This is a genomic window from Dellaglioa sp. BT-FLS60, assembly GCF_054941065.1.
Genome location: NZ_JBSOLI010000036.1, coordinates 115,344 through 230,686, shown reverse-complemented (window position 1 = coordinate 230,686; position 115,343 = coordinate 115,344). Strand labels below are relative to the sequence as shown.

Here is a 115,343-nt window from a genome sequence, read left to right as displayed (position 1 = left end):
ATCTTCTAATGAAGTGCCCCAATAAAGTTAGATTTTTAAGTCCAACTTTATTGGGGCACTTCAGACTAAGCCAGGAATGGCCGAAGAGTCTATTATTGAAGCTTGTTTAAAAAATTGTCTCTGAATTCCGAAATAAACAAGCTCGGTCAGCGAAAATAACCTTTATTATAATTGATGCACAAAGAGTCAAGAATACCGATACGGCAGAACATAAGCGCAATGAATTGCAAAAGTTTGAAGACTTGCCACAACGTTGGATTATAGAGCAATCATTAAGCTGGCTGGATAAGTGTCGACGACTATGGGGAAATTGTGAACGACAACTTAATACCAGTCTACAGATGATTATATTAGCGTTTCTTACTTTATTGATCCAAAGATAATAGACAGCTATAACAAGACTGTGTTTTGCCACAAGGGACTTCCATGGATTGACAACAAGTGGTCTATTTTTATTGTAGTCAATCTAGGGATTTAAATAGACAGAATGCTAAATCTGGTATGAGCATCTAGTCGATTATATGAAAATCAGAAGGAGTTTTTAATCATGACTAGTCAAAAGAAATGTATAGTAGACAATCAAATTTTTTCACCCGAAGATGGTATGGAGATTTGCGAACTGAATCCTACTATCCAAAATTTAATTTTAAAAGATTATCCTAAATTAAGTGAACACGACCTTATTTGTAACGTGCATCTAGTCGATTATCGGCTAAAATATGCAAACGTCATCATTTCTAAGGGAGTTAAACGAAACCGAAAATCTAACGAACGACTAACAGAAATAATGAAATCCGACGCTTACAAGGTAATTGATATTAGCCAAAAGCTAGAATCAAAACAAACTTTTGGTCAAAAACTTGCAGATAATGTAGCCAAATTTGGGGGCAGTTGGCCATTTATTATTATTTTTGTCTTCTTTTTGATTTTTTGGATTATTATCAATACTACTCATTTATTTGGTAAAGATTTTGATCCCTATCCGTTTATTCTACTTAACTTATTTTTAAGTATGCTAGCAGCTATGCAAGCCCCTTTAATTATGATGAGCCAGAATCGGTCCGCTGAATATGATCGTTTACAGGCCAATAACGACTACCATATTAATCAGAAATCAGAAAATGAAATTCGAGAAGTTCATTCAAAACTCGATCACCTCCTTCAAGAAGAAAATACCAGCTTTCTGGAGATTCAAAAAATGCAGTTAGAAATGCTAGGAGATATTCAGAAACACATTACCGAACAATCAAAAATAATTACTGAACTCAGTCAAGAAAGTCATAAAGCATAACTTAAATGGCAAATCATGGGCTCTTTTATCATTCTTTTGTTTCGTCAACACTATTTGACATAGAGCCAAAAATAATCGTCTCATTATCTTTGGCGAGATAAACGATCATTATTAATTAAAATATTAATTAAAATTTGGTCACCGTCTTAAACGGGTTTTATGTAAGGAGTCCTGTTAGCGCAGGGCTTCTTTTTCATATGTTTAGCATTTTTCTTTACAGTGATATGTTGGGTTCGGAAATACTAATTGCTCCTGTGTCAAATATCTGGACAAAAATATTGTTGAAATTTAACTAACTTTTGAAAATATTTGTTGATAAATTAATTGGTTCAATTGACTTAAATTTTTGTTGGTAAACCCATTCTCTTTTTAAAAGTGAATGAAATCCTTCAATATATGGATGACCTTTTAATGATTATGAAGGTTCAATCCCGTTTGATTTCAGACAGGATTCAAACAACTGACTTGTATATTGGCTTCCCATATCACTATGAATCATTGCAACATTTGGACAAGCCCTCAGGGTTTTGACAACAGGTTTAGTCGCTAATTAAGACGTTATGTAATTTTTAGATTACTGCCAAGCATTTAAATGACTCACTTCTTTGTTGCACTTCAAAATGATTAGGCTTTACGGTAATTAGTTGGAATAAAGCAGTTCTTAGCTGTGAGTGTTGTTTGTGCTAAAAAATAGCCATTACATGACTTACAGTTGAAATATTGTTTACGTAATTTAAGAATAATTGTTTGTTCGGATGAACTAGGGAAGTGAACTGAAATGGTCCGCCAACCATAATTAATAATTTGATTGGTATTGATAGCACCGCATTTTTCGCAAACTTCAGGCCGATGATTCAAAGTCCCATGAATAAGGCGCGTGTTATTAGCATCAGAGTCAACGATTATTGGGGAATCAGAACCCAACAACAGATGTTATAAATTTTTTTGTTTGGGTATTAGGACTACTTGTAATAGTAACAAAATGAGTTTGTTCAAATTTTTTTATTTAATGTTTGAAATGTCGGCTTATACGTGTCATAGTACCAATCTTAGTTCATGTTAGAAAAGCCATTGTAGCTGATTTTAAAAGTAATTTTAACAAATCATGTCATAAGTGGTATTCTTATAACATGATAAAAAATGAGAGAGAAAAAATGTCAGATGGTGAACCGTATGAGCAGTTGGACCCGGAACTAGTTGAACGACGAAAACTAATTCGGCGAGAACTGCTGACAATCAACCAACTTGACGATAATGAACAACAGAATAAAAAGATTAAAGCGTTATTAGCTGATTCCGGTGAAGACTTTTGGGCCGAAACGGGAATCGAATTTGATTATGGATTTAATATTCATATCGGAAATCACTTTTATGCGAACTACCATTTAACGATGTTGGACACGTGTCCAATCACGATTGGTGATCATTGTTACATTGGTCCAGACGTTGGCTTTTACACACCAGTGCACCCATTATCTGCAAAATTACGTGACGCAGATGTTGAAATGGGTAAACCAATTACGATTGGGGATAGTGTCTGGATGGGTGGACACGTCACGATTTTACCAGGGGTTACGCTTGGTAGTCGGGTCGTGGTTGGCGCCGGTTCAGTGGTCACAAAGTCGTTTGGTGATGATCTCGTAATTGCGGGTAATCCGGCACGAATCATTCGTTACCTAGATGATAATGGAGATGTCAGTCCAGGTTAGTGATTTGATAGAATATTAATTGACGTTATGAGTATTTGTATAAGATGGCAAAGCTAACAAGCACGCTGTGCAGATATCCCTAGTGGAGAAACTGTATCAGTGTGCTTTTTTTTGTGCAATAAATTGGGATTTGTTGAATGAGTACGCTAGTTAACTAGATCGTACTTTAAAATTTAGGAGGAAATTTTTATTTTAGAAAAACAAAATATCGACAAGAAAATGTTTGTGCCAACCGTGGCACTATTTATTTTGGTATCAGCTGGGTTATTACTCGGTGGGTCAGGTCTGAAGTCGACGTTAAGTGCAACAATGGATGTGATTACTGCACATCTGAGTTGGGCTTATCTTGGCATATATATTATTAATTTTATTTTCTTTATGTATATTGCATTGAGTCACTACGGAAAAATTAGACTGGGTAAAAAAGGTGAGAGTCCCGCGTACAGTGATTTTAAATGGGGAAGTATGGTATTTGCAACTGCCATTGATGCCAGTATTTTAATGCTTAGCATGGTCGATCCACTTCGTTATGTGCAACAACCTTTGTTTGGTGCCAAGGCGATGTCTCCTGCTAATTATCAAAATGCTCACATGTTGGGACAGTTTGATTGGGGGCCAATGGCGTGGATGATGTTTGCGTCTTCGGCCGTGATTATTTCATACGTCATGTATGTTAAAAATGTAAAAGTCATGTGTGTTAGTGATGTGATTCCTATGTTAAAGGGTGATCAACCTTATAAAAAAGTATTACGAAAAGTGGTTGATTTTCTTGTCGTAATTGGTATTATGGGCGGCGTTGGCTCGTCAGTCGGAATGGAAATACCCGTATTATCGAGAATTATTTCAACGATAACAGGTGTTCAAGATACCATACTTTTGAAATTAGCTTTATTTGTTGTTTTATTTTCTATCTTTACATTAACAATGTTTAAAGGAATTAAAGGTGGGATTGATCGGTTGAGTTCGGCCCATATTTGGACCGCAATTGGTTTCTTGTTGATTGTCTTGTTAGTCGGACCAACCATGTACATTTTGAAATCAGAAGGTAACAGTCTTATGTTGATGGTGACACGATTTGTTTCAATGAGTACAGGGACTGCTTCAGGATTAGGGCATGCAGTTGATCCTGTTAAATCAGAAACGATTTTCTATTGGGGCTGGTGGTTAACCTTTATGCCATTTATGGGCTTGTTCATTGCTAGAATTTCACGTGGCCGAACGATTCGTCAAGTGATTCTAGGAATGTTGGCCTATGGTGCTTTAGGTTGTATGAGCTTCTACGCTATCTTAGGCGGCTATTCACTTTATCTTCAACAAAGTGGCGCTGTTGACTTAATTCACACATTGAATACGTATGGTCAAGCTGCAGCGATTGCACAAGTGATTACAACCTTGCCATTTAAATATGTGATGTTGGTAATTTATGCGATTTCATGTTTTATTTTCTTAGCAACGACAATATCATCGTCTGCATATATTGTGTCATCGTTTACCAGCACAAAGCTCAGTTCATCACAACAACCAAGTCTAGTTAACCGTTTAGTGTGGATGGCAATCTTTATGTTATTCTCATTTGGTATTGTCTTCGTTGGTGGATTCAAAACGATTCAGTCCATTTGTTTGATGGCCGGGTTCCCAATAATCTTTGTGTCATTATTACTGATTATTTCAACATGGCAATATTTATCTAAAGATCATTCAACTGAAAGTGCTCGGACTTCGTTAAAAATTTTAAAAAAAGCAAAGAAAAATTTAAGTATGCGACAACATATCATTCACGATAGTATGCATTAATAATAGAGTTCAGAATTAGGCTACGCCAAATAATGGCGTGGCCTTTTTTGTTCATTATAAAGCAACTGTTATTTCATTGGAAACATTGGTATAATTCACTTATAATTACTTACGTTCTGTGACAACGTAAGTTCGGAGGAGAGGCGATATTATGGCCGAAAGTGAAGCACAACTTGAAGAACGTTTTATTGGGTATTTAGAAAAATTAAATTATAAACGGGTTGAACTACGCTCACTCGATGAAATGATTGTGCATTTTAGAAATTTACTAAATGAGCGCAATGCTGATAAATTAAATGGGAAATCATTAACAGATGGTGAATTTACTCGTATTATGTCTAAATTAACTAGTGGTAATGCATATGCAACAGCACACATTTTAAGAGATCAGACGTTAACGATTCAAAGGGATGATACAAATGAGCCAACACTGTATCTGAATTATTTTGATGCAAAAAATGCAGATAATAATCAATATGAAGTAACAAACCAAGTGACAGTGATGGGTGTTAATGAACATGAAAATCGATATGATGTCACTATTTTAGTGAATGGATTACCTCTTGTACAAGTAGAACTAAAAAAACGTGGGGTTGAAAATCACCAAGCTTTCAATCAAATTGGGCGCTATCGCCAAGTTTCATATCAAAATCTTTTCCGTTTTGTCCAAATATTTGTGATTTCCAATGGTGTTAATTCACAATATATGTCTAATACGGATGGCAAGATTAGTGAAGATTTTTTATTTAATTGGACAGATGAAAAGAATCATCGTTTAAGTGATATTAAAGAATTTACAGATTCATTTTTAACAATCAAGCGACTACATTCAATGATCTCAAAATATTTTATTTTTGATGAGCGAAAAAAAGTCTTAATGGTGATGCGACCTTACCAAGTCTATGCGACAGAAGCGTTAGTGAACCATGCACTAACGACTAATGAGAATGGCTATATTTGGCATACAACAGGTTCTGGTAAGACAGTTACGTCATTTAAGGCAGCAACACTATTAGCTCAGGAAGAAAGTATTGAAAAAGTTATTTTTATGTTAGATCGAGCTGATTTAAATAAGCAAACAACTGATAACTTCACAGCATTTTCTGAAGAATTAGATTTATTGAGTGGGACAGAATCAACATATGACTTAGTGAAACAACTTAAAGGACAAGAAACTCAAGTTGTCATTACTACTATCCAAAAAATGAATTACGCGGTTACTAGGCATGAAGCAGGATTAGCAGCATTAAAAGATAAAAAAGTTGTCTTTATTGTGGATGAAGCACATCGAACCACTTTTGGTGAACAGCAAAAGGCAATTAATGGATTCTTTCAAAAAGCACAATGGTTTGGATTTACGGGAACACCTAGATTCAAACAAAATCCTGCAGGCGATGGACGAACAACTGATGATATTTTTACAACAATGCTACATTCATATTTAATAACAGATGCCATTCGAGATAAAAATGTTTTAGGTTTTCAAATTGATTATATGAGTACACTCAAATTGGCAAATGTTGATGATGATGGTGAAGAAGTCGCTGGGATCGATACCCAAGAAGTTTATGAATCTGAAAATCGTATTGCTGCGGTAACAAAAAATATCTTAGATCAACATATGCGACGGACACGTAATGGTAAATTTAACGCCTTTTTAACAGTTAAAGATACGAAATTAGCAGTTGCGTATTATGATGAATTTAACAAACAATTGGCTAATTCTAAAAAAGATATTAAAGTGGCAACTATCTTTACCTGGGCAGCGAACGAAGACGGTAATGAAGACGAATCAACTCAATCTCATTCACAATTACAAATGGACAGAATTATAGATAATTATAATAAAACCTATCATACTCAACATTCGACGAATGAGTTCAGAAAATATGCCGAAGATGTTCAAAATCGTGTTGAGAAAAATGATCCATTAAATCGGATTGATATTTTAATTGTGGTTAATATGATGCTAACAGGATTTGATTCTAAAACTTTAAATACGCTTTATGTTGATAAAAATTTGGAATATCATAATTTAATCCAAGCTTATTCGAGAACAAACCGTGTTTATGATATGAATTTAAAACCTTTTGGACAGATTGTTGCTTATCGCAAGCTAAAAGAACAAACGGACGAAGCACTTGAATTATTCGGGGCAACTGATAGCGTAGGCGCATTTTTACAACCACCTTTTGGTGAAATGAAAGCTAATTATCAAAAAGCGATTGATGAATTACTCGAATATGTTCCAACACCTCAAACAGTTGACGACTTACCAGATGAAGAGGCACAAAGTAAATTTATTAAACTTTTTAGGACTCTCGCTCAGGTTGAACGAAAAATGGAAGGCTATGCTGAATTTGACTTAGCTAAAGCAGGTTCAGAGTTCGGCTTTACTGAACAAAATATGAATGATTATCGTTCGAAATATTTAGATATTTATGTTGTCTCAGAGAGGCATAATAATGCCTCAATTCTTGATGAAATAGATTTTGAAATTGATCTTATTGAAGAAAATACAATTAATACAAGATACATCAAAGATTTAATTGGACAAATTGATTTAGCTGTACCTGAGGATGAACGTAGGAAAGCGGTTAAAGAATTAATAGATGCGATTGATAGTTCTAATGATGTTAACCTTTTTTTAAAACGAGACTTATTAATCCAATTTCTTGAAGATGAGGTGCCTAGTTTAAGTTCAGACATTAAAATTGAAGATGCACTGTTAGATTTCTTTGAAACACAAGAAAAAATTGCAGTTCAAACTTATTCAAAAGAAAATGACGTACCAGAGTCAGCAATTAACGAAACGATTAGTGAATATAAGTTTACAGGTCGAGAAAAAAATGAATCGTTGAAAAAAGGTATCGGTGCACCACTTAAAAATAAACGGAAAATTGAATCTGCATTGAAATTTGTAATTCAAACCGTCAAAAAATTTACTATAGGAGTTTAATTAATGACTGAAAATACGGATACTGTACAGCAACAACAAGCTAACTTGCAAAAAGCGCTATGGGCTGCCGCAAATGACTTGCGAAGTAACATGGATGCAAATGAGTTCAGAAATTATTTGTTAGGAATGATCTTTTATCGTTATTTATCACAAAAAACAGAAAAATATGTGGCAACTTTACTAGAGGATTATCCTGAACTAACAACTTATCAACAATTGATTACAGAGGCTGGGGAAGAAGACGTTCGTGCAGAGTTGTTAGATACACTTGGTTACGTTGTAGCTCCTGAAGATTTATTTTCAAATATGATTAAAGAAATTTCTGCTAATAATTTTTCTGTTGAACATTTAGAAATCGCGGTTAACCGTGTTCAAAGTTCAACAATTGGAACGGATTCAGAGCAAGATTTTGATCATTTGTTTGATGATATGGATTTGAGTTCTACACGTTTAGGTAGTTCAGTGACGGCTAGATCCGGTTTGATTGCGAAAGTCATGCTTTCAATTAATTCAATTGAAACAGATTATGATAATACACAGATTGATGTTCTTGGGGATGCCTATGAATATTTAATTGGCCAATTTGCAGCTAGTGCTGGTAAAAAAGCTGGTGAATTCTATACACCACAAAAGGTTTCAAGTATTTTAGCTAAGTTAGTGACAATGGATAAAAAGAAATTACGTAACGTCTATGATCCAACAGCTGGATCTGGTTCATTGCTACTTCGTGTTGGGGATGAAGCAGAAGTTAGTTATTATGCGGGACAAGAATTAAATGGAACAACGTATAATTTAGCACGTATGAATTTATTGCTTCATGATGTTTCTTTTGATGACTTCAATATTGAACAAGGTGATACCTTAGAAAATGATAAATATGGGGATCAAAAATTTGATGCGGTTGTCGCAAATCCACCTTATTCAGCTAACTGGAATGCTGACGCTTCAAAAAATGATGATCCACGGTTTGGGTCATTTGGTAAATTGGCACCTAAATCAAAAGCTGATTTTGCCTTTGTTGAAACGATGCTTTACCATCTATCTGAAGAAGGAACAATGGCCGTTGTTTTACCTCATGGAGTTTTGTTCCGTGGTGCAGGTGAAGGGTTAATTCGTCAACAAATGATTGAATCAATGAACGTTCTTGATGGTGTAATTGGCTTACCAGCTAATTTATTTTATGGGACGAGTATTCCAACAACTATTTTAGTTTTCAAAAAGAATCGGACTAACGATGATATTTTCTTTATTGATGCTTCAAATGATTTTGAAAAGGCTAAGAATCAAAATAACTTAACTAATGAGCATGTGGATAAAATTATTGAAACGTATCAAAAACGTGAAGATGTGGATAAGTATGCGCATAAAGCTGAATTAGCTGAGGTTAAAGAAAATGAGTTCAATTTAAATATTCCTAGATATGTGGACACCTTTGAAGAAGAAGAACCGATTGATTTAGTTCAAGTTAGTAAAGAACTCGTTGATTTGAATGCAGAAATCAAGAAATCAGAGGCAGAATTCTTATCAATGCTGGATGAATTAGCCGTAACTGATGATACGAAAGATTTGATTAAAGCAACAAAAGAGGTATTCAAATGAGCGATAAAATGATGCCTGAGATACGTTTTAAAGGGTTTTCTGACGATTGGGAACAGCGTAGGTTAGGTGAAGTTGCTGATTCTTTCGAATATGGATTGAATGCCCGTGCAACAAAATTTGATGGTGAAAATAAGTATATAAGAATTACTGATATAGATGATGCCAGTAGAAAATTTAATCAAGATAAACTTACATCTCCTGAGATAAATTATATAGGAAATGATAATTACTTATTAAAAAAGGGTGATATTTTGTTAGCAAGAACAGGTGCTAGTGTTGGTAAGAGTTATAGATACCAAAATATTGATGGCAGAGTTTATTACGCAGGTTTTTTAATACGAATTCGTATTAATTTAAACTATAATCCAATCTTTATTTTTCAAAATACACTAACAGAAAAATACAAAAATTTTATAAATATAACTTCTCAACGTTCAGGTCAGCCGGGTGTTAACGCTAAAGAATATTCAAGATTTTTAATTTATATACCTAAATTGGATGAGCAAAAATATGTCGGTAATTTATTTCAGAAACTTGATAATACTATCGCTCTTCATCAAAAAAAATTACTTACGTTGAAGAAAGCGAAAGACGGATTCTTACAATCAATTTTCCCCAATCGTGGTGAATATACACCACGATTAAGATTTACTATTTTTACTGAATATTGGGAACAACGTAAGTTAGGTGAAGTATTTATAGAACGTTCGGACCGTAACAATGTGGGTGAATTAATTTCAGTTACTATTAAATATGGAGTAATAAAAGCTTCTGAATTGATAAGAAAAGATAATTCTAGTTCAAATAAATCAAACTATAAAATTGTAAAAAAAGATGATATTGCATATAATTCAATGCGTATGTGGCAAGGAGCAAGTGGGTATTCAGTATATAACGGAATATTGAGCCCTGCATATACAGTAATCACGCCTAAGGAAAACGTTAGTTCTGAATTTTTTGCCTTTATGTTTAAAAAGAATAGCATGATACAAATTTTTCAAAAAAATTCACAAGGGCTAACATCAGATACATGGAATTTAAAATTTCCAGCTTTATCAAATATTAAAGTTGAGATTCCTAGCTATCAGGAACAAAATATAATAAAAGACTTCTTCAAGCAATTAGATAGCATTACTAACCTTCAACAACAAAAAATCGATAAACTACAACAAATCAAAAAAGCATACCTTCAAAAAATGTTTATATAGCAACAACGAAAAGGACGAAATCAGAATATAATTTCTGGTCTCGTCCTTTCGCATATGTATTCTTACATCAAAGAAGCAAGATGTTGCATAATCTTATCGTTATCCTTATTTTCTAATTCTTGAATAATATGCAAGTAGGTTTCTTGTGTCGTTGTCATACTAGAATGACCTAATCTTGTTGCTACACTTGCAATTGATACTCCAGCAAATAATAACAATGAGGCATGAGTATGGCGTAGTCCGTGAATTGTTATTACAGGACTATCTGCTTTTTCACAAAGGACCTTTAATCGATTATTCACAGTTGAATTAAAAACCCGACTTTTTACGAAAATTGGTTTTTCAGGATCCATTCCTTTAATTAATTGTGAAAAGTGCATAGCCGTTTGCCAATCAATTTGAATTTTCCGTTTAGAAGATTCATTTTTTGTTTCTTGAAAGCTACCATGAGCTCGTTTGTAATTCCATGTTTTATTGACTTCTAATTTTTGCTTAGAAAAATCGAAATCATTTGGTGTTAATCCTAGGGCTTCTGAGAAACGTAATCCTGTTTTTGCAATTAGGAGAATAAACCAATCCCAATTAATTTCGTCTGTTAAATTCATTTCTCTGAATACTGCTTGCATTTCAAATTGATTAAGAAATTTTATTTTCTTCTCACTGGGTTCTCGACCTTTAATGATAACTTTTCGGGTGGGATTTTTATCAATAATCCCTTCATCTACGGCATCCATAATTGATCCTTTAATTTGATGATGGAAATCCATGGTTGTTTGTCGTTCATGGGTTATCGCATATTCATTTAATAACTCTTGATAGCGTTGACGGTTTAATTCACCCATCTTTAATTTTGGTGCTAATTCAACGAGTCGTTGCGTTGTCATGCGGTATTTTTGCAAGGTAACTTGGCGAACTGCACCAACTTTATATAATTCCACCCATTCTTCAAAATAATCGTAAAACAGTTGTTCTTTCTTCTTTTTGCTTATCATACAAAAAACCTCCTAAATGTAGTTGATGATTTAATCATCTTCTTCATTATTTAGGAGGCTTACGCTTACTTCAAGATAACGCTAGATAAACATTTTTTGAAGGTAAGCTTTTTTGATTTGCTTGAGTTTATCGATTTTTTGTTGATGAAGAGTGATTATATTTTCTAGACGTTCAAAAAATATGATTACTTCTAACTGCTCATTTTTAATTGGAACATTTACTTTGATTTTCAAAAAGTCTTTTTCGTGTATTCGCCATTGACCATATATAACACCTTGTCTAAATCTAATCATTGAATAAATAAACCTTTTTTTTGTAGATATCAACGCTATAAATCGACTATCTGCATTATCTGTAGATTGAAAGATACTATACACTGGTGAAATTAGTGCATTTCCAGTTTGATTAAACCCAATTGATCCAGTTTCAAGATTATTAGAACTATAGATAAAATCTCCATACAGAGTCCGTTTATATTTTTTGTTCTTATTTAAAACAAGTGAACTTCGATCGTAACGCTCTCCTTTAGGAACAACACCCTTATATGCAACAAATGACATAAGTGGATAATCAGACGAAGGTTGAGTTTTATCATTCCGTTCCTGTAATAAATTTTCCAGCTTACGCTGTTCCCAATCTTCCGAAAAATCAGTAAATCTTAATCTCGGATACATAGCCTTATTATCTTCAGGAAACATAAATTGTAGTAAACCTTTTTTTAGTCTATTTAATTTATTTAGCTTCTCTTGATGAAGAGCGATAGTGTTATCTAATAAGTTAAAAAGCTCTCCTATTTTTACTTGCTCATCAATTTTAGGAATAAACATCTTTCTTTTTTTCCAATCGGCAACATTAAATACAAGCTTTTCGATATCTATACCGTATGAACTAAGAAAAAACATTTTGTACATCTCTGGTAGTTTTGCTAAAATAGTTAAGAAATTTGTTGTGATATTATTATTGCCAATTGAAACAAAATATTCATTAGATACAATAGCTTTATCCAAATAAATAGGAACCATTCCAGTTGCACCATGAACAACCTGTCGTTTGGATATTAAAAAATCTCCTGAATTTAATTGATAATAATTTTTCACTAAAATATCTTTTCCTTTAAAAAAGCCTCTAGAAATAATTCCTTTATTACGTCGCTTTACGGTTACTAATTGGTAAATTGAATTATCATCCATTTTTATAGGCCGTTTAGCCTCTGTGATAATTTCACCTAACCTACGCTGTTCCCAATCGTCTATTAGCTCTAAAAAAATTCAAAAGGTTTTAATATTTTTTGAATTTAGTAGTTGCTTAAGAATTTAGTGGAAATATTTAATATAGAAAAGAGGGTACAATTTAGAATCTTAAATCGAACTTAATGCGTCTTATTTTACTTTTGGACGATATAACGAGTAAACTAAAATCCAATCTAAGTTAGAAACAGATGTTTCTTGTAAATTGTGCTGAAATTCAATACAATAAAGCCTATAAAATGACAAACAGGGGGATTTAAAATGAACTTTGAAGATGATATTCCAACAATCACAACGACAGAACTCGAAGCATTGTTACTAGATAAGCCACAAATCATTGATGTGCGTGAAGATTTTGAATTTGCGGAAGGGCATATTCCTGGCGCAATAAATGTGCCTTTAGATGAAATTGATCAATATGAGTTAGAGGGTCAAGTTTATATCATTTGTCGCTCGGGACGTCGAAGTGCGCAGGCTGCAGATATTTTATTTGAAAAAGGTAAAGATGTTGTTGATGTCTATGGCGGAATGCTTAGTTGGCAAGGGTCAACGGTCACAGGGAGTTAAACGTTTTCACTAATTTTATATTTTTAAGAAAAGAGGGGAACATATTACTTGTATATGTCCCCCCTTTTAATCTATAATAAGTGAAATGAGCATTTAGGTATTAGAAATTGATAATTGTTTTTAGTTTTGTTTTGGGTGAGAACTAAGTGCATATAACTAGGAGGATAAAAATGATTGAGTTAAGCGGAACTTTCAACAAATTAAATCAGTTATTGAGCTTGTATGGGAAGCAAGATGGGCTTATGAATATTAAGCAATTAGGGACAATTGATACTTATTATTTAAACGCAATCGAGCAGTTGAAGAGCCCAACAATTGGGCGTGTGTCAACGTTATTGAATCAGTCGACACCAAATACGAATTACCATTTGAAGAAATTAATTACGTTAGGGTTAGTGACGAAAAAAGCGGACATTTCAGACAAACGGGTCATTCATTTGTTTGTGACAGATAAATATAAAGAGTTAACGACCGTCAATAGTGATTTTTGGAATCAATTGGAAAGTAAATTAGAGACACAAGTGACTGGGAAAGATTTAGCGACTTTTAGACGAGTTTTGAAAGAAACAATTAGTCAGATTGAAGCAATGGAATAAATTTAGGAAATTAAATTTTTTTTGAATAAAATGACGTACTTAATTAATAAGCGTGCGTTATAGTTGAATGGATTGACACTTAGTAAGGACGATAAATGCATCGTTCTTTTTATTTTTGACAAAAATAATTTAACGCTTGCGATATAAAATTTAATAAGGTATGATAAGTAAATAGAAACGAACAGATGTTCTACTATTGAGAGGATGGGGTACTAACTATGGCTAACAGAAGTATTGCAACCGGAGACGGCAAAAGAAAAGATGGTAAAGAACGCGAAGCAGCATTAGAAAAAGCGTTATCAGCAATTACAAAAGAATTCGGACAAGGCGCTATCATGAAGATGGGGGACAAAGCCGATACAAAGATTGATGTCACTTCAACAGGTATTTTATCGTTGGATTACGCATTAGGTGTGGGTGGTTTTCCTAAAGGCCGTATTGTCGAAATATACGGACCAGAAAGTTCTGGTAAAACAACGATTGCGCTTCATGCAACTGCAGAAGTACAAAAAAATGGTGGTACGGTCGCTTATATTGATGCTGAAAATGCGATGGATCCAGCCTATGCGACAGCACTAGGTGTTGATATTGATGGTCTATTATTATCACAACCAGATACTGGTGAACAAGGATTAGAAATTGCGGATGCCTTGGTATCCAGTGGTGCCGTTGACCTTGTTGTTATTGATTCAGTTGCAGCCTTAGTTCCTCGTGCTGAAATTGAAGGCGAAATGGGTGATGCGCATGTTGGGTTACAAGCCCGTATGATGTCACAAGCTCTTCGTAAATTAGCTGGTTCAATTAATAAAACAAGAACAACCGTTATTTTTATTAATCAATTACGTGAAAAAGTTGGGGTTATGTTCGGTAGCCCTGAAACAACACCGGGTGGCCGTGCTTTGAAATTCTACGCAACAATCCGTTTGGATGTTCGTCGTCGTGGACAAATTAAAGATGGTACTGACGTTATTGGGAATGAAACAACAATTAAAGTGGTTAAGAATAAAGTAGCACCACCATTCAAGATTGCTGAATTGAATATGATGTATGGGTCAGGTATCTCAGCTACTGCTGATATCTTAGATCTAGCTGTTGAAAATGGCATTGCTGAAAAAGCTGGTTCATGGTTCTCATATCATGGTGAACGTTTAGGTCAAGGTAAACCAAACGTTGTTAATATTTTGGAACAAAAACCAGAAATGTTACATGAAATGGATCAAGAAGTTCGTGCAAAAATCTTTGCACCTGATGAAGCAGAAGTTCCTGCTAAAGAAGTTAAGGCAGAGACAGAAGAACCAAAGAAAACAACTAAAAAAGCAAAAAAAGCTGACGATAAACCAGCGCTAGATTCAAAAATCGAAACATTAGATATACCGGAAGCTTAGTAAAAAAGAAAATGCAAGTTCACATGATAAAATGTGAACTTGCATTTTTTCTATTCCTATATAGAAGGATCAATCAAAACGTCAATTAATTTTGCTTGAGTGGGCGTTAAAATATGGCTGACGCGATAAACGAGTGACATTAAGAATTTGGGTTGGTCTGGTTCTGATAAAGGTAATGCAACAAGGTTATCTGAAGCGTCCAAAGCAAGTTCCGTTAAAAAGCCAACACCAACATTTTCAGCAACCATCTTTTTAATGATTTGACTGTCGCTCGTGGTATAGATGATTTGTGGCTTGAAATGATTCTTGGCCGTTAATTCTTTAAAAGCGATTGGGTGAACAAAGCCTTCATTCTGCATAATGAATTTTTCATTTCTAAGTTCAGCAAATTTAATAGATTTCCTTGATGCAAGTGGATGTCGTTTACTCACGATGATTTTGAAATTTTTAGAGGCAAAATTTCTAACAATTAAGCGATCATCTTCTATGGGTTTAACCGAACCGAGCAAAGCCATATCTAATGAGCCATTTATTAATTGGATGAGAAGGTCCTGAGACCCATTACCAACAGTATCAAGATGATCAATTAAGCCTAATTGGAATAAGTTACCAACAATTTGTGGAAAGTAGTAGGTTCCTATAATAGGAGGTAGGCCAAATCGGATACGTTCATTTTTAAGTTGTTCAATTTCCTGATTTGCGATTTTTAATTCTCGCAGAATAATCGCAACGTGTTCCGCAAACTGTTCACCACTTGGTGTGAATAAAATTTGGTGATGGGATTGGTCACGGATAATTAATTGTGTATCGAGTTCTGTTTCCAATCGCTTCATAGAAGTTGTGATGGTGGGTTGACTAACTGAAAAAAAATCAGCAACTTTTGAAAAATTTCTTAAATTAATTATTTGTTGGTAATATTCTAAATCTCGAATGTTCATTATAATCCCCTTAGAATCAACGTTTTTAGTCCTCATATAAATAATATTTATAGTATAACATATGTTTGACTATAATTTTCCAAGGGGTATATTCTAGTTTTTGTAAGATACAGAGAAAACAAAAATATAAAAAAATAATGGAGGAATCAATTATGACAAAAGCACAAGATATTTTAAATAACCCATTTGTAAATAAAGGAACAGCATTTACAATGGACGAACGTCGTGAATTAGGACTTATTGGTATGTTACCAGCTAAGGTGCAAACAATCGAAGAACAAGCAACACAAAATTACGCACAATACTTAAGTAAAGAATCAGGCCTTGAAAAACGCCATTTCTTAATGGAATTATTCAACGAAAACCGTACCTTATTCTTTTACTTAATGGGCCAACATGTTGCTGAATTCATGCCAGTTGTTTATGATCCAGTTGTTGCTGACTCAATCGAAGAATACAATGAAATTTATGTTAACCCACAAAATGCTGCATTCTTATCAATCGATCATCCAGAAGATATCGAAGCAACATTAAAAAATGCTGCTGCAGGTCGTGACATTCGTTTGGTCGTTGTGACAGATGCTGAAGGTATTTTAGGTATGGGCGACTGGGGTGTCAACGGTGTTGATATCGCAATTGGTAAGTTAATGGTTTATACAGCAGCTGCTGGAATCAATCCTTCACAAGTTTTACCCGTTTCAATTGATGCTGGTACAAACAATGAAACATTGATGAATGACCCATTATACCTTGGTAACAAACATGCTCGCGTAACTGGCGCCAAATACTACGACTTCGTTGATGGTTTTGTTCAAAGTACAAAAGGCTTGTTCCCAGAATTATTATTACATTGGGAAGATTTTGGCCGCTCAAATGCTGCTAATATTCTTGAAAAATACCAAAATGATATCACAACATTTAATGATGATATTCAAGGTACAGGGATTGTTGTTTTAGCTGGTATCTTAGGTGCGCTAAGTATCACTAAAGGTTCAATTGCTGACCAAAAAGTTATCACTTACGGTGCTGGTACTGCTGGTGTCGGAATTGCTAACCAAATCATGGACGAAATGAAACGCGCTGGTGTTTCAGAAGAAGATGCTCGCAAACGTTTCTTCTTAGTTGACAAACAAGGGTTGTTGTTTGATGATACAGAAGACTTAACACCTGGTCAAAAAGAATTTACGCACAAACGTTCAGAATTTACTAACGCTGATGAATTAACTTCTTTAGAAGCTGTTGTTAAAGCTGTTCAACCAACTGTTATGATTGGAACATCTACACAACCTGGTACCTTTACGAAAGAAATTGTTCAAGAAATGGCTTCACATGTTGAACGTCCAATCATCTTCCCATTATCAAACCCTACAAAATTAGCAGAAGCTAAAGCTGAAGATTTGATTGCATGGACTGATGGACAAGCATTAGTTGCTACTGGTATCCCAGCAGATAACGTTGACTACAATGGTGTTACTTACCAAATTGGCCAAGCTAACAATGCACTTATGTACCCAGGTCTTGGATTTGGTATTATTGCATCAACAGCTTCAAGAGTGAATGGCGAAATCTTGTCACAAGCTAGCCATGCTTTAGGTGGAATCGTTGATACGACAGCCGTTGGTGCTGCTGTATTACCACCTGTTACACATTTAGCAGAATTTTCACAAACAATCGCAGAAGTTGTTGCCCAAAGTGTCGTAGACCAAAAATTAAACAAAGAAGCAATTACGGATGTTAAGAAGACTGTTGCAGATATGAAATGGACACCTAAGTACTAAAAAAAGCGTAGAGAGAAGGACAATTAATTATGGTATTTTTCCAATCAATTCAAAGTGTTCTAGTTGTTGTTTTGATGATGTTACTTGGTTATATTTTACAAGTTAAAGGATGGTTCGCTGATTCATTCGGTGGCAACATCTCATCATTAATTACTAAAATTGCTTTGCCAGCATCAATTTTCGTTTCTGTTTTGAAATATTTAAAACGTGATCAATTAGTTGCATTATCAGGTAGTTTACTCTACCCTGCAATTGCGGTTATTATCGGTTACTTGATTGCTTGGGCACTTGTTCATCTTTTGAACATCAGACCTGGTCGTCGTGGTATCTTTATGAATGCCGTTGTTAACGCAAATACAATTTTCATTGGGTTACCTTTAAATATTGCATTATTTGGCGACAAGAGTATCTCATATTTCCTTGTTTACTATATTATTAATACAGTTTCAACATGGGCATTTGGTGTTTTCTTAATTTCAAATGATGATCCTACAAAAGATAAATCAGATAAAACGAAAAAGAAAATCAACTGGGCTAAAGTAATCCCAATGCCACTTGTTGGGTTTATCGTTGCATTAATCTTCTTGGTTCTTGCAATTCCAGTTCCTGATTTCATTAACCAAACATTAAGCTATGTCGGTGGATTAGTGACACCATTATCATTAATTTATATTGGTATTGTGTTAGCCAAAGCTGGTTTGAAGAGTATCAGATTTGACCGTGATACAATCGTTGCCTTACTTGGACGTTTTGTCTTATCACCAATCATTTTGATTGCTGTTATCCTTTTGGGCACACATTTAACTGGCGCAGATTTAGCACCATTATTACAAAAAACATTGATTGTTCAATCAGCAACACCTATGTTAGCTGTATTGCCAATCTTAGCTAATGAAGCACATGGAGACGTTAAATACGCAACAAACATTGTTACTTCAAGTACAATCTTGTTTATCATTGTTGTTCCTATCTTAACAACGCTTATCTCTTTCATGTAAGATAAAATGATTTAAATAGTTCTTCAATGATTACCCCCATAATCATTGAAGAACTATTTTTTTGCATATTAATGGCAACGTACGTTAAATCAGTTATAATAAAGAAACATTGAAAAGACGATTAAATTTGTAGGAGTAAAAACATGAAAACTAATAATAAAACATATCATATGAGTATTTTAGCGTTATTTATTGCGATTATTATCGTTCAAAATTTCGTTCCCTTATTTGGTTATATTCCGGTTGGACCGTTAAGTATTACAACGATTCACATTACCGTTATTGTTGCGGCTTTGGTATTAGGTTGGAAGGATGGGGCATTTGTTGGTGGTGTCTGGGGACTAATCACATTTATCAGAGCTTTTGTGTCACCCACAAGTCCAATTGCGCCGATTGTGTTCACCAATCCACTGATATCAATTGTGCCAAGACTCCTAATTGGAATTGTTACGGCAGCTGTTTTTTATTTTTTATATAAATGGTGGAAAAATCAAACATTGGCGATGGTCATGGCATCCATTATTGGTTCATTAGTTAATACGGTCTTAGTTTTAGGGCTTATTTATCTGTTGTATCATGGACAGGCTGCTAATTTTTATAAAGTTGATATGGAACAATTATTGCCTTATATTATGGGATTAGTTGTCACAAATGGGGTGCCAGAAATGATTTTGGCAGGGATCGTTGCCCCATTAATTGCGAGACCGTTACAAAAAATGGTTCGTAAAAGTTAAATCTATGTATTAAAAAAGTTGTTAACAACGAGATTTTTCTCTGTTAACAACTTTTTAATTGAATTTAGAAATAATTTTCGAGTTTAATTCGCCAGATTCTAGGGCAATTAAAGCATCAATGAGGGGCATCTGATGGATTTCAGTCTCCTCAGCAAGTAAACTTTTAGGAATAAAGAAAGTCGTTGAATAAGCATCCCCAGCAAGGTAATCGCCATCAATTGTCTGACCTAAAATGCAGACATCATCCCAGTTTAAAGAGATTGTATCAGGTGTTTGTAAAAAATTCATGGTCTCAAGAAACTGTGTTTGAAGTGAGCGACCTGGAAATTGCAAGTAGCCATCGCTTGTTTGATGGATGTTTGAATCAAGTAGCAGTTTTTGCAACGTTTGTGGTGCTAAATCCGATAGTTGGCCTTTTAATTCTGTGAACATGACTAATACACTCCTTTGAATTAACGTTTATTCAAAATAGTAACATTAAAATTGATATTTCCCCAAGAGGTTGTACTTTTACCTTGCATCTGAATCGCTTTAGGAAAGAGCGATTTGCCAGAGAAAATAGGGGTAATTTGATAACGAACATGATCACCTTTATCGATGGCTGCCCGAACCGCATTTTCGTATTTAGTCATGTAAGGTGTGTTTACGGGATTCTGGTACAAAGTTGCTAGATTTTCTTTCTTATCACCGTTACCACCAAGTTGTCGCCCAATTAAATGGCCACGGGAATGGTAGTAAGGTGACAGTCCAGAAACAAAGCCAGTGGGGCGGATAGAAGCGTTAGCTGATGTCCCTCTAGCTTCCAAAGCCTTAACTAAAAGGGCGTTTGCCTGTGTGGCACGTCCAAGTGAATCGAGAGCACCGTATTTAATCCAGCCGCTTGAAGAATCTGCTAGGTCACTTTTTGAAAATGTTGGATTTTTATTATCAATAATCCCGTTAACCGCTTTATTACTATTAATAGCACTTGTGTTTGCTTTTCCTGTTCCGCTTTTAACACGGATGGAAGTGGTATGATTATTTGATTGTAGTAAGTTTTTCACTGAATCAGGTAATTTACCACTGAAAAGTGACACGATTAAAAGGACTGCGAGTCCAACTAAGTAATTTCGTGTTCGATTTTTGTAGTAGCGTTTCTTTCGTTTCATAAAATTAAGCCCTGCCTCTTTTTCTTTTAGTGTAGCATGAAATTAAAAAAAGTTATCAACAATTAACGTTGATAACTTTTTGAATGCCCTTTATTTTTCGAATGGGTATTGATAGTGCCATTGTTCACGAGCTTGTGTCATGATTGACATCACATCTGTTGTTTTTTCTAAGAAAGGTTTGGGATCTAATTCGCCTGAAACCATGTCTTGAACATCTTTGATTTCATAATTCATGGCTTGTTTTGTATGGCCAAAAATAATTTCTTTGGTAGCACCATCGGCAAAGACTAACGTGGCTTTGTTAGCACGAGGATAATCATAAACGGTAAAGTAACCACCTTCGTAAGCAATGATTCCCATTTTAGGCATTTTAGCTCTAAAGGTTAAAGACACATTTGCAAGTTCGTCGTTGTTATTTCTTAAACTGATAGTTTCAGATTCGTCGACGCCTGATTTGAATAAATTCATTGATGATCCTGTAATTTCAGGTGTTGCTGTCATGAATTGTCGAACGAATGCCAACGCATAAACGCCAATGTCCAATAATGCGCCCCCAGCTAAATCAGGATTGAAAAAGCGATTTGTTGGATCTGGCTCTTTAGAACTACCAAATGAAGCTTGAATCATTTTCAACTTACCTAAGTTGTTTTCTTCAGCAACTTCAATGATTTTTTTGTAGAGTGGCATATGGTAAACCGTCATTGCTTCTTGTAAAATCAAGCCTTTTTTTTCAGCCAAATCAGTTGCCTGTTTTAATTCAGCGCTTGTCATTGTAATGGCTTTTTCGCTTAAAACATGTTTACCAGCTTCAAGAGCGGCCATGATTGTTTCAATGTGATAATTGTGAGGTGTCGCAATGTAAACGATATCAATTTCCTTGTCAGCTAATAAGTCTTCGTAACTACCATAGGCATGTGGAATGTTAAATTCGTTCGCAAACGTTTGTGCTTTTTCTAAATCGCGTGAGCCCGCTGCATAAATTTCACCAAATGGTTGGTCAAAGTAAGTTGCGAAGCTGTGAGCGATGTTACCAAGTCCGATAATTCCCCAATTCAAATTTTTTGCCATAATTGTTCTCCTATCCCGATTAAGATACATCAAGTTTAACAGAAATTTAATTAAAAGAGAAAAAATACGATGGAAATAGGTACAAAATTAGGGTAAAATAGGTAAATCAATTAAAAAGTATAGGGACGGGTGTACGAATGAAAAAGAAAAATGGACGAGGGATTTTTATTAAAAATGGGAAAGTTCAAGTTGCGAATATTGTTGTTTTAATTTTGATTCTAGGCATTATCACAGTCGTTATTTCGATGCACGTTCATAAAAATAACGTTGTTCGAGATGAATCAATTGCAACGTCATTATCAACCTCAAAAATTGAAGCAAGTGAATCAGCTAAAAAGGCCGCAGAAGCTGCTAAGAAGCAAGCTTTCATAAAAAAAGTTTCACCTGAAGCACAAAAAATGCAAAAAAAATATCACGTTTTTTCTAGTATTACGATTGCACAAGCAATCTTAGAATCTGATTGGGGAACAAGTTCCTTAGCTAAAGATTACAACAATTTGTTTGGTATTAAAGGAACGGGTAAGCGAGCTAAAGATTTTAGAACAAAAGAACAAGGGAAAGATGGCAAGTGGGAAGAAGTAACCGCTAAGTTTATCGTTTTCAAAGATTGGGATGAAGCCATCATGTCTCATTCAAAATTATTGGCTCATGGGAACACTTGGGATAAAAACCAATTTTCTGATGTTATCTCAGCAACAACGTATGAAGATGCAGCAGCAGCTCTAATTGTTGATGGATACGCAACTGATAATGATTATAGTACAAAATTAACAGATATTATTAAGCAATATAAGTTAGATCAATACGATAAGTAAAACGGATTTATGGCAATTACAATAGCAATAAATGAGTGGATTCAAATTGAATTTAACCCTATTTTATGTTATTCTTGAGTCATTCAAAACCGGAATGTAGCTTTTTTACTGATACCGAAGTGAAAAAGCTATTTTTATACCCAAAAAATATAGATAGCAAGAGGAGCGTACCCTAACGTGAAACTTTTAGAAGACAGAATTATGCAAGATGGTATTGTATTACCAGGAGATGTATTGAAGGTTGACCAATTTTTAAACCACCAAGTTGACCCTGATTTAATGTTTACAATGGGTAAAGAATTTGCCAAACTATTCAAAGATGAAAAAATTACTAAAATCTTAACAGTCGAATCATCAGGTATTGCACCAGCTGTTTTTGTTGGGTTACAATTCCATGTTCCTGTTGTTTTCGCGCGTAAAAGTAAAAGTGTAACAATGCAAGATAACTTGTATTCAGCTTCTGTTTATTCATACACGAAAAAAATTGAAAGTACGATTGCTGTTGCCAATAAATTTTTAGGCGAGAATGATCGTGTCTTAATTATTGATGATTTTTTGGCTAATGGTCAAGCAGCTGAAGGCTTATTCAAAATTTGTGATGAAGCTAAAGCTGAAATTGCAGGTATTGGGATTGTGATTGAAAAATCATTCCAAAAGGGTGCTGAATTAATTCATGAACGTGGGGTTCGTTTAGAATCACTTGCTAAGATTTCATCATTTGATGGTGGTCAAGTTCATTTTGAAGATTAAACTTATTGAAAAGAACGCATTTTGCGTTCTTTTTTTATTTTCTAATGAATTTGTTAAATTATTGATGCTAAAGCTTGCTTGAATTGCGTGATAACAGTATGATTAAGAGTAAAGTTAAAGTAGAAAGTAGTGAATAATAGTGGAAAAAAAAGTAATCTTTCCTGGAAGTACATTGGGAATAATTGGAGATAGTCCAACGGGTGCAATGTTGGCCATGGCTGCAAGAAATTTAGGCTTCAAAATAGCAGCATACAGTCAAAATGAAGTCAGTGAAGCACTTCAATTAGCAGATTATTCTGTTGTGGGTAAGATGAATGATAAGGATAAATTGAAAGAATTCGCTGAACGAACAGATATTGTGACATACGAATCTGAGCATGTCAGTTCAGAAGTCATTGAATATATTTCAAAATTCACTTATGTCCCACAGCAATATAACGCCCTAGAAATTGTACAGGATCGTTTGTTGGAGAGAGCTTTTTTTGAGCAATTAAATATTAACATTCCACCATTTGAAACCATCGTATCACTTGAAGATGTTTATAATTCTGTACTTTCAATAGGTTATCCCAGTGTTCTAAAACCTATTCAAAAAGGGTTTGGTAAAAATTATCAGAGTGTGATTCGGACGCAAGCTGATATTTCGGATGCCGCACACTTGGTTGAACGTGGGACATATATTTTAGAATCATGGATTCCTTATGAACAAGAAATTTCAATGATTCTCATCAAAAATGGTAAGGAAATTAATTTTTTCCCAGCTATTGAAAGTAGATATAGTGATCATAGATTGCATGAAGCCATTGTTCCTGCTAATTTAGATACGGAAACGTCTGCTGAAATTCACAAAATTGCCATTAAAATTGCTGAGAATTTAGATTATACTGGTGCGTTAGAAGTTGGCTTTTTTGTCACAAAATCTGGTGCCATTTATGTGAAACGCATTGTGCCAGCTATGCACCAATCAGGGTATGTCTTTGATAAAGCCACGAACGTCTCTATGTATGAACAGCATTTGCGTGCGATATGTGGGTTACCATTATCAAAAGTTAAATTCCTTGCACCAACTATTATGGTGTCTTTAAAAGAGGAAGAATGTGCTGATTTGAAGACACAATGGGTCCTTAAAAATAATTGGTATTACCATTTTTATCGTTATCCAGAAAATCATAAAATGGATCGGGCTGGACATATTTTAGTTCAATCAGATTCGGTGCGAGAAGCACTAAACCAAATTGAAGATACTGGGATTTGGACTAAAAAAGAATCAATAAATTAATAAAAATGAAAGGATGAATCGAATTAATTCGATTCATCCTTTTTAATTGAGTAAAATACCGCATATATTAAACAAAAATTAAAGAAGTTAGGGCGTTTTTTTGCTATAATGTATAGTGACTGATTTATAGAGAGGATTGACTAATTTGACTACTGAAAGCTTATTGAACGGAATGAATAACAAACAAAAAGAAGCCGTCTTACAAACAGAGGGACCACTCTTGATTATGGCTGGAGCCGGAAGTGGAAAAACACGCGTATTAACACATCGTGTTGCTTATTTAATTGAAGAAAAAGGGGTTAATCCGTGGAACGTTTTAGCCATTACGTTTACGAATAAAGCTTCAAAAGAAATGCGCGAACGTGTTAATAAATTACTTGATAAAGGCGCAGAAGATGTTTGGGTTTCAACTTTCCATGCACTTTGTGTGCGTATTTTAAGACGCGACATTGATCAAATTGGTTATAATCGTGCGTTTACCATTGCTGATCCAGGCGAACAACGGACATTAGTTAAACGAATTTTAAAAGAACAAAATATTGATCCACAAAAATTTGATCCAAGATCTGTCTTGGGTGCTATTTCGAATGCTAAAAATGATTTACTGACAGAAAAAGAATATGCTGAGCGTGCTGCTAGTATGTTTGAACAAATGGTTGCTAAAGTTTATACGGCATACCAAAAAGAATTACGCTCAAATCAAGCTGTCGATTTTGATGATTTGATTATGTTAACGATTCGGTTATTCAAGGAGAAACCAGAAACGTTGGCTTTCTACCAAAATAAATTCCAATACATCCATGTGGATGAATACCAAGATACCAATGAAGCCCAATATACGTTGGTTAATATGCTAGCGGAACGTTTTAAAAATCTCTGTGTTGTTGGGGATGCGGATCAAAGTATTTATGGTTGGCGTGGTGCCAATATGGATAATATTATGAACTTTGAAAAAGATTATCCAAATGCTTCTGTGGTTAAGTTGGAACAAAATTATCGCTCAACAAAAACGATTTTAAATGCGGCTAACTCGGTTATTGACAACAATACAAACCGCAGTGATAAGAGTCTTTGGACTGATAATAAAGATGGTGAGAAGATTTCTTATTATCGCGGTCAAAGTGAAAATGATGAAGCACATTACGTTGTTGAGAAGATTCAAGAACAAATCAAAGATAACCATCTGAACTATGGTGATTTTGCCATTTTATATCGGACGAATGCACAGTCTCGTGTGGTTGAAGAAACATTCTTAAAATCAAGTGTTCCTTACAAAATAGTTGGTGGACACAAGTTCTACGAACGCTTAGAAATACGCGATATCTTGGGGTACATTCGCTTAATTGCTAATGATCAAGATTCAATGAGTTTTGACCGTGTTGTGAATGTGCCAAAGCGTGGTATTGGTGCAAGTAGCATTGATAAGTTACGTGAATTTTCAGACATGAATAACTGGACAATGCTTGAAGGGGCTGAAAATTCAGCACTTGCTAACATTTCTGGTAAAGCGGGTAAATCACTTCAAGAATTTGCCACAATGATTCGTGGTTTACAAAAAATGCGTGAATTTTTAAATGTGACAGAATTAACCAGAGAAATTTTGAAACAATCTGGTTATGAAGCTAGTTTGAAAAAGACGAAAACAATCGAAAATGAAACGCGACTTGAAAATGTCGAGGAATTCTTGTCTGTAACACAACAATTTGATGACCGTTGGGAAGCTGAAGAAGATGATAGTGATCGTTATGTTGATTTTTTAGCTGATTTAGCGTTAGTTTCTGCGCAAGATGATATTGCAGAAGAACCTGAAGAAGTCACATTGATGACGTTACATGCTGCCAAAGGTCTTGAATTCCCAGTTGTCTTTTTAATGGGATTAGAAGAGGGGATTTTCCCACTTTCTCGTGCCATGTTAGAGGATGATGAATTAGAAGAAGAACGCCGTTTAGCTTATGTGGGAATTACACGTGCTGAACGTAAATTATATCTGACAAATGCTTTTTCAAGAATGTTATATGGACGCCGCCAAAGCAATCAAGCGTCACGTTTTATTGGTGAAATTGATGAAACCTTACTTGAATTAGATAACAAAACGGCAGCACCATCGGCATCTTCTGTGCGTGCTTCGTACTCAAATCAACGTGCGACGGCGACAACTTATCATCGCCCTACTAAGACGGTTGAACGGGATAGTGGTACGGGTGCTGATGCAGTTGTTTGGCGTATTGGTGAAAAAGTTGAACATAAAGCTTGGGGGACTGGAACCATCGTTAAAGTTTCAGGCTCAGGTTCAGATGCTGAATTGGATATTGCTTTCAAAGAACAAGGCATTAAACGATTGTTAACGGCATTTGCACCAATAACAAAGAAGGTCGATTAAATACAAGGAGGGTTCAAGTTTGTCAAATCAAGCCATAACGTTGGAAGAAGCAGCTAACAAAATTAATCAATTAAAAACTGACTTAATCAAGTGGACGCGTCAATATTATGTCCTTGATCAGCCAACTGTTGAAGACCATGTCTATGATGATCGTTATCAACAATTAATTGAACTTGAGCAAGCCTTTCCTAGTTTAGTCACACCAGATTCACCTACGCAACGTGTTGGTGGACAAATACTACCGGGCTTTGAAAAAGTCTCACATGAGGTCCCAATGTTGTCATTGGGAGATGTTTTCTCAATTGAAGAATTAGCTGAGTTTGATCAACGATTACAAAAATCAGTTGAGGCTGAAGTTAGCTATAATGCGGAGCTTAAAATTGATGGGTTAGCGATTTCGTTAACGTATGAAAATGGCCTATTTGTTAAAGGGTCAACTCGTGGGGATGGGACAATTGGTGAAGATATCACTGAGAATCTTAAAACAGTTAAGTCGATTCCGTTAACGTTGACAGAACCGATTTCGCTAGAAGTTCGTGGTGAATGTTATATGCCAACCAAGGCTTTTGTTGCGTTGAATAAACGTCGTGAAGAAGCTGGGGAAGCGATTTTTGCTAATCCGCGAAATGCAGCCGCCGGCAGTTTGCGACAATTAAATACCGCTGAAACAGCGCAACGACAATTGAGTACATTTATTTATTACTTAGTTGATCCGGAAGCATTGAATGTAAAAACACAGAGTGATGCGTTAAAACGATTATCTGAACTGGGTTTCAGAACAAATAGGGATTCACGTGTTACGCATAATATGACGGAAATTTCGGCATATATTGATGAATACCAAGCAAAACGCCATGATTTGTCTTACGACATTGATGGCATTGTGATTAAAGCTAATTTATTTACGATTCATGAGGCAGTTGGGAATACCGTTAAAGTGCCTAAATGGGCAATCGCCTACAAATTTCCACCAGATGAACAGGAAACAAAAGTTTTAGATATTGAATGGACAGTAGGTCGAACGGGTGTTGTAACGCCAACGGCTATCATGGAGCCAGTAACATTAGCTGGAACGACGGTTTCGCGAGCGTCATTGCATAATGGTGATTTACTTAAACAAAAAGATATTAGACTTAAGGATACGGTCAAGTTACATAAAGCCGGAGATATCATTCCAGAAATTTCTGAAGTTGTTTTAGATAAACGGCCTGCAGACAGTGTTGATTATGAACTACCAACGCATTGTCCCGTTTGTGGAGCAGCGTTAGTCCATTTGGATGAAGAAGTGGCTTTACGCTGTATTAATCCTAAATGCCCTGCGCTTATTAAAGAAAGTTTGACCCATTTTGCTTCTCGAAATGCGATGAATATTGATGGACTTGGTCCTAGGATTGTAGAACAATTATTTGAAGCTCAGTTAATTACTGATGTGGCTGGCTTATATCAATTAACGGCTGATCAATTATTAACGTTAGATAATTTTAAAGAAAAATCTGTTAACAAATTATTGCAGGCAATTGATACTAGTCGACAGAATTCAATGGAGCGGTTGTTATTTGGATTAGGAATCCGGCATGTTGGTGCTAAAGCAGCACGATTAGTTTCTGCTGAATTTAAAAGTATGCAACAGTTAATGACAGTGACGGCTGAAGAAATAGTAGCAATTGATTCAATTGGGCAAGTCATTGCGGATAGTCTTGTAACCTATTTTGCGAATGAACAAGTACATGAATTAATTACTGAGTTGGCTGCAGCCAAAGTTAATTTAACTTTCTTAGGTCAAACAGCTACTGAAATAGCAGAAGCAGCTGAAGGTAGTCCCGTTATGGACAAAAAAGTCGTCCTAACTGGGACGCTTGACCAATTGAAACGAACCGACGCTAAAAAATGGTTAGAAGCGCACGGTGCTTCTGTTGTTGGGAGTGTTTCGAAAAAGACTGATTTATTAATTGCCGGGCATGATGCTGGGAGTAAATTAACCAAGGCTGAGCAACTAGAAATTGAAATCTGGGATGAACAAAAATTCATCTCAGTTATGGAAGGAGTGTAACATGAAAAAAATTAAAATTGGACTTATGCTAAGTTTTTCACTGCTTCTTTTAGCAGCTTGTGGGAACGTCTCATCAACTTCAGGGACATCAGGCGTTTCTAAGAGTACGTCAAGTTCTGGTTATCAGACAACGGGCCAAACAAGTGATAGTAATTACGAAGGTGTCATTAAAGATGGCAAGTATTTAACAAGTAAATCAAGGGGTGTAGCACTCACTCAAAATGATAACGTCTTGAATTTAAAAAGTTTTGAATCTGGGTTATTAGATTTATCGAAAGACCAGTTTGCAACAGATAGCTATATTTTCCAAGAAGGCCAGTATCTAACAAAAGACACGGTTCAAAGTTGGTTAGCGCGTGAATCGAGTTCGAATAAAGCTGGTTTGAATCCTAAGGATAATGGTAAAACGGGTGAAACAGCTCGTAATCCAATGTACGTGCAACAAGTTGAAGAACAAGATTTCATGACTAAAAAAGGAAACAAGATGACACTTTCAGGTATGTCTGTGGGTATCGGGATGAATTCAGTTGATTATTATCAAAAAGAAGAATATGGTGCTGAATACAAAACCATTATTTCTGATGCGACAATGAAGGCAAAAGGGGAAGAAGCTGCTAACAAAGTGGTTGCTCGTCTTCGTAAAACTAAGGGAATTAGTGATAATATCCCAATCATGGTCGCTTTGTATAAGCAAGCATCAAATGATAGTTTAGTTGGTGGCAGTTTTTACGCTTACGCAGTGAACAAGAATGGTAAAACAACCATTGATAATTGGAAAAACGTCTCAATTAAAAGTTATACATTCCCAACCACTTCAACATCGACAACACCCAATACAAATGATGAAACGTCATTTACGAATTTCAAAACTGAAGTGCAAAGTTTCTTCCCTAATTTAGCGGGTGTGACAGCACAAGTTCAATATAAGAACAAAGCAATTACAGGGATGCATATTAACATTACATCGCAATTCTATAGTGAAACTGAAATTGTGAGTTTTACACAGTACTTATCAACAACCGCTGCGAAATATTTAGCTTCGGGAATTCCGATTGATATTACCGTCAAAGGTAGTGATGGGACCGTGCAAAGTTTCCTTGCCAAAACAGCTAAAGAAAGCTCATACTATACGCATGTATTTACCAGTTATTAAAAATGAAATTAATTTGAATTTTGAAGGGATGGCTTTGAATGTCAATTAGTAAAGAAGAAGTAAAGCATGTCTCAGAGTTAGCTAAATTAGAGCTCAGTGACAAAGAATTAGAATTATTTACCAGTCAGTTAGATGATATTATTGGGATGGCTGAACAATTGTCAGAAGTAGATACAACTGACGTGCCAGTTACAACACATATTACGGATGTGCTTAATGTCATGCGTGAAGATGTTGCTGAAAAAGGGACAGATCGTGACTTACTCTTTAAAAATGCACCAGATAGTGAAAATGGCTTTATTAAAGTGCCAGCAATTATTGATGAAAGTGGGGAAGCTTAACGATGGATTATTTCAAACAAGATTTATCAAGTTTACATGACGCGTTAGTCAATAAAGAAATGAGTTCTGAAGAATTAACGAAGGCGACTTTTGATGAAATAAAAGCACGCGATTCAAAAATAGCTGCTTTCCTCGCTATGAATGAAGAAATGGCTCTTAGCCAAGCTAAAGCCGTTGATGCCGCTGGTATTGATGCCACTAATATCTTAGCCGGAATTCCGATGGCTGTTAAAGATAATATTGTCACAAAAGACCTCACAACGACTGCTGCAAGTAAGATGTTGGAAAACTTCAACCCAATTTACGATGCAACGGTTATTGAAAAAATGCGTCAAGCACAAATGGTAACGATTGGTAAAACAAACATGGATGAATTCGCCATGGGTGGTTCTACTGAAACGTCAGCTTTTAAAACAACGAAAAACCCTTGGGATACAACTAAGGTTCCAGGTGGGTCATCAGGTGGCTCTGCTGCAGCAGTTGCTTCAGGTGAAGTGATTGCAGCTCTAGGATCAGATACGGGTGGTTCAATTCGTCAACCAGCTTCATTTAATGGAATTGTTGGGACAAAACCAACTTATGGTCGTGTGTCTCGTTATGGGTTAATTGCTTTTGCTTCAAGTTTGGATCAAATTGGGCCATTTACACGTAGCGTTAAAGATAATGCTGCTGTCTTGAATGCAATTAGCGGGAATGATGTTCATGATGCAACAAGTTCAGCTCAAGCTGTTCCTGATTTTACTGCAGGCTTAACGGGTGACATTAAGGGAATGAAGATTGCTTTGCCTAAAGAATATTTAGGTGAAGGGGTTGATGCTGGCGTGAAAGAAGCCATTCAAAAAGCGGTTAAAACGTTTGAAGAATTGGGTGCAACTGTGGATGAAGTCAGTTTACCAAATAGTAAATATGGCGTGCCTGTGTACTATATTTTAGCTTCCTCTGAAGCTTCATCTAACTTACAACGTTTTGATGGTATTCGTTATGGATTCCGTGCACAAGATGTTAAGAGTTTAGAAGATGTTTACGTTCGTTCTCGTTCAGAAGGGTTTGGCGATGAAGTGAAACGTCGGATTATGTTAGGAACATTCTCATTATCTGCTGGTACTTATGATGCTTTCTTTAAGAAGGCAGCTCAAGTTCGAACATTAATCTGCAATGATTTCCGTAACGTATTCAACGATTACGATTTAATTATCGGCCCAACTGCACCAAATACAGCGTTCAATATTGGTGCCAAAATTGAAGATCCTATTACAATGTATATGAATGATATTTTAACAATTCCAGTTAATTTAGCTGGGTTACCCGGAATGTCAATTCCTGCTGGCTTCTCTAATGGCTTACCCGTTGGCTTACAATTGATTGCTAAATCATTTGATGAAGCAACGATGTATCGTGCTGGGTATGCATTTGAACAAGCAACTGATTTCCATAAAGAAATCCCTACGTTAGGAGGTCAAAACTAATGAATTTTGAAACAACAATTGGACTTGAAGTTCATATTGAAATGAAAACTAAATCTAAGGCATTCTCACCTTCAAAAGTTGATTTTGGAGCAGAGCCTAATACAAATACCAATGTTATTGATTGGGGTTATCCCGGTGTTTTACCAACGGCTAATAAAGGCGCAATCGAATATGGGATGCGTGCCGCATTAGCTTTAAATTGTGAAATTACAAAGGATAACCATTTTGATCGTAAAAACTATTTTTATCCTGATAATCCAAAAGCTTACCAAATCACACAATCAGAAGAACCTATTGGTCGTAATGGTTTCTTAGAAATTGAAGTCAATGGTGAAACAAAAAAAATTGGGATTGAAGAAATGCATGTTGAAGAAGATGCGGGTAAAAATACGCATAATCCCAATGGCTATTCTTACGTCGATTTAAACCGTCAAGGAACACCTTTGATTGAAATTGTGTCACGTCCTGATATTAAAACGCCTGAAGAAGCCTACACATATCTTGAAAAATTACGCCAAGTTATCCAATTTACTGGTGTTTCAGATGTGAAGATGGAAGAAGGGTCAATGCGAATTGATGTTAATATTTCAATCAATCCAATTGGTCAACCAGGTTATGGGACAAAGACTGAAATGAAAAATTTAAACTCATTTGAAAATGTTCGTAAAGGACTTGAGTTTGAAGAAAAACGTCAAATGAACCTCTTAATGGCTGGTGGTCTTGTGCAACAAGAAACACGTCGTTTTGATGCACCGACTGGGACAACCATTTTAATGCGTGTCAAAGAAGGGGCTAGCGATTATCGTTATTTCCCAGAACCAGATATTCCACCTATTCATATTAGTGATGACTGGATTCAAGAAGTCAGAGAATCAATTCCTGAAATGCCTGATAAACGTCGTGCGCGTTATGCAAGCGAATTAGGCTTACCTGAATATGATGCTGAAATTTTGACACAAACAAAAGAAATGTCAGATTTCTTTGAAGACACCATTCAATTGGATGCTGATCCTAAATTAGCCGCTAACTGGTTAATGGGTGAAGTGAATGCCTTCATGAATACAAATAAGTTAAACTTACAAGATACTAAATTAACACCAGAAAATCTTGCTGGTATGATTAATTTAATTACTGATGAGACCATTTCAAGTAAGATTGCCAAAAAAGTTTTCCAAGAAATTATCAAAAATGGGAGTGAACCTAAAGCTTGGGTTGAGTCTAAAGGACTTGTGCAATTATCAGATCCAGCTAAATTACAACCTATTATTGATGGTATTTTAGATAACAATGAACAATCAATTGAAGATTTTAAAAATGGTAAAGATCGTGCTGTTGGATTCTTAATCGGACAAATCATGAAACAAACACATGGGCAAGCAAATCCTAATGTGGTTAATCAATTGTTGATGGCTTCATTGAAGCAAAGATAATCTTATTAAAATAAGGTTCATTTGGAGGAACGGAATGAGAAAAAGAGCCAGAATTATTTATAATCCAACATCCGGCCGTGAAGCTTTAAAAAGTGATCTCGTTAGTATTTTAGATATCATTGAAAATGCCGGGTATGAAACAAGTGCTTATGCCACAACAGCCAAAAAACACTCAGCTCGTGATGAAGCAATGAGAGCTGCAAAATCAGGGTTTGAGTTAGTTATTGCTGCTGGTGGAGATGGGACTATTAATGAAGTCGCTAATGGGATTGCTGGACTAAAGCATCGACCTAAAATGGGTGTTATTCCTGCTGGAACGACGAATGATTATGCCCGAGCTTTAAAAATACCTAGGGATGATTCAGTTGCTGCTGCAAAAGTGATTGCTAAAGGTAGCACTATCAAAATGGATGTTGGACAAGCTGGAGAAAAATATTTCATTAATATCGCCGGTGGTGGTTTATTGACGGAATTGACTTATGATGTTCCTTCACAATTTAAATCTCTTTTTGGTTACCTGGCTTATTTAGTTAAGGGTGCCGAAATGTTACCTAGAATGAAGCCAATTGAAATGAACCTCGAATATGATGGGGGAATTTTCAAAGGGAAAGCATCAATGTTCTTACTCGCATTGACGAACTCCGTTGGTGGCTTTGAACAAATCGTACCAGACGCATCACTTGATGACGGTAAGTTTACCTTGCTCGTTGTTAAAGCAAGTAATATCGCCGAAATGTTGCATTTAATGGCACTTGTATTGAATGGTGGCAAGCATATTAATGATAAACGTGTGATTTATGTAAAAACATCAAAATTAATTGCTAAACCAGTCAATAATAAAATGATGATCAATATTGATGGTGAATATGGTGGCGATGCCCCAATGACTTTCAAAAATTTGAAACAACATATCGAAATGTTTGCCAATACGGATGCTTTACCAGATGCTTTAATCACATCAAGTCGGACAGCTGCAGAAATTGAAGCTGAGGAACATTTTGTGCAAGAAGTTGAAGAAATGCATGACGAAGATATTGACGGCAATGGTACAATTAATAAAGTAAGCGATAAATAAGAAATCAAGTAGGATTGAGGTGCTCGGTAAAGACCTCAATCCTGTTTTATTCCTAAAGTTAGAATCTATTGACTTTTAGGGGTTAAACATGGTTGAATAAAGTAAATACGCGGAACATCGAAAGGACAACAATGAAAAAACTACCTCCAGTAATAAAGAACCAAGAATTTGACGCAGAGATTATCGATTTAACTTATCAAGGCATGGGTGTCGCCAAAGTTGATGGCTACCCATTGTTTATTGAAAATGCTTTACCAGGTGAAAAAGTTAGTATTCGTGTGATGAAAGTAAGCAAGAACTTTGGTTTTGCTAAAGTTTTAGCTTTCCGTAACGAAAGCCCAGATCGTGTTGAAACAAAGGGTTCAGCATACACACAAACAGGTATTGCACCTTTACAACATTTAGCATACCCAGCACAATTGAAATTCAAACAAGCACAAGTTCAAGAATTATTGAAAAAAGCACATTTAGATATTGAAGTATCTGATGCTGTTGGGATGGAAGATCCATTCCATTACCGCAATAAAGCACAAGTGCCTGTTCGTGAAATTGCGGGTGAATTAAAGACTGGTTTCTTCAAGAAAAACAGTCATGATTTTATTGCAATTGAAGATTTCTTAATCCAAGATGAAGAAATTGATAAAGCAATCGTTGCTGTACGTGACGTTTTACAACGTTTCCATGTGGAAGCTTATGACGAACGTGCACACAAAGGAATTATTCGTCACATTATGGTTCGCCGTGGTCATTACTCAAAACAAATGATGATTGTCTTAGTAACACGTTCTAAAAAATTACCAATGTTTACTGAAATTACTGCCGCAATCCGTGAAGCATTACCAGATGTGACAACAATCGTTCAAAATACAAACGCTGAAAAAACAAATGTAATTTTAGGTCGCGAAAACAAAGTTCTCTTTGGCCCTGGGTACATTGAGGATCAATTGAATGGGTTAACATTTAGAATTTCACCACATTCTTTCTACCAGATTAACCCCGTTCAAACAGAAAAATTATACGCTGCAGCTTTTGAACGTGCTGGTTTAACAGGTAACGAAACAGTTATCGATGCTTATAGTGGTATTGGTACAATTTCATTATCAATGGCAAAACATGCACGCCAAATTTATGGTGTTGAATTAGTTTCTGAAGCGGTTAAAGATGCGAAAGAAAATGCTAAGATTAATGGTATTGATAATGTTCGTTTCGAAACAGGGATGGCAGAAAACTGGATGGAAAACTGGAGTCATGCTAACTTGAGACCCGACGTTTTAGTAGTCGATCCTCCTCGTAAAGGTTTAGAACCAGCATTCATCGAAAGTACACTTAAGATGCAACCTAAAAAAATCGTTTATATCAGTTGTAACCCATCAACATTGGTTCGTGATATCGAAGGATTTATGGCAGATGGTTATAAAGTAACAAAACCAATCTTACCAGTGGATCAATTCCCACAAACAACACATATTGAAACAGTTACAATTTTAGAAAAATAATCAAAAATTAAGACACTTCAAAGGCGGATGCCAATGGGGTGTCTTTTTTTTGGTTAATTAAGGTTAAAATCGTTTTTTTCTAAATATAATATACCCTAAGGTAAAGAAAATGATCGTGTACCCTAAAGTACCCAACGTTATCTGTAAATTACTTAGCATCGTTAATTTACGATAAACTGGGAAATTAGCATATTGCAAGACAAGGTTGGACATATTTAGGGGATTCCATTTAATAATATTTGAATAGTTACTATATGAATTTAACAAAGCGTTTGAAATATTAGTGCCCATAAAAATAATGACTATATTAACGGTAACGACTACTGAATTATTGTTAATCATACAAGATATCAAAAAAATTAAGCTAATAATTAATAAAGACGTTATTATATCTACTCCGGCCGTCATAAACATGTTCGTTACCAAATTTTGATGATATTGATAAATTGAAAGCCAATCATAATACCCATTTAATGACAGTGCCTTTAGTAGAACCGTTAATAGTATTGCGATTAGATGTAACAAAATATCGTATAAAAATATAATGATGAATTTTGAAAGATAGACGTATAGCTTACTTGGTGATTTATAAAGTAACGTTAATATCGCATTATTTTGAAACTCCATTGAAAAAAGGGTTGAACCAACGATTACCAATATTAATGATATCCACTCACTAGCGCCATAACTGGACATAATTAACCAACGACCACCTTTACTACCAAATGTAACTCCTAAACATATCATTAAAAATAAGATGACTAATGGTGCAAACCATGTCATTTTTTTATGACTAAACTTATAGAATTCTTGGTATAAGCTAAATCTCATTAGAGTTCCTCCTTAACCCGATTACACACGTCTTTTTTTAAATAATTGATAACCTAATATAAGAAAAATAACCGTGTAAGTGACTGTGCCACTAATAATTTGAAGATTCGTCAAATTTGAAAATTTAAAATAACTATTGTCTGATAATTGTCCCATTACATACATCATGTTGAATGGATTCCATTTCATTATGCCAATTGTTCCGGTAAACGACTGCATAATTGCGCTTGAAACCTGTGCACCCAAATAAGCAATCAATAATCCGATACCCACAACGACGGCATTAATCTTAATTAGTGCAATCAATAGGAAAGACAATGAGACAATAAAAATGACCATCAAAAATGTGCCAATAGTATTGACTAGCAAGTTGTTTAATAAAGAGTGTTGATTATGATAAATTGCGAGCCAATTATACCGATTTCCGACTAATAGTGCCTTTATAACAAATGTAAAAATGGTGCCCGTGATTGTTAAAAATCCGCCATATAAAGCAACTATGATGAATTTTGCTAGATAAATAAATTGTTTTTGCGAGTTTTTATAAAATAAATTAATTATCGTATTATTTTGATATTCCATTGCGATGAAAGAGGATCCAATGGCAATTAAGATAATGACAATCCATTGTCCAGTACCAAATCCCATTGTAATAATTGTTCTACCAATATTACTAGCGGCAGTATATAGCATTAATAAAAATAAGATAATTACACCGTAAAATGGAGATTTTTGATGTCTGAATTTATAAAATTCTTGATTTAGACTATTTTTCATCGCTATTCCTCTTTATTTTTTAGTAAGTTAATTACTATTTGTTCGAAGTTATCACTTTTAGGAATTAGTTCTAATAAATGAATATGATTTTCATAAAGTAAATCTTGAACTTGATTGACAGCAGCTTGATCGACTAGTAAGTAGCCCTCTGACAAGTTAACCGATAATTTTTGAGCCTGAATTAATGTGATTGATTTAGGCATATCTTCAGTTAATAGCTGATAGATTTGTTGATTTAATTGCTTAAATTTATTAATCGATTCATTAACAACTAGTTTTCCATTACTAATTAAAACGACATCAGTCATTATTTTTTGTAATTCATTTAATACATGACTTGAAATCAAGAAAGATGACCCTTCGGCCGCATATTTTTTAATAACTTTTCTTACTAGAATGGTTGCTTCAATATCTAATCCATTCATTGGTTCGTCCAAGATAACTAGTTCTGGTCGATTCAATAATGCAATCGCAATTCCTAGTTTTTGCTTCATACCTAATGAATAGCTTTTTGATTTGTTATTGATGTATTTATTCATTTCTAAGAGTGCCACTAAATCGTCCATATCATGCACATCTTTAGCATAAAGTTTTAAATTCTGAGTTCCAGTTAAAAATGGATAAATTGCTGGATGTTCAATTAGAGCACCAACTTTCGCTAATGCCCTATGATTATTTTCGGTAACAACTTGATTATTAACTTTAATCGTTCCAGTGAATTTAGTAAGACCTAGAATCGTCTTCATAATTGTCGTTTTACCAGCACCATTTGGCCCAATTAACCCAACAATGGATCCAGACTTCACTTGGAATGAAACATTGTTAATGATTTTTTTACGTCCTACAAAAACATTAATATCTTTAATAATTAGCATATAATCACCTCAATTTTAATTATAAGAACTATTCAGTTAGCATAAGCCGCTTATGTAGTTAATCGTTTACGTAACTAACATTATTCTTTATTTAAAGCGTTGTCAATTGAAATGGCATTATTAAAATAATCCAATGTGTTTACTAAATAAAAAGGATTATCTATTTTTGATGAATTAATTAGTGATAAGATAAATAGCTGCTAATGCACTGTTGACAGCGGATACATTTAGCGATATGCTGTAGTTATTCACAATGTTATTACAATTAAGTAAGCATGTGTGGACTTAAATGACTAATAAATGATTTAATAAGGTGTTATCAGAATTCTGAGCATGACTTATTTGTAGGTGGTAAGCTATACCTAATACAGATAAGTCTATTTTTTTGAGGTGAAAGTGATGGAAATCAAACGTGTTTTAAATAATAATACTGCTATATCCGTCAATCACAGCGGACTAGATGTATTATTAATGGGCGCTGGGATTGCCTTTGGTAAAAAGCAAGGTCAAAATGTTGATATGGATAAAGTTGAAAAAACGTTTATTATTAAAGATAAGGACACGCTTAATAAATTTACAGACCTTGTTATAGATGTTTCTTTGCCGGAAATAATGATGGCTGAGAAGGTTATCAACTTTGCTAAAATTAAGTTAGGTAAAAAATTCAATGAAACAATATATGTTAATTTAACTGATCATATGCACAATTCTATTGAACAATATAAATCAGGGATTATTTTGAAAAATCCTTTAAAATGGGATATTGCACGATTCTATCCAGATGAATATGCAGTTGGTCAAAAAGCAATTAAAGTTATTTCGGATGAATTGAATATTAACTTTGAAGATGATGAGGCTGCTTTTATTGCGTTACATTTTGTGAATGCAGAAATAGAGGGAACCGACGCTGGTAAAAACTTAGCTTATAATGTCACGAAGATTGTCAAAGAGATTGAAGACATTGTGAAAGATTACTTTCATACTGAATTTGATGAATCATCATTGAACTATTATCGTTTTATTACTCACTTGAAGTTCTTTGCGCAGAGACTATTAGCAGGGAAACATTATGACGATGATGAAGATCAGATTCTTCTTGAAACAATAAAGAAACGGTATCAAAAAGCTTATGATTGTACACTTCAGGTTCAAAAGTTTGTTAGCAATAATTATCAATATGAAATAAGTGGAACAGAATTGTTGTATTTAACAGTTCATATCAATAGATTAATAAAAAATTTATAGGGTGTTATTTAAAAAAGCATGACCTAAAAGACAAGCAATATCGTCTTTTTAGGTTATGCTTTTTTTCTATCAAAGGAGAGTATAAAATGAAAAATAAAGATTCAGTAAAAAAAATATACGATGAAGTTGGGCAAGAACAAAATATTAAGTCACTTATCCATTGTATGACGAGATTACGATTTGAATTAAAAGATGAAAGTATTGTGGATGATGAAAAGGTAAAAGAAATACCTGGTGTTATGGGTGTTAATCATCAAAATGGGCAATATCAAGTAATTATCGGAAATGATGTTGGTGATTATTATGATGAAATCATCAAAATGGGGAATATTACTGGAGAGTCATCAAATGAACCAGAGAAAGAAAAAGAAAATTTATTCAATCGCTTTGCTAGTTTTATTTCAGCTTGTATGTCGCCATTGATTCCTGCATTAATTGGTGGTGGGATGATTAAAGTTATTTTAATTTTATTACCATTACTTGGTTGGATGAGTGAAAAAGGGCAATCATACGCAGTACTAACAACATTTGGAGATGCACCATTTTATTTCTTACCTATTATGTTAGCTGTTACTGCAGCTAAATATTTCAAAGTGACACCAATGCTGGCGGTGACAATTGCTGGCATTATGATTCATCCAACGTTTATTGCAATGGTTACTGCTGGTAAAAGTGTACATTTTATGGGTTTACCAGTAACATTAGCAACTTATTCATCATCTGTTATACCTATTTTAATGGTAGTTTGGGCGATGAAATATATTGAAAAAGGTGTGGATAAAGTTTGTCCTGCATCAATGAAAAGTATTTTAAAACCACTTTTAGTTTTATTTATCACAGCAACGTTAGCACTTATTGTTATTGGACCAATTGGGACATATGCGGGTCAATATTTATCAGATATTATTTTATTCATTCAAGCTAAAGCTGGTTGGTTAGCAATGATCGTGATGTCAGCTTTCATGCCTTTAATTGTGATGACTGGGATGCATTGGGCTTTCGCACCATTGTTTCTTAATGCTTCGATTGCGTCACCGGATTCACTTATTTTGCCTGCTATGCTAGCTGCAAATATTGCGCAAGGGGCTGCTTGTTTAGCTGTTGCCATTAAAGCAAAAAATAAAAATACAAAACAAATTGCAAGTGCCGCAAGTATCTCAGCTTTATTAGCTGGTGTTACTGAACCTGCTTTGTATGGGATCACTCTTAAATATAAGAGACCTTTATATGCTTCAATGATTGCAGGAGGTATTACAGGATTATTTATGGGAATTATGCATTTGAAATCATTTGCATTTGCTGTACCGTCAATTATTTCAATGCCTCAATTTGTAAGTAAAACAGATGGTCAAAATATTTATACAGCTGTTATTGTATTAGTTGCGTCATTTATAATTAGTTTTGTTTTGACATACCTTTTTGGAATTGATGAGGGCGAAGTTAAAGTTGCAACTGTTACTGCAGGTACCAACATTAATGCAGAAGAAATTAAGACATTAGAATCGGGTTCAAAAGAGACAAAGAAAATATTTAGTCCAGTTTCTGGGGAAGTTATCACACTAGAAAGCGTGAATGATCCCACATTTTCAGAAAAAATGTTAGGTGACGGTATCGCAATTATTCCAAAAGATGGTAAAATTGTTGCACCTTTCTCTGGGAAAGTTGTAACAGTATTCCCAACCAAACATGCTATTGGATTGAAAAGTGATACAGGAATTGAACTATTAATTCATTTTGGGTTAGATACCGTTAATTTAAAAGGGAAACCATTTACACAACATATTGAAGCTGGTCAACACGTCAAGCAAGGTGAATTACTCATGGAAGCAGATATAAAACAAATTCAAGATGCTGGTTATGATATAACGACCCCAGTGGTTGTAACAAATACGGCAGAATTTGTTGAAATTGTGCCAACGGAAGAGACGGTTGTTACAAAAGATGATATTATTTTATACGTAATCTAAGAGGAGGAAGTCAAATGACAAAATTTCCAAAAGGATTTTTATGGGGTGGCGCAACTGCTGCTAATCAACTTGAAGGTGCCTATAATGAAGGCGGAAAAGGCTTATCAATTCCGGATGCGCTACCAGGTGGGACTGAAAGATTTGATATTATTAATCAACCAGATTTTGATTGGAAAATTGATTCTGAAAAATATACTTATCCAAATCATGCCGGAATTGATTATTACCACCGCTTTCGTGAAGATATTGCCCTTTTTGCAGAAATGGGATTTAAGGCTTATCGTTTTTCAATTGCATGGTCACGAATTTTTCCACAAGGCGATGAATTAAAGCCAAATGAAGAAGGCTTAGAATTTTACGATAAGGTTATTGATGAGTGTCTAAAATATAATATTGAACCCGTTATTACAATTTCACATTATGAATTACCACTTAATCTAGTGACAACTTATGGTGGATGGAAAAATAAAAAATTAATTGAATTTTACGCCAGATTTTCTGAAACAGTTTTAGAACGTTACCATACAAAAGTTAATTATTGGATGACTTTTAATGAAATTAATAGTGCGTTACATTTTCCAGTTATGAGCCAAGGATTAGTGGCAAGTAATGGCGCAAACGATATGCAAAATATTTATCAAGCATGGCATAATCAGTTTGTAGCAGGAGCTATGGCTGTTGAAGCGGGGCACAAATTAGACGCTAACCTACAAATCGGTTGTATGATTTTATACGCGACAACGTACAGTTATAATTCTGATCCTGTTAATCAAATGGCAACGCTTGAACAAAATCAAGAATTTAACCATTTTTGTGGCGATGTTCAAGTTCGTGGTGAATACCCAACATACACAAATCGTTTAATACAAAAATATGGGTTCAAGTTTAGTGATTTAGAGACAACAGCTGAGGAGTTAGCTTTATTAAAAGCCAATCCTGTTGATTATATTGGATTCAGTTATTACATGTCAGCAACTGTTGATGAAACAAATGTGGCAAAAGATAGCGCACAGGGTAACTTAATTGGTGGTGTTAAAAATCCATATTTGAAAGCCAGTGACTGGGGTTGGCAAATTGATCCAACTGGTTTGAGAATTGCGTTGAATGAACTTTACCAACGGTACCAAAAACCATTATTTATAGTTGAAAATGGCTTTGGTGCAAAAGATGAACCAGATGAAAATAAATACGTTGTTGATGATTATCGAATCGATTATTTACGTGCGCATATTGAAGCCATGGCGGATGCCATTAATGATGGGGTTGATTTAATGGGCTATACACCATGGGGATGTATTGATTTAGTCAGTGCATCAACTGGCCAAATGTCTAAACGATATGGATTTATTTATGTTGATTTAGATGATGAAGGCCAAGGGACGTTAGATCGTTTTAAAAAGAAATCATTTAATTGGTATCAAGAAGTTATTCAATCAAATGGAGAAAATCTATAATAATAGCATCGCATTGAAAACGGGTTTGTTTTTAATGCGATTTTTTGGTGCAAACTAGTTGTATCCATTTTAAAAAAGAGTAATATGTGAATTAACTTAAGATGAGGAGGGTTCATTATGGCAAAAGAAACTGAAAATGAGTTACGCGCACGCTTATCAAAAGAGGCGTTTGAAGTAACGCAACATGCTGCAACAGAAGCACCATTTACAGGTAAGTACGATGATTTTTATAAAAAAGGTATTTATGTTGATATTGTCAGTGGTGAAGCACTCTTTAGTTCAGCGGAAAAATATGATGCCGGTTGTGGTTGGCCATCATTTTCTAAGCCCATTCCTGGTTCAAAGATTGCTGAACTGATTGATACAAGTTTACCAGGCCGTCAGCGAACAGAAGTGAGAAGTAATGAAGCTAATTCACATTTGGGCCACGTTTTTGATGATGGTCCTCAAGAACAAGGTGGATTACGTTATTGTATTAATTCAGCTTCACTGAAATTTATCCCTGAAACAGAAATGATAAAAGCAGGTTATAGTGACTTTTTAAACGTTTTATAAAAATAAGCAAAATAAAAACATTCGACTTTTGAGCTGGTCAGGCTCATGTTACTTAAGTCGAATGTTTTTTGTTATTTAATGAATCGGCGTCGTATTGTTTGAATAGCTATTCCAACAAATGCGATACCAATTATTAAAAGTCCCATTTTTCGCGCTCGGCTTGTATTTTGTTCATTAGTTTGAGGTAATGTTGCTTTTGATGTAGTAACATTGTTCTTTTTGTTAACGGTTTCATTTTTTACGTTGTTTGAAATGTTAGGTGTGACGTTGGTGTTAGTTACTTTTGGAGCGATGGTCATGTAAGGTCTAGCAGGAGTAATAGTTACGGGTTTAACAAAAACTATTGGAGTTACAGGGTCCGGAGTTACAGGATCAGGAATAACAGGATCCGGAACAATAGGATCAGGAGTCACAGGGTTCGGAATAATAGGGTCCGGAACAACAGGATCAGGAACAATAGGATCCGGAGTTACAGGGTCTGGAACTACAGGGTCTGGAACTACAGGGTCCGGAGTTACAGGGTCCGGATCTATAGGATCAGGAACAACGGGATCAGGAGTTACAGGGTCCGGAGTCACAGGGTCCGGAGTCACAGGATCAGGAACAACAGGATCCGGAATAATAGGGTCCGGAACAACAGGATCAGGAGTTACAGGGTCCGGAACTATAGGATCTGGGACAACGGGATCAGGAGTTACAGGATCTGGGACTATAGGATCCGGAACAACGGGATCAGGAGTTACAGGGTCCGGAATAACAGGGTCAGGAACAATAGGATCAGGAACAACAGGATCCGGTTCCTTGTAAGTTGATGTACTTTCTTGAAGGTCCCAACGATGTGATTCAGCTCTTATATGAACAGATTTACCAATGATGTTACCATCAAGGTTCTGAATGACTTCAATAGGGGCATATGGAGCTAAGATACTACCTTGGAATGGAGCTGCGATTTTTAGTCCTTCTTTAGAAGGGAGGTCAAGGCTTCTTTCATAGAAGTTCCAAAGTAAATGGTTATCTCCAAAAAATTCAGTTTCTTGGTTATGTCTGAATGAGCCATCAAGGTACTTAAGTTTAATTTGTGAGTTTATGTTATACATAGTTCCGTGACTAGCATTGACGTTAAAAATGATAGTTGCACGATCATTCGCGTTTTTTGATAGTCCAGATATAGTAAGAGGTGTATCCATTGCTAGAACATCAGGTTCTAAATTAATAATAATCTGATGTTGAGGGTTAGGTGTCAGTGTAGAAATGTCAATCTCACGTGAATTTCGATCGGCAAAGTCTGAGTTTTGGTATGATTTATGTGGTGTAAGTGATGCTAATGTACGGTTTGTGGCTTTAAGTGCATCGAATTCTTTATCAAAGTCGATATAGGGTGATAATCCTGGTTTATCTTGGAAAATTTGATCTAAAGTTAAATGATCCAGATAAGTTCCGTTCACTTTTGGACGATTTGGTTCAGTGATGTCAAGGTCGTTGTCAATTCCAAAGACGGCTTTATTACTTCGCGTATCCGTTTTTGTTACAAAAGAACTGCCTAAAATATTTTTCACATTTTTAATGTATGAAATATCTTTAACTAATGACTGATCAACAATTTTAGAGCCAAAATCAGTATTTCCAACAAGTGTTTCAACGGCAATATTACCACTCGTATGTGTGTCTAATATTGCTTCACGAGTAAAAATGTGGAAAGCAGAAGCAAGTTTAAGCGGTGTGTTAATGTTAGCAACATCATCATAAACAGATCCACTTGCTTGGATGCTTGTAGCTGCATCTGTTGCCTTAATACTAGAATCAGAAGACTTTTCAACGAGTTCTGTCTTGATCTCTGCAGTGCCATTCATAGTGGATGCAGAGATTGCACCAATACTATGTATACCCGTTAAGAATGTGAAAAGACCAACTGTTAAAAATGTAGTCCTAGTGAGTAGCTTACGGCGAATGTGATTCTTACCATCGTAGAATTTTACTTTGTTTGTCATGATGAGCATCTCCTTTTATTATTTATTTACTATCTTAACTATAACAAAAAAATAATGAAAAGGAAAGCAATAAGAATAAATGTTTTAAAAAAAGGCTGGCCTTTAACGTCAAATACCGTTAAAAGTCAGCCTTTCTGAAATTATAATTAAATTTTTTTATGGATAAAATAAACCGGAATTCCAATGGCTGTTATCAATAAACCGACAAGTGCTAAAGTGGTTTGTGTCAGTAAGGTAGTCACTAAAATGAAGAGACCGCCAATAATGGCAATAATTGGAATGATTGGATATAGGGGTACTTTATAAGGCCTTTTTAGGGCAGGTTCTCGTTTTCTTAAAATGAATAACGCAATAAAAACAAGCACGTTGAAAATCCAAATGACAAAAATTAACATATCCGTTAATAAATCAAAACTCCCTAAGAACATCATAAGAATGGCAATCGTAATTTGTAAAAGACCTGCTACATAAGGTACTTTTGTATGAGGGGATAAGCGTTTTAGCCAATTACTGAATGGTAATTGATTTTCTAATGCCATTGCATAAGGAACGCGCATACCAGTTAGTGTATAGCCGTTAATGGCACCATAGACGGAAACTAAGATGCCGATTGTGACGAATTTGCCACCAAATTGACCGAATAATTGTTGAGAAGCATCGGAAGCAGCATTTAAATTACCAGCTAATCCAGAAATGGGTAGTGCTTTAAGGAAGACAAAATTAATCAGTGTATAGATAATGGTAATGAAGAATAGTCCAGAAATAATTGCTTTTGGTAAATCTCGTTCTGGATGATGCATTTCACCAGCGATGTTTCCGACACCAATCCAACCATCATAAGCGAACATTGTTGCAAGTAGGCCACCACTTAAAGCAGTAACGAATGAATGGTGTGCGCCAGCTGTTAATGGAATTAAATGAAATGAAACATGTTCAGGTGTGAAAATTCCCCAAACAACGATGACGATAATGGGTAATAATTTTAAAATTAATGAAATTGATTGAAAGGCACCACCAACTTTTGCCCCTAAGAAATTAATTAACGTGATGCTAACGCCACTAATTAAAGCAATTGGAATAATTAGGTGAGCATCAAGATGAAAGAGGTTGGTAAATTGGGTCCCAAAAATAATGGAAAGGGCTGCAATATTTGCTGGATAATAAATAATTGTTTGCGCCCAACCAAGTAAAAATGCTGGGAAACGACCATAAGTATATTCGATATATTTAATTGCGCCACCTGTTTCAGGAATGGCAGCTGCAAGTTCTGCAGCGGTTAGTCCAGCACAAATTGTCAGGAATCCACCAAGTAACCAGACGAATAACGTGAGGTTAGCGGACTGCGTTTGTTGTGTGACACTTGAAACTTTGAAAAAAACACCTCCGCCAATAACGGTGCCCATAACAGTTGAAAGGGCAGCAAAAAAGCCAATATCTCGTTTTAGGTGATCATTACTCATGGAAAAATCCTCGTTTCTATTTTGAAATATGTATCTCATTATTTTAGACTATTTAATCCCGTAATGAAACAAAAAATGAAGAAGAAAACCAACAAAAATCTGTTAATCTTCATCTTCACTTTCGTCTTCTGTACGCTCTTTAATGAGTGCTAATTTAATGGGATAAGTGCGATTATCTGCTTCATCGAATAAACTAATAGGTCCTTTATCATTTGCATCAATTCTTAGATGAAAACCATATTCGTCTAAGAAACTAAGCTCACGTTCATCTAAATGCTCAACTTTACCATTGAGTATACGTTCATCAATTTGAATGGTAAGATCTGATGAAATGTCTAGATTATGGTGACGGTGACTAAGTTCATCATAGAATAACCAATGTCCAGCATAAAGAGTAGGTAGAGAAACCTTAGTTTTAGGTGCGGTGATTGACTTGATATCTTTCGTTAATCCAATAAAAAATGATGCACCTATTAGTGCAAAACTACGTTTCTTCACGGCTATCCCTCCTGTTAGAACTGCTTTATTTAAATATAGCACTTTTAACGAACAACGCGGAATAAATTGCCCAAAATATATATAAATTTAATCTATCGTCACGAAATTGAAATAAAAGGATTGTTATGAAAACGGTTCAATTATTGGTACAATGAATTTAATAATAAAACGGAGGCTGTAAATATGATTAAATTAGGTATCATTGGAACTAACTGGATTACTGGTCAATTTGTTGACGCAGCGCATGAATCAAAAGAATTTAAATTGATTAGTGTCTATTCAAGGTCAGAAGCAAAAGCCAAAGAGTTTGGTAAAAAATATGGAGCAAGCAATTTTTACGATAATATGACAGAATTTTTTGCATCAGATACATTTGAAGCCGTTTATATTGCATCGCCCAATAGTTTACATTTTGAACAAATAAAATTAGCTATTGAAGCAGGGAAAAAAGTCATTGCCGAAAAGCCAATGGTATCGAACCCGACAGAAATGAGTGAAATTCAAGCCGTTTTAGAGGCTCATCCTGAAAGTCAATTATTCGAAGCAGCTCGTCAAATTCATCAAGCTAATTTCAAAATAATTGAACAAAAGGTAGCTGATATGGCAACTATTCAGGGGGCAACCTTAACTTATATGAAATACTCGTCACGCTATGATGCCATTTTGGCTGGTGAAGAACCTAATATTTTCTCACCAAAATTCTCGGGTGGGGCCTTACAAGATCTAGGTGTCTACGTAGTTTATGATGCTGTTTCTTGGTTTGGTACACCACTTGAGGTACAATATAAGCCAACGCTACTACCAACTGGTGTTGATGGTAAAGGTGTTGCAATTTTAACTTACAAAGATTTCAGTGTGACATTGAACATTGGCAAAACCGCTAATTCATATTTAACAAGCGAAATTTATGGTCTAAAAGAAACAATTGTGATGGATAATGCTGCTGAATTAAACGAAGTCACTTATCGAGACGGTTCTGACAAAGAAGAAATGCTGAGCCAATTTCCCGCTAAAAATCCGATGTTGGCTGAAGTTATTGATTTTGCGCAAGTGATTAACCAACCGAATGATGAAATCAATCAAGCCAATTACAAAAAATGGCAAGAACTTAGTGTGACGGTTAACAAAGTCTTGTTTGATTTAAGGCAAAGCGCTGGAATTAAATTTCCAGCTGATGATAAATAAGCATGACTGAGATAAGTTTTCGCGAATCAATGGAAGCTTATTTTTTATATGCTATACTTAACTATTAAAACTAATCCTATGAAGTTAAAAGAAAGAGACTAAAATGAATCCAAAATTTGATGCATATTTTAAAGAACAAGGTTTTGAAACACAGTCACCTATTCAAGAAGCGGTCTATGAACCATTAAAATCCGGTGAAAATGTCCTTGGATTAGCGCCAACTGGTTCAGGTAAAACGTTAGCATTCAGTTTACCATTGCTTGAAAGATTAATACCAAAAGACGGGATTCAATTACTCATTATTGCACCATCACAAGAGTTAGCAATGCAATTAGCTGGCGTTATTCGTCCTTGGGCTAAGGAACTTGATTTAAAAGTTCAAGCAATCATTGGTGGCGCAAATATGAAACGCCAAATTGAGAATTTGAAGAAAAAGCCTGAGATTATTGTTGGAACACCAGGTCGTTTAATGAATTTGGCTGAAGATAAAAAAATTAAATTACACAAAGTTAAATCTGTTGTGATTGATGAAGCAGACGATTTATTGACGGATGAAACCCTGACAACTTGTCGTGACTTGATTAGCCAAGCGCCTGCAGGTATCCAATTAAGTTTCTTTTCGGCAACGGAAACAGCTATTTTAGATGATTTGAAAAAATGGTTTGGTGTCGATGTTGTCACTTACGATGTCCGGGATATTGATCAAACACAAGGTGTTGTTCATCATTATTCTATTGAAACGCCAACACGTAAACGCCAATCAACCTTGCGCCGCTTAGCCAATGTTGAAGACTTCTACGCATTAGTTTTCTTCAATCAATTATCGTCGTTACAAGACATGGCTCAAAAATTAAAATATGACCATGTACCAGTTGCTGTTTTGGATAGTGAACAACGCCAAGTCAATCGCGCTAATGCCTTATCGCAACTCCACAAGCATGAGATTAAATTACTATTAACAACAGATGTTGCTGCTCGAGGTTTAGATATTCCAATGTTACCAGCAGTTGTGAACTATGATATGCCTAAAGATACAACTTCGTATATTCATCGTGTGGGCCGTACTGGACGTATGGGTGCCGAGGGAATGGTGATTAACCTTGGGAATGAACACGATTTACGTACATTAAAACAAGATTTGAAAAATACACCATTTGAGATTGAAAAAGGTTACTTATATGATGGCGCAATTGTGACGGAACGACCAGAACGTGTGGCTGAACCTAAAGTCAAGAAACCTAAGCAAGTTGAAGCAAAAGCTAAAACGGGTGATGGGCAAAAACAATCTGATGAACCTATCAAGAAACCACATCGTAAAGTTCGTTTAAGAAATCAAAAAAATAAAGGTAAAAGACGTAAACCTAAAGCAGAACATTTCGATTAATCATAGCAATCATCCAATTATTATTGGGTGATTTTTTTATTAAGGAACTCTGTAAGCGATTGCAATGCAGCGGTAATCGTGCTATATTTAAAGAGGTTAATCTATATAGATAAGGGAGTTGAATGTGTCTATGGCAAACGTTCGGTTAGACGAGACTCATTTTGAAGATTACTTTGATTTATCGATTTATGCGTTTAACAAAAAGGTAACGCCTCAAAGAAAACAATTTTTTCGAAAATTGTATGAGCATTCAGTAAATTGGGGCTCAGTTGAGGCAGGTCGAGTTGTTAGTGGTGTGATTAATACACCGTTCATGACACATTTTCATGGAACTCACTTTAAAATGGGTGGAATCGGTTATGTTGCAAGTTATCCAGAATTTGCTGGTCAGGGTAGTATTGGACAGCTAATGAATTTGGCCTTGAATGACATGTATGCTGACGGAATGACCTTATCATATTTAGCACCGTTTTCATATCCGTTTTATCGTAAATTTGGTTATGAAGCGACATTTGATCAGACCATCTATCGGATGAATGCGAAGTCGCTACCTCGATTAAAAGTGAACCCAATTGGGCATATTGAAAGGCGACGTTATTCGGAAGTAAAAGATGAATTGAAGACTTTGTATCAGAATAATCAATTGTCACAACAAGGTGGTATCGAAAGAGCCGACTGGTGGCTAACGTATTCAGCCGAGAAACATCCTGGCTGGGAGACGGCCATCTACTATAACGAAGCAGATGAGGCACAAGGCTACCTGGTTTATCAAAGAGAAGCTGATGAATTTAAAATTGTGGAGTGGGTCTATCAAACCAGTGAGAGCTGGCTTCAATTACAGAATTTTGTGATTAAACATCAGTCTGCATACGAATGGTTTAGTTATGCAAGTCCAATTGGACAGCCATTCCCAGATCTGTTAGCAAACCCTCAAGTTGAAATTAAAACAAAGCCTTATATGATGGCACGAATTGTAAATGTAGCTGATTTTCTTACGCGTTACCCTTATCAACACGACTTTGAAGCAGTTGTGATTCAAGTCAAAGATACGAATATTGCTGCCAATGATGGGCAATGGCAAGTTAGCCGAGTAGCTGGGCAGACCTCAGTTGAAAAAGTTAGGGATCGAGCACCAACACTATCAATTGATATTCAAAATTTAACCCGAAGTATGATGGGCTATCGAACACTCAAACAAATGGAAAAATTTGGTTTCGTGTCTGGTGATATTATGGCATTTGATCGCGCATTAATTAAAGAACAACCAATATTAAGTGATTACTTTTAAGGAGAGAAATAAGATGGAATATGAAAAAATGAGTCAGTTCCCAACCGATTTTTTATGGGGTGCTTCTTCAGCAGCTTATCAAATCGAAGGTGCTTATAGAGAAGACGGTAAAGGTCTTTCAGTTTGGGATAAATTTGTCCGAATTCCTGGGAAAACATTTAAAGGAACAAATGGTGATGTTGCAGTTGATCATTATCATCGTTATAAAGAAGACGTTGCGTTAATGAAAGAACAAGGATTGAAAGCTTATCGTTTTTCAATCGCTTGGACACGGATTTATCCTGAAGGTAAAGGGCAAGTAAATCAAAAAGGAATTGATTTTTACAATCGTTTAATTGACGAATTAGTTGCTAATGGCATTGAACCAGTTGTCACACTTTACCATTGGGATTTGCCTCAAGCATTGCAAGATGAATATGGTGGTTGGGAATCTCGTGAAATTATTACTGATTTTACTAACTATGCTAAGGCTTGTTTTGATGCTTTTGGTGACCGTGTTAAATATTGGGTCTCATTGAATGAACAAAATGTGTTTATTTCTCATGGTTACCAAATGGAAAGTCATCCACCTGCAGTTAATGATGAAAAACGGATGTATGCTGCAAATCACATTGCTAATTTAGCCAATGCTTCAGCAATTAAGGCATTCCATGATGGTCATTATCAAGGTGGTATTGGACCAAGTTTTGCTTATAGCCCGGGTTATGCTGTTAATGGAGATCCTAAAAATCAAGTTGCAGCGACTAACTATGAAGACTATGCTGCTCATTTTTGGATGGATGTTTATGTTTACGGACGTTATCCAAAGATGATTTTCAAATGGCTAACTGAGCGTGGAACAGCCCCTGTTGTGACGGATGAAGATCAAGCCCTTTTAATTGCAGGAAAACCTGATTTTATGGGACTTAATTATTATCAGACGCAAACAATTGCTGCTAACCCATTAGTAGGTGGTGTGGGACTTGCTGCTGAAAATAATACAGGTAAAAAAGGAACTAGTTCTGAAAGTGGTGTGCCAGGGATGTTCAAGACCACTAATAATGAGTTCTTAAAACAAACTGATTGGGATTGGAATATTGATCCTGAAGGTTTAAGAATTGCGTTAAGACGAATTGATAGTCGCTATGACTTACCCGTTTTAATTACTGAGAATGGTCTTGGTGCATATGATAAATTAGAAGAAGGCAATATCATTCATGATGATTACCGCATTTACTTTATCAATGAACATATTAAAGCTATTCAAGAAGCGATTACAGATGGTGTCAAAGTAATAGGCTATACAACTTGGAGTTTTACTGATTTATTGAGTTGGTCTAATGGGTATCAAAAACGTTATGGCTTTGTCTATGTTGACCGTGACGAAGACAGTGCCAAAGAATTAAAACGTTATAAGAAAGACTCGTTCTACTGGTATCAAAAGATTATTAAAGAAAATGGCAGTAACCTGTAAAAAATCTAAATAATTATTGATTGCGCTTACATGGGGTGGTACACTAGTAAGTGAAATGAGTGTTACTGATTCGATCAGGCATGACCTATTGATAGAGATGTGTAAATGTCTGTATTTATGGGTCTTTTTTTATGGAAAGGGGTCGGTTTGATGTGAAGTTTGTTAAAAATTTTAATAATAATGCAGCTTTAGTTGAATCATCCGATAACGTTGAGTGGGTCGTTATTGGTAATGGTATTGGATTCGGTTATCATTCCGGAGATAGCATCGATGAAGACCGTATTGACCGTCGGTTCAAGGCCGAAGAAGATTCAGATACAATGAAACTCATATCAGGATTTGATGCACAAATTTTAGATATTGCTACCGCTCTCGTTAAAGTGATTGAACCATTAATTGAAGCTAAATTTGATGATGTTCAATTTTTAGTTTTGGTGGATCATTTGCAATATTCATTAAAGAAGAATAGTGAAGAAATGTTTTTAAATGATCGTTCAGTTCATTGGGAAATTAAAAAGTTATTTCCAGTTGAATTTCACGCAGCCGAGGTTGGTATTCGTGAGATTGAATCAGAATTTAATGTTACGGTTCAAAAAAACGAACTTATTTTGCTAACCTATCATTTGATTAACGTCAAAGAAGGTGGGCATGCTGTTCAAGATTCAATGAAAATGTCTGAACTTATTTCAGGAATTATTAATATTATTCAATTAGATACTGGTATTATTCTCGATGAAAAAACATTTAATTATAGTCGATTTGTGTCACATTTGCGTTATTTATTCATTAGACATTTTAATAATACTGAGATTGATCGTGCGGAACTTGATCCTGAGTTACTTGCAATGATGATTAGTCGTTATCCACAAGTTTACGAAACAGTGGAAAAAATTGTGCATTATATTAGAGAACGTGCCAATTGGGATTTACAAGCTGATGAGCAAGTATATTTAGTACTACATATTTGGCGAGTCACCCACAGGCAAGAAGATAATTAAATAAATTGATAATAAGGTGTGTTATTGCCATTTATAAGCAAGCATAAACCCAGTTATCCATTTTGAACTCAATTTTTTTTGAGTTGGAATGGATAACTGGGTTTTCATTTATAAAAAATAAAAGGAGTGATTGTGATGAGTTACGATAAATTAGCTAAAGACATTTTAAAAAACGTGGGTGGAGAAGCTAACGTTAATAGTGTCGTTCATTGTACAACACGTTTAAGATTTAAATTAAAAGATGAAGGTAAGGCCAACACAGACGTTTTAAAAGATATGGATGGCGTAGTGACGGTTGTTAAAAGTGGTGGACAATACCAAGTAGTTGTAGGGAATCAAGTGCCAGAAGTTTATGACGAACTCATTAAAGGTAGTGGCCTTGACGGAGACGGGATTGTACCAGATAATGATGGCGAAAAAATGAAACCACTTGATGCATTTATTGATATGATTTCAGGAATCTTCGCACCAACTTTAGGGGTTTTAGCTGCAACAGGTATGATTAAAGGATTCGTAGCGTTATTTGTTGCATTTAATTGGATTGCAACAACTTCAGGAACCTATATTATTTTAAATGCTTTAGGTGACTCTTTCTTCTACTTCTTCCCAGTTATATTGGCTTATAGCGCAAGTAAGAAATTTCACGTTAATCCATTATTAGCGATGGTCATTGGGGCGACGTTAGTTTACCCAACTATTGTGGCGCAGGTACCAGCAACACTGGCTGCCTCAGGTGGTAAAGTACTCTACACGCTATTCTCAGGTACAATTTTTGAATCACCTATTTATATGACATTCTTGGGCATTCCAGTTATTATGATGAGTTATGCATCATCTGTCGTTCCAATCATTGTGTCAATTTGGTTTGCATCGAAAGTAGAACCATTTTTCAAAAAGGTCGTTCCGGAAGTGGTACGAACATTCTTAGTACCAATGTTGACAGCTCTTGTTGTCGTTCCTGTGACATTCTTATTCATCGGTCCTTTATCAACTTGGGCTAGTGATCTTGTGGCTACAGGATTTTCAGTTGTCTATTCATTCAGTCCAATTGCCGCTGGAGCAGTACTTGGTGGTTTGTGGCAGGTACTTGTTATTTTTGGGTTACATTGGGGACTTATCCCACTTGCAATTCTTAATATATCGACAAAAGGTTCAGATCCCATTCTTGCACTTATGCTTGGAACAACATTTGCGCAAATTGGGTCAGTTTTAGCTATTACAATTAAAACAAAAAATAAAAAATTAAAGGGTCTTGGCTATTCTTCGTTTATTTCAGGAATTTTTGGTGTAACAGAACCAGCAATTTATGGGATTACGTTACCTCGTAAAAAACCATTTATCATTACCTGTATTTCAGCCGCTATTGGCGGGATGATTCTAGGTGTATTTGGAACAAAAAGCTACATGATGGGTGGATTAGGAATTTTCTCAATTCCAAGTTATTTGAATCCTAAAACGGGTATCGATATGTCATTCTACGCTGTTATGATTGCGATGGTTGTTTCGTTCGTATTGGCATATGTTTTAACATTGATGTTTGGGTTAACAAAAGCAGATCAAGAAGTCCCAGTCGCTGCTGAAGCAACAACGACAACTACAAAAGTAGCACCTGTTCAATCAGAGGCAGTTAAAGAAGAGGTTCTTGTTAGTCCACTTAAAGGGCAAGTTTTACCATTGTCAGAGGTTAAAGATCCTGTTTTTAATTCCGGCGCAATGGGTAAAGGTATCGCAATTTTACCTGAAATTGGGCAATTATACGCACCGGCTGATGGAAAAATATCATTAGTTTTCCCAACGGGACATGCAATTGGTATGAAGACGGCTAGCGGTGCTGAAATATTGATGCATATCGGAATGGATACTGTTGAATTGGAAGGTAAATTTTTTGAAATTCAAACTGAAATGGATAAAGTTGTTAAAAAAGGTGATTTGCTACTGAAATTTGATATTGAAGCTATTAAAAAGGCTGGGTATGAAATTATTACGCCAATTATTGTGACAAATACACCAAGATACAAAGAAATTAGTGATCTTGCTAAAGAACAATCAGATGTAATTGTTGGTGATGACTTATTGGACTTAGAAGTTACTATAGGAGGTAAATAATAATGATGAAATCAAATTTTCCAGATAATTTTTTATGGGGTGGTGCCACGGCTGCCAATCAAATTGAAGGTGCGTATGATGTTGATGGTAAAGGATTATCATTAGTTGATATCTTACCAGATGCACATCATGGTCGCTGGGATTATTTATTTAATGTAAAAGAAGCTATGAAAATGAAAGAAGCGTTCTACCCTAGTCATGAATCAGTTGATTTTTATCATCATTATGAAGAAGATTTACGATTGATGGCAGAAATGGGATTTAAGACATTTAGATTATCGATAAGTTGGCCACGTATTTTTCCACAAGGTGATGAAAAAGAACCAAATGAAAAAGGGTTACAATTTTATGATAAGGTGATAGATTTTTGTAATGAATTAGGAATGGAGCCGTTGGTTACAATCAATCATTTTGATACGCCACTAGGTATGTTGAAAAAAATGAATGGTTGGGCTGACCGCCGAATGATTGATAATTATTTAACTTTTTCACGTGTCTTATTCATGCGTTACAAAAATAAAGTTAAGTATTGGTTAACGTTTAACGAAATAAATATGATTTTGCATATTCCACTATTGGGTGGTGGGTTGGATCTCGAAGGTGTTGATAACCCTGATCAAATTAAATATCAAGCAGCACATCATCAATTAGTTGCTTCGGCACTTGCAACAAAGTTAGCTCACCAAATCAATCCTGATTTTAAAATTGGCTGTATGTTAGCGGCTGGAGTTACTTATCCCAATACGCCCAATCCAAAAGATGTTTTCGAAGCGATGACAAAAGATCGCGAAGGTTATTTCTTTATTGATGTGCAATCACGTGGCTACTATCCAAGTTATTCAGCAAGATTATTTAAAGAGTTAGGCGTGAAAATTAAAATGGCTGAAACTGATGAAAAAGAGTTGCTTGAGAATACGGTTGATTTCATTTCGTTTAGTTACTATTCATCACGTTTGGCTAGTGCTGATCCTGAGATGACTGATAAGACGGCAGCTAATGTCTTTGAAAGTCTAAAAAATCCTTACTTAAAAACGAGTGAATGGGGATGGCAAACAGATGGGCTTGGGTTGAGAACGACGATGAATCAAGTTTATGATCGCTATCAAAAACCTTTATTTGTTGTTGAAAATGGATTGGGTGCAAAAGATGTTGTGGAAGATGGAGATAAAATTCATGATGATTATCGTATTTCTTATCTCAATGAAAACATTCAAGCAATGGGGGAAGCCATTGCGGATGGAGTTCCTTGTCTAGGCTATACTTCATGGGGATGCATTGATTTAATTAGTGCCGGATCTGGTGAAATGGCCAAACGTTATGGCTATGTTTATGTTGATCGTGATAATAATGGTAATGGAACGTTAAAACGTTTAAGAAAAGATTCGTTCTATTGGTATCAAAATGTCATTGAGACAAATGGTGCCGAATTATAAATTAAATGAAAAGATTAAATGTGATAGAAAAGCATTTAATCTTTTTTTGTTCAATGGTGTGGTGATTTTCACAGCTGTTAGGGGAAAATAATTGTATAGTATTAAATGATATGTGAGTTTTAGTGAGAACTTAAAAGGGTTGATACTGAAATAAAAATAAGCCACAACTATCGTTTAAGAGAGTTGTGGCTTACGTTGTTATGTCCCTGATCGACGTATTGACCATATGATGACCGATTAACAACCAAATTATAAAAAAATAGAAAGCATTGGTATAAAAGTAATTATTTAAAAAGTAGAGTAATAAACCGATAGATAAGTACTGAATATTTAACCACATAGTGACCACATTTTTATGGATTAACCACACAAAAACCACACCTATTTTTAAAGCTTATTTAGTACGTCCATAGCCTTGTTATTTTCTTGTTCACGACTAGTTTTAAGTAAATGAGTGTAGATGTTATACGTTACACTTATATTGGCATGTCCTAGACGTTCAGAAATATAATTAATAGAAACATCTTGAGCTATTAACATTGAAGCGTGAGTATGACGTAGACCATGAAAAGTGATTTTGTTTTTAGCATTAATTTCTGAAAGGAGATTTCTAAGCACCTTGTTCACAGCATTATCGCTTGGTATTTCATGACGCTTTGTGATAAATACAAAGTTGAATTTATTGTTAAAATTTTGTTTTAAAAATTCATTTTCTTGGTCTGCTTTTAGATTTTTTAACATAGTTATCAAAGTATCATTAATTGAAATAGTGCGGACAGATGAAGTAGTTTTAGTTTTTTTAAATCCAGTTCTGTGTATATAATCATACGCTTTATCAATTTGAACAGTTCGTTTGACTAGGTCCACACAGTCCCAAGTTAAGCCAGTTACTTCTCCATAACGACAGCCAGTTAATAGTCCGAAAAGTATCTCAAGACGTGTAATCGTCAAGAATGAGCCGGTATCAATACATAGCTTCTTAAGTTTTTCAGCTTCATCATATTCAATAAATTTAAGGCTATTATCTTTGGATTCTTTCCCACTTATTAAAGCACCAAATGTAAAATCACGTGTAACGATGCCATCATTCATAGCGTAACGAACAGCATTCTTAAAATAGTTATTAAGATGACTGGTGCTGGCTTTGGCATGTGTTAGTGCGTATGCATCGAGTAGGCGTTGATAGTCATATGTTTTTATACTCTTTAGTTTTTTATCTCCAAAAGTATTTTCAACTAATCTGATAGCTGATCTATATTTAGACTCTGTAGTTTGGTGTAGTCGACCAATTTTATACGTTTCAGCCCACGTTTTAAAATATTCGGCGAATGAGATATCGGATAGTTCTGACAACGTACCATCTTTTTTCTTCAACTCTAATTCTAACGCAGCGTCTTGTGCGTCTTTTCTTCGCTTGAATCCACCTTTAGATTTACTGTGTTTAGAATCCATCCATACACGGTAGGTCCATAGGTTATTTCGCTTAAATATTTGAGCCATTATAGACACCTCCTTTAAAAAGAAAACGTACGTTCTTTTTGTTCGTAAAATAAAAGCCCTGAGTAGGGCAATCTTATCTATATAAATTTATAGTTTAATATCAAAAGATTTTCCACAATGCATGCAGAGTGCTTGATATTTATTTCCAGGTTTTCCTGCAAATCCAGCAATAGCACCAATACTACCAGGCGTTAGTATAGCACCGCCAACTGCTTTACCAAGCGAGAATGCTTTTTTCTTATTATCTAAAACTTGAATATCAGTAGATTTACATTTAGGGCAATGAGGAGCGCTAGATGCATATTTTTTTTCTTTCACTTCGTTAGCATAAGCAACATCATTTTTGTGATCCATCATTTTATTTACGGTATTTAATCGTTTGTAAGAACCATCTAATTTTTCGTATTTTTCCACTAAATTATTATATTTAGTTTCAGTTGCTTGATATTTAGTAACGTTTTCTAAAATCTTATTAGTAGTAACGGCTAATTGTTCATTTTTTTATTAATTTCAATGTTTAAATCGGTAAGTTGTTGATCTAACTCGAAGTTTGATTGTTCTTTAATGGAAAGTTTGATATTTGTTTGTACCTTTAGTAGGGCATTTTCTTTTTCAAGTTCGCTAATTTTGTTTTTGAATTCAGTTGATTTAAACACATCTGATAATGTCATAATTACTCCTTCAAAGTTTTTATTAATGAATTTAATGTTTGACCCATTTCATAGCTTTGTAATTTAACACTTCAGAACGAGCAACCACTCTATCACCAGCTATTATTTCCATGTAAGGGAAGTCAGGCATACCATCTTTATCAATTGAAAATTCACTACATGATGCTTTTAACAGTCCCCAGTATCTTGATAATTCACTTTTGTTCGCACTAAGTAAGTCTGCTGTACAGTGTAGTTCAGTATTCTTCGTTTTTGCATCGACAGTTATAGATATCGCATATGGCCAGTAGTCTCTATCAAAGTTTTCTTTGAATCCTTTATTAGCCATTTTTTGATATTTGTTAACTGATTTGTGTTTCTTTTTACTTTTATGTTTAGTTTTGGATTCAGTATTTTTCTTAGATTCATTTTTAGCTTTTGCTTTGGATTCAGCTTTTTTCTTAGATTCATTTTTAGCTTTTGCTTCAGATTCAGCTTTTTTCTTAGCTTCGTTTTTAGCTTTTATTTTGGATTCAGATTCGGCTTTTTTCTTAGATTCAGCTTTTATTTTTGCTTTTTCTTTAGCATCACTTTTCAGCTTAGCTTCATGTTTTGCTTTTGACTCTTCTTTAGTTTTAGCTTCGATTTTTTTCTTAGATTCACTTTTAGCCTTTTTCTTAGATTCAGATTCGGCTTTTTTCTTTGATTCGGACTCAGCTTTAGCTTTTTTCTTAGATTCAACGTTAGCTTTTGATTCAGATTCTTTTTTTGACGAACTTTTTTTAACACTTTCTGCATGATGTTGAGCAACGCTTGGGTCGACTTTTCCAGTTATTGTTACTCCTATAAATGAAACAATAAATATGATTGCCGCGATCCAAACGCGGTTTTTGATTTTGGCGTATATTTCTGGATTTTTCTTTTTTGTTCGGAACCTTTTAATAACGTAATAAATGATAAAGCCTAATGAAATTAATAATAGTAGCACAAAGAACGAGTCCATAAATTTATTCCTCCAAAGTTTGTGTTAGTTTTAATTACTTTTTGCGTTAAATCCGTAAGTTTCCCCAACCTCACGCAAGTATTCGACGTTTACTCCTAAATCATCGGCAACCTCAAAATCGTTAACATGTTTGTTAGCGAATGTTTGAAGAGCAATCTCTGGCACATGATTCTTCATGCCCCAAACTCTAGCTTTTCGTTCCTGTTTTTTATTGTTCATCGAATCAGTAGTTGTTATGTTGCCGACGGTTGTTTCATAATGACCAAGTTCTTCGTATAACCACTGTAATTTCTCTTCACTTGATAATTTACAATCAAGTAGAATGCGGTCTCCGACAATCAATCCACGAATACCAGTAGGCATTTCAACGTATTTTAATGACAGGTTAGGGTAGCTAGACATAATCTTTTCGATTTCATTCATACATAACTAGTCCTTTTTTTGTTGATTTTTTTTATCCCTATCTTTGATGTATTCCTGCTTTTGAAATTCAATAAATTTATTGATTTCTTCTATTTGTTGTTCCGTTAAATTGTCATCCATATGAGCAGCGACTAACAAATCATCATGTGGTCCATCAACTCTTCCAAGTAGGTAATCAGTTGAGACGTTAAAACACGTTGCTATTTTGCTTAGTTCTTCTGTCGAAATGTTCCGAGTACCATTTTCTATTTTATTCATAGTAGATTTTTCAATTCCAATCTTTCTACCTAATTCTACTTGACTCCAGTTATTTTTTTCACGAAGATTAATGATTCGCTCAATAGTTGTTTTATCAGACATAGCGGCTCCTTTCAGTTGCTTATTACGCAACTAATAATAACATTGTTGCGAATAAAGTTATTAAAAGTTGCGAATAAAGTTACTTTTTTGTTGACGTATCGATTTTAGTAACGTAATATGTAGATATGGAGTTGCGAAAATCGATACGGAGGTGAATGAGTATGTATCAAGTAAATTTAGAATTAATTAAATCTAAGAGAGAAGCGAAAGGGTATTCTTTTCAAAAAATGGCTGATTTAATGGGCTTCAAAGATAAAGCTAAATATTATAGAAGAGAAACTGGAGAATATAGTTTTAAGTCTGAAGAATTACCGGTCTTGGCTAACGTGTTAGGTATTACTTTGAAAAAAATTTTTATCTTTGAAGTATCGAAAAACGCATAGCATACAAAAAATTTAAAGGAGGTAACAATATGAAGGATGAAACTATATGGCATTTGGTCGGAGCAGTACTTAGTTTACTTACATCAGTAGTGACTGTATTCGTTTTGGCAAAACTAGGATTTATTTAGATGAGTCCCTTAATCTATATTACTAATTTTTTCATATAAAAATGAAAGGAGGTGACAAACATGAAAGAAAAACTAATCGCAGCAATCTTAACCATGCCAAGATTTGAAGAAGAGAACCGACCAATGCTAGAACGTATGAGCGTTGAGACTTTAAACAACATTTTAGATATTGAAACTAAATATGTTGAAGAACAAGTTAATGATCTAATCGCTTTGGCATAAGTTAATTATAACGAAGCCACTAAGCATAAAAAATAATGGGATGTGAATAAAATGAACCAGAACCATATAACCAAGATAGTCATTCATAACGGTGTGAACATTATGAATACGTTGCCTAGAACGATGAAGATTAACAGAATGTCATCAACGCAATTAGGTCACGAGATGGGATATTCACAAAGTAATATCTCGAAGATGGCACATGGCAAAACAGAATTACAGTTTGATTCAGTGCAATCAATATTAGAAAAAATGCCAGATAATCAGTTCTTGGCAATGGACATCGCTAATAGGTTAATCGGCGTGAGCGTTCCAATTATTAACGGTAACAAGGTAATGAAAGAATCTTTAGCCATGGCAATTAAAGCGATGCCTGAATTAAAGCAATCAATAGACGCAATTAAAGAGAGCTTAGACGAGTTAACTATCCCAGTTGATGAATTAACCAAGCAAGATTTAATCGATCCAATGAAGGCGATTAATGAATCATGGGACGTTGTTTTGTACCTAACTAACTTTATAGCGTTTGTATCTGAAGAACATCATCTATCAATGCAGCAAAGTTTAAATGAGCGAAATGTTAAATGGAAGATGGAAGGAATAACGGCGTAGGAAGGAGATGTAAATATGAATCTTAATATGGAGTCCGAAATGATACCAGCGATGATGACTATACCTGATGGCTTTGAGTTAATCAGTAGAGAAGAGCATGACCGTTTAGAAGCTGATAAACAAATTATGTGGGATTTAAAAAAGGCCATTGAAGTCACAGGGTTCTCAAAAAAAGAATTAACCATGATATTGCAGAGCTTTAAACAAGGTCTTGATGTTGACCACGGTGGTTGTGTTTATTACCCATATAACGGTGGTAAATACAAAATTGAATCATCTAAGTTTATTAAATTTATCAGAGTTAATTTTAAACGGATCATGGAAACGATAAAGAAATAGGAGGAATAGACATGATGGCAAGCGTAGATTTACCGAGCTTTATTTTCGGAGCTGTAAACGCAGGAATGATTGTTTTCGGTATTTATAACAGCAAGAAAATTGAAAAGTTTAATAAGGAATTATTATTCGGAAAGGAGAAACATAATGAAATTCACTTCACAACTCGCAGGGATGCTCAGAAAAAAAGCGCATAAAAAAACTGCTTACGATCCTACTCGTAAACAGTTAAAGAAACTTATTTTGGAAAATACTTTATTAGTTAATGGTACACGAAAAGGTGGTAAATAACAATGGCAAACGAATTAGTTAGCACCGAAGACTTACAATTTAATGTTAATTTTGAAACTTCAAAAATTACGATAGATAACGAAGAAAAGTTAATTAAGATAGCGAACTTATACGCTAGTAGATATGCCGATATTGTTGTTTCTCCAGAAACTGAAAAAGATGTTAAAAAGATTCGTGTAGAAATGAAAAAAGTCGTTAAAGCAATGGACGATAAGCGTAAAGAAATCAAACGTGAATATAATAAGCCGCTTGCTGAATTTGAACAAAAAATAAAAGATATTAATGCCGTAATCAATAATGTTATTGATCCAATCGATAAAGGTTTGAAAGAATTAGAAGAAGTAGAACGTGAGAAACGTCGTGATGAAGTTCAAGAAATAATTAATGAGACCGCACTTTCATATGGCATCCCTGCTGAAATAGTTGAGATACAAAGTTCTTGGCTGAATAAGTCAAAAAGTAAACTTCAACGAACCAAAGAAATTGCTTTTACAGTCGAACAGATATTTAAAGAGAAAGACCAAATTAAAAAAGATAGTGAAACGATTAAACAATTCGCAGCTACTTTAAATCTTGAACCAGCTGGTTGGATTGAACAAATTGAGTATGGGTCATTAGTACCAGATGTCATGAATAAGATGACAGAATCGGTTAAGAGAAAACAAGCAGCAGAGGAACTAGAAAAAGAAAATCAACGTAAGCGAGAAGAGTCAGAAAAGGCGATAGAAGCGCTAAAAGTTAAAACAGTTAATGATACCAAGGTAAACATTGAAACAGGCGAGATAATCCCTGAACGTCCAATGCTTGAACAAGTAACGTTCACGCTACAAGGCACCAGGGATGAAATAAATAATATTGCGCACTATATCAGTACACAAACAATCGAAGTTGTTAATTCAAGTGAACGAGTATCAGTTAGGAGATAAAAAATGAAAACATCAGAAGAATTTAACAACATTTCAAAAAACATGGCAAAGTTTAGAACTCAATTGGTTCAACCTAAAAAAGACGCAGAAAATCCATATTTAAAGAACGGATATGTGACATTAGAAGGTGTTATCGCAACTATCGACAAAGGAATGGAAGGAACTGGACTATCTTTCATTCAGGAAGCTAAAACTGGAGCACTTGGACAAAGCGTGATTATTAAAACGACATTATTTCATGAATCAGGACAGTATATGGAACTAGAATCGCTTGAAATACCGAGTGCCAAAAAAGACGCACAGGGACTAGGCAGCGCAATTACTTACGCAAAAAGATACGCATTAAGTACGATATTCGGAATAACGTCTGAAGCTGACGATGACGGAAACGAAGCTAGCAACGTGACACAGAAAAGAACTACGCAAACAAACTCAAGAAAAAATCAAAATAAAACAGCACCAAAACCAACGCAAAAACCAATTTCTAAAATAACAGAATCACAAAAAAAGACGATTTTTGATAAAGCAAAACAGATAGATAGTGTTAAAAACATCTCAATCAAAGCGGTTTTTGAAGCATTCAAGATAACTGATATTGAGAAGTTGAACACAAATGAAGCTGATGAAAAAATAAGCGGAATGACACTATCGCTAGAAAATATGAAAAAGGCGGAAAAATAAATGAATAATATGAACATAATCGGAAATATGACGAGAGACCCTGAATTAACATACAGCCAAAATGGAATAGCGCTTCTGCGTGGATCAGTAGCGGTTGGTAGAAACTTTAAAAATAAATCAACAGGAGAATACGAAACTGATTTTATCAATATTAAATCTTTCGGAAAAACAGCTGAATTAATTGCGAATCGTTTTAAAAAAGGAAATCAAGTTGCATTTAGTGGCAGATTAGAAACTGGAAGCTATGAAAATAATCAAGGAAATAGAGTTTACACCGCAGATTTAGTAGTTGAAAATATTACTTTTTTACGAACAAATAGTGAAAATAACAGTCAAAATAATAATCAAAATACGACAAATAACAACGTATCTCCGAGCCAAAAACGACCAGAAGACCCATTTGCAACCAACGTGGAGCAAACTAAATTAGGCGGCGGGAATGGATTAAATGCAAGAGCAGATTCTGGAACAATTGAAATTACAGATGACGACATCCCATTTTAGGAGATCGTTTTACTAGTGAAATAGGCTCAACTACAAGGAGGTATTTATGGCTAGACCCGCCAAACTGGGATTAGATTATTTCCCTTTTGACGTTGATACGTTTGAAGATGAACGTATAGAAGCTATATCAGGTGAGTTCGGATTGAAGGGTGAACTAACAGTCATCAAACTATTATGCGCGATATACAAAAATGGATATTTCGTTGTATGGAATGACCTGTTTAAAATGAAACTCAGCAAACGTCTACCTGGAGTAAGTCCTGAATTATTAGAGGCAATAGTACAAAGATTGATTACGTGGGAATTCTTTAACGAAGACCTCTATAATTCGTCGGGCGTACTAAGCAGTCTTGATATTCAGGAGACTTACCTTGAAGCAACTAAACGACGTCAAAATATGCCAAAAATGGATTATTGTATACATGATGTAAACATAAACTATCCCACAACGGGAGTTAATGTAGACATTAATACACAAACTAAATTAAATAAAACTAAATTAAATAAAACTAAATTAAACGAAACAACAACCGCTGAAGTAAAAGTTGATTCGCTACGGAAAGTTATGGACTTTTACGAGCAAAGTGGATTCGGAACGTTAGCACCATTCACGATTGAGAAGATAACTAAGTGGATTGAAGACTTTAAAGAGGTAGGATCTAGCGAACCAGAGACTCTAATTATCAAGGCTTTAAAAATAGCAGTTGATAAAAATGCTCGTAACTGGAGCTATGTAGAAGCCATCTTAAGAGATTGGGAAAAGAAAAAGTTGTTGACGGTTAAAGATGTTGAGACTTCACAGAGAAGTTATCAGAGTAAGCCTAGAGTTATTCCTAAAGAAACTTTACCTGATTGGGCCAAGGACGATTACGTGCCACCAGAAGTAACTACCACGGTTGATAAAGTTGCGTTGCAAAAGCAGCTAGATGAATTTAATAAAACAGCAGAAGAGGCTCGTAAATGATTGAATTAATTATTTTGGGTGACCCAGTAGCGCAACAGAGACCTAAATTTAATAGTCGCACCAAGAGAGCTTATGATCCAAAAGAAAGTAAAAACTATAAGCGCATGGCTGCTGGCAAAGCACGTTTAATGTATCGCGATGAGTTAATTAACTACCCAATTAGAGTGGAAATTGACGTGTACCGTCGTAACCAGAAAGGGACTAGTAAAAAGCAGATTGATTTAAGAGAGCGAAAGTTAGTTTTGCCGATAGTAAAACCAGATGCAACAAATTACGCAAAAGGCATAGAAGACGCATTGACGGGAATCGTATGGGAAGACGACAACCTAATTGTTGAGTCGGAAACTAAGAAATATTATTCAGTTAATCCAAGGATTGAAGTCAGAATCATAGAAATTAATTCGGAGAATAAAAATGATGGCAAAATGGAAAAATCTAATTGTTGAAATTAAGAAAGTAGAAGCAAAATACGGCAGCGTCGTGAATGTTCCGTATACCGATAAAAAGGCTATGGTGCCCATTTATGAGATTACCAATCTGGATAAATTAATAGTAGATGAGGATAAAATTTGTAAACTGACGGAAATACAATATAACACGCTTAGGAAGCTTATGCGTAAAGAAATTAGAAAAGCTGATGTGGTCAGAATTTTAAACAAATCAAGACCATGGATGGAGCCAAGGGTGGAAGCAATTGAAGAGGGCAGATACACGATCATATAGGAGGCTGAGATGAACAAACAAGAACGAAAAACAAAAAAATTAGCAGAGTTTAATCAAGTAAAAATGGAATCAACTAAGTCGGGTGTCCGTAGTGAGGTTGGAGACTTGATTCATGTCGTAAATACATCAGGTATCTCATATGAAGAATGTACCAAGCTAAAGTATGAGTTAACTAGACTAATTAATATTGAGATGAAAGGCGGACCGGTCCTATGACGTACATTCAAGCAGTAGGCTGCTTAATTGGAGCGGTGGGATTAATAATTTATATTTACTGGAGGAGTATTAGATGAAATATACAGAAGCAACTAAAATATTAGAAGAAGCGGGTTTCAAGGTTGAAATAAATAATTATAGTGAGTATTTTACTAGTATTAACACAGGACAGGTGTTACAGGTTGTAGGTTCAGTTAGTACAGCTAAGCCATTCATCATAGATCTAAATTATATAGAAACACCAAATTTAAAAGAGGGTGGATTTATCCTAGCCAATACATTAACTCAATTAGCCATGACACCTTTAGTTGAACGTACAGAATCTACACCAGATGTTGTAGACATGTTTGAAGATATAGACTCACTTGTAGATCACTTTGACAATGACGCTGGCACAATAGATACGGTTAACTCACTTATAGTTGTAGTAAAAAAGTTGGTATCAGCTAATGAAGCGATGCATGACAGGCTAGTAAAATTAGAAAAGGTGGAAGACTAATGACAATGACGTATAAGCAGTTTAGAGAGTTACCAGAATTAGAAGGGTGTAAATTGGAATATGATATTTTGTATAAAACGTGGTATTTATGGAAATCTCATGAAAAACTAGCGACATTTATTGAGGGTGGTTTGTTTAAAAATGATTACAATGCAATGCGCAAACTAGATGATAAAAAGAGAGTAGCAATTACCGTAGCATTATTTGAATTAATGATGACACCTATTGATCAACGCGAAGAGCCGAAACGCTATTATATCCACCGTGTGCCTGAAATGGGCGAACAAGGATATTTAAATGTTAGAAGAAGAGTGGCAGTTAAACCGATTTGTATAGGTGATAAAAATATGCTTACTGGTAATTGGCAGACTAGTTTCACGATGGAAGAAGTACGTCAGCTTGAAGTTAAATATGATGAAGATTATTCAGGGATGCTGGAAGAAGCGGAGGAAGACTGATGAATAACATGGAAACCATAACGTCGTATATTAGAGCGAGAACAAGATTAGATTATGAAATACATGGGTATGTAATCACTGTGGTTGATATTGATAGCGATTGGGAGGTTGCTTCTATTCGACTTGAAGACATGTTTGTTTCATGGGGAAACGATAATATCGATAATGCCAGCATATGGAACGAACGACACGCGATGGTTAAATACTTCAAGGCAAAACGAAAAGAGAATCAAACCATAGATAAACTAACCCATGAGCCACTTGAATCAGTCGTAGACGGGTTAGTTGAACTGGTTGACGATTTAGAAAAACGAATGAAACAGCTTGAAACAAGTAATACTGTTGATTCAGATGAAGACGAGAAATATTATGTTAAGAAATATATTCGTAATAGCTTAAAGTATTTATACATGAATGATGAAACTTCTATTGGTTGGAGTGAGTCGCCTTTAGAATACGAACAATGTGGATTTTCACTTGAAGAAATTAGATTTATTGATGAATGTTTTGATTCGAATTTAGAACAATATGCTGTAAACATTAAAGAAGTGGAGGTTGAATAATGAGAACTGAAGTGCTTAAGGCTAAACTTTATAGACTGGGTTTTTCTGTTGATGAAGATAACAATTGCCTGGATATTGACTATGAACATGAAGGTGCCATGTACCTAATTGCACAGGTATGGCTACCTGATTTGGGCGTTATTGACACTGACTATAGCGCTAGAGATTTAGTAATAGAGGATGATGAGGTAACAGGGGTTGATAGATTAAATGAAGCATATGATTTACTGTTTAAATATACTATGACACCTATTGATGAACGCTAAAGAAAGTGGGATTACGATGATTAAAACATACAAGAAAATAGCAACCGTTAAAGCTGAACAGTTTGACGGGTCACAAGAGATGATTAATAAATATAAATTAGAAAAGGATATATCTGACGGGACTGATTGGTATGTTATTACCACTTTAGAAGGTGAGTTATATTTTAGAAAAGGTGCATGGATTGCCACAGGTGTTAATGGTGAGCATTGGGCGATAGCTGATGACATATTCAGAGAAACTTATGAAGAGGTTTAACTATGAAGACAAGTGAATTTATTGAATCACTGAATTTTCAAGAATTAGGTTATAGTGTCATTGCTGATGGCATCCATGTCAATATAAATGGTGTAATAATAGCTAAAGTTTTGATTCATGATTATGCCTTTAGGATTAATTTATTAGGTGTGAGCCTAAAAGACATGGACTTCGATGAACGATACAACTTAGGAAAATTAGTTATTGAGTATGCTACGACGCCTTTAGAAGAACGTGGAGGATTGCCAACATGAAGAAGTTTAAAATTAAAATGTTTGATGTTAATAGCAAGGTTAGAACGTTTATTCTGCATTCGAATGGCGACCTTGATGAGACATTTGTGAGCTTGATTGAGTCTTTAGGCGAAGGAAAATGGATTGGGAATACCATTAGACACAAGGCTATCAATATGGGCAACATCGTTGAGATCGCATCGATTGAAGAAGTGAAATAGGAGTGCTGACGTATGAATATTGAATTTAATAGAGAATTCACAGTAGGAAAAGATAAAAGTAAATTAATAGTTAAAAATGGTAAATATGGACCATCAATCTTAGTTTATCTAAGGGACGCAAAAATATGGATAGCTGTTACAAATCGCGGCTATCTTAGAATTGAAAAATATATCAATGCTGGTAATTATCAATATTTAGACAGTTACAAAGAGGAGGAGTTAACTAATGTTTGAAGAGTATGTTGAATTAGACGAAATAAAAAAGCAGATTTTATACAAAAAAATAAAATCATGGACAGAAGACACTTTGACTTTAGAAGACGGTACCGCAATGGAAGTATATTGTTCTGAGCAAGATTGTTGTGCTGATGCCGGTGGAATATTTAAAGGCGTTGAGTTAGATGCAACAATCACGGATGTAAATATCGGTGAGAAAAAAACTGTAGAAAGTGATTGGGGTAATGAATCTTTCGCTGATATTGTAATTTATCACAATCAAAATGTAATCGCTAAGGCAGAGTGTCATGCAAATGATGGAAACAGTGGATACTACTATAGTATTTGTGCCTTGAAGGTTAAGAACATTCAATGTGTGATAGTTGATCAATAAGTATAGGAGAAACTAAATGATTAAAGGATTCGTAGCAGTAATAGAAGGATGTCTAGCGTGGTTAGGCTGTTTAGGTCTTTTATTCATTGGCATAATTTCAGTAATTATGCTAATGAAATTTACAGTAAACGTATGGAACTTTTTCTTTTAGGAGGAATTAATATGCAAGATATTAGATTTAGAGAATGGGATCCAGAACGTGAAAAAATGTATGGTAAAGGCAGCGGAATGTCATATTCAGATAGAGAAGAATTTGACGATACCACATCGTTTAGATTTGCACACGAAGAAGACTTAGACTACTCACGGCGCCAAATAGAAATTGATAAATACAGCACGCCGTTTAGAGAGTTAATGCAATATACCGGCTTAAATGATAGCAAAGGTGTTCCCATTTATGAGGGCGATATTGTTCGTAATGAAGATAATAAAAGGCTGTTTTTAATTAGATACAAAGGTGGCTCATTTCTTGTTGGCCGTTACTACTTTGGAAGTATCGGTGCCGGCAAGAAGCTAGAGGTTGTTGGGAATGCATTTGAAAATCCTGAATTAACTGCAGGACATGAATATGAATGAAGATACCATAGTGATTCTAGCAATAATTATCTGTGTTACTACAGTATTAATCGTAGCGATGTTAACTGGTAACGCAGGAATCATATAGATACAAAAAAAGCCACCTCTTAAAGGTAGCTGTAAGTAATCCAGTAAATTAATTATAGCATAACTAAAGGGGTGGCTAAATGTTATTAGATAAACTTGATGAGACTGCTACAAAACGAAAAACGATTAAGGTGTTAAAGAGTTATCAACGGTATAAACGGATAGCTAATCGGAATATTCTATTTCTACAATCACCAGCAATGACTGGAATGCCTCGTAGCAGTTCTGGAGAGAATACTGAAGAGATAAAAATTGTTAATAAGGTAACTGCAGAAACGATTGTTAAGACGATAGAACATTGTATTGAATCAATTGTGGGTAGTGAGTATCGTATGCTGCTTGAGAATGTTTATATACATAATGATACAGCGTATGAGGTTCAATCTACTTTACTGATTAGTGAAGCGACTATGTACAGAAAATTAGATAAGGCATTGCTTAGGTTTGCTGAGGTATATCCACTAGAAGAGCTATTGGTATTTTGCTAATAGTTTTTTATTTTGAGAATTTTTTGAGAAAAAAGTGAGAAATTATTGAGTGAGATTGCACGGATTACGGTGTTATATTGTTAAGGTAGAAAGTTTCAAAGAGAGCTACTCCTTTAGGAAGCGCAGTCGTCTAATTTGGTAAGACTGAAATAAATACAGGTTTGAGACCTGTCTGCGTTATTGTCAAAGTGGCGGAATAGGTAGACGCATAGTTAGATATGTTCTAATGACGAGCGAGCCAACAACTAGCAGTCGCATATCATGTAAGGTGCAAATCATTACCTTTGATATAGAAATATAAGTAAGGCCATTCGATGAGTGGTCTTTTTTTGTACCCAAAATTGATTCTAAACTGGTCAGATTCGACCTGTTTGGAAAATAAAGAAAGAGGTGGCCGCATTGATCGCTAACGATAAAATAGACGAACTAATTGGTGTAGATGAAAGTTTTGAATCTGCTTATAAATTAATGGATATTTTAAAAGATAAGACTGAACGGATTGAATTATTTAAAAAGTTTGTCGAAATTGAAAATGATTTCTCTTTTGATTGGTTCACTAACTACTTTCAAGAAGAACATTCTAATCGCAAGAACATGAAGCAAGATTTCACACCAGACGGACTTGTACAGTTAGCCAATGCAGTTTTAGGTAAGGCAGAGGTAAATGTGGATGTTTGTTCCGGAACTGGTGGACTAACTATTAAACGCTATTCTGAAAACCCTAATGCCACTTTTTATTGTGAGGAGTTTTCTGATCGGGCAATTCCATTCCTATTATTTAATTTAGCAATTAGAAACGTAAATGCTTATGTCTTTCATGGAGATTCATTATCAAGGGATGCCAAAGCTGTATATCAATTAACAAAATCAAATGAGTTTAGCGGTATTGAATTGATTGATGACGCTGCAGTGTTTGAACATCCCAATGCCGATACGGCCATTATGAATCCACCGTATTCATTAACCTGGGAACGTAAAGATGAATATCTAGAACAGCCACGATTTAAGGACTACGGTGTACTAGCGCCAAAGAGTAAAGCAGACTTCGCGTTCTTATTACAAGGACTTGAAGAGTTAAATGATAATGGCGTGATGTCTATCGTATTGCCACATGGAGTATTATTCCGTGGTGCAGCAGAAGGGAAAATTAGACGGAAGCTTATCGAAAACAATTATCTAGATACGATCATCGGATTACCTGAAAAGCTTTTCTTCAATACAGATATTCCGACAGTCATCTTAGTCTTAAAGAAGAATCGGACTAATAAAGATATTTTCTTTATTGATGCCAGTAAAGAATTCGAGAAGGTAAAAAACCATAATGAATTGAAACAAGAACATATTGATAAAGTGTTATCGATTTTTAAACAACGACAAGATGTTGATAAATTAGCGCATGTGACTCAAATGGCTGAGATTAAAGAGAATGAGTTTAACTTAAACATTCCGCGTTATGTAGATACGTTTGAGCCTGAGCCGGTTATTAATTTAAGTGAAGTGCAAGACGACCTAGCAAGACTTGATTTAGAAATAAAAGAGAGTGAACAAGAATTCACATCGATGCTTCAAGAAATTCATGGCACTAATCCAGAAACAGATAAAGAATTTCAACAGTTCAAACAGTTCTTTACTAATCGAATTGAGAAGAAGTATCACGAACCGATTGCAAGAAAGCATGTTACTGAAGAGACAACTAAAGAAATGGGGCAAATGAGTCTGTTATGACAATTAGTTTAAATACCTACGAAGAAATAAAACTTGAGGATATTGCAGAATACGGGCGAGCTAAAGAAGGTCATCTATATCCGCGAGGCACATCAACCATTCAGATTTCAGCAACGCGTGGACAGGTGGGTTATTTAGAAGAAGCTGGATACATTAAAAGCAAGGACGTCGCAATCATTCCACAAGCAGGGATTAATCCTAAATACTTTAATATCATTTTAAATAAGAATATAGCCCAGTTCATGAATAAGTACGCAACTGGTATTAACATTCAGGAACATGAGATTGGTAGGTTTCCTATTCAATTGCATAATCTAGAAACACAACACGCTATCGTCACTCATGTGAATCGTATGGAGGAAAAAATAACACAGGAAGAAGTAGAGATAGCTGCATTACAGAAGCTAAAGAAATCGTTGATGAATCAAATGTTCGTTTAATGTCTCAAATTAGAAGGAGTGTGGTGATTCATGTGAGACTTACAGAGAAACAACGGCGATTTGCCGATGAGTATATTAAGAGTGGCAATGCTACTCAATCAGCTATTAATGCAGGTTATAGTAAGAAAACTGCACAGCAAACAGGAAGTGAAAACCTGTTAAAACCTGTTATTAAAAAGTATGTAGGCGAACGTATGAAACAACTTGCTTCTGAACGAATAATGAGTGCCACAGAAGCGGTTGAGCTACTTTCTAGTATAGCTAGAGGGGAAGAGAAAGAAACGGTTATAATAAGCAGTCCTTTAGGTGCAGAGGAGTTCACAAAGGAAGCTGATTTAAAGACTCGTATCGTTGCAGCGAAAGAAATATTGAAGAGATATCCGTTAAATGATAAGAGTTCATTAGAAGTTGAACAGATTCGCAAGGTTAAGGCTGAAGCGGATATCAAAGAAGCAGAGGTTGCAGCTATTAACAATACTGATAATGATGGTATTACAATAGAAATCAATCAAACAGATCGAAGGGATTTATCAGATGAAAATAAAGATTAATTTAGATGATATGATAAATCCTCACTTCGATTACGTCTTGTATTCTAATGCGTTGAATAAGGTCCTTAAAGGTGGACGTGGTTCAACTAAGTCATCAGTGATTAGCTTAAGGATTGTGATTGATTTCCTGCAAGATAGCAACGCCAATGCCTTAATCATTCGTAAGGTTGCCAATACACTTGAATTATCTGTATATGAACAAATTAAATGGGCCATTTATCAATTACATGTTGATAGTCAATTTAAGTTTACTAAGTCGCCATATCGAATTATGCATAAGCCAACAGGTACAGCGTTCTATTTTAGTGGATTAGATGACCCAGCTAAGTTGAAATCGATGTTAGTTGCTAAAGGGTACGTTCAGTGGCTTTGGTTTGAAGAACTAGCTGAGTTTGATAGCTGGGAAGAAGTCGATACAGTACGTGCTTCTTTTACTCGTAAAGTATTGCCACCTGGTAAGCATGTGATTACGTATTACTCTTACAATCCGCCAAAGAATCCATATGATTGGATAAATAAATGGATTGCTGAACGTTCAGGATTAGATGGTTGGTATATTGACCATTCAACTTATCAAGACGTAACGTTACCAAATATCCTATCTGATGACTATTTGAATGAGATTGAGACAGTTAAGAATAATGATTTGAATTATTATAAGTGGATGTATTTAGGCGAGGCAATTGGCTTAGGCAATAACGTATATAATATGAATTTATTTAAACGGATTAAAGCATTATTTACTGACGATCCAATTAAATTCTTATATTATTCAGCTGATGTTGGTCATCAGACAAGTGCTGATGCTGTTGGATGTTTTGCGTTAACGTCAAAAGGTAAGGTCATTCTAATCGATACTTATTACTATTCTCCGGCTGGCCAAACAAATAAAAAGCCACCTAGTGAACTTAGTAAGGACTTCTATGAGTTTATCAAGAAGTCATCGGAAATTAATGGCAGAACGTACCAGATTCGCAATCGGACAATAGATAGTGCTGAAGGTGGTGTCCGTAACCAATATTTTTACGATTACGGTCAACGCTGGCACCCAGTAGCTAAAAAGAAAAATGTAGACATGGTCGACTTTGTGCAGATATTGCTGGCACAGGGTCGTTTTTATTATCTTGATACTGAAAATAATAAGATATTTATTGACCAACACCAGCGCTATCGTTGGGATGAAAAAACATTGCAGAGTGCAGATCCAGCAGTTATCAAAGAAGACGATCATATGCCAGATATGTTTAAGTATTTTGTGATTGATAATGCTAAGGACCTTAGATGGAAACAGAGGTGATTGAATGTTTGAAAAGATTAAACAATTTTTTAGTAGAGGAGGTGGTAATGTGCAACAAGTAAATCCATTAGGTAAAATTATTGATCACCCTGAAATTAACATGACAAGTGAAGAGTATGAACGAATACAAAGTAACTCAAGATATTATGCCGGTCTTTTCGACAATGTTAGATATAAAAATACCTACGGAGTCACAAAGACGCGTCCGTTTGTTAGTTTGAATATGGCACAGGTTGTGGCCAAACGAATAGCAAGCATTTGCCTTAATGAACATGCTGTTATCACAGTTGGGACAGAAGACAGTGAAGCACAGAAGTTCATTAATGAAACGTTTAAAGATAATGATTTCTACAAAAGTTATGAACGTTATTTGGAGTCAGGAATGGCATTGGGTGGTATGGCCATTAAACCGTACGTTGATGATAAGCAGATTAAACTGTCATGGATTCAAGCCGATGCTTTCTATCCTTTGAGAAGTAACTCAAATAATATTTCGGGCGTGGCCATTGCTAGTGTTACAACTAAAGTGATTGGTAAAGCTATTAATCGTTATACGTTGTTAGAGTTCCATGAATGGAAAGATGATGATTATGTTATAACGAATGAACTATACTGTTCAGTTGATAGTGCAGATGTTGTAGGTAAACGAGTTCCATTGAGTGAACTTTATCCTGATTTAGAAGAAGAAACGCATTCGCAAGGTGTTTTAACACGGATGTTGCCAACCTACTTCAAACCTGCGGGAATGAATAATAAAGACCGTTACAGTTTACTTGGGTTGTCTGTTACGGACAATGCCAAGAACACATTAAAGCAGATTGATGATTCATTTGATAAGTTGAACTGGGAAGTTAAGATGTCACAGAAGAAAGTAACGGTATCTGCTGATGCTATTCAAGTGATTCCAGATGAGAATAATCAAGCAGGATTTAAACAGATATTTGATTCTGAACAGGATGTATTCCTATCATTAGATGGCGGACTTGATGATAAGAGCCCGATTAAGGATATTTCACTTGAACCAAGAGTGGAACCATTTATCAGCTCTATTAGTACTAATTTAAAACTATTAGAAATGCAAGTCGGATTATCTTCAGGAACCTTTACATTTGATTCAAATGGATTGAAGACAGCTACAGAAGTCGCTAGTGAAAATAGTATGACTTATCAAACTCGTAATAGTCACTTAACCAACGTTGAACAGAACATTAAAGAGTTGGTTACTAGCATTTTAGAGTTGGCCAAGAGTGTTAAATTATACAATGGTCCAACTGATGAAGAGATTACGATTGATTTTGACGATGCTATCTTTGTTGATAAACAAGCACAAGCTACTTATTTACTTAGCCTGTTATCATCAGGCTTAATTAGTAAGAAGTACTTCTTAACTAAACAATTGGGCGTTACTGATGAAGAAGCTGAGAAAATGTTAACTGATATTGATGATGAAACGATTAATAAACAGCCTGACCGACAAGAACAAAATGAAAATACATTGTTGGGGTCAGGTGATGAATAATGACAATCACACCACGACAGTTATCTATTGAATCTGGACTACTTTCCGACGTCTACTTATCGCTTGAAGATGAAATATTTAAGATGATTGTTAAACGTCTTAAAACGTCAAATTTTGATGATTTAGATAAAGATAACGTCTTTCAATGGCAACTTGAAAAGATGAACGAAGCTAATATGTTTAATGGTGACGTCATTAAAGAGTTAGCCAAGACAACTAAGATATCTAAGAAAAAGCTACAAAGTTTAATCGTTGATAACGGCTATCAGATTGCTGATGAGACCGATAAGGAATTTAGCAAGTTTAAAGGCACTGAAATACCGCCGTTGACTAACATGGACCAACAATTAAAAGGCTATCTTAACCAAACCTTTTTAGATATTGATAATTTAGTTAATCAAACACTGATTACAACTAATTACGGTGAAGGTACAGCACAGAAAATCTATGAAGACATTATCAAAAACACAACTGCGGGTGTTATTACAGGGCTTAAAACGCCAGAAAAAGCTATATCAGATACTATTTACAAATGGATGGATAAAGGTATTCCTAGTTCATTCATTGATAAGGGTGGCCATGCTTGGGGCATTGAGAGTTACGTTCGTACCGTTGTCAATTCAACAACTAGAAATGCTTATCATGAAATTAGAATGGAAGGTATGGATAGATATGGGATAGAAACTTGTCTTATGTCATCACATTCAGCTGCACGACCTGCTTGTGCACCTATCCAAGGCAGAGTCGTCTATATGAGACCAAGCCAATCAGGAGATAAGTATCCTAGCGTTTATGATCATGGCTACAAAGAAGCAGCAGGAGTTGCAGGGATTAACTGTCATCATACATTTACACCTTGGGACCCAGATATTAATATTATTCGCGATAAAGAAGATGTACCTAGTTCTGATGAAGCTATTAAGAATAGTGATATTCAAGCCAAACAGAGACAGTTGGAACGCCAAGTTAGACAATACAAACGTAAGTTGAACGTTGCTAAAGAATTAGGTGATGAACAAGGCATTGCTCGTTATTCGCAATTAATCAGGAATAATCAAAGCGGCATTCGGAAAATAGTTGATGATAATGATTTTTTATATCGTGATTATTCAAGAGAAAAGGTTTACACAAAAAAATAAATATTATTCGACCTAGATATGTCGTTAAAAGGTCTATTTTTTATACTCTCGTGGTCGTGGCCACGTAAATAAAACGTAGGAGGAAAGTAATATGAACAGAGAATTTTTAGAAAGTTTGGGTTTGGAAAAAGAAGTAATGGATAAGGTAATGGTAGAACACGGTAAGTCAACTCAATCATCAAAAGACGAGCTAGCACAACTAACTACTGAACGTGATGGATTGAAAGAACAATTGACTCAACGTGATACCGATCTCAAGGATTTACAAAGTAAGTCGAAAGATAGTGAAGAACTGCAGACTTCATTAGCTGATTTACAAAGTAAATACGATTCAGATACTGCTGATTTAAATACTAAACTTTCAGCAACACAACTTAATTCAGCAATTGAGTTAGGATTAACACAAAATGGTGCCAAGAATATCAAAGCAGCACGAGCATTGTTAGACACAGACACACTTAAGATTGGCGATAAAGGTCAGTTATTAGGATTATCTGAACAACTAACAGCGTTAAAAGAAAGTGATGCTTATTTATTCGGAAGTACAGAACAAACATCACAGGCTAATCCAAACTGGACGGCCGGTGGTAATCCTAATCCAAATGGAGCAGGAAATACTAAAACAATTGAGGAAATGAGCTATCAAGAATTAGCAGAGTTAAAAATCTCTAATCCTGGACAGTTTGAATCACTCACAAAAAACTAGGAGGAAACAAATATGCCAGCAACAAACTTAGCAGCATTAATCGACCCAGAAGTAATGGGCGCAATGATTCAAGCACAACTACCTAAAGCAATTAAATTTTCAGGTATCGCACCAATCGATACAACTTTACAAGGTCAACCGGGTTCAACTATTACTATTCCAAAGTTTAAATATATTGGTGACGCCAAAGATGTAGCAGAAGGTGCAGCTATTGATTACACAGCAATGGTAACAGATAAAGAATCTCATACAATTAAAAAGGTTGCTAAAGGGGTAGAACTTACTGATGAAGCAGTTCTTTCAGGATTCGGCGACCCAGTTGGCGAAGGACAACGACAAGTACGTATGTCTATCGCTTCAAAAATTGATAACGATATTCTAGAAGAAGGTTTGAAAGCTACTTTGACAGTTAAATCAGATATCAATATTGATTTAATCGATACAATCGAAAATACTTTCGTTGATGCACCCGACGCAATCGAAGACGATACAACTGGTCAAACAGGCGTCTTATTCTTATCTTATAAAGATGCTGCTAAATTACGTAAAGAAGCTGGACAAAACTGGACACGTGCTTCTGAATTGGGCGATAACATCTTAATTAGTGGTGCATTCGGCGAGTTATTAGGTTGGGTTATCGTTCGTTCAAAGAAAGTTACAAAAGGCCAAGCTTTAGCAGTTAAAACTGGCGCGATGAAAACATACTTGAAACGTGATTTATTCCCAGAAGCTGAAAGAGATATTACTAAAAAATTAAACCGTTTTAACGCTGACCAACATTACGTGGTTGCTATTGTTGATGAAACAAAATTAGTTGCTGTCGCACCCTAATCCTCGCCCAGAGGTAGTAACTGGGGCAGTCTCGAAAGATACGTCTGCAACAGGGACGCATTTATCATGGACTGCGGATGAAAAGGCTAAAAGTTGGATTGTTCATCATGATTTAGGCAGTGGCAAGCCAGAAGAAGCTACTATTATGCACTATGTAGAAACGCCTGAATTAGTATTTAACGATGAGCTATTTGGCGGTGCATTAGCAGGCAAAACTATCAATTTCTATGTCCAAGCCTTTAACAAAACGTTTGAAGGTAAGAATGAGATTGAGAAAGCTCAAAATGCGAACACGACTGGTTATGGGTCTGAGTGGCCAAAAGCGGTTAAGGTGGAATTTGCGTCTGATGAATCAGTAGCTAAAGCGGACGCAACGCCAACGGCTAAAAAAGTAACTAAGGCAGTTGAAAAGTAGGTGATTAGATGTATCTAACATATACAGAATATACTGAATTAGGTTATAAAAGTGTTAGTGAAGATGAGTATGATCAATTTGAAATGATTGCTGAAGATACGTTTGATTTTGAAACGGCGGCTTTTTATAAACAACATGATTTAGATAATGATGATTTTACGTTTAGAAAGTTGCAATTTAAAAGAGCTATGGCAATCCAAATTAATTATATGAAAGAAAGTGGTGTAACTAGTGTAGAGATGTTTAATAATACACTGGGTTCTATGTCTATTGGGCGTACCTCACTTTCAAAAGGTGGCAACGCAGCTAGTAATTCGGGTAGTTCTAAGCAATCTCTTTTAACAAATGATGCCAGAAATGTTTTATATCATACAGGTTTACTTTATAAAGGGGTTGATTGGAGATGATGGGACTGCCTAAGGTTACTAAGTCATTTACACCACATGTAGTTCAGTATTTTAAGTATTTAGGCGTTGATGATTATGATAAGCCGGCGTTTGCTGAACCAGTCACGGTTGAACACGTTAGATTTGATGAATCGCTTCAATCGTCTTCAAATTTAACGGAACAAACCAGACAATTTAGCGCTGTTTGCTTTGTTTATCGCGATACGTCAACACCATTTTTAGATGACTTCACATTGCGTTCTAAGCTTGTATTTAATGGAAACGAGTACATCATCAAGAACGATGTTAAAACGTCGCATCCATTTAAAAATGAAGTATGGTCACATGAATTGGAGGTGTTGTAGTGGGGAACGTCAAAGTAGATGTTGATTTTAGTAGAATTGATAAGATGTTTAGCCAAGGTAATATCGACTATGCACGTTACGTTACAGCTAATCAAATTCATAAGGATATGGAACCATTTGTTCCGCGTGAAAGTGGAAATTTACGTGATATATCTCATCTAGATTATGATTCAAACATTAATTACACAATGCCTTATGCTTCTAAAATGTTCTATCAACAAATGACTAACTATACAACTCCAGGGACTGGTCCTCGTTGGGACTTAGTAGCTAAAGGTTTGTATATGAATGATTGGACGAAAGTCTATACAAAGGGGTTACTGAAACATGGCTGGAATTGATTTAAAACAACAGATTTGTAATTTTGTTAATACATTAGATAGTTCATTTCATTGTAAGTTTGGGGCACTATTATCTGACGATTCAATTGTTTTAAATGAGATTGCGGGTGGTAAAACGATCAGAATGTATATGGATGAAACGAAAGATAAGCAACTTAATTATGAGTTTGCTTGCAAATCTAGAGATATTCAAAAGATAGAGTTGGCGCTTAATAAGATTGCTATTGCAGTTGATGATTTAGACGAATTACCAAGTGATAATAATAGTTATCTATTTGAAAATATAAAAACAGTATCGATGCCATTTCCATCTGCCAAGGATGAAAGTGGCTATTTTATTTACCGGTTAGTTATTCAAGCAGAAATTACAACATTAAAAAATTAGGAGAGTGAAGAATAATGGCAAGATTAAAAAATGCATTACGCGGACACTTTGTAGCACCGATGGATCCTACAGACGCTACAAAAACACCAGCTGAAGAGGAATGGTTAGAATTAGCACGTGGTATTACATCTATTGGGGACCATACTGATGAAGAAACAGATGATACTGGATTTTATGACGGTGATGGGAACCCTGAAACAACGGTTACTTCGGTTACAGGGGCATATAGTCCAGAAGGATATTATGATCCTGAAGATCCTGCACAGGAACTTATTGCTGGAATGAAGTATAAAACTGGTAGTGAACGTAATTTGTGGCACAAGGTAATTTCGTCAGATGGTAAAACGCAAACAATAGGACCAGCAACGGCAACAGATATTATTGCTGGAGCTGGGGATGCAACGGAGTACGAGGACTTTAGTTGTACAATTAAATATAATAAAATTCCAACTATTTCAGATGTGACACCCAAATAAGCCTGACCCAATAAGTGTTAAATTAAGCAAAACTACATTAACACTGGGAGTTGGTGTAACAGATAGTAGCGTGACTGCTTCTATCGAACCGACTGGCGCAAATCAAGAAATGACAGTTACGAGTGCAGATGTCAAAATTGCTACAGCTACTTTAATTAGTGGCAAGCTAGAAATTAAGGGTATCGCAGCTGGAATTGTAAAAGTCAATATTACAAGTAAAAGTAAACCAACGGTAAAAGCGGAATTGTCCGTAACCGTAGAAACAACTAAATAACACATAACTAAAGACTGGGGAAAACCCAGTCTTATTTTTTTAGGAGGAATTTAAAATGGCAGTAGTAATTAAACAAAAAACAACAGTGATCCCTGTAGAATTTGAGGGAGAAAATGGTAAGACGACACATAAATTTGAATTTAATGCAACAGATGATAAATTAGAAAATTTTAGAAATTCGTTAAATGAAAGTTATAAAAAAATTAAAAATATTGATAAAAACAAAGAAGGTTTAACATCGGAAAAGCAAGAGGCTAAGCTGATGAGCGTCATCAAAGAAACGTTAGATGATATGTGTGGAAAAGGGGCGTTTGATGAACTCTACAAGGAAACTAAAAGTAAGGTCATTATGGTTAGTTATGTATTTTCAATCGGGGAAGGATTGACTAACGAAATTGATAATTTAGGTATTACAAGCAAAACACAAAAAGAAATGGCTGATAAATATTTGAAAGATAAAAAAAGAAAATCAAATAAATAAGCGAGGTATAGATTATGCTCTCACTTGCTAATTCAGAAGAAAATGAAATTGAATTTAATGGCATTTTTTATAATGTTGATACTTCTTTTAATAATATTATCAAAGTAATTAATTTTTGTAAGGAAAAAATAGATAATGATGAGTTCTTTTACAGAGTATTTTTTGAATTAATGTTAGATGAAGTTCCTGATTTAGGTCGATTGGATGAAAATAATAAAAATTATTCAGACCTTGTTAATGGACTGCTAAATAATTTTATTTTTTTGACTAAAGTTGATGACGTTGTTGAACATGATCTAAGTGGAAATCCTCTTCCGCAAAAATATATAAGTAAAAATAAAAGTGATTATGACTTAGATTTTGATGCTGACCTTATTTATTCAGCATTTATGCAGACTTATGGGATTGATTTGATTGATCAACAGGGAAAGTTAAGTTGGTCTCGATTTAATGCATTATTGAATAGTCTTCCTGACAATACTAGATTTGTTCAAGTTAGAGAAATTAGAACAAAGGAATTACCGAAGGGGAAAGGTACAGCTAAGGAAAGACGAGAATTATTAAAAGCTAAAAAGAAGTTTGCACTACCTGGGCAAAAAATAGAAGGAAAGGAGGAACAAAATGAGTGGTGATGGAACGGTTAAAATATCTGTTATTTCTGACGTTAGGCAGGCTATAAAGAACCTGAATGGTTTAATGAAAACAGCTAGTGGTATTGGCCGAACTGGTGGGCCTGATAAATTAAAAGGTGGCATAGACGGCGTCGGTAATTCAGCCAAGAAATCAATTGGTGGAATTAAAAGCATGGTCACATCTTTAGGATTAGTTAAGGTTGCTAGTATGGCATTTAGCACTTTAAAAAATTCAATGGATGGCGCTATAAAACGTGTTGATACTTTAAACAATTCCAATAGAGTATTCAAAAACATGGGATTTACAACAAAAGAGATAACACAAACGATGGATAATCTTAAAAGTAGTATTCAAGGCCTACCAACGCCATTAGATGGCGCTGTAAAAGGTGTTCAATTAATAGCATCTTCTACTGGTAATTTAGGGAAATCGCAAAAGATTTTTGCTGCATTGAATGATGGAATATTAGGCTTTGGTGGAACTACTGATCAAGTTAATAACTCAGTAATTCAATTGTCACAAGCTTTTTCAAACGGTAAAGTTGATGCTGAAACTTGGAATTCTATGATTGATTCAGGTTTGGGTCCGGCATTGAATGCCTTAGCTAAAGAAATGGGCATGACTTCAGGAGCATTGAAAGCGGGATTGTCAGATGGGAGTATTAGTGTTTCTAAATTTCAAGATGCCTTGATTGATCTTGATGTAAATGGTGGTGGCGGACTTAAATCTTTGCATAAAATTGTACAGGACGCGACTAGTGGTATTGGAACTTCTATTTCTAACATGAAAACAGCAGTAACGCGAGGTTTGGCTAATTTGATAACAGCATTTGATAATTTGTTGAAAACTGCTTTAGGAACGGATATTTCTACTATTATTACTAATAGTGGTGCACGTACAGAGGCAGCTCTTAATAAAGTAGTATCCGCATTGGGTGTAGTAGGTCCTAAAATTAAAGAACTTTTAGATTTTGTATCAAAACATCAAGATGTATTTAAAACATTAGCAGCAGCTATAATGGCAGGCGCTACTGCTTTTTTTGTTATGAAAGGAGCTATAGTAGCTTACAGTGCTGTAAATACTGCAATCGCAGCTACTAAAAGTTTTATAGAAACACTGCAAATATTGAAGTTAGAATTTATTGCATCATCCGCGTCTGCTGGTGTAGCAACAAGCGCATTTCGAGCGCTATCTTATGCATTTGGCACAACTACGGTTATCGGAGTATTAATCGTTGCAATAGCGGCATTAGTTGGTGGATTAACGTATTTCTTTACTAAAACAAAAAAAGGTCAAGAAGTATGGGCCTCATTTATGCAGGTACTTAGTAATGGAATGGATGTTGCTAAAAAATCTTTTGATACATTTATTCAAAAATTTGGACAATTATTATCTGATGTACAGTCTAATTTGAATGCTATGAAACAAGGTTTTGAACAATTTTCATCTGTTGTAAAAAGTGCATTAAACGTTGTAGTAGCTAAATTCGGACAATTATTATCTGCTATACAGCCTGGTTTGAAAATTATGAAACAAGGATTTATAGATTTAGGAAGCAGTATAAGTAGTTCTTTAAGCCCAATAATAGATGCAGTTAAAAATAAAATGGATCAGCTTGCTATTAGAATGGGAATTGCTGGTCAAGGAATTAATAGTATTTTTGGTAAGGCAATAGAAGTTGTTGCTCCATTACTTGAAAAATTTGGTGGTTCACTTGGTTATGCTGGTACAGCCCTAAGCGTTGTCGTTACTGCACTTAAGTTTGCTGCTTTGGCTTTTTTAGGTGTAAGTGGACCAATGGGACTTGTGATTGGATTGGTAACCAGTTTTGTTATGGCTTGGATAAAAACAGGTGATTTATCAGCTGATGGAATAACAAAAGTGTTCGATAATTTATCTGCAACCATCGAAACAGTTACTGCAGCTATAGAAAAATACTTACCAGAAATAATTGCTACTGGAACAGACATTATCGTTAAATTAGTGGAAGGTATTACCAAAGCAATTCCGATGGTTGTTGATGCAATGATAAGTATTGTAGATAAATTAATAGGTGCAATCACATTAGTTTTACCAGTCTTAATAGAAGCGGGAACTAGCGTATTAGTAGCACTTTTGAATGGTATCATCACTGCTTTACCACAGGTAGTGGAGGCGGTTATTACAATTATCGATACTTTACTGAATGCTATTCTGCCACTGATACCGATGATATTACTTGCAGGAGTTCAGATATTGTTGGCCTTGATAAATGGGATAGTACAGGCGTTACCTCAACTAATAACTTTGTTTGTTACACTTGTACCTCAAATTATTGAGACTATTGTTTCGCTATTACCAATGCTTATAGATGCTGGTATCCAAATATTGATGGCTCTTATTAGTGGAATTATAAGTATATTACCGCAATTAATAATTGTGGCAATTGAGCTTATTTTAGCAATTGTAAATGCTCTAATAAAAAGTTTACCAATGATTATAGAGGCGGGTGTCAAAATACTCTTAGCGTTGATAGGTGGAATAATTAAAATACTACCGCAATTAATAACCGCGGCAGTTAAATTAATACTAGCAATCGTAGGTGCTTTAATAAAAAGTTTACCGATGATTATTGATGCTGGGATTAAAATACTTTTAGCATTGATAGGTGGAATAATTAAAATATTATCTCAACTAATTGCTGCGGCACTTCGAATTATTATAGCTTTAGCAAAAGCATTGATAGATAACATGCCTAAAATTATAGCTGCGGGTGTTAAATTATTAATGGCATTAATAAACGGATTAATTAAAGTACTACCGCAATTAATAATGGCAGCATTAAGAATAATTGTAGCATTAGCGAAGGCCCTGATAGACAATATGCCTAGAATTATAAGCGCTGGCGCACAAGTTGTAATGGCATTGATTAAAGGTATCGGTAAACTACTTGGTTCACTACTCAGTAAAGGTGGCGAAATGGTAGGTAAAATTGGCTCAGGAATTAGTAACGCTATAGGAGATATGGTAAATGCTGGACAAGCTATTGTGTCAGGTTTATTAAGTGGTTTAGTTAAAGGATTCGAAAAGGTAAAAAATACTGTTAGCGGTTGGGCTCAGTGGATTAAAGACCACAAAGGACCCATTTCCTATGATAAAAAATTATTAATTGAAAATGGTAATGCTATTGTGTACGGATTGAATCGTGGATTAACTGATAAATTTAGTGCTGTCCAAAGAACCGTAAAGAATATGACAGAAATGATTAATGACACAGTGGAAGATGGATTAGATACTGATCCATTTATCGGTTTATCAAACGCTTCTATGCCAGCTCTTGATGGGTTCAGAAAAGGAACAATTACGGCTGAAAGCATGCTATCCAATAATGGTAGCTATGGGAATACTTCTGGTCAATTGAATAATAATAGTACATCAAATGTTAATAATGAAGGCGATATTGTGATTAATATGAACGCTAATATTGATAGTGACCAAGATATTGATCGGATTTCTAAATCATTAGCGTTTGCTATAAAAAGAGAAACAAGAGGAGGTTTAGCATAATGAAGACGTCTAGAGATAACGTCGCTTACTTTGAATATAATGGGCGTAAATCAACTGATTTTGGTATCAGAATTGTTAATAATCAAGAGATTATCTCGCCTGAAAAAAATATCGAATTTACAGATATTCAAGGAGCTGATGATGATTTTGCGATTGATTTAGATACTTATAAATCATACGTTAAACCGTTTAATTGTGTTATTCAAACTATAAATGGTTATCGTAATACCGCAGAACAAGCGCAAGCGATTATTGAATGGCTAAATAGTGCACCTGGTTATACACCATTATTCTTTAATGGATATCCGAATGCCTATTGGCTTGCAATGTACTATGAAGAATTATCTATTGCCGATACGATGTCATGGCGTGGAACGGCAGTAATTCAATTCAAAGTTAAAGCTAAACGACGATTGTATTCAGGTGATACACCAATAACAGTAGTTAGTAGTAACAGCATTGTGAATCCATCATTTTTAGCAGCTAAACCGTTACTGCATATTGTAGGAACTGGAGATATTAAACTATCTTTTAGTAATGATAATGGTAATCAAACGCTGTCCTTTAAAGGATTAAAGAATGAAATCTATGTTGATTGCAATACACAACAGGCTTATAGAGGTGTTACTAATGCTAATTCAGAATTAGTAAATGTTCCGAATATTCAACTAAAAAAAGGTAAGACAACCATTACATGGACTGGAACGGTTACTAAGCTAGAAATAACAACAAGGTGGGTGACTCTATTTTGAGTGGTGCAATCTTATATGCGGAAGGTACGACAGATTTCAGTACAATTGGGTTAGGATCGTTAGGCGAAATGGTTACGGGGACAGTTACGCAAGCAAGAAATGGTCAATATGATATGACTTTTACGTATCCCAGAAATGGTTTTTTGGCTGACGAATTAAAGACAGGAGCCGTTGTGATTGCTGATACAGGGCATAATACTTTTGCTCAAAAATTTGATATTCAGACCGTTACAAAAAGTGAAGGTGCGGTGTTAGAAGTTTATGCAACACATATCTCATATCGTCAAATGTTAACAGCTTTAAAGCCTAACATCACAGCCAAGGGAACAGCACAGACTGCTTTAAATGCCTGGAAAAGTGGTCACGTTGAAGCTTTTAACGGAACTGTCTTATCAAACATCACAACTAATTCGCAAGTGAATTGGCAGGTTGGTGATTTTAAAACAGCACGCGAAGCATTAGGCGGTGTCTCGGGATCGTTACTTGATATTTATGGTGGCGAATTTATTTTTGATAACGAAAACGTCAGTTTAATGAGTTCGACAGGTAAAGATAGTGGTGTTACCATTGCTTATGGTAAAAACTTAGTTAGTTTGGAACAAGAAGATTCCATCGAATCTACATGGACGTCAATTTATCCGTATTCTAAGAAGACTGATAATAATGTTGATACGATTATCACGCTACCTAAATTTTTTATAGATTCAGAGAATGCCAGCAAATTTTCAAAAAGACGAATACAAATGGTTGATTTTTCTCAAGATGAATCAGTAACGGATATTGCAAGCTTGGAGAAAAAAGCAACAGCTTATATGAAATCAAATGGCTATGGTATTCCCAAAGTATCGATTAAAACAACGTTTTTAGACTTATCTAAGACAGTTGAATTTAATCAATTCCCTAACTTCGAAAAAGTATCGTTATGTGATACAGTTCACATCTATTTTGAAGACTTAGATATTGACACAAAAGCTAAAATTATTACAACGGATTGGAATATATTAACTGATTCTTATGACAGTCTCGAAATTGGAGACGCAAGTAGTAACATGACCAGTGTCTTTAAAGACCAAGAGAAGGATAAGCAAGAAGTCAAAGATCATAATCAGTGGTTAGAAAATGCGATTAATAATGCTACTGATATGCTAACTAATCCTTCAGCTGGGAACGTTAAATTTTTGCCTAATAATACTAATGCGGAAGAAATAGTTATTATGGATACCGCTGATATAGCAACAGCTAAAAAGGTATGGCGATGGAATAGTGCCGGTTTAGGATATTCGAAAAATGGGTATTCAGGACCATATGAAACAGCTATGACTTCAGATGGGGCAATTGTCGCTAATATGATTACAGCTGGTACTTTAAAAGGGATTAACATTGAGGGTGTTACATTTAAAGGTTCTGATATGTTTCTTGAAAATGGATTGGAAATTGGTAAAAACGGTGGTGTAACATCAACATTTGACGCTGGCGAAACTGGGGGAAATGCCTTTCAACCACGTTGGTGGAAGGGTAAATTTCAATTAAATGCAAACCGCCTTGGTTATCAAGCTGATGAATATAATGTACTTTCAAACGGGACTGGTCCCAATAAATTTACGGGATATACAGAGAATTATTTTGGACCTAACTACGGGAAATGGCGTCGATACGATAATAAAACGGATAGAAATTTATTAGGTAGAGTCGATATCACTGGTGACGTTATGCAAATATCTGATTTATGGCGAACGAATAGTGGTGTTTTATTATATTCAGCTGGAGATATCGAGGCATACAAAACTATTTATGCACATGGAGCTATTTCGTCCGGTAATATTCAATTGAATGCATTACACACTATTAAATCTATGGATGGTGGAACGCTTTACTTCAATGACAATGGAAATAATAGAATTTCAATTAATGCTAAGTCCTTTATCCAGGGATCGAAAAAAAGCTTGAAAAAGAATTTTGCTGATGTAGATTCAGCTGAATCATTAGAAATGGTTGACGGTATGAATATCTTGAATTGGAATTATAATTCCGAAGAAAGCACAGAGAGAAAACATATCGGGTTAGTAATTGATGATTCAGAGAAAAAACGTTCATCTAAAAATTTAATTGAAACGCCTAAAGAAGTCCTAGCTGATGACGGTTCTGGTGTGGATTTAAATAATCTAGTCGGATTATTAACATCAGCAGTTCAAGAATTAAGCAAGGAAAATAAAGCTTTAAAAGAAAGAGTTGAAAAATTAGAGGAGGGACAAAATGGCGCACAGACGGTTAATAATCTCGTTAGATAAAGACAGTATAAATAACCCACCAATCGTATTACGTCAAGGAGAATCAGGCTTACAAGCCTATGATATTGAATTTATGCTTGATGGGACAACTGTTGTAATTAAAGATACAGATGTTGTTTCATTTCGTGGGACAACTTCAACTGATACGTATGTATCTGAGTTATGTACTGTAAAGGGTGGTCTCGTAACATTTACACCCAAGGTAGCTACGTCAGCAGCAGGTAATTATAAAGTAGCTTACTTTTCGGTTAATGATATTTCTGGTTCCGGTAATAATATCGACGTATCTGTATTAGAACAAGCTGACCCAACAGCTGAACAGGCACAAGTTTATGTCGGGGAAGTTACTAAATTGATTAATGATTTAACCACTAAAACAAATGCAGCTATCAAGAACTTAACGGATAAGCAAGGCGCGCTGGATACTAAAATTGCCGACAGTGAAAAGACGTTAGCAGCTAACGTTGCAGCAGCAAAAAAAGCATTAGATACGGCTGTAGCTAATGCAAATAAAACGTTAACCGATGCAATAGCGTTACTAAATAAAAATGTTTCGGATGCACAAGAAAAGATGGATCAATTAAAAAAGGATTTAGCGGCTGCAGATTTTCAGAAATATCCATTAACAGAGACTGATGGTAGAGCAAAAAAATGGAACAATATTATTGATTCAACGACTTTTTTTAAAGGTCATCGTTTTGGCTGGTACGAAATTTCTCCAACAAATGTAACCAATATTACTGATTATGAAGGTATCCCAGAAGGATATCGGAAAATATATTTTAACGCAAGGTTTGAAAGGTTAGATACCAGCAATACTATCGTAACATTAGCGCCAACTTTATCTAATACGGCTCCACCCAGAGCATTACGTGTTGTTAAAATATGGTTTAACAGTGATACAGGAGTTATCACGGACACAAGGGAATATGCAAGTGAATCACAAAATGACGCTAAATATCAAATTGCGCAAAACGAAACCTATAATCCAACACTAGATAATAAACTAGTAAAAGAGTATACAACAGGTGTGCCATTCCAAATCCGATTAATAAATGGTGTTTGTGTAATTAACTCAATTTTTACACCTGTAAAAGTAATACCATCATCAACGGCAGATACTATTATTGGCAGTATTGACGATGCTAGATATTTACCTGATCGTAAAGTTCATAGCCTCCAACAAGGTTCAGGATCTAATACGTTTTTGTTTAGTGTTTTAAAAACGGGGGAAATAGCAATTAGCAGACATCGCTCATTGACGAAGGAAAATTTAGATTTTGCAGTGGGTGCATGGCTAAATGCTGACGTCTCATATGCACCTAAATTATAGTTACTAAAGGAGTAAAATTGATAGAAAGGAGTTGATTATGGTGGATAAAGATAAAGATGTAGTTGACCGGTTAGCTCGTATTGAAACAAAACTTGATGTTTTTAATAAGGTCGAAATAAAAGCAAACGATGCGGCTAGGGTGGCTGATAAAGCCCATATGATAGCTCGTGAAAATAAAAAACAAATTAATGAAATCAAAGAAAATAATAAGTGGATTTGGGGATTCGTGATTACATTCGGACTAGCTTTAATCACTGGATATTTAACGCATACACTTTAGGAGGCATCTGAATTAGGTGTCTATTTTTATACAGAAAATTAGGAGGTAACACATGAAAAATATTAATGTCAATTGGCACTCGAAGGCACTTTGGGTGTCGCTGACTAGTTTGTTTATCGTTTTAATTCAACAAGTATTCGCCTTATTCGGTCTATCACTTCCAGAAGGATTTGAAAGCCAAGTAGGTGGCTTGATTAACACACTATTAACTATCGGTGGACTGTTTGGGATTGTTTATGACACGGGTAAAGGAGAAAAACATGACTTATAAAATTGATAAAACATTCGCATTATCAGGGGCACAAGGCGATGCAAGAAAAGCTAAAAACGATGTCATCATTCTGCATGACGTAGGTAATATAGGCTCAACTGGTAGAAACAATGCAAACTATACAAAAAACGGTAAAGCATATGATTCAAACGGTAATCCAATACCAGCATGGCAAAATGCCTATGTTCATTTCTTCATTGATGGCGATATCGTCTATCAAGTTGGTACTCCAGGTTACGTAGCATGGGGTGCAATGGACTGGGCAAACTTACACGCACCAGTCCAGATTGAAATTGATAATCAAACAGATTCAGCTAAATTTAAGAAGAGCTACGCAACATTTATTGCGTTAGCACGTGATATGGCCAAGAAGTATGATATCGATTTAGACTTAGATTTAAAAAACGATTATGGTATTAAAACACATAAATGGGTATCAGATAATAAAGCTGGTGACCATCAAGATCCATATGCTTATTTAGCTAAGATGGGTATCTCAAAAGCACAGCTTGCTAAAGATTTGAAGAATGGAATTGAGGTAGAAAAGATGGATACCTACTGGAATCGTAGTGACAATCATTTTAATCTATACGAGGCCACAACAACTTTAAATGTTTATTCAGATGCTAAATTAAAGAATAAACGTCGTGTGACTTATAATAAAGGGTCAAGATTCTATGCTCAAAAGGTCATTAAAGATGGTAAGACGGTAACTAGATTACAGTTGGCCAATGGATTTGTTTCAGGTAATACTAAATTTTCAAAACGAATTAAATATTAAACGAAAAGCCAACTTCTTATTAATTTAAGAGGTTGGCTTTTTTTGATTATAATTACGTTTTTTTGACTTATCAGATTGTTGTAGTTATAATTACGGTATAGAAAAAGCCTTTCGATCGTTGGCCAACTTGCTAGCGCAATCTAATAAGCTTTATTCGTCTTATGCTTTCTTCAAATAGTAAAATAGCAAACTAATGATAGCTAATACTAATTTTAAAGAAAATGTAATAGTAATTGTAATGATGTTCACTTCCTTGAAATCAATAGATTTATTGTTAGTTAGACAATAATTGATAACGTTTATTATTATAGCATGTAGATTGGGAAAGTTTATAAAAAAATGTAAAGATTTTGCAAAGTGCTTGCATTGAGCATTTAAGTAATATATTATTTAGTTGTAATAGTAATTGTCATGGTGTTTAAGGATTAGTTACCCTTATATGCTGTGCTTCATAGTCTGTCTGCCTTGTCTCTTTCTACGACAAGGTTATTTTTTTGCTTAAAAGTACAATTAAACACACACTAAAGCCAACTTCTTATTATTTTAAGAGGTTGGCTTTTTTATTTCCCTAATTAAAATAATATTGTCTGTAATCCAGTTATATCAGCGAGTCTCTTTTTCCTTAATTAAACTAAAAAAGTCAGCTCGTAATAAAATACGAATTGACTTTTTTAAGAGTAATATTTGTATTAACCACACAAAAACCACACAAAATGTCTGTAAAGCACGGTTTTAAAGGTAATAAGATGTCCCTGATCAGAGTCGAACTGATGACCTACCGCTTAGGAGGCGGTTGCTCTATCCAGCTGAGCTACAGAGACAAATGACTAGCTACTTCAGTATAAATGGCGGAAATAAATAAGTCAATTTGATTTTAATGGTAAGGCTAATACGTGCTGGAATTTGTGATAAGATATAATAATATCTTAATGAAAGTGTGAGTAAAATGACAGGAAAAGAAAGACAAGAAAGTATTAAAGAACAATTGCGTAATAATGAAGTTTCGATTAGTGCGAATCAGTTTGCTAAACAATTTAAGGTGAGCCGCCAAACAATTGTGGGAGATATCGCATTGCTTAGAGCCCATGGTGAAAAGATTTTGGCATCGTTCAATGGTTATACCTATGAAAAAAGGCCAAATCAAATTATTAAAATGATTGTCTGCAAACACCAAGCTAGACGTGTTAGGGAAGAGTTAGACATTTTAGTTCGTAATGGTGCTGAAATGCAAGATGTCACTATTAATCATGAAATTTATGGTGAGTTGTCTGGAACGTTACTGATTAAAACGCCAAGTGATGTAAATGAATTTATGACAAGAATCAATGAGAATAAAGAACATCTTCTTTCAGAACTAACGTCAGGGATTCACACACATCTGATTAAAGTCCCATCTGAAGAAAGTTTTGTTAAAATTCAACAAGAATTAGCGGATGCTGGTCTTAGTTATCAAACAGATTAATTTGACAAGATACCCATTCATTGGCATACTTTGTTCTAGAGGGTGTCAAGACACCCTTGAATAAATGGATGGAAAGAGACGTTGTTAGATGGATGCTCAGAAAAAGAAGGAACATAAATTACTTGCTGTTGCAGGATTTGCATGGTTATTTGATGCAATGGATGTTGGTCTTTTATCATTTTTAATTACAGCACTTGAAAAAGAATGGCATTTATCAGAAGTTCAAATGGGTTGGATTGGTAGTGTGAGTTCAATCGGAATGGCTGTTGGTGCTTTAATATTTGGTATGTTGGCCGATCGTATGGGTCGGAAAATTATTTTAATTGTAACGCTATTATTCTTTTCAATTGGTAGTGGGCTGTCTGCATTAGCAACAGGCCTGACCTTTTTCCTCATCATGCGGTTCTTTGTTGGAGCCGGACTTGGTGGTGAATTACCGGTAGCATCAACACTTGTTTCTGAAAATGTTGCACCTAAAAGACGTGGTCGAATTGTTGTTTTACTCGAAAGCTTTTGGGCAGGTGGATGGATTGTTTCAGCAATTGTTGCGACAGTTGTGATTCCTAGATATGGTTGGCGAGTAGCAGAAGTCGGAACGATGTTGACGGCTATTTATGCTATCTTTATGCGTTTAGGGATGAGAGACATAAACGAACCTACAGTTATTGATAAAATGCAGCGGTTATCATTTTTTGCGTCAATTCGAGAGGTTTGGTCGAAAGCATACCGTCGACAAACAAGTATGTTGTGGATTCTTTGGTTTACCGTCGTATTTTCTTATTATGGGATGTTCCTTTGGTTACCCAGTGTGATGGTGATGAAAGGATTCGATCTGGTTCATAGTTTTAGTTATGTTATGATCATGACTTTAGCGCAGTTGCCGGGTTACTTCAGTGCAGCATGGTTAATTGAAAAGTTAGGTCGCAAACTTGTTTTAATTAGTTATTTATTAGGAACGGCTTTATTTGCGTTTCTTTTTGGAAATGCAGTTAGTGTCTTCTCACTGGTTACTTATGGCGCTTTACTGTCATTCTTCAATCTCGGTGCATGGGGTGTGATGTACGCCTATACGCCAGAACAATATCCATCCGTAATTCGTGGAACGGGAACAGGAATGGCAGCTTCATTTGGCCGAATTGGTGGTATTATTGGGCCATTGTTAGTTGGTTATTTGATTAGTAATCACGTTACTGTGGGTCATATTTTCACATTATTCTGCATAGCCATCGTAATCGGCGTGATTGCCGTTTTCTGGTTAGGTGATGAAACTAAAGGAAAAATTTTGGATTAACATTAAAAAAGTATCTAAATGGTAGTCAACTAATGATTGTCTATGGCATTAGTGGATTCACAACTATTTATCAATGGTTGGAACAATTTAAATTGTTTGGAATAACCGGGTTAGAAAATTTATCCAAGAAGATTTTTTATGACTATTTCTTTAAAATGAGAGTTATTAAATGGCGTCAGATCTCAAGAAAAAGCCCAGATAATTTCTGAACTAAGGCACTTCAAACGTGAATTGAACGTGGGGTAGAGTAGTTTTTATATGCTATACTGAATAAATAGAAAAGTGAAAAGACGGTGGCTATTCTTGAGGAGAGGTGATGCTTATGAAAATAAGTGTTCAATCTAGGAAAGGAAATGCCTGATTGTATCTAATCGGAATTGTACTTGTGATTTTAGGCGGAGTATCAGCAATCATATTAGCTTTAGCTAAAGTGATTAATGCTGTAACAAAACTCATTATTTCATGGCAAGACTTAAAAAAGACACAAAAAAAATAATCGTCTCATTATCTTTGGCGAGATAAACGATTATTAGTAATTAAAATCTGGTCACCGTCTTAAACGGTTCTATGTGAGAAGTCCTGTTGAAGCAGGGCTTCTTTTTCATATATTTAGTATAGCACAGTTAGTCATAGTAGGTAATAACTGTGCTATAATTTATCAATTTTCTTTACGTTATATGTTGCGTTCGGAAATACTGATTAGATGAAAGAAAATGATTAATTGGATCTAATCGGAATTTCGTTTGTGATTTTAGGTGGAGTATCAGCAATCATATTGGTTTTTGCTAAAGTGATTAATGCTGTAACAAAACTAGTTATCTCATTGTAAGACTTAAAAAAGACACAAAAAAAGGCTCTACAACATTTGTTGGTGATAGAAAATCGATCACTGGCGGCAATTTTTTTATATAATAATACAAAAAAAGGAACTTCGTTTCCTTAATGGCCAGCCAGCCCAAAAGAAAGAGGTTCCCTCATAGTTAATCATACTAAAGTTTTACTTGGAATAGAAGGCCCAAATATTATTATAATATTTGGGCCTTCAGTCTGATAGCACTATTTTTAATTATGGTTGGCGAACTATTATTCTAAAATTACATAAATAAACTTTCCACTGTAAAAAATACCACGGGTACTTTTTGGCACAAACAACACTCACAACAACACATTGTTTTATTTCACTTAACTGCCGTAAAGCTTGTATTGAAAAGTTAAAAGAACTCGCTAATTCGACTTCGCTATAATTAGGCCCAATCGCCATTACGGAATACGGGAACTTCACTACCATCTTCACGAATACCATCGATTGACATTTTAGCAGATCCGACCATGAAATCAACATGTGTTTGGCTTAAATTTAAACCAGCAGCAGCTAACTCATCATCGTTCATTTTAGTGCCATCTTTGATAGAAAATGGATAAGCAGAGCCAAGTGCGAGATGATCACTCGCATTCTCATCGAATAATGTATTGTAGAATGTGATTCCTGACTGTGAAATGGGAGAAGGGTCTGGAACTAAGGCAACTTCGCCCAATGATTTGGCGCCATCATCAGTATCAAGTAGGTGTTTCAAGACTTCTTCGCCTTGTTCAGCAGTTGCTTCAATGACTTTACCAGCTTTAAACGTAAATTTCATACCGCTTAAAGTTGTTCCAGCGTAACTTAATGGTTTTGTTGATGAGATATAACCATCGATACGTCTAGAGTCGGGTGCAGTGAAGACTTCTTCCGTTGGCATATTAGCCATGAATTCATGACCTTGAGCGTCAAATGAGCCAGCGCCTTCCCATAAATGATTTTTGGGTAAACCAATGACGATATCTGTGCCTGGTGCAACATAATGTAAAGCAGAGAACTGTTCTTTATTTAGTTCGTCAGCTTTTGTCCGTAAGGTTAAATCATGTTGGTGCCATGCTTCAATTGGATCGGCATGGTCAATCCGTGTTGTTTTGAAAATCTCTTCCCAAAGACGTGAAACGGCTGCTTCACCTTTTAATTCAGGGAAGACGAGTTCCGCCCAAGCTGTATCAGCAGCTGCGACAACTGTCCAACTGACGTCATTATTTTGAGTGGCTTTACGTAAAGGGCGTAAAGCTTGGCCCATAGCCTTTTGACGAGAGGCAATTTTTTCATAAGGAATCCCAGCAAAAGCATCGGGGTCATCTGACATCACTGAAATACGTGAGGCCTTTTTAGCAACCCAATCTTCAACTTCTGAAGTTGTGTAGCCAGGGACATCTACTAGGCGGTCAAGTGGGGCAAATTCAAGAAATGATTTTGACACATGACTGTCGGCCCATTTGACGATAACTTCACTTGCCCCGGCAGCATAAGCTTCATCAACGATTAAATGAGCTAATTCCTGTTGAGTAACGGAAATTTGGAGCACAATTGTTTGGCCTTTTGACACATTAACACCGACTTTAACGATTAATTCGGCGTATTTTTTGAGTTGATCTTTAAAAGTTAATTTTGACATATCAAAACCTCCAAATTCATTTATGAAATAATAATAACATATTAATGAGAAAATGATTAGTGTTTAGAACATTAAATTTTTTCTAACAACTTCAGATTTTTTTCGTTTCTTTGGTATAATACTAATTAGAATCATTATTGAGGAGGCCAATCATGAAAAAAGTGAAAGTTATGACTGTATTTGGCACACGTCCAGAAGCTATCAAAATGGCACCAGTTGTCTTAGAATTAAAAGAACGTAACGCAGAATTTGAAACAGTGACAGTTGTGACAGCACAACATCGTCAAATGTTGGACCAAGTTTTAGACATATTTAAAATAATTCCAGATTATGATTTGAATGTCATGCATGCCAACCAAACATTGAGCGATACCACTCGTAATGTTTTGCAGAAATTGGATGACGTTATTAAACAGGAACAACCTGACATTATTTTAGTTCATGGAGATACGACGACAACATTTGCCGCTAGTATTTCGGCTTATTATAACCAGGTTGCGATTGGGCATGTTGAAGCGGGACTCAGAACGTGGGATAAATATTCACCCTTCCCAGAAGAAATGAATCGTCAGTTAACGGATGTCTTGGCTGATCTGTATTTTGCACCAACCTCACAAAGCGAAGCTAATTTAATATTAGAAAATCATCCGAAAGAAGCAATTTTTGTAACCGGAAATACCGCAATTGATGCTTTAAAACAAACAGTTCAAAAAGAATATAATCATGATGTGTTAGCAGAAGTAAATCCTAACAATAAAATGATTTTATTAACAATGCATCGTCGTGAAAATCAAGGTGAACCAATGCGTCGGGTTTTTGAAGCCATCAAAGAGGTTGTTAATAACCAACCAGATGTTGAAGTAGTTTATCCTGTCCATTTAAATCCAGTTGTTAAGGATTTAGCTAACGAAATTTTAGGTGAAGTAGACCGTGTGCATCTCATTGAACCGTTAGATGTGGTTGATTTTCATAATTTAGCGGCTAAAAGTTACTTTATTATGACGGATTCAGGTGGTGTTCAAGAAGAAGCGCCTTCACTTGGGAAACCAGTGCTGGTTTTGCGTGACAATACAGAACGTCCAGAAGGCGTGGATGCGGGGACATTGAAGTTGGTTGGAACTGACCCTGTAAAAGTTAAAGAAACCATGCTATCATTAATAACTAATAAGAGAGAGTACGAACGAATGGCAAATGCAAAAAATCCCTATGGAGATGGGCAAGCGGCTACTCGGATTTTAGATGCCATTGCTTACCAACTTGGAGATAGTCAGCAGGAACCTGAACGTTTCGAATAAATGGAGGATTTTTAAAGTATGAGCAAACGAACAAAACGTCCCATTATTATTGGTGTGACAGGTGGTACTGGTAGTGGTAAAACAACAGTTAGTAATGCGATCTATTCACAATTAGCTGGTGAATCAATTATGATTTTACAGCAAGATACGTACTATAATGATCAAGCTGATATGAGCATGGAAGAACGTAAAGCAGTTAATTATGATCATCCACTTGCTTTTGATAACGAACGGATGATTAGTGACTTAGAACAATTGTTGAACAATGAAGCGATTGATATGCCGGTTTATGACTACACAAAATTCACGCGTTCAAGTGAGACAATCAGAACAGAACCTCAAGATGTGATTATTGTTGAAGGAATCCTGATTTTAGGGGATGAAAAGCTCAGAAATTTGATGGATATTAAAGTTTTTGTTGATACAGATGATGATTTGAGAATCATTCGCCGTATTACCCGCGATATGAAGGAACGTGATCGTTCATTGCAATCCGTTATTGATCAATACGTTAGAACGGTTAAACCGATGTATAATCAATTCGTTGAACCAACAAAACGTTATGCCGATATTATTGTGCCAGAAGGTGGCGCAAATACGGTTGCCATTGATTTATTATCGACTAAAGTTCGTGATATTTTAAAACAAGATTAGACTAAAAAGCACTCATAATAGATTCTATAAAATTAAAAAAATGGTGTTTCGATAAAGAATTTTATTTGAAAATAATATATACTAAATATAAAAAGGATGGTTACTGTTTTGAAAATGATGAAATATGTATTATTTTTCGCCGGTATAATGATGGGTATTGGAGTTGGGGCATATCGTGTATCAGCAGATGATACGAAACCTGAAGGTGTTATGGGATCCAACGTTCCCAATTCATTAGTTAGGGCTGAAGCCACATTGAGCAAATCTGCTACAAATAAAGCTAATTCGATTCCTGATTTATCAGAATTTCAAGGCTCTTTTACAGATGCACAGGCTAAAGTATTAAAGAAAAAGTTTAAATTTGTTATTTTACGTGTTCAATATGGCTCTAATCGTAAAGATCTTGTAATTGATCATAATATTGCAATGATGAAGAAATATAATATTCCATATGGTGTTTATTCATTTAGTCAGTATGAAAATGTTGCAGATGCTCGAGTAGAAGCTAAGGATTTATATACTCGTGCTAAAGATGCTAAGTTCTTTGTTAATGATTATGAAGATCAAACGGTTACGAACGCTAGTAAAGCCAATACTAATGCAGCTACGAAGGCTTGGGCTGACGAAATGGCTAAGCATGTAGGTAGTCGTAAGGTTATTCTTTATTCATATGCAGATTTTATGAATAAACATGCGAATACAGCTGTGAAAGGGTATGACTGTTTCTGGTTAGCAGCTTATCAAAGCGATGAACCAACAGCAATAGTGCATTCATTGTGGCAATATACAAGTAACTATACAAATCATGGCTTATCAGGTGTCGGTGGAATCGATGCTAGTATCATGAATGGTAAAAATGCTGATTGGTTCTTAGGGACATCAGCAACAAGTGCGGCTGGGAAAGCGCAAGCTTATAATAAATTAGTCACAGTTAAAAAATCTGGATATAATATTTGGGGTAATTTTAAATGGTCTACTAAAAAAGGAAATACAACAAAATTTATTGGTAAAAATTATACAGCTAAATATAATTATAATCACAGTAATGGTAGTGTATTTTATTCATTATATGACAAAAATAATAAATGGATTGGATATGTAAATAGAAACGCAGTTGTTACAGCTAAATCTAATCAGTTTGCTGCTTCGGTTAAAGTGAATAAAAAAGGATATAAAATATGGAGTAATTTCTTTTGGAGTAAAATCAGAAATACGACTAATAATTATTATGGTAAAAATTTTAATGTTAGATATAGTTATGAATTAGGCAATGGTAGTACATTCTATTCGCTCTATAATAATGCAGGAACTTGGATTGGATATGTTAATAAGCATGCAGTAGGGATAAATAATACTAAATATAATAAAACTGTTTCAGTAAAAAAAAGTTACACTATTTGGGGGAATTTTGACTGGACAAAAAATAAAGGGGAAACTATAGTGAACCCTAAAAAAATGTATAATGTTAAATATGCATATGCAATTAATGGTTATACTTATTATTCATTGTATAGTTCCAAAGGAATTTGGCAAGGATATGTAAATAGTCACGCATTTTGAAATAAATAGTCCTATAACTGTTGTTAGTGAGAGGAAATCTATCACTGACAACTTTTTTTGTATGATAGCATAAAATTAGTGTTTTTTATCCATATCCAAATGTGAGCATACTAAAAAATGCTATATGTGAATAATAGTATAGAAACAGTATCTATTACTAATATTGTTAAAGAGTTATAAAAATGATACTCTTATAACTTAATCTATTAAAAATTTTGGGGAGTTGTTATTTTGGGAAACAAGTTTAAATATGTAAAAAATCAGAGTTCTGTATTTGTTGTTATTTTAGGTGTAAGTTTATTTTTAATTCTCCCGCAAATTTTAAATCATAGTTTAGTCCTAGGAGCAGATTCTTTATTTCATTTTAATCGTATCTATGATATTTACATGCAATTTAAAACAGGAAATTTTAGTTATTTCCAATCTAATTACGGATTTCAACAAAGTGGTCGTATTGTTAATGCTTTATATGGTCCCGGGTTTGCTTACCTCTTAGGTGGGTTATTGCTAATTGTTCATAGTTGGATTAAATTTCAAATTATCTCTTCATTTTTTATTTTTGTTATTAGTGGTTACTCAATGTACTTTTTATCTAGAGAAATGGCTTCTACTAAGAAAGTTTCATTATTAATGTCAATACTTTTTATGAGTAGTATGTGGATCACGCGTTGGTCGCTCTCACAAAATTTTATGGCCTGGGGGATTGCCTTAATGCCTCTAATCGTTTTAATGGGACTTAAAATGATTAAAGATAATGCTGATGGCCTGAAAATTATTCCTTTAGCAATAATTGTTTCGTTAATGATTCAAGTCCATTTGTTGAGCGCCTTAATGTCAGTTGGTGTTTTATTTTTTTTCTTTATGATTGGTTTCTTTCAAACAAATAAAAAATGGCAACTGCTGTTAAAATGCTTTTTTGCAGGATTATTATCTCTTGTTTTAACATTTAATGTTTGGGGGGGCATGTTAGATGTTTTTTCAACCAATAAATTATATCCACCATACGCTAACTTAAATATGTCTAATTCAACAACAAACTTATCAATGAATAATGCTACAATTACCCAAATTGGTTTATTTATGAGTTTAATATTTGTTTTACAAATTATTTGGTTATTTAAAAAAAATAATTCTTTGACCTTAGCTAATAAAACGACTACAGTTTTAGGTTTAATATTCTTAATTTTGTCTTCATCTATTATACCATGGACAGTACTTGGAAATGCTATTCCAGAATTTCAACGGTTTCTGCAGTTTCCTTTTCGATTTGAAGGATTCGCTTCAGTTTTATTATTATCCGGATTTGGTGCATCGATTTCGACGTTTTCAGTTAAAGAAAATAGAAAATTTTTTGAACTTATATTAGTTGTAAGTGGCATCTTTATAGTAATACAATCTTATTCTGATATTCAAAAAAATAATGAGGTATGGAATAGTGATCACTCTGTAATTTCTACAGTAAACGTTGATATTCCTGATACTGTCATTAATAAGCAAATTACTCAAACTTTTACCAGTCCATATTTGGAATCTGGCTTAAAATTAGTTACAAAAGCGTCGCCTGACTATTTACCTAATAATCGTGTATTAAGTGAGCATTCTTATTATGATTATCGTCAAAATATTATTAATAATAAATCTAATGTATCTAGGGTAGTCAAAAAAAACGGTGACTTAGTCCTTTGTTGGAGTGCAAAAGAAAAGGGACAGTTGATTTCCTTACCTGTTGTCGTTTATAATAACTCAGATGTTCAGCTTAATGGTGTTAGTCTGGATTCTAAAAAAATTACATTATCAACTATAGGAACTCCTGCTGTTAGAGCAACTAAAAAAGGGACAAATACTTTCGTACTTAGTTATCATTCAAAAATTATTACTAAAGTCAGACTAATGATTGTTATTTTAGTTTGGATTATTAGCTTGATTATTCTTTTTTTATCTTTTATTAATAAAAAAATAATGGATCCGTTCAGAAGTAGTTATGAAAACAAAAAATAGTATTGTTTAGAATTTTATGATGTATATATAAACAAAATTTTTTGTTCGTTATAATTTAATGGTGATATCTTAAATTTACGATATTTACTGGGGTATGACATAATTGTTTTTGATGGAAGCCTCATGATATTAAAGGAACTTTCCATTACTGTATTATCGAGACAAGTTATCTAGAATTTGCTTAAGTGCTTCATTTAGAATGTTCGTAGTGAATGATACTCATATTAAAACTCAATATTTCTCCTGAGTACAAAATCGTAATACAAGTGAAATAAGCGTGTTCTTTCGCTGCTTTATTTTCCAAATGAACTTCTGTGATATCTGTGGTTAATTTTGACAAGGACAATAGGTAAAGAAACGACGTCTTACTGAGTTTTTAGCAATTATCTTAACAGTTCTTTGATAAGAAATTACGGTCGTACATTAAACGATAAACTTTTTTATGATTAATCGTAAAATCAAGATTGTGGAATTAGATAGTTATACGTCTATAACTATATGCTAGTGTAGTTGTTTGCAGTCATATAAATGATTTTAATAACGTAACCAGTTTATATTTATGCACCAACAACATATTACGATGGACCAAAAAAAGCCACAAATTCTCAAATCTTGAGAGTTTGTGGCTTTTTAAGTATTGTGCTTATTCTTTTGGCTCTTCGTCAACTGTTGTTGGTGAAATAGTCATTGAGAAACCTGTTATTTGATAACAGGTTTCTTTTTTTGCTTAAAATTTAATGGTACTCAAAATACGTAAACGATATTGGCTAAAATTTTTAAACCCATAAGCATTGCGCTTAATTACTTTTAGTTTATTGTTAAGTCCTTCTAAAGGACCGTTAGAATAGGGATATCGTAGCGCATTTTTTAAATAATCTGGTTGTTTTATGAGTGATACAGTTACCTTTTGAAATTGTTCTGAAACGCCTTTGGCGTTAGTTAACTGATAATTAAGTTTTGACCAATCTTTATTACGGATGGCAGTTAAGCTATTTTGAAGACAATTATAGGTATTAGCTAAGATTGGATCAATAGCTAGTAGCTTTTGATCCAATCTGTTTCAGTTTGCCATTCTTTGAAGTAAGACCAATGACGAAAATTTTTATAATTTAATTGGCCCATTGGTTTTAATAACAATTTCCAATATCGTTTTAATTGTTTGTAGGATTGGGAACTTACTGTAAGTTTTTTCATAACTTGAATCCTAGTTTGATTGAAAGCTCTAGTCATAGATTGAACAATATGAAATCGATCATATACAACAATGGCATTAGGAAACAACGTTTCAGCTAGTTTAGGATAGGTATAATTCATATCTGTCACAATTATTTTGACGTTATCACGTGCAGTTTTAACATAACGATTAAAGTGTTTGGTAATCTGATAGATGGTTCGTGCCTCGATTAAATCAATTAATTCGTGAGTTTTGGCATCCATATATTCAAAGCTTAAGGCATCTTTTGTTGTTTTAATCTCATCGAAAAGAAGAACTTCTGGTAAATAATTTAAATTCACTTTGAAATCATGTTTGGTTAAAGCAAGCACACGACTAACGTAGTTAGTCGAAGTAGCGAGTTCTTTTGCGATATGGGTCATAGAACTCGTTTCTTTTAATTTTTCAATACATGCTTTACGGCAGTTAAGTGAAATGGAACAATGTTTTGTTGTGAGCGTTGTTTGTGCCAAAAAGTAACCGTGGCATGTTTTACAGTGAAAATTTTGTTTGCGTAATTTAAGAATAATAGTCCGTTCAAATGAACGAGGTAAGCGAACCGAAACAGTTCGCCAACCATAATTAATAATCTGATTGGTATTGATAACGCCACATTTTTGGCAAGATTTAGGACGATAATTTAAAGTACCATAAATAAAAATAGTACTATCAGAATTAGACTGAATAGCTAAATTATTATCAATTATAATATTTGGGTCTTCTATTCCAAGTAAAACTTTAGTATGATTAATCATGAGGGGACCTCTTTCTTTTGGGCTGGCTGGCCATTAAAGGAAACGAAGTTCCCTTTTTTGTATCATTATATAAAAAAATGTCGCCAGCGATAGATTTTCTATCACCACCAACAAATATTGTGCTTATTCTTTTATAAAGTTTTTTTACGACTGATAAAAAATGAAATTGGGGGAGTCAAAATACTAATTATCCAAGCTATAATGACAATAATTAGCCTTGTTTTAGTAATGATTTTTGAGTGATAACCGACTAGTAAAGTATTTGTCCCCTTTTTAGTAGACTTAATATTGGGACTTCCCATAGTAGATAAGTTTATTGTTTTTGGATCAAGATTAATACCATTGAGTTGAACAGTTGAATTATTATAAATTATGGTAGGTAAAGCAAAAAGTTCACCTTTTCTGGTTGCCTTCCAGTGGAGAAGTAAGTCCCCATTTTTAGTGACTGATTTAGTTATTTTAAATTTGTTGTTAATGATAGCTTGGCGATAATCGTAGTAAGGATGTTCACTTAATGCGCGATTATTGGGCAAGTAATCAGGTGATGCTTTCGTTACTAATTTTAACCCGCGTTCTAAATGGGGGCTAGTAAAAGCTTTTACAACTTGTTCATTGTCAGTATGATCTGAAATAGTAACGTTCTGCATGTAAAGGACAGAATGTTCACTATTCCATATTTCGTTACTTTTTTGAATCTCGAAGTATGACTGTACTGAAACAAAAATACTACTTATCATTAATAATAGTTCAAAACTTTTTCTAGAGTCTTTTGCTGAAAAAGTTGAAATTGTTGCGCCGAATCCAGCTAATAATAAAACTGAAGCCAATCCTTCAAATCGACGAGGAAATTGAAGGAAACGCTGGAGTTCTGGGATTGCGTTGGCTAGTGCTGTCCATGGAATTAAGTTTGAAGATAAGACTAAAAATATTAGTCCCAAGATTGTTACAATTTTATTTTCTAAAGTTAACTTATTTTTTTTAAAAAATAACCAAACAATTTGTAAAATAAATATTAAACTCATAAATAAGCCGATTTCAGTAATTGTATAGTTACTTGTTGATAGATTCATAGTTGAATCTGACATGTTTAAATTGGCAAATGGTGAATATAATTTATTGGTTGAAAAAACATCTAACATGGATCCCCAGACATTAAACGTTAGAACTAATGAAAGTAGGGCGGCAAAGAAACATTTTAATAAAAGTTGCCATTTTTGATTTGTCTGAAAAAAACCAATGATAAAAAAGATAACAAGAATACCGATTGACATTAAAGCACTTAGCAGATGCACTTGTATCATTAAAGAGACAGCTAGCGCAAAAGGAATGATATGTAAGTCTTGTGCATTCTTTTTAACCATCTTAACGCCCATTAAAACGATTAAAGGCATTAGCATAATACCTAAAGTCATGAAGTTTTGTGAAGTTGACCAACGTGTAATCCATAGACTACTCATAAAAAGGATAGATATCAGTAGTGAGATTTTCTTAGTAGAAGCCATTTCTTTGGATAGATAGTACATTGAATACCCACTAATGAAGAAAACTAAAAAAGAGGATATGACTTGAAATTTAATCCAACTATGAACAGCTAGTAATAATAATCCTAAAAAGTAAGCAACTCCAGGTCCATATAACGCATTAACAATTCGACCACTTTGCTGAAATCCGTAATTAGATTGGAAATAACTAAAGTTTCCTGTTTTAAATTGCATGTAAATATCATAGATACGATTAAAATGAAATAAAGAATCAGAGCCCAAAACAAGACTGTGATTTAAAATTTGAGGGAGAACTAAAAATAAACTCACAACAAAAATAATACTAAATACAGATCCATGATTTTTTAGATATTTAGATGTGTTTTCCAAAATATTAACTCCCCGAAAAAATGTATTTAATAAACTAAGATACAAGAATAGCATCTTTATTATTTTTAAACAACACAGTAATGGTTAGTTTCTTTTATGATGGTTCTTAATAAAAGAGACTAAATTAAAAATAAGCCAAATGAGTATTCCTAGAAGACTTAAAATAATGCCGGTAGATAAACCAGGCGTTTGATAGCTATAAACGATGTGATGGGTACCTTTTGGTAATTTTAAGCCAATAAAGGCATCATTTGTTTTAATGATTGGTATAGGACGAGAATTATCAGTTGCCGTCCAGCCTTTAGAATAAGGAATAGAAGAAGTAAGAATACCTATTTTAGGCGTAGTTATTGAACCAGAAACCTTATTTGTAGAAAATTTTAATGAATTTAATTTATTTTTTTGAATTTTTCTTACTTCATGTGTATAACTGCGACCAAGCGGGACGGCAGTGATTTTAATTTTGAAAGAGTAAGTCCCTGAATTTGATAAAAGTAAGTCTAAACTTGCTGGCATTCTTTTCTGGTAGCCCATATTTAGAGTAGCGTTGGACAAAACTTTAAAGAAAGAGAGATTATCAACGCCTAGTTGTGTAATTGTATTTGTCGTTTTTGAAGATCTAACCCCGATTGAATAACTAGTACCTGAAGAACCTCTCGTTAATTGTTTGCTGAGAGATTTTTGTAATGATAAGGGCCCATTAATGTCTAGTAGTTGGTTATTCGGATTAGTTGCATTATTTGAAACAGCCATAGACATTTGCTCTTTAGCAGATAACGAGTGATGTTTAATATCGGTTAAAGAAAGATGTAATTCAAAATTACGATATTGCTTAGCATTTTTAATTTTAATTTGATAACTGTCTGAAATTGGATTGTTGCGATATTTATTACCAGTTACAAGTGTTTGTGATTCATTTAATTGGCCTGCATGCTGTATCTTTTCAACAGTGAACGGTACATTTTGTGTAGCAGATGATGGCGTCGATTGTTGTAACCCTTTTGTATCAGAGACACTCACTGTTTTTAATAATTGGTGTTCTTTATCAGAAACTGATAGTTTAGCATAGTTTTGATTTGAGATAACGTCAGGTTGCCAATAAATGAGTGGAAAATTATTTTTTGTCTCATAAAGGTTTGTTTGAACTTTTTTATTCTGCGAAATAGTTGTTTTAATTAGTTTATAACCATAAGGTATTTTTGTCGCATTTGGTTCGTTTGAATGTGTAAAAAGATATTTAACGCCTAAAAAATTATTAGTAATTGTGCGATCATCGAAATTCTCAATAGGAATATTATTATGATACTGTGAGTTTTGAAGGTTATTTGAAAAAGTACCCAGGGAGCCATTTTGAATAGAATAATAAGAATTTATAAGATTCAAACCATTGTCAAAATTATTGCGCAACATGAAGTTAGCCCCAAAATTATAATTATGACTAATTGTTGAAACACGGAATGAATTCGACTTATGGATATCCTTATCCAAACCAGCAAAAATATTTTTTGATAAGGTTTGATAATCATTTTCAGGCATTAATGTGTGACTAAATGTATTGGTAAAAGGAGATGCATAAGAAATACCAGTAAAGGCTAAATTTAATAAGATTAAACTTAGCATAATATGACTAGAATGTGCCTTTTGCCGATAGAGCAAAATGGTCACAAAGAATGAAATTAAAAAAATAACAGGAATAAAAATTTCTGTTTCACCATTTATATAAAAAGGAACAGCGATTAATAATAAATAGACGCCAAGACATTTTGTCATGAATTTTATTTCGGATAAATCTATCTTTTTAAGGCTGTCAATGAATAATGAGCAGCTTAGTGCAACAGGAACAAAGAGTAAGAGGATCCAGCGATTAGAAGGTGCTTGAAACCCGTTGAATAACGCCCCAAATAACGGAAAAAGTAGCATGACTAAACCGATTGTGAAACTTGCAATCAAAAGCGGATATTTTTTTCGATGATAAAGAATATGGATTAAGGCTAGAATGGCAAAACTACTAAATCCAAATTTAGTCCAAAAAGTTGACTCACCACTAGAAATCAATTGCATTGGTAAATTAATATAATAATAGAGTGGAAATGTCGATAAGCCATTGGCAAATAATCCACCAGATCGTGTAGAAGTTAACACAGAAATCATAGCAGGTAGTAGCATAACAGCTGCCATTAATAAACTAACGATTGCACTAAACAAGAAAATTGTCGCTGTTTTTAGAAAGGCTAGATTTTTTCGGTAGTATATTGTGTAGCGTAAAATTAAGTAGATTAAAGCCCCAATTCCTAAAATAACGGAAAAATAAAAGTTACTGATGAAAGTCCAAGTTAAAATGAGAATAAAAAAATTGGGCTTTGAGCTTTGTAAAATTTTCTCAATACCAATAATTAACAGTGGGAAAATAATAAATGGCGTTAAGAAGAAAGGCTGCATAACAGATGAATAAAGTGAAAAAGAAGTGAATGTATAAATAACAGCGCCACTTAGTATGGCACTATTGGTTAATTTGAAATGTCTTGCAAAAAAAACAAAGGATAGACCAACACAAAATAACCGCAAGATGAGTGTGAACTGATAAACAGTTACAACGGCACTTGCGGGGAATAACAACGTAATATAAGCGAACACGTCTCCGATAACATAGTAAGCAAATGTTTGGAATTGATCTGCACCAAGTCCTAATTTCCATGACCACATTGTTAAAGGTTGGAAAGGATGTTTAAGGTAAGAGCTAAGTAAGTTACGATAACTTTCTAAGACAGGTAGGTGTTGCTCTGCAGGATCGTGACTTTGAATTAAAGAATAGCCAGCTATTTTGTAAGTCCCAAAAATGAGGCTTACTAAAATCATAAAAATAATAATGTAATAGAGATATATTATTATTTTTGATTTTTTTAAATTGAAGTAAAATTTTTGCATAACTGGTCCCCCAAATAACTAGTCCTTTTTTGAACTGAACATATCTGATTCTTTTACAATATAAATAGGTCGATTTTTAACTTCTAAGAAAATTTTTCCAAGATATTTTCCTAAGATACCAACACAGAATAGTTGGATACCACCCATCATTAAGATAATTGAAATAGTAGAGGGCCATCCAGCAGTTGGATCACCATAGACTAAAGCTCTAATAATAATAAAGATGATAGCAAAGAAAGAGCCAATAAATGACAAAAAGCCAACATAAGTTGCAATTGAAAGAGGTGCCTCAGAGAATGCGATAATGCCATCTAAAGAGTATTTAAATAATCCCCAGAAATTCCAACTGGTTTTTCCGGCAATACGTTCTTGATTTGTGTACTCTAAATATTTTGTGTTAAAACCTACCCAGCTAAAAATACCTTTTGAAAAACGATTGTATTCCGACATAGATAAAACAGCATCAACCATTTGACGAGTCATTAAGCGATAGTCACGTGCACCGTTTACAATTTCAGTACTTGAAATACGGTTAATTAGCTTGTAAAAAAGAGTCGCAAAGGCAGAACGAATAGCAGGTTCACCTTTACGGGTCGTTCGACGTGTACCAACACAATCGTAATCATTATCGGGATCTTCTAAAATAGCTAACATTTTAGGTAAGAAAGAAGTTGGATCTTGTAAATCAACATCCATAACTGTGACATAGTCGCCAGTAGATTTTTGAAGGCCACAATATAGGGCAGCTTCTTTACCAAAGTTACGTGAAAATGAGGCGTAATGAACGGTTTCTGGATGTTTTTTTTGTAACTGACGCATTTCACTAAGTGACTTATCTGATGAGCCATCATTAATAAACCAATATTCTAACTGAATATTTGGTAAGTTAGCAGATTCTTTTTCAACCGCATCAAAAAAGAGTGGGATAGATTCCTGTTCGTTGTAGCATGGAACGACAATTGAAAGAACTTTGTTTGACATAATTGGAGCCTCCTAATGAATTTTTAATAAATTCTATTTTATGATTTTCTAAAAATAAATAGTTTACTGAATACATAATTAATGAGGACAATAAATATTTGATCAACTAATTTAACTAATGCAGCATCAAAGTTAAAGACAGAGATACCAATGTACATAATGAATTGGTCGATGAATAGTGACCCAATTCTGAAAAAGAAAAATAAGAATAATTCTATTAAAAAACCAGTGAAATTTTGATTTTTTGAACTGAATACCCATAATTTATTCGTGACAAACGCAAAAATAACTGAAAAAAACCAAGCTATGATGTTAGCAATTTGATAGTTCCAGTGTAAATAAGAATTAAACCCAACAAATGTGATGATATTAATTAGCGTTGTGAGTCCACCAAAGAATAAATATGCAATGAGTGAATAATATTTATGAAATAAAACCATTATTCTTTTAGCCATTAATCAACCGGTTCATTCGCTTTATTAAATAATTCTTTAGCAAAGCCTTCAAGTTTTTCAATATCTTCTTCTTCAGGGGCTAAATCAATTTTTAGATTAGCTGCACCCTTAGTTGCACCAGCTGATTCAAATGCGTCACCATACTTGTCCACGGCAGTACCGAAGAATTCACCATAGAATGTATCGCCAGAACCTGCAACACCGAATAACTTACCAGTTAGATCAAGTTCTTGTAAGTCTTCATAGAAATCCATTCCTTCATCGGGAAGTGATCCTTCATCATAAGTATAAGGGACAACCACACTTATATCGAAGTTGGTTAAATCGGAGGCATCTGATTGTGAGATTTCTTCCATTTCAACGGTGGCACCTAAATTCTCGAATGCTTCTGTAATAATATCAGCAACATCTTCATTATTACCTGTAATTGTTGCAAAAATAACCTTAGCTGAAACCAAACTAAATTCCTTCTTCCATTTTTTAATAATACTCAAAGTATATCAGATAAAAAAATGATTGTGAAAGGAATTAAGCATCTCGTAACAAATTCTAATCAATTGCGGTATAATAGTTGAGAAGAATTATTTATAATAGGAGGAAACAATTATATGATCACATTAAAATCAGATCGCGAGATTGAAGAAATGCGTGCTTCAGGTGCTATTATTGCCGGGATGCATAAGGGATTACGCGATGTTATCAAACCAGGTATTTCTAGTTGGGAAATCGAAACTTTCTCACGTAAATATATTGAAAGCCATGGCGGTGTTGCTGAACAAATTGGTTTCGAAGGTTACAAATACGCAACTTGTGTCAGCATTAACGATGAAATCTGTCATGCTTTTCCACGTAAAGGGTTAATTCTAAAAGACAATGATTTAGTTAAAGTGGATACAGTTGTTAGTTTACATGGCGCAATGAGTGATTCTTGTTGGAGCTATGTTGTTGGTGAATCAACGCCAGAAATTGATAAATTAATGGCAGTCACACATAAAGCACTTTACTTAGGGATTGACCAAGCAGTTATTGGTAACCGTATTGGTGATATTGGTCATGCTATTCAGACTTATACGGAAGACCAAATGGGTTATGGCGATGTCCGTGAATATGTCGGACATGGTATTGGACCAACAATGCACGAAAGCCCTTCAGTTCCTCATTATGGTCAAGCTGGTAAAGGGTTACGTCTTAAAGAAGGAATGACCATTACAATCGAACCCATGATTAACGTTGGCGGTTGGGAATCAGAAAGTGACGATCCTAATGGCTGGACTGCAAGAACTGCTGATGGTAGTCTGTCATGTCAATATGAACATGTGATTGTTATCACAAAAGATGGTCCTAAGATTTTAACATCACAAGATCCAGAATTTGACGCAAAATATCTATAATTAGCTGAAAAGGAATCGCTTACTTATTTTTTAAGCGGTTCTCTTTTTTTATTTACTTTATGGTACAATTAATGTAAGAAAATTGAAAAATCAAATGGGAGTCTCTTTAAATCAGTTGATTATTAAAGAGGTAATAAAAGGAGAAGTCAATTATGAAAGTTAGAAAAGCAATTATACCTGCAGCGGGCTTGGGAACAAGATTCTTACCAGCAACTAAAGCAATGGCTAAGGAAATGTTGCCAATCGTAGATAAACCAACGATTCAATATATTGTTGAAGAAGCTAAAGCGGCAGGGATTGAAGATATTTTAATTGTTACGGGTAAAGGGAAACGTCCAATTGAAGATCATTTTGATTCAGTGCCTGAATTAGAAGCTAACCTTAAAGCAAAAGGTAAAACGGAATTATTGAAGATTGTTGAAGAAACAACGGATATTAATTTATTCTTTATTCGCCAATCGCATCCACGAGGCTTAGGGGATGCTGTTTTAATGGCTAAGGACTTTGTTGGTGACGAACCATTCGTTGTGATGTTGGGTGACGATATCATGCAAGATAAAGTACCTTTAACGAAACAACTAATGAATCGCTATGAAGAAACGCATGCTTCAACGCTTGCTGTGATGGAAGTCCCGCATAAAGAAGTTTCAAAATATGGGGTCATTGCACCGCAAAATGAAGTTTCAAAAGGATTGTTCGATGTTGAAAAATTCGTTGAAAAACCAGCTATTGAAGATGCACCAAGTGATTTAGCTATTATTGGTCGCTACTTATTAACACCAGAAATTTTTGGTATGTTAGAAACACAAGAACCTGGTGAAGGTAATGAAATTCAATTAACAGATGCGATTGACCGCTTGAATAAAACACAACGAGTATTCGCACATGAATTCAAAGGTGATCGTTATGATGTTGGTAACAAATTTGGCTACTTAAAAACAAGTATCGAATTTGGGTTAAAACATCCAGAAGTTAAAGATGAACTCAGAGAATACATTAAAGAACTATCTAAAAAATTATAATTAAGTTAGAAGGCTGGGTCACTTTAGGTGACTTGGCCTATTTTTTTTGTTAAATGTGATACAATTTATTTTTACGGAGACTTATCGGAGTCGGAGGAATCACATGAAAAGTAAGTTCATTCAATTTATTAATGTCTTTAAAATGCAATTTACAAATGCTGATGTTAGTAATTCTGCGGTCATTATTGCTTATTATACGTTGCTATCTATTTTTCCAGCGATTATTTTTATTGGAAATTTATTACCTATGCTACATTTAAAAGTTTCAGTGATTCTAGAATATTTAAAAATTGTGATGCCATCAACCATTTATAATATTTTAGCGCCATTAATTGAATCATTCTTGAAAAATGGGAGTGGTGGGTTGTTGTCAATTGGGGCTGTTGTGACATTGTGGACGGCAAGTAAAGGCATTAATGCGCTTAAAAAGAGTTTTAACCATGCTTATGGTGTTGCAACTAAACAGAATGCTATTATTAGTCGAGTTGCGTCGTTAGTCTTAACGATTTCTTTAGTAGCCGCACTGGGTGCAATTGTTCTGTTCTTTGGATTCGGTCAGATGGTCGTTGAGTTCTTAACCCCCATCTTTCATCTGCCAAATACCTTTTTAACGGTGATTACGACGGTTAAATGGCCAGTTGCTTTAATTGGTATTTTTATTATTATTTTGTTGTTATATCGCATTTTGCCCAGTGTGAAATTAAGGATTAAGTCAGTTTTACCTGGGACCATCTTGACAACTATCGGTTGGATTTTATTAGCTCAAGGATTTTCGATATACGTGCGATACTTTGGTGGTTCATTCAGTAGCTACGGTGCCATCGGAACAGTAATGATTATGTTATTTTGGTT

The 115,343-nt window shown here is 34.8% G+C and carries 117 protein-coding genes, 1 tRNA gene and 1 pseudogene (1 of these 119 only partly in view); 92 read left to right on the top strand and 27 right to left on the bottom strand.

The window, feature by feature from the left end; genetic code table 11:
• Positions 1 to 128 precede the first annotated feature (128 nt).
• The 7 genes and pseudogenes from ACVQ8P_RS08375 to ACVQ8P_RS08345 all read left to right on the top strand — a co-directional run.
• Positions 129 to 383 (top strand): annotated as a pseudogene (locus ACVQ8P_RS08375) (hypothetical protein); the annotation flags it as partial.
• A gap of 164 nt (positions 384 to 547) precedes the next feature.
• Positions 548 to 1,291 (top strand): DUF1003 domain-containing protein, encoded by a 744-nt coding sequence (locus ACVQ8P_RS08370; RefSeq protein ID WP_462298767.1) that lies wholly within the window; start codon positions 548 to 550, stop codon positions 1,289 to 1,291.
• Positions 1,292 to 2,421: 1,130 nt separating this feature from the next.
• The gene (locus tag ACVQ8P_RS08365) at positions 2,422 to 3,000 is read left to right on the top strand and encodes a sugar O-acetyltransferase (protein WP_462298766.1); all 579 of its coding nucleotides are present in this window, start codon (positions 2,422 to 2,424) and stop codon (positions 2,998 to 3,000) included.
• Positions 3,001 to 3,219: 219 nt separating this feature from the next.
• Positions 3,220 to 4,794 carry a BCCT family transporter gene (locus ACVQ8P_RS08360; protein WP_462298765.1) on the top strand — a complete coding sequence of 525 codons (1,575 nt, stop codon included), beginning with the start codon at positions 3,220 to 3,222 and terminating at the stop codon, positions 4,792 to 4,794.
• A gap of 151 nt (positions 4,795 to 4,945) precedes the next feature.
• Positions 4,946 to 7,753, top strand: coding sequence for a type I restriction endonuclease subunit R (locus tag ACVQ8P_RS08355; RefSeq protein ID WP_462298764.1), 2,808 nt, complete (start codon positions 4,946 to 4,948; stop codon positions 7,751 to 7,753).
• A gap of 3 nt (positions 7,754 to 7,756) precedes the next feature.
• On the top strand, positions 7,757 to 9,352 hold the full coding sequence (locus ACVQ8P_RS08350; RefSeq protein WP_462298763.1) for a type I restriction-modification system subunit M: 1,596 nt from the start codon (positions 7,757 to 7,759) through the stop codon (positions 9,350 to 9,352).
• On the top strand, positions 9,349 to 10,560 hold the full coding sequence (locus tag ACVQ8P_RS08345) for a restriction endonuclease subunit S (RefSeq protein WP_462298762.1): 1,212 nt from the start codon (positions 9,349 to 9,351) through the stop codon (positions 10,558 to 10,560). The genes ACVQ8P_RS08350 and ACVQ8P_RS08345 overlap by 4 nt, the downstream gene beginning before the upstream one ends.
• 62 nt (positions 10,561 to 10,622) lie before the next feature.
• Here the strand turns inward: ACVQ8P_RS08345 and ACVQ8P_RS08340 are convergent, their stop codons facing one another.
• Both ACVQ8P_RS08340 and ACVQ8P_RS08335 read right to left on the bottom strand, forming a co-directional pair.
• A complete protein-coding gene (locus ACVQ8P_RS08340; protein WP_462298761.1) occupies positions 10,623 to 11,552 on the bottom strand; it encodes a site-specific integrase in 930 nt (309 codons plus the stop codon).
• Positions 11,553 to 11,633: 81 nt separating this feature from the next.
• Positions 11,634 to 12,806: a restriction endonuclease subunit S gene (locus tag ACVQ8P_RS08335; RefSeq protein ID WP_462298840.1), complete on the bottom strand. Its 1,173-nt coding sequence runs from the start codon at positions 12,804 to 12,806 to the stop codon at positions 11,634 to 11,636.
• A gap of 255 nt (positions 12,807 to 13,061) precedes the next feature.
• Between ACVQ8P_RS08335 and ACVQ8P_RS08330 the strand changes: the two genes are divergently transcribed.
• The 3 genes from ACVQ8P_RS08330 to recA all read left to right on the top strand — a co-directional run bounded on the left by ACVQ8P_RS08330 (position 13,062) and on the right by recA (position 15,348).
• Complete coding sequence (locus ACVQ8P_RS08330) at positions 13,062 to 13,367, top strand: rhodanese-like domain-containing protein (protein WP_462298760.1); 306 nt, start codon at positions 13,062 to 13,064, stop codon at positions 13,365 to 13,367.
• Between the two features lie 170 nt (positions 13,368 to 13,537).
• Positions 13,538 to 13,963: a MarR family winged helix-turn-helix transcriptional regulator gene (locus ACVQ8P_RS08325; protein ID WP_462298759.1), complete on the top strand. Its 426-nt coding sequence runs from the start codon at positions 13,538 to 13,540 to the stop codon at positions 13,961 to 13,963.
• 218 nt (positions 13,964 to 14,181) lie between these two features.
• Positions 14,182 to 15,348: a recombinase RecA gene (gene recA, locus ACVQ8P_RS08320; protein WP_462298758.1), complete on the top strand. Its 1,167-nt coding sequence runs from the start codon at positions 14,182 to 14,184 to the stop codon at positions 15,346 to 15,348.
• 56 nt (positions 15,349 to 15,404) lie between these two features.
• Here the strand turns inward: recA and ACVQ8P_RS08315 are convergent, their stop codons facing one another.
• On the bottom strand, positions 15,405 to 16,286 hold the full coding sequence (locus ACVQ8P_RS08315; protein ID WP_462298757.1) for a LysR family transcriptional regulator: 882 nt from the start codon (positions 16,284 to 16,286) through the stop codon (positions 15,405 to 15,407).
• Positions 16,287 to 16,393: 107 nt separating this feature from the next.
• Here ACVQ8P_RS08315 and ACVQ8P_RS08310 point away from each other — a divergent pair, with 107 nt between their 5' ends.
• From ACVQ8P_RS08310 to ACVQ8P_RS08300, 3 genes are all read left to right on the top strand, one after another.
• A complete protein-coding gene (locus tag ACVQ8P_RS08310) occupies positions 16,394 to 18,064 on the top strand; it encodes a malolactic enzyme (protein ID WP_462298839.1) in 1,671 nt (556 codons plus the stop codon).
• 29 nt (positions 18,065 to 18,093) lie between these two features.
• Positions 18,094 to 19,062 (top strand): AEC family transporter, encoded by a 969-nt coding sequence (locus ACVQ8P_RS08305; RefSeq protein WP_462298756.1) that lies wholly within the window; start codon positions 18,094 to 18,096, stop codon positions 19,060 to 19,062.
• A 143-nt stretch (positions 19,063 to 19,205) separates the two neighbouring features.
• A complete protein-coding gene (locus tag ACVQ8P_RS08300; RefSeq protein ID WP_462298755.1) occupies positions 19,206 to 19,796 on the top strand; it encodes an ECF transporter S component in 591 nt (196 codons plus the stop codon).
• A 54-nt stretch (positions 19,797 to 19,850) separates the two neighbouring features.
• Here ACVQ8P_RS08300 and ACVQ8P_RS08295 read toward each other — a convergent pair whose 3' ends face one another.
• From ACVQ8P_RS08295 to ACVQ8P_RS08285, 3 genes are all read right to left on the bottom strand, one after another.
• Positions 19,851 to 20,228 (bottom strand): hypothetical protein, encoded by a 378-nt coding sequence (locus tag ACVQ8P_RS08295; protein WP_462298754.1) that lies wholly within the window; start codon positions 20,226 to 20,228, stop codon positions 19,851 to 19,853.
• A gap of 20 nt (positions 20,229 to 20,248) precedes the next feature.
• Positions 20,249 to 20,944, bottom strand: coding sequence for a DNA/RNA non-specific endonuclease (locus ACVQ8P_RS08290; RefSeq protein WP_462298752.1), 696 nt, complete (start codon positions 20,942 to 20,944; stop codon positions 20,249 to 20,251).
• Between the two features lie 90 nt (positions 20,945 to 21,034).
• A complete protein-coding gene (locus tag ACVQ8P_RS08285; RefSeq protein WP_462298750.1) occupies positions 21,035 to 22,012 on the bottom strand; it encodes a Gfo/Idh/MocA family protein in 978 nt (325 codons plus the stop codon).
• 137 nt (positions 22,013 to 22,149) lie between these two features.
• Between ACVQ8P_RS08285 and ACVQ8P_RS08280 the strand changes: the two genes are divergently transcribed.
• The 11 genes from ACVQ8P_RS08280 (at position 22,150) to rlmD (ending at position 36,247) form a co-directional block, all read left to right on the top strand.
• Positions 22,150 to 22,827, top strand: a complete 678-nt coding sequence (locus ACVQ8P_RS08280; RefSeq protein ID WP_462298748.1) for a glycoside hydrolase family 73 protein — start codon at positions 22,150 to 22,152, stop codon at positions 22,825 to 22,827.
• Positions 22,828 to 23,004: 177 nt separating this feature from the next.
• Positions 23,005 to 23,577, top strand: a complete 573-nt coding sequence (locus ACVQ8P_RS08275) for a xanthine phosphoribosyltransferase (protein ID WP_462298746.1) — start codon at positions 23,005 to 23,007, stop codon at positions 23,575 to 23,577.
• A gap of 139 nt (positions 23,578 to 23,716) precedes the next feature.
• On the top strand, positions 23,717 to 24,856 hold the full coding sequence (locus tag ACVQ8P_RS08270; protein ID WP_462298745.1) for a 5-(carboxyamino)imidazole ribonucleotide synthase: 1,140 nt from the start codon (positions 23,717 to 23,719) through the stop codon (positions 24,854 to 24,856).
• A gap of 145 nt (positions 24,857 to 25,001) precedes the next feature.
• On the top strand, positions 25,002 to 27,236 hold the full coding sequence (gene pcrA / locus ACVQ8P_RS08265) for a DNA helicase PcrA (protein WP_462298743.1): 2,235 nt from the start codon (positions 25,002 to 25,004) through the stop codon (positions 27,234 to 27,236).
• A 34-nt stretch (positions 27,237 to 27,270) separates the two neighbouring features.
• Positions 27,271 to 29,286 carry an NAD-dependent DNA ligase LigA gene (ligA, locus tag ACVQ8P_RS08260; protein ID WP_462298838.1) on the top strand — a complete coding sequence of 672 codons (2,016 nt, stop codon included), beginning with the start codon at positions 27,271 to 27,273 and terminating at the stop codon, positions 29,284 to 29,286.
• 1 nt (position 29,287) lies between these two features.
• Positions 29,288 to 30,439, top strand: coding sequence for a CamS family sex pheromone protein (locus ACVQ8P_RS08255; RefSeq protein ID WP_462298741.1), 1,152 nt, complete (start codon positions 29,288 to 29,290; stop codon positions 30,437 to 30,439).
• 38 nt (positions 30,440 to 30,477) lie between these two features.
• Positions 30,478 to 30,780 carry an Asp-tRNA(Asn)/Glu-tRNA(Gln) amidotransferase subunit GatC gene (gene gatC / locus ACVQ8P_RS08250; RefSeq protein WP_462298740.1) on the top strand — a complete coding sequence of 101 codons (303 nt, stop codon included), beginning with the start codon at positions 30,478 to 30,480 and terminating at the stop codon, positions 30,778 to 30,780.
• A 2-nt stretch (positions 30,781 to 30,782) separates the two neighbouring features.
• The gene (gene gatA, locus ACVQ8P_RS08245) at positions 30,783 to 32,246 is read left to right on the top strand and encodes an Asp-tRNA(Asn)/Glu-tRNA(Gln) amidotransferase subunit GatA (protein WP_462298739.1); all 1,464 of its coding nucleotides are present in this window, start codon (positions 30,783 to 30,785) and stop codon (positions 32,244 to 32,246) included.
• Complete coding sequence (gene gatB, locus ACVQ8P_RS08240; protein ID WP_462298738.1) at positions 32,246 to 33,676, top strand: Asp-tRNA(Asn)/Glu-tRNA(Gln) amidotransferase subunit GatB; 1,431 nt, start codon at positions 32,246 to 32,248, stop codon at positions 33,674 to 33,676. The genes gatA and gatB overlap by 1 nt, the downstream gene beginning before the upstream one ends.
• 34 nt (positions 33,677 to 33,710) lie before the next feature.
• Entirely contained in the window at positions 33,711 to 34,751 is a 1,041-nt protein-coding gene (locus ACVQ8P_RS08235) for a diacylglycerol kinase (protein ID WP_462298737.1), read from the top strand.
• A 131-nt stretch (positions 34,752 to 34,882) separates the two neighbouring features.
• The gene (gene rlmD / locus ACVQ8P_RS08230; protein ID WP_462298837.1) at positions 34,883 to 36,247 is read left to right on the top strand and encodes a 23S rRNA (uracil(1939)-C(5))-methyltransferase RlmD; all 1,365 of its coding nucleotides are present in this window, start codon (positions 34,883 to 34,885) and stop codon (positions 36,245 to 36,247) included.
• A 63-nt stretch (positions 36,248 to 36,310) separates the two neighbouring features.
• Here rlmD and ACVQ8P_RS08225 read toward each other — a convergent pair whose 3' ends face one another.
• The 3 genes from ACVQ8P_RS08225 to ACVQ8P_RS08215 are packed head-to-tail and all read right to left on the bottom strand — an operon-like array spanning position 36,311 to position 38,730.
• The gene (locus ACVQ8P_RS08225; RefSeq protein WP_462298736.1) at positions 36,311 to 37,078 is read right to left on the bottom strand and encodes an ABC transporter permease; all 768 of its coding nucleotides are present in this window, start codon (positions 37,076 to 37,078) and stop codon (positions 36,311 to 36,313) included.
• Positions 37,079 to 37,099: 21 nt separating this feature from the next.
• Positions 37,100 to 37,855, bottom strand: coding sequence for an ABC transporter permease (locus ACVQ8P_RS08220; RefSeq protein WP_462298735.1), 756 nt, complete (start codon positions 37,853 to 37,855; stop codon positions 37,100 to 37,102).
• Positions 37,856 to 37,857: 2 nt separating this feature from the next.
• On the bottom strand, positions 37,858 to 38,730 hold the full coding sequence (locus tag ACVQ8P_RS08215; RefSeq protein ID WP_462298734.1) for an ABC transporter ATP-binding protein: 873 nt from the start codon (positions 38,728 to 38,730) through the stop codon (positions 37,858 to 37,860).
• Positions 38,731 to 39,129: 399 nt separating this feature from the next.
• Here ACVQ8P_RS08215 and licT point away from each other — a divergent pair, with 399 nt between their 5' ends.
• The 4 genes from licT (at position 39,130) to msrB (ending at position 43,951) form a co-directional block, all read left to right on the top strand.
• A complete protein-coding gene (licT, locus tag ACVQ8P_RS08210; RefSeq protein WP_462298836.1) occupies positions 39,130 to 39,975 on the top strand; it encodes a BglG family transcription antiterminator LicT in 846 nt (281 codons plus the stop codon).
• A gap of 86 nt (positions 39,976 to 40,061) precedes the next feature.
• Entirely contained in the window at positions 40,062 to 41,942 is a 1,881-nt protein-coding gene (locus ACVQ8P_RS08205; protein WP_462298733.1) for a beta-glucoside-specific PTS transporter subunit IIABC, read from the top strand.
• A 14-nt stretch (positions 41,943 to 41,956) separates the two neighbouring features.
• Positions 41,957 to 43,396, top strand: a complete 1,440-nt coding sequence (locus tag ACVQ8P_RS08200; RefSeq protein WP_462298732.1) for a glycoside hydrolase family 1 protein — start codon at positions 41,957 to 41,959, stop codon at positions 43,394 to 43,396.
• A 117-nt stretch (positions 43,397 to 43,513) separates the two neighbouring features.
• Positions 43,514 to 43,951, top strand: a complete 438-nt coding sequence (msrB, locus tag ACVQ8P_RS08195) for a peptide-methionine (R)-S-oxide reductase MsrB (RefSeq protein ID WP_462298731.1) — start codon at positions 43,514 to 43,516, stop codon at positions 43,949 to 43,951.
• Between the two features lie 71 nt (positions 43,952 to 44,022).
• Here msrB and ACVQ8P_RS08190 read toward each other — a convergent pair whose 3' ends face one another.
• From ACVQ8P_RS08190 to ACVQ8P_RS08180, 3 genes are all read right to left on the bottom strand, one after another.
• Entirely contained in the window at positions 44,023 to 45,939 is a 1,917-nt protein-coding gene (locus ACVQ8P_RS08190) for a collagen-binding domain-containing protein (protein ID WP_462298730.1), read from the bottom strand.
• Between the two features lie 146 nt (positions 45,940 to 46,085).
• On the bottom strand, positions 46,086 to 47,399 hold the full coding sequence (locus ACVQ8P_RS08185; protein ID WP_462298729.1) for an APC family permease: 1,314 nt from the start codon (positions 47,397 to 47,399) through the stop codon (positions 46,086 to 46,088).
• 102 nt (positions 47,400 to 47,501) lie between these two features.
• Entirely contained in the window at positions 47,502 to 47,897 is a 396-nt protein-coding gene (locus ACVQ8P_RS08180; protein WP_462298727.1) for a DUF4828 domain-containing protein, read from the bottom strand.
• A gap of 183 nt (positions 47,898 to 48,080) precedes the next feature.
• On the opposite strand from ACVQ8P_RS08180, the gene ACVQ8P_RS08175 reads away from it, so the two are divergent.
• The 7 genes from ACVQ8P_RS08175 to ACVQ8P_RS08145 all read left to right on the top strand — a co-directional run bounded on the left by ACVQ8P_RS08175 (position 48,081) and on the right by ACVQ8P_RS08145 (position 57,744).
• On the top strand, positions 48,081 to 49,082 hold the full coding sequence (locus ACVQ8P_RS08175; protein ID WP_462298726.1) for a Gfo/Idh/MocA family protein: 1,002 nt from the start codon (positions 48,081 to 48,083) through the stop codon (positions 49,080 to 49,082).
• Positions 49,083 to 49,185: 103 nt separating this feature from the next.
• Positions 49,186 to 50,466 (top strand): DEAD/DEAH box helicase, encoded by a 1,281-nt coding sequence (locus ACVQ8P_RS08170; RefSeq protein ID WP_462298725.1) that lies wholly within the window; start codon positions 49,186 to 49,188, stop codon positions 50,464 to 50,466.
• 130 nt (positions 50,467 to 50,596) lie between these two features.
• Positions 50,597 to 51,754, top strand: coding sequence for a GNAT family N-acetyltransferase (locus ACVQ8P_RS08165; RefSeq protein ID WP_462298724.1), 1,158 nt, complete (start codon positions 50,597 to 50,599; stop codon positions 51,752 to 51,754).
• A gap of 13 nt (positions 51,755 to 51,767) precedes the next feature.
• The gene (locus ACVQ8P_RS08160) at positions 51,768 to 53,207 is read left to right on the top strand and encodes a glycoside hydrolase family 1 protein (RefSeq protein WP_462298723.1); all 1,440 of its coding nucleotides are present in this window, start codon (positions 51,768 to 51,770) and stop codon (positions 53,205 to 53,207) included.
• Positions 53,208 to 53,338: 131 nt separating this feature from the next.
• A complete protein-coding gene (locus ACVQ8P_RS08155) occupies positions 53,339 to 54,205 on the top strand; it encodes a PRD domain-containing protein (RefSeq protein WP_462298722.1) in 867 nt (288 codons plus the stop codon).
• Positions 54,206 to 54,340: 135 nt separating this feature from the next.
• The gene (locus ACVQ8P_RS08150) at positions 54,341 to 56,311 is read left to right on the top strand and encodes a beta-glucoside-specific PTS transporter subunit IIABC (RefSeq protein ID WP_462298721.1); all 1,971 of its coding nucleotides are present in this window, start codon (positions 54,341 to 54,343) and stop codon (positions 56,309 to 56,311) included.
• Between the two features lie 5 nt (positions 56,312 to 56,316).
• A complete protein-coding gene (locus ACVQ8P_RS08145) occupies positions 56,317 to 57,744 on the top strand; it encodes a 6-phospho-beta-glucosidase (protein WP_462298835.1) in 1,428 nt (475 codons plus the stop codon).
• A gap of 387 nt (positions 57,745 to 58,131) precedes the next feature.
• Here ACVQ8P_RS08145 and ACVQ8P_RS08140 read toward each other — a convergent pair whose 3' ends face one another.
• The 6 genes from ACVQ8P_RS08140 to ACVQ8P_RS08115 all read right to left on the bottom strand — a co-directional run bounded on the left by ACVQ8P_RS08140 (position 58,132) and on the right by ACVQ8P_RS08115 (position 61,680).
• Entirely contained in the window at positions 58,132 to 59,244 is a 1,113-nt protein-coding gene (locus ACVQ8P_RS08140; protein ID WP_462298720.1) for a site-specific integrase, read from the bottom strand.
• An 87-nt stretch (positions 59,245 to 59,331) separates the two neighbouring features.
• On the bottom strand, positions 59,332 to 59,658 hold the full coding sequence (locus ACVQ8P_RS08135) for a hypothetical protein (RefSeq protein WP_462298719.1): 327 nt from the start codon (positions 59,656 to 59,658) through the stop codon (positions 59,332 to 59,334).
• Between the two features lie 71 nt (positions 59,659 to 59,729).
• Positions 59,730 to 59,915 carry a hypothetical protein gene (locus ACVQ8P_RS08130; RefSeq protein ID WP_462298718.1) on the bottom strand — a complete coding sequence of 62 codons (186 nt, stop codon included), beginning with the start codon at positions 59,913 to 59,915 and terminating at the stop codon, positions 59,730 to 59,732.
• A 31-nt stretch (positions 59,916 to 59,946) separates the two neighbouring features.
• On the bottom strand, positions 59,947 to 60,897 hold the full coding sequence (locus ACVQ8P_RS08125) for a hypothetical protein (RefSeq protein WP_462298717.1): 951 nt from the start codon (positions 60,895 to 60,897) through the stop codon (positions 59,947 to 59,949).
• A 30-nt stretch (positions 60,898 to 60,927) separates the two neighbouring features.
• Positions 60,928 to 61,320 carry an ImmA/IrrE family metallo-endopeptidase gene (locus tag ACVQ8P_RS08120; RefSeq protein WP_462298716.1) on the bottom strand — a complete coding sequence of 131 codons (393 nt, stop codon included), beginning with the start codon at positions 61,318 to 61,320 and terminating at the stop codon, positions 60,928 to 60,930.
• A gap of 6 nt (positions 61,321 to 61,326) precedes the next feature.
• Entirely contained in the window at positions 61,327 to 61,680 is a 354-nt protein-coding gene (locus tag ACVQ8P_RS08115; RefSeq protein WP_462298715.1) for a helix-turn-helix domain-containing protein, read from the bottom strand.
• Positions 61,681 to 61,841: 161 nt separating this feature from the next.
• On the opposite strand from ACVQ8P_RS08115, the gene ACVQ8P_RS08110 reads away from it, so the two are divergent.
• The 47 genes from ACVQ8P_RS08110 (at position 61,842) to ACVQ8P_RS07880 (ending at position 93,138) form a co-directional block, all read left to right on the top strand.
• Complete coding sequence (locus ACVQ8P_RS08110) at positions 61,842 to 62,063, top strand: helix-turn-helix domain-containing protein (RefSeq protein WP_462298714.1); 222 nt, start codon at positions 61,842 to 61,844, stop codon at positions 62,061 to 62,063.
• A gap of 188 nt (positions 62,064 to 62,251) precedes the next feature.
• Positions 62,252 to 62,413: a hypothetical protein gene (locus ACVQ8P_RS08105; protein WP_462298713.1), complete on the top strand. Its 162-nt coding sequence runs from the start codon at positions 62,252 to 62,254 to the stop codon at positions 62,411 to 62,413.
• A 51-nt stretch (positions 62,414 to 62,464) separates the two neighbouring features.
• A complete protein-coding gene (locus tag ACVQ8P_RS08100) occupies positions 62,465 to 63,025 on the top strand; it encodes a hypothetical protein (protein WP_462298712.1) in 561 nt (186 codons plus the stop codon).
• A 15-nt stretch (positions 63,026 to 63,040) separates the two neighbouring features.
• Complete coding sequence (locus ACVQ8P_RS08095) at positions 63,041 to 63,364, top strand: DUF771 domain-containing protein (protein WP_462298711.1); 324 nt, start codon at positions 63,041 to 63,043, stop codon at positions 63,362 to 63,364.
• Positions 63,365 to 63,508: 144 nt separating this feature from the next.
• Positions 63,509 to 63,652 carry a hypothetical protein gene (locus ACVQ8P_RS08090; RefSeq protein WP_462298709.1) on the top strand — a complete coding sequence of 48 codons (144 nt, stop codon included), beginning with the start codon at positions 63,509 to 63,511 and terminating at the stop codon, positions 63,650 to 63,652.
• A gap of 2 nt (positions 63,653 to 63,654) precedes the next feature.
• A complete protein-coding gene (locus tag ACVQ8P_RS08085) occupies positions 63,655 to 64,578 on the top strand; it encodes a DUF1351 domain-containing protein (RefSeq protein WP_462298708.1) in 924 nt (307 codons plus the stop codon).
• Between the two features lie 3 nt (positions 64,579 to 64,581).
• Positions 64,582 to 65,259, top strand: a complete 678-nt coding sequence (locus tag ACVQ8P_RS08080; protein WP_462298707.1) for an ERF family protein — start codon at positions 64,582 to 64,584, stop codon at positions 65,257 to 65,259.
• A complete protein-coding gene (locus ACVQ8P_RS08075; protein WP_462298705.1) occupies positions 65,260 to 65,763 on the top strand; it encodes a single-stranded DNA-binding protein in 504 nt (167 codons plus the stop codon).
• A 46-nt stretch (positions 65,764 to 65,809) separates the two neighbouring features.
• Positions 65,810 to 66,727, top strand: a complete 918-nt coding sequence (locus tag ACVQ8P_RS08070) for a Lin1244/Lin1753 domain-containing protein (protein WP_462298704.1) — start codon at positions 65,810 to 65,812, stop codon at positions 66,725 to 66,727.
• Positions 66,724 to 67,173, top strand: coding sequence for a RusA family crossover junction endodeoxyribonuclease (locus ACVQ8P_RS08065; protein WP_462298703.1), 450 nt, complete (start codon positions 66,724 to 66,726; stop codon positions 67,171 to 67,173). Before ACVQ8P_RS08070 ends, ACVQ8P_RS08065 begins: the two co-directional genes overlap by 4 nt.
• A complete protein-coding gene (locus tag ACVQ8P_RS08060; protein ID WP_462298702.1) occupies positions 67,145 to 67,450 on the top strand; it encodes a hypothetical protein in 306 nt (101 codons plus the stop codon). The genes ACVQ8P_RS08065 and ACVQ8P_RS08060 overlap by 29 nt, the downstream gene beginning before the upstream one ends.
• Before the next feature lie 9 nt (positions 67,451 to 67,459).
• On the top strand, positions 67,460 to 67,666 hold the full coding sequence (locus tag ACVQ8P_RS08055; protein ID WP_462298701.1) for a hypothetical protein: 207 nt from the start codon (positions 67,460 to 67,462) through the stop codon (positions 67,664 to 67,666).
• A gap of 73 nt (positions 67,667 to 67,739) precedes the next feature.
• Positions 67,740 to 68,165: a hypothetical protein gene (locus tag ACVQ8P_RS08050; RefSeq protein ID WP_462298700.1), complete on the top strand. Its 426-nt coding sequence runs from the start codon at positions 67,740 to 67,742 to the stop codon at positions 68,163 to 68,165.
• Entirely contained in the window at positions 68,165 to 68,623 is a 459-nt protein-coding gene (locus ACVQ8P_RS08045) for a hypothetical protein (RefSeq protein WP_462298699.1), read from the top strand. Before ACVQ8P_RS08050 ends, ACVQ8P_RS08045 begins: the two co-directional genes overlap by 1 nt.
• On the top strand, positions 68,623 to 69,186 hold the full coding sequence (locus tag ACVQ8P_RS08040) for a hypothetical protein (protein WP_462298698.1): 564 nt from the start codon (positions 68,623 to 68,625) through the stop codon (positions 69,184 to 69,186). Before ACVQ8P_RS08045 ends, ACVQ8P_RS08040 begins: the two co-directional genes overlap by 1 nt.
• Complete coding sequence (locus tag ACVQ8P_RS08035) at positions 69,186 to 69,452, top strand: hypothetical protein (protein WP_462298697.1); 267 nt, start codon at positions 69,186 to 69,188, stop codon at positions 69,450 to 69,452. The genes ACVQ8P_RS08040 and ACVQ8P_RS08035 overlap by 1 nt, the downstream gene beginning before the upstream one ends.
• Positions 69,442 to 69,708, top strand: a complete 267-nt coding sequence (locus tag ACVQ8P_RS08030) for a hypothetical protein (protein WP_462298696.1) — start codon at positions 69,442 to 69,444, stop codon at positions 69,706 to 69,708. The genes ACVQ8P_RS08035 and ACVQ8P_RS08030 overlap by 11 nt, the downstream gene beginning before the upstream one ends.
• Before the next feature lie 2 nt (positions 69,709 to 69,710).
• Positions 69,711 to 69,962 carry a hypothetical protein gene (locus ACVQ8P_RS08025; RefSeq protein WP_462298695.1) on the top strand — a complete coding sequence of 84 codons (252 nt, stop codon included), beginning with the start codon at positions 69,711 to 69,713 and terminating at the stop codon, positions 69,960 to 69,962.
• Positions 69,959 to 70,162, top strand: coding sequence for a hypothetical protein (locus ACVQ8P_RS08020; protein ID WP_462298694.1), 204 nt, complete (start codon positions 69,959 to 69,961; stop codon positions 70,160 to 70,162). The genes ACVQ8P_RS08025 and ACVQ8P_RS08020 overlap by 4 nt, the downstream gene beginning before the upstream one ends.
• Positions 70,163 to 70,174: 12 nt before the next feature.
• A complete protein-coding gene (locus ACVQ8P_RS08015; RefSeq protein ID WP_462298693.1) occupies positions 70,175 to 70,396 on the top strand; it encodes a hypothetical protein in 222 nt (73 codons plus the stop codon).
• Positions 70,389 to 70,772, top strand: coding sequence for a DUF7448 domain-containing protein (locus ACVQ8P_RS08010; RefSeq protein WP_462298692.1), 384 nt, complete (start codon positions 70,389 to 70,391; stop codon positions 70,770 to 70,772). Before ACVQ8P_RS08015 ends, ACVQ8P_RS08010 begins: the two co-directional genes overlap by 8 nt.
• Before the next feature lie 162 nt (positions 70,773 to 70,934).
• Complete coding sequence (locus ACVQ8P_RS08005) at positions 70,935 to 71,348, top strand: YopX family protein (RefSeq protein ID WP_462298691.1); 414 nt, start codon at positions 70,935 to 70,937, stop codon at positions 71,346 to 71,348.
• Positions 71,349 to 71,515: 167 nt separating this feature from the next.
• The gene (locus tag ACVQ8P_RS08000; RefSeq protein ID WP_462298690.1) at positions 71,516 to 71,923 is read left to right on the top strand and encodes an ArpU family phage packaging/lysis transcriptional regulator; all 408 of its coding nucleotides are present in this window, start codon (positions 71,516 to 71,518) and stop codon (positions 71,921 to 71,923) included.
• A 399-nt stretch (positions 71,924 to 72,322) separates the two neighbouring features.
• Positions 72,323 to 73,648: an N-6 DNA methylase gene (locus ACVQ8P_RS07995; RefSeq protein WP_462298689.1), complete on the top strand. Its 1,326-nt coding sequence runs from the start codon at positions 72,323 to 72,325 to the stop codon at positions 73,646 to 73,648.
• Positions 73,645 to 74,088 (top strand): restriction endonuclease subunit S domain-containing protein, encoded by a 444-nt coding sequence (locus ACVQ8P_RS07990; protein ID WP_462298688.1) that lies wholly within the window; start codon positions 73,645 to 73,647, stop codon positions 74,086 to 74,088. Before ACVQ8P_RS07995 ends, ACVQ8P_RS07990 begins: the two co-directional genes overlap by 4 nt.
• Positions 74,089 to 74,120: 32 nt before the next feature.
• Positions 74,121 to 74,639: a terminase small subunit gene (locus ACVQ8P_RS07985; protein WP_462298834.1), complete on the top strand. Its 519-nt coding sequence runs from the start codon at positions 74,121 to 74,123 to the stop codon at positions 74,637 to 74,639.
• Positions 74,623 to 75,936 (top strand): PBSX family phage terminase large subunit, encoded by a 1,314-nt coding sequence (locus ACVQ8P_RS07980; protein WP_462298687.1) that lies wholly within the window; start codon positions 74,623 to 74,625, stop codon positions 75,934 to 75,936. The genes ACVQ8P_RS07985 and ACVQ8P_RS07980 overlap by 17 nt, the downstream gene beginning before the upstream one ends.
• Before the next feature lie 49 nt (positions 75,937 to 75,985).
• Positions 75,986 to 77,455, top strand: a complete 1,470-nt coding sequence (locus ACVQ8P_RS07975) for a phage portal protein (protein WP_462298686.1) — start codon at positions 75,986 to 75,988, stop codon at positions 77,453 to 77,455.
• Positions 77,455 to 78,594, top strand: coding sequence for a phage minor capsid protein (locus ACVQ8P_RS07970; RefSeq protein ID WP_462298685.1), 1,140 nt, complete (start codon positions 77,455 to 77,457; stop codon positions 78,592 to 78,594). The genes ACVQ8P_RS07975 and ACVQ8P_RS07970 overlap by 1 nt, the downstream gene beginning before the upstream one ends.
• A gap of 91 nt (positions 78,595 to 78,685) precedes the next feature.
• Entirely contained in the window at positions 78,686 to 79,300 is a 615-nt protein-coding gene (locus ACVQ8P_RS07965; RefSeq protein WP_462298684.1) for a phage scaffolding protein, read from the top strand.
• A 12-nt stretch (positions 79,301 to 79,312) separates the two neighbouring features.
• Positions 79,313 to 80,131, top strand: coding sequence for a N4-gp56 family major capsid protein (locus tag ACVQ8P_RS07960; RefSeq protein ID WP_462298683.1), 819 nt, complete (start codon positions 79,313 to 79,315; stop codon positions 80,129 to 80,131).
• Entirely contained in the window at positions 80,115 to 80,546 is a 432-nt protein-coding gene (locus ACVQ8P_RS07955; protein ID WP_462298682.1) for a hypothetical protein, read from the top strand. Before ACVQ8P_RS07960 ends, ACVQ8P_RS07955 begins: the two co-directional genes overlap by 17 nt.
• 8 nt (positions 80,547 to 80,554) lie before the next feature.
• Positions 80,555 to 80,953 (top strand): head-tail connector protein, encoded by a 399-nt coding sequence (locus tag ACVQ8P_RS07950; protein WP_462298681.1) that lies wholly within the window; start codon positions 80,555 to 80,557, stop codon positions 80,951 to 80,953.
• Positions 80,950 to 81,297: a putative minor capsid protein gene (locus ACVQ8P_RS07945; RefSeq protein WP_284068640.1), complete on the top strand. Its 348-nt coding sequence runs from the start codon at positions 80,950 to 80,952 to the stop codon at positions 81,295 to 81,297. Before ACVQ8P_RS07950 ends, ACVQ8P_RS07945 begins: the two co-directional genes overlap by 4 nt.
• Entirely contained in the window at positions 81,297 to 81,638 is a 342-nt protein-coding gene (locus ACVQ8P_RS07940; RefSeq protein ID WP_284068641.1) for a minor capsid protein, read from the top strand. The genes ACVQ8P_RS07945 and ACVQ8P_RS07940 overlap by 1 nt, the downstream gene beginning before the upstream one ends.
• Positions 81,625 to 82,023, top strand: a complete 399-nt coding sequence (locus ACVQ8P_RS07935) for a phage tail terminator protein (protein ID WP_284068642.1) — start codon at positions 81,625 to 81,627, stop codon at positions 82,021 to 82,023. Before ACVQ8P_RS07940 ends, ACVQ8P_RS07935 begins: the two co-directional genes overlap by 14 nt.
• A 14-nt stretch (positions 82,024 to 82,037) precedes the next feature.
• The gene (locus ACVQ8P_RS07930) at positions 82,038 to 82,499 is read left to right on the top strand and encodes a phage tail tube protein (protein WP_462298680.1); all 462 of its coding nucleotides are present in this window, start codon (positions 82,038 to 82,040) and stop codon (positions 82,497 to 82,499) included.
• A 10-nt stretch (positions 82,500 to 82,509) separates the two neighbouring features.
• Positions 82,510 to 82,773 (top strand): Ig-like domain-containing protein, encoded by a 264-nt coding sequence (locus ACVQ8P_RS07925; RefSeq protein WP_462298833.1) that lies wholly within the window; start codon positions 82,510 to 82,512, stop codon positions 82,771 to 82,773.
• Positions 82,774 to 82,828: 55 nt separating this feature from the next.
• Positions 82,829 to 83,254 (top strand): hypothetical protein, encoded by a 426-nt coding sequence (locus ACVQ8P_RS07920; protein ID WP_284068645.1) that lies wholly within the window; start codon positions 82,829 to 82,831, stop codon positions 83,252 to 83,254.
• Between the two features lie 14 nt (positions 83,255 to 83,268).
• Positions 83,269 to 83,886, top strand: a complete 618-nt coding sequence (locus tag ACVQ8P_RS07915) for a Gp15 family bacteriophage protein (RefSeq protein ID WP_462298679.1) — start codon at positions 83,269 to 83,271, stop codon at positions 83,884 to 83,886.
• A complete protein-coding gene (locus ACVQ8P_RS07910) occupies positions 83,876 to 87,433 on the top strand; it encodes a tape measure protein (protein ID WP_462298678.1) in 3,558 nt (1,185 codons plus the stop codon). The genes ACVQ8P_RS07915 and ACVQ8P_RS07910 overlap by 11 nt, the downstream gene beginning before the upstream one ends.
• Positions 87,433 to 88,185: a hypothetical protein gene (locus tag ACVQ8P_RS07905; protein WP_462298677.1), complete on the top strand. Its 753-nt coding sequence runs from the start codon at positions 87,433 to 87,435 to the stop codon at positions 88,183 to 88,185. The genes ACVQ8P_RS07910 and ACVQ8P_RS07905 overlap by 1 nt, the downstream gene beginning before the upstream one ends.
• Positions 88,182 to 90,473, top strand: coding sequence for a phage tail spike protein (locus ACVQ8P_RS07900; RefSeq protein WP_462298676.1), 2,292 nt, complete (start codon positions 88,182 to 88,184; stop codon positions 90,471 to 90,473). Before ACVQ8P_RS07905 ends, ACVQ8P_RS07900 begins: the two co-directional genes overlap by 4 nt.
• On the top strand, positions 90,439 to 91,806 hold the full coding sequence (locus ACVQ8P_RS07895; protein WP_462298675.1) for a hypothetical protein: 1,368 nt from the start codon (positions 90,439 to 90,441) through the stop codon (positions 91,804 to 91,806). The genes ACVQ8P_RS07900 and ACVQ8P_RS07895 overlap by 35 nt, the downstream gene beginning before the upstream one ends.
• 37 nt (positions 91,807 to 91,843) lie before the next feature.
• Positions 91,844 to 92,086 carry a hemolysin XhlA family protein gene (locus tag ACVQ8P_RS07890; protein ID WP_462298674.1) on the top strand — a complete coding sequence of 81 codons (243 nt, stop codon included), beginning with the start codon at positions 91,844 to 91,846 and terminating at the stop codon, positions 92,084 to 92,086.
• A 52-nt stretch (positions 92,087 to 92,138) separates the two neighbouring features.
• On the top strand, positions 92,139 to 92,357 hold the full coding sequence (locus tag ACVQ8P_RS07885; RefSeq protein ID WP_462298673.1) for a phage holin: 219 nt from the start codon (positions 92,139 to 92,141) through the stop codon (positions 92,355 to 92,357).
• On the top strand, positions 92,347 to 93,138 hold the full coding sequence (locus ACVQ8P_RS07880) for an N-acetylmuramoyl-L-alanine amidase (protein WP_462298672.1): 792 nt from the start codon (positions 92,347 to 92,349) through the stop codon (positions 93,136 to 93,138). The genes ACVQ8P_RS07885 and ACVQ8P_RS07880 overlap by 11 nt, the downstream gene beginning before the upstream one ends.
• Before the next feature lie 747 nt (positions 93,139 to 93,885).
• Here ACVQ8P_RS07880 and ACVQ8P_RS07875 read toward each other — a convergent pair.
• Positions 93,886 to 93,959: transfer RNA gene (locus ACVQ8P_RS07875), tRNA-Arg, on the bottom strand.
• A 125-nt stretch (positions 93,960 to 94,084) separates the two neighbouring features.
• On the opposite strand from ACVQ8P_RS07875, the gene ACVQ8P_RS07870 reads away from it, so the two are divergent.
• The 3 genes from ACVQ8P_RS07870 (at position 94,085) to ACVQ8P_RS07860 (ending at position 96,387) form a co-directional block, all read left to right on the top strand.
• Positions 94,085 to 94,600: a 3H domain-containing protein gene (locus ACVQ8P_RS07870; RefSeq protein ID WP_462298671.1), complete on the top strand. Its 516-nt coding sequence runs from the start codon at positions 94,085 to 94,087 to the stop codon at positions 94,598 to 94,600.
• Between the two features lie 88 nt (positions 94,601 to 94,688).
• Positions 94,689 to 95,891 carry an MFS transporter gene (locus ACVQ8P_RS07865; protein ID WP_462298670.1) on the top strand — a complete coding sequence of 401 codons (1,203 nt, stop codon included), beginning with the start codon at positions 94,689 to 94,691 and terminating at the stop codon, positions 95,889 to 95,891.
• Positions 95,892 to 96,252: 361 nt separating this feature from the next.
• Entirely contained in the window at positions 96,253 to 96,387 is a 135-nt protein-coding gene (locus ACVQ8P_RS07860) for a hypothetical protein (protein WP_462298669.1), read from the top strand.
• A gap of 748 nt (positions 96,388 to 97,135) precedes the next feature.
• On the opposite strand, the gene ACVQ8P_RS07855 is transcribed toward ACVQ8P_RS07860, so the two are convergent.
• Positions 97,136 to 98,371 carry an aminopeptidase gene (locus tag ACVQ8P_RS07855; protein WP_462298668.1) on the bottom strand — a complete coding sequence of 412 codons (1,236 nt, stop codon included), beginning with the start codon at positions 98,369 to 98,371 and terminating at the stop codon, positions 97,136 to 97,138.
• A 152-nt stretch (positions 98,372 to 98,523) separates the two neighbouring features.
• On the opposite strand from ACVQ8P_RS07855, the gene wecB reads away from it, so the two are divergent.
• The 4 genes from wecB to ACVQ8P_RS07835 all read left to right on the top strand — a co-directional run bounded on the left by wecB (position 98,524) and on the right by ACVQ8P_RS07835 (position 103,878).
• Positions 98,524 to 99,666: a non-hydrolyzing UDP-N-acetylglucosamine 2-epimerase gene (gene wecB / locus ACVQ8P_RS07850; RefSeq protein ID WP_462298667.1), complete on the top strand. Its 1,143-nt coding sequence runs from the start codon at positions 98,524 to 98,526 to the stop codon at positions 99,664 to 99,666.
• Between the two features lie 18 nt (positions 99,667 to 99,684).
• The gene (gene udk / locus ACVQ8P_RS07845) at positions 99,685 to 100,320 is read left to right on the top strand and encodes a uridine kinase (protein WP_462298666.1); all 636 of its coding nucleotides are present in this window, start codon (positions 99,685 to 99,687) and stop codon (positions 100,318 to 100,320) included.
• A 114-nt stretch (positions 100,321 to 100,434) separates the two neighbouring features.
• Positions 100,435 to 101,880: a GH25 family lysozyme gene (locus tag ACVQ8P_RS07840; protein ID WP_462298832.1), complete on the top strand. Its 1,446-nt coding sequence runs from the start codon at positions 100,435 to 100,437 to the stop codon at positions 101,878 to 101,880.
• Positions 101,881 to 102,111: 231 nt separating this feature from the next.
• Positions 102,112 to 103,878, top strand: coding sequence for an MFS transporter (locus ACVQ8P_RS07835; RefSeq protein ID WP_462298665.1), 1,767 nt, complete (start codon positions 102,112 to 102,114; stop codon positions 103,876 to 103,878).
• A gap of 727 nt (positions 103,879 to 104,605) precedes the next feature.
• Here the strand turns inward: ACVQ8P_RS07835 and ACVQ8P_RS07830 are convergent.
• From ACVQ8P_RS07830 to ACVQ8P_RS07800, 7 genes are all read right to left on the bottom strand, one after another.
• On the bottom strand, positions 104,606 to 104,932 hold the full coding sequence (locus ACVQ8P_RS07830) for a transposase (RefSeq protein ID WP_462298664.1): 327 nt from the start codon (positions 104,930 to 104,932) through the stop codon (positions 104,606 to 104,608).
• Complete coding sequence (locus ACVQ8P_RS07825) at positions 104,914 to 105,846, bottom strand: ISL3 family transposase (protein WP_462298663.1); 933 nt, start codon at positions 105,844 to 105,846, stop codon at positions 104,914 to 104,916. The genes ACVQ8P_RS07830 and ACVQ8P_RS07825 overlap by 19 nt, the downstream gene beginning before the upstream one ends.
• 131 nt (positions 105,847 to 105,977) lie before the next feature.
• A complete protein-coding gene (locus ACVQ8P_RS07820) occupies positions 105,978 to 107,717 on the bottom strand; it encodes an MFS transporter (protein WP_462298662.1) in 1,740 nt (579 codons plus the stop codon).
• 84 nt (positions 107,718 to 107,801) lie between these two features.
• A complete protein-coding gene (locus ACVQ8P_RS07815) occupies positions 107,802 to 110,642 on the bottom strand; it encodes a YfhO family protein (RefSeq protein ID WP_462298661.1) in 2,841 nt (946 codons plus the stop codon).
• A gap of 18 nt (positions 110,643 to 110,660) precedes the next feature.
• Positions 110,661 to 111,623: a glycosyltransferase family 2 protein gene (locus ACVQ8P_RS07810; protein WP_462298660.1), complete on the bottom strand. Its 963-nt coding sequence runs from the start codon at positions 111,621 to 111,623 to the stop codon at positions 110,661 to 110,663.
• A 38-nt stretch (positions 111,624 to 111,661) separates the two neighbouring features.
• Entirely contained in the window at positions 111,662 to 112,078 is a 417-nt protein-coding gene (locus tag ACVQ8P_RS07805; protein ID WP_462298659.1) for a GtrA family protein, read from the bottom strand.
• Complete coding sequence (locus ACVQ8P_RS07800; protein ID WP_462298658.1) at positions 112,078 to 112,536, bottom strand: flavodoxin; 459 nt, start codon at positions 112,534 to 112,536, stop codon at positions 112,078 to 112,080. Before ACVQ8P_RS07800 ends, ACVQ8P_RS07805 begins: the two co-directional genes overlap by 1 nt.
• 150 nt (positions 112,537 to 112,686) lie before the next feature.
• Here ACVQ8P_RS07800 and map point away from each other — a divergent pair, with 150 nt between their 5' ends.
• From map to ACVQ8P_RS07785, 3 genes are all read left to right on the top strand, one after another.
• On the top strand, positions 112,687 to 113,469 hold the full coding sequence (gene map / locus ACVQ8P_RS07795; protein WP_462298657.1) for a type I methionyl aminopeptidase: 783 nt from the start codon (positions 112,687 to 112,689) through the stop codon (positions 113,467 to 113,469).
• Between the two features lie 152 nt (positions 113,470 to 113,621).
• Positions 113,622 to 114,491, top strand: a complete 870-nt coding sequence (gene galU, locus ACVQ8P_RS07790) for a UTP--glucose-1-phosphate uridylyltransferase GalU (protein ID WP_462298656.1) — start codon at positions 113,622 to 113,624, stop codon at positions 114,489 to 114,491.
• A 103-nt stretch (positions 114,492 to 114,594) separates the two neighbouring features.
• Positions 114,595 to 115,343, top strand: the 5' portion of a protein-coding gene (locus tag ACVQ8P_RS07785) for a YihY/virulence factor BrkB family protein (RefSeq protein ID WP_462298655.1). The gene runs 145 nt beyond the window's last position; only the first 749 of its 894 coding nucleotides appear in the window; its start codon is at positions 114,595 to 114,597; the stop codon falls past the right edge of the window.

Bases quoted from the DNA above. Each gene is read 5' to 3' on its own strand.
- ACVQ8P_RS08175 (WP_462298726.1), top strand. From the start codon at position 48,081: ATGATTAAATTAGGTATCATTGGAACTAACTGGATTACTGGTCAATTT.
- recA (WP_462298758.1), top strand. From the start codon at position 14,182: ATGGCTAACAGAAGTATTGCAACCGGAGACGGCAAAAGAAAAGATGGT.
- ACVQ8P_RS07895 (WP_462298675.1), top strand. From the start codon at position 90,439: ATGGCGCACAGACGGTTAATAATCTCGTTAGATAAAGACAGTATAAAT.
- wecB (WP_462298667.1), top strand. From the start codon at position 98,524: ATGAAAAAAGTGAAAGTTATGACTGTATTTGGCACACGTCCAGAAGCT.
- ACVQ8P_RS07870 (WP_462298671.1), top strand. From the start codon at position 94,085: ATGACAGGAAAAGAAAGACAAGAAAGTATTAAAGAACAATTGCGTAAT.
- ACVQ8P_RS08120 (WP_462298716.1), bottom strand. From the start codon at position 61,320: ATGAATGAAATCGAAAAGATTATGTCTAGCTACCCTAACCTGTCATTA.
- ACVQ8P_RS08050 (WP_462298700.1), top strand. From the start codon at position 67,740: ATGAAATATACAGAAGCAACTAAAATATTAGAAGAAGCGGGTTTCAAG.
- ACVQ8P_RS07960 (WP_462298683.1), top strand. From the start codon at position 79,313: ATGCCAGCAACAAACTTAGCAGCATTAATCGACCCAGAAGTAATGGGC.
- ACVQ8P_RS08190 (WP_462298730.1), bottom strand. From the start codon at position 45,939: ATGACAAACAAAGTAAAATTCTACGATGGTAAGAATCACATTCGCCGT.
- ACVQ8P_RS07825 (WP_462298663.1), bottom strand. From the start codon at position 105,846: ATGATTAATCATACTAAAGTTTTACTTGGAATAGAAGACCCAAATATT.
- ACVQ8P_RS08325 (WP_462298759.1), top strand. From the start codon at position 13,538: ATGATTGAGTTAAGCGGAACTTTCAACAAATTAAATCAGTTATTGAGC.
- ACVQ8P_RS08340 (WP_462298761.1), bottom strand. From the start codon at position 11,552: ATGATAAGCAAAAAGAAGAAAGAACAACTGTTTTACGATTATTTTGAA.
- ACVQ8P_RS07920 (WP_284068645.1), top strand. From the start codon at position 82,829: ATGGCAGTAGTAATTAAACAAAAAACAACAGTGATCCCTGTAGAATTT.
- ACVQ8P_RS07935 (WP_284068642.1), top strand. From the start codon at position 81,625: ATGGCTGGAATTGATTTAAAACAACAGATTTGTAATTTTGTTAATACA.
- ACVQ8P_RS08360 (WP_462298765.1), top strand. From the start codon at position 3,220: ATGTTTGTGCCAACCGTGGCACTATTTATTTTGGTATCAGCTGGGTTA.
- licT (WP_462298836.1), top strand. From the start codon at position 39,130: ATGGAAATCAAACGTGTTTTAAATAATAATACTGCTATATCCGTCAAT.
- ACVQ8P_RS07910 (WP_462298678.1), top strand. From the start codon at position 83,876: ATGAGTGGTGATGGAACGGTTAAAATATCTGTTATTTCTGACGTTAGG.
- ACVQ8P_RS08090 (WP_462298709.1), top strand. From the start codon at position 63,509: ATGAAATTCACTTCACAACTCGCAGGGATGCTCAGAAAAAAAGCGCAT.
- ACVQ8P_RS08095 (WP_462298711.1), top strand. From the start codon at position 63,041: ATGAATCTTAATATGGAGTCCGAAATGATACCAGCGATGATGACTATA.
- ACVQ8P_RS08185 (WP_462298729.1), bottom strand. From the start codon at position 47,399: ATGAGTAATGATCACCTAAAACGAGATATTGGCTTTTTTGCTGCCCTT.
- ACVQ8P_RS08205 (WP_462298733.1), top strand. From the start codon at position 40,062: ATGAAAAATAAAGATTCAGTAAAAAAAATATACGATGAAGTTGGGCAA.
- ACVQ8P_RS08285 (WP_462298750.1), bottom strand. From the start codon at position 22,012: ATGGCAAAAAATTTGAATTGGGGAATTATCGGACTTGGTAACATCGCT.
- ACVQ8P_RS07950 (WP_462298681.1), top strand. From the start codon at position 80,555: ATGTATCTAACATATACAGAATATACTGAATTAGGTTATAAAAGTGTT.
- ACVQ8P_RS08215 (WP_462298734.1), bottom strand. From the start codon at position 38,730: ATGCTAATTATTAAAGATATTAATGTTTTTGTAGGACGTAAAAAAATC.
- ACVQ8P_RS07945 (WP_284068640.1), top strand. From the start codon at position 80,950: ATGATGGGACTGCCTAAGGTTACTAAGTCATTTACACCACATGTAGTT.
- ACVQ8P_RS08350 (WP_462298763.1), top strand. From the start codon at position 7,757: ATGACTGAAAATACGGATACTGTACAGCAACAACAAGCTAACTTGCAA.
- ACVQ8P_RS07810 (WP_462298660.1), bottom strand. From the start codon at position 111,623: ATGTCAAACAAAGTTCTTTCAATTGTCGTTCCATGCTACAACGAACAG.
- ACVQ8P_RS08165 (WP_462298724.1), top strand. From the start codon at position 50,597: ATGGCAAACGTTCGGTTAGACGAGACTCATTTTGAAGATTACTTTGAT.
- ACVQ8P_RS08045 (WP_462298699.1), top strand. From the start codon at position 68,165: ATGACAATGACGTATAAGCAGTTTAGAGAGTTACCAGAATTAGAAGGG.
- ACVQ8P_RS08170 (WP_462298725.1), top strand. From the start codon at position 49,186: ATGAATCCAAAATTTGATGCATATTTTAAAGAACAAGGTTTTGAAACA.
- ACVQ8P_RS08030 (WP_462298696.1), top strand. From the start codon at position 69,442: ATGAACGCTAAAGAAAGTGGGATTACGATGATTAAAACATACAAGAAA.
- ACVQ8P_RS08225 (WP_462298736.1), bottom strand. From the start codon at position 37,078: ATGAGATTTAGCTTATACCAAGAATTCTATAAGTTTAGTCATAAAAAA.
- ACVQ8P_RS08010 (WP_462298692.1), top strand. From the start codon at position 70,389: ATGTTTGAAGAGTATGTTGAATTAGACGAAATAAAAAAGCAGATTTTA.
- gatB (WP_462298738.1), top strand. From the start codon at position 32,246: ATGAATTTTGAAACAACAATTGGACTTGAAGTTCATATTGAAATGAAA.
- ACVQ8P_RS08280 (WP_462298748.1), top strand. From the start codon at position 22,150: ATGAAAAAGAAAAATGGACGAGGGATTTTTATTAAAAATGGGAAAGTT.
- ACVQ8P_RS08100 (WP_462298712.1), top strand. From the start codon at position 62,465: ATGAACCAGAACCATATAACCAAGATAGTCATTCATAACGGTGTGAAC.
- ACVQ8P_RS07905 (WP_462298677.1), top strand. From the start codon at position 87,433: ATGAAGACGTCTAGAGATAACGTCGCTTACTTTGAATATAATGGGCGT.
- ACVQ8P_RS08025 (WP_462298695.1), top strand. From the start codon at position 69,711: ATGAAGACAAGTGAATTTATTGAATCACTGAATTTTCAAGAATTAGGT.
- ACVQ8P_RS08235 (WP_462298737.1), top strand. From the start codon at position 33,711: ATGAGAAAAAGAGCCAGAATTATTTATAATCCAACATCCGGCCGTGAA.
- ACVQ8P_RS07855 (WP_462298668.1), bottom strand. From the start codon at position 98,371: ATGTCAAAATTAACTTTTAAAGATCAACTCAAAAAATACGCCGAATTA.
- ACVQ8P_RS08300 (WP_462298755.1), top strand. From the start codon at position 19,206: ATGAAAACTAATAATAAAACATATCATATGAGTATTTTAGCGTTATTT.
- ACVQ8P_RS08115 (WP_462298715.1), bottom strand. From the start codon at position 61,680: ATGTCTGATAAAACAACTATTGAGCGAATCATTAATCTTCGTGAAAAA.
- ACVQ8P_RS08080 (WP_462298707.1), top strand. From the start codon at position 64,582: ATGAAAACATCAGAAGAATTTAACAACATTTCAAAAAACATGGCAAAG.
- ACVQ8P_RS08140 (WP_462298720.1), bottom strand. From the start codon at position 59,244: ATGGCTCAAATATTTAAGCGAAATAACCTATGGACCTACCGTGTATGG.
- ACVQ8P_RS08145 (WP_462298835.1), top strand. From the start codon at position 56,317: ATGAAATCAAATTTTCCAGATAATTTTTTATGGGGTGGTGCCACGGCT.
- ACVQ8P_RS08065 (WP_462298703.1), top strand. From the start codon at position 66,724: ATGATTGAATTAATTATTTTGGGTGACCCAGTAGCGCAACAGAGACCT.
- ACVQ8P_RS07840 (WP_462298832.1), top strand. From the start codon at position 100,435: ATGATGAAATATGTATTATTTTTCGCCGGTATAATGATGGGTATTGGA.
- udk (WP_462298666.1), top strand. From the start codon at position 99,685: ATGAGCAAACGAACAAAACGTCCCATTATTATTGGTGTGACAGGTGGT.
- ACVQ8P_RS08370 (WP_462298767.1), top strand. From the start codon at position 548: ATGACTAGTCAAAAGAAATGTATAGTAGACAATCAAATTTTTTCACCC.
- ACVQ8P_RS08365 (WP_462298766.1), top strand. From the start codon at position 2,422: ATGATAAAAAATGAGAGAGAAAAAATGTCAGATGGTGAACCGTATGAG.
- ACVQ8P_RS08125 (WP_462298717.1), bottom strand. From the start codon at position 60,897: ATGGACTCGTTCTTTGTGCTACTATTATTAATTTCATTAGGCTTTATC.
- rlmD (WP_462298837.1), top strand. From the start codon at position 34,883: ATGAAAAAACTACCTCCAGTAATAAAGAACCAAGAATTTGACGCAGAG.
- msrB (WP_462298731.1), top strand. From the start codon at position 43,514: ATGGCAAAAGAAACTGAAAATGAGTTACGCGCACGCTTATCAAAAGAG.
- map (WP_462298657.1), top strand. From the start codon at position 112,687: ATGATCACATTAAAATCAGATCGCGAGATTGAAGAAATGCGTGCTTCA.
- ACVQ8P_RS08155 (WP_462298722.1), top strand. From the start codon at position 53,339: ATGGAAAGGGGTCGGTTTGATGTGAAGTTTGTTAAAAATTTTAATAAT.
- ACVQ8P_RS08355 (WP_462298764.1), top strand. From the start codon at position 4,946: ATGGCCGAAAGTGAAGCACAACTTGAAGAACGTTTTATTGGGTATTTA.
- galU (WP_462298656.1), top strand. From the start codon at position 113,622: ATGAAAGTTAGAAAAGCAATTATACCTGCAGCGGGCTTGGGAACAAGA.
- ACVQ8P_RS07965 (WP_462298684.1), top strand. From the start codon at position 78,686: ATGAACAGAGAATTTTTAGAAAGTTTGGGTTTGGAAAAAGAAGTAATG.
- ACVQ8P_RS08220 (WP_462298735.1), bottom strand. From the start codon at position 37,855: ATGAAAAATAGTCTAAATCAAGAATTTTATAAATTCAGACATCAAAAA.
- ACVQ8P_RS08110 (WP_462298714.1), top strand. From the start codon at position 61,842: ATGTATCAAGTAAATTTAGAATTAATTAAATCTAAGAGAGAAGCGAAA.
- ACVQ8P_RS07805 (WP_462298659.1), bottom strand. From the start codon at position 112,078: ATGGCTAAAAGAATAATGGTTTTATTTCATAAATATTATTCACTCATT.
- ACVQ8P_RS08150 (WP_462298721.1), top strand. From the start codon at position 54,341: ATGAGTTACGATAAATTAGCTAAAGACATTTTAAAAAACGTGGGTGGA.
- ACVQ8P_RS08305 (WP_462298756.1), top strand. From the start codon at position 18,094: ATGGTATTTTTCCAATCAATTCAAAGTGTTCTAGTTGTTGTTTTGATG.
- ACVQ8P_RS08040 (WP_462298698.1), top strand. From the start codon at position 68,623: ATGAATAACATGGAAACCATAACGTCGTATATTAGAGCGAGAACAAGA.
- ACVQ8P_RS08075 (WP_462298705.1), top strand. From the start codon at position 65,260: ATGAATAATATGAACATAATCGGAAATATGACGAGAGACCCTGAATTA.
- ACVQ8P_RS07885 (WP_462298673.1), top strand. From the start codon at position 92,139: ATGAAAAATATTAATGTCAATTGGCACTCGAAGGCACTTTGGGTGTCG.
- ACVQ8P_RS08330 (WP_462298760.1), top strand. From the start codon at position 13,062: ATGAACTTTGAAGATGATATTCCAACAATCACAACGACAGAACTCGAA.
- ACVQ8P_RS08020 (WP_462298694.1), top strand. From the start codon at position 69,959: ATGAAGAAGTTTAAAATTAAAATGTTTGATGTTAATAGCAAGGTTAGA.
- ACVQ8P_RS07980 (WP_462298687.1), top strand. From the start codon at position 74,623: ATGAAAATAAAGATTAATTTAGATGATATGATAAATCCTCACTTCGAT.
- ACVQ8P_RS07890 (WP_462298674.1), top strand. From the start codon at position 91,844: ATGGTGGATAAAGATAAAGATGTAGTTGACCGGTTAGCTCGTATTGAA.
- ACVQ8P_RS08295 (WP_462298754.1), bottom strand. From the start codon at position 20,228: ATGTTCACAGAATTAAAAGGCCAACTATCGGATTTAGCACCACAAACG.
- ACVQ8P_RS08290 (WP_462298752.1), bottom strand. From the start codon at position 20,944: ATGAAACGAAAGAAACGCTACTACAAAAATCGAACACGAAATTACTTA.
- ACVQ8P_RS07915 (WP_462298679.1), top strand. From the start codon at position 83,269: ATGCTCTCACTTGCTAATTCAGAAGAAAATGAAATTGAATTTAATGGC.
- ACVQ8P_RS08005 (WP_462298691.1), top strand. From the start codon at position 70,935: ATGCAAGATATTAGATTTAGAGAATGGGATCCAGAACGTGAAAAAATG.
- ACVQ8P_RS07970 (WP_462298685.1), top strand. From the start codon at position 77,455: ATGACAATCACACCACGACAGTTATCTATTGAATCTGGACTACTTTCC.
- ACVQ8P_RS07815 (WP_462298661.1), bottom strand. From the start codon at position 110,642: ATGCAAAAATTTTACTTCAATTTAAAAAAATCAAAAATAATAATATAT.
- ACVQ8P_RS08085 (WP_462298708.1), top strand. From the start codon at position 63,655: ATGGCAAACGAATTAGTTAGCACCGAAGACTTACAATTTAATGTTAAT.
- ACVQ8P_RS08130 (WP_462298718.1), bottom strand. From the start codon at position 59,915: ATGACATTATCAGATGTGTTTAAATCAACTGAATTCAAAAACAAAATT.
- ACVQ8P_RS07930 (WP_462298680.1), top strand. From the start codon at position 82,038: ATGGCAAGATTAAAAAATGCATTACGCGGACACTTTGTAGCACCGATG.
- gatA (WP_462298739.1), top strand. From the start codon at position 30,783: ATGGATTATTTCAAACAAGATTTATCAAGTTTACATGACGCGTTAGTC.
- ACVQ8P_RS08200 (WP_462298732.1), top strand. From the start codon at position 41,957: ATGACAAAATTTCCAAAAGGATTTTTATGGGGTGGCGCAACTGCTGCT.
- ACVQ8P_RS08255 (WP_462298741.1), top strand. From the start codon at position 29,288: ATGAAAAAAATTAAAATTGGACTTATGCTAAGTTTTTCACTGCTTCTT.
- ACVQ8P_RS08015 (WP_462298693.1), top strand. From the start codon at position 70,175: ATGAATATTGAATTTAATAGAGAATTCACAGTAGGAAAAGATAAAAGT.
- ACVQ8P_RS07990 (WP_462298688.1), top strand. From the start codon at position 73,645: ATGACAATTAGTTTAAATACCTACGAAGAAATAAAACTTGAGGATATT.
- ACVQ8P_RS08160 (WP_462298723.1), top strand. From the start codon at position 51,768: ATGGAATATGAAAAAATGAGTCAGTTCCCAACCGATTTTTTATGGGGT.
- gatC (WP_462298740.1), top strand. From the start codon at position 30,478: ATGTCAATTAGTAAAGAAGAAGTAAAGCATGTCTCAGAGTTAGCTAAA.
- ACVQ8P_RS08345 (WP_462298762.1), top strand. From the start codon at position 9,349: ATGAGCGATAAAATGATGCCTGAGATACGTTTTAAAGGGTTTTCTGAC.
- ACVQ8P_RS08105 (WP_462298713.1), top strand. From the start codon at position 62,252: ATGAAAGAAAAACTAATCGCAGCAATCTTAACCATGCCAAGATTTGAA.
- ACVQ8P_RS07880 (WP_462298672.1), top strand. From the start codon at position 92,347: ATGACTTATAAAATTGATAAAACATTCGCATTATCAGGGGCACAAGGC.
- ACVQ8P_RS07865 (WP_462298670.1), top strand. From the start codon at position 94,689: ATGGATGCTCAGAAAAAGAAGGAACATAAATTACTTGCTGTTGCAGGA.
- ACVQ8P_RS08000 (WP_462298690.1), top strand. From the start codon at position 71,516: ATGTTATTAGATAAACTTGATGAGACTGCTACAAAACGAAAAACGATT.
- ACVQ8P_RS08035 (WP_462298697.1), top strand. From the start codon at position 69,186: ATGAGAACTGAAGTGCTTAAGGCTAAACTTTATAGACTGGGTTTTTCT.
- ACVQ8P_RS08055 (WP_462298701.1), top strand. From the start codon at position 67,460: ATGAACAAACAAGAACGAAAAACAAAAAAATTAGCAGAGTTTAATCAA.
- ACVQ8P_RS08315 (WP_462298757.1), bottom strand. From the start codon at position 16,286: ATGAACATTCGAGATTTAGAATATTACCAACAAATAATTAATTTAAGA.
- ACVQ8P_RS08060 (WP_462298702.1), top strand. From the start codon at position 67,145: ATGGCAAAATGGAAAAATCTAATTGTTGAAATTAAGAAAGTAGAAGCA.
- ACVQ8P_RS08070 (WP_462298704.1), top strand. From the start codon at position 65,810: ATGGCTAGACCCGCCAAACTGGGATTAGATTATTTCCCTTTTGACGTT.